This window comes from Flavobacterium limi, from assembly GCF_010645075.1.
Lineage (GTDB): Bacteria > Bacteroidota > Bacteroidia > Flavobacteriales > Flavobacteriaceae > Flavobacterium > Flavobacterium limi.
In genome coordinates this window covers 173,014-288,356 of sequence record NZ_JAADZV010000004.1, presented here as the reverse complement: position 1 = coordinate 288,356, position 115,343 = coordinate 173,014, and the positions used below count along the sequence as shown (strand labels likewise).

99 protein-coding genes and 2 tRNA genes (2 of these 101 only partly in view) are annotated in these 115,343 nt (G+C 34.4%); 46 read left to right on the top strand and 55 right to left on the bottom strand.

Features of this window, described 5'->3' with window-relative positions:
• The 4 genes in view from GXM16_RS10695 to GXM16_RS10680 are tightly spaced (at most 35 nt apart) and all read right to left on the bottom strand, a layout consistent with a single transcriptional unit that may run on beyond the window.
• Window positions 1-1,161 carry the 5' portion of an AGE family epimerase/isomerase gene (locus GXM16_RS10695; RefSeq protein ID WP_163394365.1) on the bottom strand. The gene continues 30 nt to the left of window position 1, outside the view, so only the first 1,161 of its 1,191 coding nucleotides appear in the window; it begins with the start codon at window positions 1,159-1,161; its stop codon lies beyond the left edge, outside the window.
• A gap of 6 nt (window positions 1,162-1,167) precedes the next feature.
• Window positions 1,168-2,355: a glycoside hydrolase family 130 protein gene (locus tag GXM16_RS10690; RefSeq protein WP_163394364.1), complete on the bottom strand. Its 1,188-nt coding sequence runs from the start codon at window positions 2,353-2,355 to the stop codon at window positions 1,168-1,170.
• Between the two features lie 26 nt (window positions 2,356-2,381).
• Window positions 2,382-3,773: an MFS transporter gene (locus GXM16_RS10685; RefSeq protein WP_163394363.1), complete on the bottom strand. Its 1,392-nt coding sequence runs from the start codon at window positions 3,771-3,773 to the stop codon at window positions 2,382-2,384.
• Window positions 3,774-3,808: 35 nt separating this feature from the next.
• On the bottom strand, window positions 3,809-4,945 hold the full coding sequence (locus tag GXM16_RS10680) for a glycoside hydrolase family 26 protein (RefSeq protein ID WP_163394362.1): 1,137 nt from the start codon (window positions 4,943-4,945) through the stop codon (window positions 3,809-3,811).
• 304 nt (window positions 4,946-5,249) lie between these two features.
• Here GXM16_RS10680 and GXM16_RS10675 point away from each other — a divergent pair, with 304 nt between their 5' ends.
• From GXM16_RS10675 to GXM16_RS10645, 7 genes are all read left to right on the top strand, one after another.
• Window positions 5,250-6,128 carry an AraC family transcriptional regulator gene (locus GXM16_RS10675; RefSeq protein WP_163394361.1) on the top strand — a complete coding sequence of 293 codons (879 nt, stop codon included), beginning with the start codon at window positions 5,250-5,252 and terminating at the stop codon, window positions 6,126-6,128.
• Window positions 6,129-6,443: 315 nt separating this feature from the next.
• Window positions 6,444-9,644, top strand: coding sequence for a SusC/RagA family TonB-linked outer membrane protein (locus GXM16_RS10670; protein WP_163394360.1), 3,201 nt, complete (start codon window positions 6,444-6,446; stop codon window positions 9,642-9,644).
• A gap of 10 nt (window positions 9,645-9,654) precedes the next feature.
• Window positions 9,655-11,250: a RagB/SusD family nutrient uptake outer membrane protein gene (locus tag GXM16_RS10665; RefSeq protein ID WP_163394359.1), complete on the top strand. Its 1,596-nt coding sequence runs from the start codon at window positions 9,655-9,657 to the stop codon at window positions 11,248-11,250.
• A gap of 16 nt (window positions 11,251-11,266) precedes the next feature.
• On the top strand, window positions 11,267-12,319 hold the full coding sequence (locus GXM16_RS10660; protein ID WP_163394358.1) for a hypothetical protein: 1,053 nt from the start codon (window positions 11,267-11,269) through the stop codon (window positions 12,317-12,319).
• Between the two features lie 89 nt (window positions 12,320-12,408).
• Window positions 12,409-13,641, top strand: a complete 1,233-nt coding sequence (locus tag GXM16_RS10655; protein WP_163394357.1) for a glycoside hydrolase family 27 protein — start codon at window positions 12,409-12,411, stop codon at window positions 13,639-13,641.
• 10 nt (window positions 13,642-13,651) lie between these two features.
• Window positions 13,652-14,614 (top strand): glycoside hydrolase family 5 protein, encoded by a 963-nt coding sequence (locus tag GXM16_RS10650; protein ID WP_163394356.1) that lies wholly within the window; start codon window positions 13,652-13,654, stop codon window positions 14,612-14,614.
• 579 nt (window positions 14,615-15,193) lie between these two features.
• On the top strand, window positions 15,194-16,219 hold the full coding sequence (locus GXM16_RS10645; RefSeq protein WP_163394355.1) for a porin: 1,026 nt from the start codon (window positions 15,194-15,196) through the stop codon (window positions 16,217-16,219).
• A gap of 547 nt (window positions 16,220-16,766) precedes the next feature.
• Here the strand turns inward: GXM16_RS10645 and GXM16_RS10640 are convergent.
• From GXM16_RS10640 to GXM16_RS10620, 5 genes are all read right to left on the bottom strand, one after another.
• Window positions 16,767-17,678, bottom strand: coding sequence for an N-acetylmuramoyl-L-alanine amidase (locus tag GXM16_RS10640; protein WP_163394354.1), 912 nt, complete (start codon window positions 17,676-17,678; stop codon window positions 16,767-16,769).
• Window positions 17,679-17,712: 34 nt separating this feature from the next.
• Window positions 17,713-18,243, bottom strand: coding sequence for a hypothetical protein (locus GXM16_RS10635; RefSeq protein ID WP_163394353.1), 531 nt, complete (start codon window positions 18,241-18,243; stop codon window positions 17,713-17,715).
• 44 nt (window positions 18,244-18,287) lie between these two features.
• On the bottom strand, window positions 18,288-19,601 hold the full coding sequence (gene rimO, locus GXM16_RS10630) for a 30S ribosomal protein S12 methylthiotransferase RimO (protein ID WP_163394352.1): 1,314 nt from the start codon (window positions 19,599-19,601) through the stop codon (window positions 18,288-18,290).
• A 215-nt stretch (window positions 19,602-19,816) separates the two neighbouring features.
• Window positions 19,817-21,403 carry an OmpP1/FadL family transporter gene (locus tag GXM16_RS10625; protein WP_163394351.1) on the bottom strand — a complete coding sequence of 529 codons (1,587 nt, stop codon included), beginning with the start codon at window positions 21,401-21,403 and terminating at the stop codon, window positions 19,817-19,819.
• A 46-nt stretch (window positions 21,404-21,449) separates the two neighbouring features.
• Window positions 21,450-22,460: a hypothetical protein gene (locus GXM16_RS10620; RefSeq protein ID WP_163394350.1), complete on the bottom strand. Its 1,011-nt coding sequence runs from the start codon at window positions 22,458-22,460 to the stop codon at window positions 21,450-21,452.
• 101 nt (window positions 22,461-22,561) lie between these two features.
• Here GXM16_RS10620 and proS point away from each other — a divergent pair, with 101 nt between their 5' ends.
• From proS to GXM16_RS10595, 5 genes are all read left to right on the top strand, one after another.
• Window positions 22,562-24,040, top strand: a complete 1,479-nt coding sequence (proS, locus tag GXM16_RS10615) for a proline--tRNA ligase (protein WP_163394349.1) — start codon at window positions 22,562-22,564, stop codon at window positions 24,038-24,040.
• Between the two features lie 77 nt (window positions 24,041-24,117).
• Window positions 24,118-24,189: transfer RNA gene (locus GXM16_RS10610), tRNA-Glu, on the top strand.
• 42 nt (window positions 24,190-24,231) lie between these two features.
• Window positions 24,232-24,303, top strand: a tRNA-Glu gene (locus GXM16_RS10605).
• 152 nt (window positions 24,304-24,455) lie between these two features.
• Window positions 24,456-24,707 (top strand): 30S ribosomal protein S20, encoded by a 252-nt coding sequence (gene rpsT, locus GXM16_RS10600; RefSeq protein ID WP_163394348.1) that lies wholly within the window; start codon window positions 24,456-24,458, stop codon window positions 24,705-24,707.
• A 157-nt stretch (window positions 24,708-24,864) separates the two neighbouring features.
• Window positions 24,865-27,231: a GAF domain-containing protein gene (locus GXM16_RS10595; protein WP_163394347.1), complete on the top strand. Its 2,367-nt coding sequence runs from the start codon at window positions 24,865-24,867 to the stop codon at window positions 27,229-27,231.
• A gap of 15 nt (window positions 27,232-27,246) precedes the next feature.
• Here GXM16_RS10595 and GXM16_RS10590 read toward each other — a convergent pair whose 3' ends face one another.
• The gene (locus GXM16_RS10590; RefSeq protein WP_163394346.1) at window positions 27,247-28,425 is read right to left on the bottom strand and encodes a Pycsar system effector family protein; all 1,179 of its coding nucleotides are present in this window, start codon (window positions 28,423-28,425) and stop codon (window positions 27,247-27,249) included.
• A 26-nt stretch (window positions 28,426-28,451) separates the two neighbouring features.
• Here GXM16_RS10590 and GXM16_RS10585 point away from each other — a divergent pair, with 26 nt between their 5' ends.
• Window positions 28,452-32,186 (top strand): metallophosphoesterase, encoded by a 3,735-nt coding sequence (locus GXM16_RS10585; protein WP_163394345.1) that lies wholly within the window; start codon window positions 28,452-28,454, stop codon window positions 32,184-32,186.
• Between the two features lie 96 nt (window positions 32,187-32,282).
• On the opposite strand, the gene GXM16_RS10580 is transcribed toward GXM16_RS10585, so the two are convergent.
• Both GXM16_RS10580 and GXM16_RS10575 read right to left on the bottom strand, forming a co-directional pair.
• Window positions 32,283-33,143: an SdiA-regulated/phytase-like domain-containing protein gene (locus GXM16_RS10580; RefSeq protein WP_163394344.1), complete on the bottom strand. Its 861-nt coding sequence runs from the start codon at window positions 33,141-33,143 to the stop codon at window positions 32,283-32,285.
• A gap of 12 nt (window positions 33,144-33,155) precedes the next feature.
• Window positions 33,156-34,208 (bottom strand): hypothetical protein, encoded by a 1,053-nt coding sequence (locus GXM16_RS10575; protein ID WP_163394343.1) that lies wholly within the window; start codon window positions 34,206-34,208, stop codon window positions 33,156-33,158.
• A gap of 96 nt (window positions 34,209-34,304) precedes the next feature.
• On the opposite strand from GXM16_RS10575, the gene GXM16_RS10570 reads away from it, so the two are divergent.
• The 3 genes from GXM16_RS10570 to GXM16_RS10560 all read left to right on the top strand — a co-directional run bounded on the left by GXM16_RS10570 (window position 34,305) and on the right by GXM16_RS10560 (window position 40,703).
• Window positions 34,305-35,216 (top strand): ABC transporter ATP-binding protein, encoded by a 912-nt coding sequence (locus GXM16_RS10570; protein ID WP_163394342.1) that lies wholly within the window; start codon window positions 34,305-34,307, stop codon window positions 35,214-35,216.
• A 2-nt stretch (window positions 35,217-35,218) separates the two neighbouring features.
• A complete protein-coding gene (locus GXM16_RS10565) occupies window positions 35,219-36,055 on the top strand; it encodes an ABC transporter permease (protein WP_163394341.1) in 837 nt (278 codons plus the stop codon).
• 121 nt (window positions 36,056-36,176) lie between these two features.
• Entirely contained in the window at window positions 36,177-40,703 is a 4,527-nt protein-coding gene (locus tag GXM16_RS10560) for a T9SS type B sorting domain-containing protein (RefSeq protein WP_163394340.1), read from the top strand.
• A 106-nt stretch (window positions 40,704-40,809) separates the two neighbouring features.
• Here the strand turns inward: GXM16_RS10560 and typA are convergent, their stop codons facing one another.
• The gene (gene typA / locus GXM16_RS10555) at window positions 40,810-42,606 is read right to left on the bottom strand and encodes a translational GTPase TypA (RefSeq protein ID WP_163394339.1); all 1,797 of its coding nucleotides are present in this window, start codon (window positions 42,604-42,606) and stop codon (window positions 40,810-40,812) included.
• A gap of 383 nt (window positions 42,607-42,989) precedes the next feature.
• Here typA and GXM16_RS10550 point away from each other — a divergent pair, with 383 nt between their 5' ends.
• Both GXM16_RS10550 and GXM16_RS10545 read left to right on the top strand, forming a co-directional pair.
• Window positions 42,990-44,483 carry a PAS domain-containing sensor histidine kinase gene (locus GXM16_RS10550; RefSeq protein ID WP_229684318.1) on the top strand — a complete coding sequence of 498 codons (1,494 nt, stop codon included), beginning with the start codon at window positions 42,990-42,992 and terminating at the stop codon, window positions 44,481-44,483.
• 3 nt (window positions 44,484-44,486) lie between these two features.
• A complete protein-coding gene (locus GXM16_RS10545) occupies window positions 44,487-44,894 on the top strand; it encodes a response regulator (RefSeq protein ID WP_163394337.1) in 408 nt (135 codons plus the stop codon).
• 64 nt (window positions 44,895-44,958) lie between these two features.
• Here GXM16_RS10545 and GXM16_RS10540 read toward each other — a convergent pair whose 3' ends face one another.
• From GXM16_RS10540 to GXM16_RS10500, 9 genes are all read right to left on the bottom strand, one after another.
• Window positions 44,959-46,017 (bottom strand): nucleoid-associated protein, encoded by a 1,059-nt coding sequence (locus GXM16_RS10540; RefSeq protein ID WP_163394336.1) that lies wholly within the window; start codon window positions 46,015-46,017, stop codon window positions 44,959-44,961.
• A gap of 44 nt (window positions 46,018-46,061) precedes the next feature.
• On the bottom strand, window positions 46,062-46,421 hold the full coding sequence (locus GXM16_RS10535; protein ID WP_163394335.1) for a four helix bundle protein: 360 nt from the start codon (window positions 46,419-46,421) through the stop codon (window positions 46,062-46,064).
• A 93-nt stretch (window positions 46,422-46,514) separates the two neighbouring features.
• Complete coding sequence (locus tag GXM16_RS10530; RefSeq protein ID WP_163394334.1) at window positions 46,515-47,057, bottom strand: IS1096 element passenger TnpR family protein; 543 nt, start codon at window positions 47,055-47,057, stop codon at window positions 46,515-46,517.
• A 117-nt stretch (window positions 47,058-47,174) separates the two neighbouring features.
• Window positions 47,175-47,777 carry an HPP family protein gene (locus GXM16_RS10525; protein WP_163394333.1) on the bottom strand — a complete coding sequence of 201 codons (603 nt, stop codon included), beginning with the start codon at window positions 47,775-47,777 and terminating at the stop codon, window positions 47,175-47,177.
• A 110-nt stretch (window positions 47,778-47,887) separates the two neighbouring features.
• Window positions 47,888-49,165 (bottom strand): chloride channel protein, encoded by a 1,278-nt coding sequence (locus GXM16_RS10520; protein ID WP_163394332.1) that lies wholly within the window; start codon window positions 49,163-49,165, stop codon window positions 47,888-47,890.
• 183 nt (window positions 49,166-49,348) lie between these two features.
• Complete coding sequence (gene gloA2 / locus GXM16_RS10515; protein WP_163394331.1) at window positions 49,349-49,738, bottom strand: SMU1112c/YaeR family gloxylase I-like metalloprotein; 390 nt, start codon at window positions 49,736-49,738, stop codon at window positions 49,349-49,351.
• Window positions 49,738-50,313 carry a sugar O-acetyltransferase gene (locus GXM16_RS10510; protein WP_163394330.1) on the bottom strand — a complete coding sequence of 192 codons (576 nt, stop codon included), beginning with the start codon at window positions 50,311-50,313 and terminating at the stop codon, window positions 49,738-49,740. The genes gloA2 and GXM16_RS10510 overlap by 1 nt, the downstream gene beginning before the upstream one ends.
• An 8-nt stretch (window positions 50,314-50,321) precedes the next feature.
• Entirely contained in the window at window positions 50,322-50,780 is a 459-nt protein-coding gene (locus GXM16_RS10505; RefSeq protein ID WP_163394329.1) for a YciI family protein, read from the bottom strand.
• Between the two features lie 17 nt (window positions 50,781-50,797).
• Window positions 50,798-51,256 (bottom strand): DinB family protein, encoded by a 459-nt coding sequence (locus GXM16_RS10500; protein WP_163394328.1) that lies wholly within the window; start codon window positions 51,254-51,256, stop codon window positions 50,798-50,800.
• 140 nt (window positions 51,257-51,396) lie between these two features.
• Between GXM16_RS10500 and GXM16_RS10495 the strand changes: the two genes are divergently transcribed.
• The 8 genes from GXM16_RS10495 to GXM16_RS10460 all read left to right on the top strand — a co-directional run bounded on the left by GXM16_RS10495 (window position 51,397) and on the right by GXM16_RS10460 (window position 57,995).
• Window positions 51,397-53,562: a TonB-dependent receptor gene (locus tag GXM16_RS10495; protein ID WP_163394327.1), complete on the top strand. Its 2,166-nt coding sequence runs from the start codon at window positions 51,397-51,399 to the stop codon at window positions 53,560-53,562.
• Between the two features lie 186 nt (window positions 53,563-53,748).
• A complete protein-coding gene (locus GXM16_RS10490) occupies window positions 53,749-54,156 on the top strand; it encodes a DUF2141 domain-containing protein (protein ID WP_163394326.1) in 408 nt (135 codons plus the stop codon).
• Window positions 54,157-54,203: 47 nt separating this feature from the next.
• Complete coding sequence (locus GXM16_RS10485) at window positions 54,204-54,827, top strand: hypothetical protein (RefSeq protein WP_163394325.1); 624 nt, start codon at window positions 54,204-54,206, stop codon at window positions 54,825-54,827.
• 22 nt (window positions 54,828-54,849) lie between these two features.
• Complete coding sequence (locus tag GXM16_RS10480) at window positions 54,850-56,208, top strand: histidine kinase (RefSeq protein WP_163394324.1); 1,359 nt, start codon at window positions 54,850-54,852, stop codon at window positions 56,206-56,208.
• On the top strand, window positions 56,199-56,507 hold the full coding sequence (locus GXM16_RS10475) for a 2TM domain-containing protein (protein ID WP_308422534.1): 309 nt from the start codon (window positions 56,199-56,201) through the stop codon (window positions 56,505-56,507). Before GXM16_RS10480 ends, GXM16_RS10475 begins: the two co-directional genes overlap by 10 nt.
• Window positions 56,498-56,815, top strand: coding sequence for a 2TM domain-containing protein (locus GXM16_RS10470; protein WP_163394323.1), 318 nt, complete (start codon window positions 56,498-56,500; stop codon window positions 56,813-56,815). Before GXM16_RS10475 ends, GXM16_RS10470 begins: the two co-directional genes overlap by 10 nt.
• An 18-nt stretch (window positions 56,816-56,833) precedes the next feature.
• Window positions 56,834-57,202, top strand: coding sequence for a 2TM domain-containing protein (locus GXM16_RS10465; RefSeq protein ID WP_163394322.1), 369 nt, complete (start codon window positions 56,834-56,836; stop codon window positions 57,200-57,202).
• A 25-nt stretch (window positions 57,203-57,227) separates the two neighbouring features.
• The gene (locus GXM16_RS10460; RefSeq protein WP_163394321.1) at window positions 57,228-57,995 is read left to right on the top strand and encodes a LytR/AlgR family response regulator transcription factor; all 768 of its coding nucleotides are present in this window, start codon (window positions 57,228-57,230) and stop codon (window positions 57,993-57,995) included.
• A gap of 176 nt (window positions 57,996-58,171) precedes the next feature.
• Here the strand turns inward: GXM16_RS10460 and GXM16_RS10455 are convergent, their stop codons facing one another.
• The gene (locus GXM16_RS10455) at window positions 58,172-59,197 is read right to left on the bottom strand and encodes a COX15/CtaA family protein (protein ID WP_163394320.1); all 1,026 of its coding nucleotides are present in this window, start codon (window positions 59,195-59,197) and stop codon (window positions 58,172-58,174) included.
• A gap of 349 nt (window positions 59,198-59,546) precedes the next feature.
• A complete protein-coding gene (locus GXM16_RS10450; RefSeq protein WP_229684316.1) occupies window positions 59,547-61,034 on the bottom strand; it encodes a CCA tRNA nucleotidyltransferase in 1,488 nt (495 codons plus the stop codon).
• Window positions 61,035-61,324: 290 nt separating this feature from the next.
• Between GXM16_RS10450 and yaaA the strand changes: the two genes are divergently transcribed.
• Window positions 61,325-62,083, top strand: coding sequence for a peroxide stress protein YaaA (yaaA, locus tag GXM16_RS10445; protein ID WP_163394318.1), 759 nt, complete (start codon window positions 61,325-61,327; stop codon window positions 62,081-62,083).
• Between the two features lie 139 nt (window positions 62,084-62,222).
• Here yaaA and GXM16_RS10440 read toward each other — a convergent pair whose 3' ends face one another.
• From GXM16_RS10440 to GXM16_RS10325, 24 genes are all read right to left on the bottom strand, one after another.
• A complete protein-coding gene (locus GXM16_RS10440; RefSeq protein WP_163394317.1) occupies window positions 62,223-63,812 on the bottom strand; it encodes a DHA2 family efflux MFS transporter permease subunit in 1,590 nt (529 codons plus the stop codon).
• A gap of 5 nt (window positions 63,813-63,817) precedes the next feature.
• Window positions 63,818-64,897: an HlyD family secretion protein gene (locus tag GXM16_RS10435; RefSeq protein WP_163394316.1), complete on the bottom strand. Its 1,080-nt coding sequence runs from the start codon at window positions 64,895-64,897 to the stop codon at window positions 63,818-63,820.
• Between the two features lie 12 nt (window positions 64,898-64,909).
• Window positions 64,910-66,232: a TolC family protein gene (locus GXM16_RS10430; protein ID WP_163394315.1), complete on the bottom strand. Its 1,323-nt coding sequence runs from the start codon at window positions 66,230-66,232 to the stop codon at window positions 64,910-64,912.
• Complete coding sequence (locus GXM16_RS10425) at window positions 66,222-66,851, bottom strand: TetR/AcrR family transcriptional regulator (RefSeq protein ID WP_163394314.1); 630 nt, start codon at window positions 66,849-66,851, stop codon at window positions 66,222-66,224. Before GXM16_RS10425 ends, GXM16_RS10430 begins: the two co-directional genes overlap by 11 nt.
• A gap of 515 nt (window positions 66,852-67,366) precedes the next feature.
• Window positions 67,367-67,522 carry a hypothetical protein gene (locus GXM16_RS10420; RefSeq protein WP_163394313.1) on the bottom strand — a complete coding sequence of 52 codons (156 nt, stop codon included), beginning with the start codon at window positions 67,520-67,522 and terminating at the stop codon, window positions 67,367-67,369.
• Window positions 67,523-67,591: 69 nt separating this feature from the next.
• Window positions 67,592-67,990, bottom strand: a complete 399-nt coding sequence (locus tag GXM16_RS10415) for a hypothetical protein (protein ID WP_163394312.1) — start codon at window positions 67,988-67,990, stop codon at window positions 67,592-67,594.
• Between the two features lie 119 nt (window positions 67,991-68,109).
• Entirely contained in the window at window positions 68,110-68,871 is a 762-nt protein-coding gene (gene trpA / locus GXM16_RS10410; protein WP_163394311.1) for a tryptophan synthase subunit alpha, read from the bottom strand.
• A gap of 127 nt (window positions 68,872-68,998) precedes the next feature.
• The gene (locus GXM16_RS10405; protein WP_163394310.1) at window positions 68,999-69,316 is read right to left on the bottom strand and encodes a gamma-glutamylcyclotransferase family protein; all 318 of its coding nucleotides are present in this window, start codon (window positions 69,314-69,316) and stop codon (window positions 68,999-69,001) included.
• Window positions 69,317-69,447: 131 nt separating this feature from the next.
• Window positions 69,448-70,629 carry a tryptophan synthase subunit beta gene (trpB, locus tag GXM16_RS10400; RefSeq protein WP_163394309.1) on the bottom strand — a complete coding sequence of 394 codons (1,182 nt, stop codon included), beginning with the start codon at window positions 70,627-70,629 and terminating at the stop codon, window positions 69,448-69,450.
• 13 nt (window positions 70,630-70,642) lie between these two features.
• Window positions 70,643-71,275 carry a phosphoribosylanthranilate isomerase gene (locus tag GXM16_RS10395; RefSeq protein ID WP_163394308.1) on the bottom strand — a complete coding sequence of 211 codons (633 nt, stop codon included), beginning with the start codon at window positions 71,273-71,275 and terminating at the stop codon, window positions 70,643-70,645.
• An 87-nt stretch (window positions 71,276-71,362) separates the two neighbouring features.
• Complete coding sequence (gene trpC, locus GXM16_RS10390) at window positions 71,363-72,142, bottom strand: indole-3-glycerol phosphate synthase TrpC (protein ID WP_163394307.1); 780 nt, start codon at window positions 72,140-72,142, stop codon at window positions 71,363-71,365.
• 86 nt (window positions 72,143-72,228) lie between these two features.
• On the bottom strand, window positions 72,229-73,221 hold the full coding sequence (trpD, locus tag GXM16_RS10385) for an anthranilate phosphoribosyltransferase (RefSeq protein ID WP_163394306.1): 993 nt from the start codon (window positions 73,219-73,221) through the stop codon (window positions 72,229-72,231).
• A gap of 132 nt (window positions 73,222-73,353) precedes the next feature.
• Window positions 73,354-73,761 carry a GNAT family N-acetyltransferase gene (locus GXM16_RS10380; protein ID WP_163394305.1) on the bottom strand — a complete coding sequence of 136 codons (408 nt, stop codon included), beginning with the start codon at window positions 73,759-73,761 and terminating at the stop codon, window positions 73,354-73,356.
• A gap of 141 nt (window positions 73,762-73,902) precedes the next feature.
• On the bottom strand, window positions 73,903-74,469 hold the full coding sequence (locus GXM16_RS10375) for an anthranilate synthase component II (RefSeq protein ID WP_163394304.1): 567 nt from the start codon (window positions 74,467-74,469) through the stop codon (window positions 73,903-73,905).
• A 62-nt stretch (window positions 74,470-74,531) separates the two neighbouring features.
• Window positions 74,532-74,975, bottom strand: coding sequence for a hypothetical protein (locus GXM16_RS10370; RefSeq protein WP_163394303.1), 444 nt, complete (start codon window positions 74,973-74,975; stop codon window positions 74,532-74,534).
• Window positions 74,976-75,071: 96 nt separating this feature from the next.
• Entirely contained in the window at window positions 75,072-76,472 is a 1,401-nt protein-coding gene (locus GXM16_RS10365) for an anthranilate synthase component I family protein (RefSeq protein ID WP_163394302.1), read from the bottom strand.
• 302 nt (window positions 76,473-76,774) lie between these two features.
• Complete coding sequence (locus GXM16_RS10360; RefSeq protein WP_163394301.1) at window positions 76,775-78,049, bottom strand: hypothetical protein; 1,275 nt, start codon at window positions 78,047-78,049, stop codon at window positions 76,775-76,777.
• Window positions 78,050-78,255: 206 nt separating this feature from the next.
• Window positions 78,256-78,822, bottom strand: coding sequence for a YceI family protein (locus GXM16_RS10355; RefSeq protein WP_163394300.1), 567 nt, complete (start codon window positions 78,820-78,822; stop codon window positions 78,256-78,258).
• A gap of 37 nt (window positions 78,823-78,859) precedes the next feature.
• Window positions 78,860-79,492: an NAD(P)H-dependent oxidoreductase gene (locus GXM16_RS10350; protein WP_163394299.1), complete on the bottom strand. Its 633-nt coding sequence runs from the start codon at window positions 79,490-79,492 to the stop codon at window positions 78,860-78,862.
• A 4-nt stretch (window positions 79,493-79,496) separates the two neighbouring features.
• Window positions 79,497-79,958 carry a MarR family winged helix-turn-helix transcriptional regulator gene (locus tag GXM16_RS10345; RefSeq protein WP_163394298.1) on the bottom strand — a complete coding sequence of 154 codons (462 nt, stop codon included), beginning with the start codon at window positions 79,956-79,958 and terminating at the stop codon, window positions 79,497-79,499.
• A gap of 296 nt (window positions 79,959-80,254) precedes the next feature.
• The gene (locus GXM16_RS10340) at window positions 80,255-81,832 is read right to left on the bottom strand and encodes a glycerol-3-phosphate dehydrogenase/oxidase (protein ID WP_163394297.1); all 1,578 of its coding nucleotides are present in this window, start codon (window positions 81,830-81,832) and stop codon (window positions 80,255-80,257) included.
• A 352-nt stretch (window positions 81,833-82,184) separates the two neighbouring features.
• Entirely contained in the window at window positions 82,185-82,661 is a 477-nt protein-coding gene (locus tag GXM16_RS10335; protein ID WP_163394296.1) for a DUF6691 family protein, read from the bottom strand.
• Between the two features lie 10 nt (window positions 82,662-82,671).
• Entirely contained in the window at window positions 82,672-83,235 is a 564-nt protein-coding gene (locus GXM16_RS10330; RefSeq protein WP_163394559.1) for a YeeE/YedE family protein, read from the bottom strand.
• 182 nt (window positions 83,236-83,417) lie between these two features.
• Entirely contained in the window at window positions 83,418-84,836 is a 1,419-nt protein-coding gene (locus GXM16_RS10325; RefSeq protein ID WP_163394295.1) for an MBL fold metallo-hydrolase, read from the bottom strand.
• Window positions 84,837-84,997: 161 nt separating this feature from the next.
• Here GXM16_RS10325 and GXM16_RS10320 point away from each other — a divergent pair, with 161 nt between their 5' ends.
• The 4 genes from GXM16_RS10320 to GXM16_RS10305 all read left to right on the top strand — a co-directional run bounded on the left by GXM16_RS10320 (window position 84,998) and on the right by GXM16_RS10305 (window position 89,157).
• Window positions 84,998-85,588 (top strand): HD domain-containing protein, encoded by a 591-nt coding sequence (locus GXM16_RS10320; protein ID WP_163394294.1) that lies wholly within the window; start codon window positions 84,998-85,000, stop codon window positions 85,586-85,588.
• A gap of 164 nt (window positions 85,589-85,752) precedes the next feature.
• Window positions 85,753-87,099, top strand: coding sequence for a cytochrome ubiquinol oxidase subunit I (locus GXM16_RS10315; RefSeq protein ID WP_163394293.1), 1,347 nt, complete (start codon window positions 85,753-85,755; stop codon window positions 87,097-87,099).
• Window positions 87,100-87,101: 2 nt separating this feature from the next.
• Window positions 87,102-88,178, top strand: coding sequence for a cytochrome d ubiquinol oxidase subunit II (gene cydB, locus GXM16_RS10310; protein WP_163394292.1), 1,077 nt, complete (start codon window positions 87,102-87,104; stop codon window positions 88,176-88,178).
• A gap of 415 nt (window positions 88,179-88,593) precedes the next feature.
• Entirely contained in the window at window positions 88,594-89,157 is a 564-nt protein-coding gene (locus tag GXM16_RS10305; protein WP_229684314.1) for a hypothetical protein, read from the top strand.
• 64 nt (window positions 89,158-89,221) lie between these two features.
• On the opposite strand, the gene GXM16_RS10300 is transcribed toward GXM16_RS10305, so the two are convergent.
• The 4 genes from GXM16_RS10300 to GXM16_RS10285 all read right to left on the bottom strand — a co-directional run bounded on the left by GXM16_RS10300 (window position 89,222) and on the right by GXM16_RS10285 (window position 92,379).
• Complete coding sequence (locus tag GXM16_RS10300) at window positions 89,222-89,617, bottom strand: SRPBCC family protein (RefSeq protein ID WP_163394291.1); 396 nt, start codon at window positions 89,615-89,617, stop codon at window positions 89,222-89,224.
• 304 nt (window positions 89,618-89,921) lie between these two features.
• On the bottom strand, window positions 89,922-90,707 hold the full coding sequence (locus tag GXM16_RS10295) for a sulfite exporter TauE/SafE family protein (RefSeq protein WP_163394290.1): 786 nt from the start codon (window positions 90,705-90,707) through the stop codon (window positions 89,922-89,924).
• A gap of 205 nt (window positions 90,708-90,912) precedes the next feature.
• Window positions 90,913-91,545: a Crp/Fnr family transcriptional regulator gene (locus GXM16_RS10290; RefSeq protein ID WP_163394289.1), complete on the bottom strand. Its 633-nt coding sequence runs from the start codon at window positions 91,543-91,545 to the stop codon at window positions 90,913-90,915.
• Between the two features lie 33 nt (window positions 91,546-91,578).
• Complete coding sequence (locus tag GXM16_RS10285) at window positions 91,579-92,379, bottom strand: hypothetical protein (protein WP_163394288.1); 801 nt, start codon at window positions 92,377-92,379, stop codon at window positions 91,579-91,581.
• A gap of 289 nt (window positions 92,380-92,668) precedes the next feature.
• Here GXM16_RS10285 and GXM16_RS10280 point away from each other — a divergent pair, with 289 nt between their 5' ends.
• From GXM16_RS10280 to GXM16_RS10240, 9 genes are all read left to right on the top strand, one after another.
• Window positions 92,669-92,980, top strand: coding sequence for a rhodanese-like domain-containing protein (locus GXM16_RS10280; RefSeq protein WP_163394287.1), 312 nt, complete (start codon window positions 92,669-92,671; stop codon window positions 92,978-92,980).
• Between the two features lie 76 nt (window positions 92,981-93,056).
• Entirely contained in the window at window positions 93,057-94,637 is a 1,581-nt protein-coding gene (locus tag GXM16_RS10275) for an NADP-dependent glyceraldehyde-3-phosphate dehydrogenase (protein ID WP_163394286.1), read from the top strand.
• A 299-nt stretch (window positions 94,638-94,936) separates the two neighbouring features.
• Window positions 94,937-96,403 (top strand): glycosyltransferase family 2 protein, encoded by a 1,467-nt coding sequence (locus tag GXM16_RS10270; RefSeq protein WP_163394285.1) that lies wholly within the window; start codon window positions 94,937-94,939, stop codon window positions 96,401-96,403.
• A gap of 69 nt (window positions 96,404-96,472) precedes the next feature.
• Window positions 96,473-96,877: a GNAT family N-acetyltransferase gene (locus tag GXM16_RS10265; RefSeq protein WP_163394284.1), complete on the top strand. Its 405-nt coding sequence runs from the start codon at window positions 96,473-96,475 to the stop codon at window positions 96,875-96,877.
• Between the two features lie 102 nt (window positions 96,878-96,979).
• On the top strand, window positions 96,980-99,238 hold the full coding sequence (locus GXM16_RS10260) for an acyl-CoA dehydrogenase family protein (RefSeq protein WP_163394283.1): 2,259 nt from the start codon (window positions 96,980-96,982) through the stop codon (window positions 99,236-99,238).
• A 109-nt stretch (window positions 99,239-99,347) separates the two neighbouring features.
• A complete protein-coding gene (locus GXM16_RS10255; RefSeq protein WP_229684312.1) occupies window positions 99,348-100,913 on the top strand; it encodes a DUF6377 domain-containing protein in 1,566 nt (521 codons plus the stop codon).
• Between the two features lie 204 nt (window positions 100,914-101,117).
• Window positions 101,118-103,334 carry a glycoside hydrolase family 3 C-terminal domain-containing protein gene (locus tag GXM16_RS10250; RefSeq protein WP_163394557.1) on the top strand — a complete coding sequence of 739 codons (2,217 nt, stop codon included), beginning with the start codon at window positions 101,118-101,120 and terminating at the stop codon, window positions 103,332-103,334.
• A 119-nt stretch (window positions 103,335-103,453) separates the two neighbouring features.
• Entirely contained in the window at window positions 103,454-104,104 is a 651-nt protein-coding gene (locus GXM16_RS10245; RefSeq protein ID WP_163394281.1) for a DUF1349 domain-containing protein, read from the top strand.
• Window positions 104,105-104,199: 95 nt separating this feature from the next.
• Window positions 104,200-105,345, top strand: coding sequence for an acyltransferase family protein (locus GXM16_RS10240; protein WP_163394280.1), 1,146 nt, complete (start codon window positions 104,200-104,202; stop codon window positions 105,343-105,345).
• Window positions 105,346-105,469: 124 nt separating this feature from the next.
• Here GXM16_RS10240 and GXM16_RS10235 read toward each other — a convergent pair whose 3' ends face one another.
• The 3 genes from GXM16_RS10235 to GXM16_RS10225 all read right to left on the bottom strand — a co-directional run bounded on the left by GXM16_RS10235 (window position 105,470) and on the right by GXM16_RS10225 (window position 107,885).
• A complete protein-coding gene (locus GXM16_RS10235) occupies window positions 105,470-106,576 on the bottom strand; it encodes an NADH:flavin oxidoreductase (protein WP_163394279.1) in 1,107 nt (368 codons plus the stop codon).
• 7 nt (window positions 106,577-106,583) lie between these two features.
• Window positions 106,584-106,883, bottom strand: coding sequence for an ArsR/SmtB family transcription factor (locus GXM16_RS10230; RefSeq protein ID WP_031456306.1), 300 nt, complete (start codon window positions 106,881-106,883; stop codon window positions 106,584-106,586).
• An 81-nt stretch (window positions 106,884-106,964) separates the two neighbouring features.
• Window positions 106,965-107,885 (bottom strand): alpha/beta hydrolase, encoded by a 921-nt coding sequence (locus tag GXM16_RS10225; RefSeq protein ID WP_163394278.1) that lies wholly within the window; start codon window positions 107,883-107,885, stop codon window positions 106,965-106,967.
• A gap of 474 nt (window positions 107,886-108,359) precedes the next feature.
• Here GXM16_RS10225 and GXM16_RS10220 point away from each other — a divergent pair, with 474 nt between their 5' ends.
• The 6 genes from GXM16_RS10220 to GXM16_RS10195 form a co-directional block, all read left to right on the top strand.
• Window positions 108,360-109,937, top strand: coding sequence for an MFS transporter (locus tag GXM16_RS10220; protein ID WP_163394277.1), 1,578 nt, complete (start codon window positions 108,360-108,362; stop codon window positions 109,935-109,937).
• A gap of 45 nt (window positions 109,938-109,982) precedes the next feature.
• Window positions 109,983-111,299 carry an MFS transporter gene (locus GXM16_RS10215; RefSeq protein WP_163394276.1) on the top strand — a complete coding sequence of 439 codons (1,317 nt, stop codon included), beginning with the start codon at window positions 109,983-109,985 and terminating at the stop codon, window positions 111,297-111,299.
• Between the two features lie 88 nt (window positions 111,300-111,387).
• Window positions 111,388-112,227, top strand: a complete 840-nt coding sequence (gene kduI, locus GXM16_RS10210) for a 5-dehydro-4-deoxy-D-glucuronate isomerase (protein ID WP_163394275.1) — start codon at window positions 111,388-111,390, stop codon at window positions 112,225-112,227.
• A 5-nt stretch (window positions 112,228-112,232) separates the two neighbouring features.
• On the top strand, window positions 112,233-113,024 hold the full coding sequence (locus tag GXM16_RS10205) for a gluconate 5-dehydrogenase (RefSeq protein WP_163394274.1): 792 nt from the start codon (window positions 112,233-112,235) through the stop codon (window positions 113,022-113,024).
• A gap of 24 nt (window positions 113,025-113,048) precedes the next feature.
• Entirely contained in the window at window positions 113,049-114,455 is a 1,407-nt protein-coding gene (uxaC, locus tag GXM16_RS10200) for a glucuronate isomerase (RefSeq protein WP_163394273.1), read from the top strand.
• Between the two features lie 13 nt (window positions 114,456-114,468).
• Window positions 114,469-115,343, top strand: the 5' portion of a protein-coding gene (locus GXM16_RS10195; protein ID WP_163394272.1) for a sugar kinase. Its footprint extends 148 nt past the window's final position; 875 of the gene's 1,023 nt are visible here — the first part of the coding sequence; its start codon is at window positions 114,469-114,471; its stop codon lies off the right edge, out of view.

Here is a 115,343-nt window from a genome sequence, read left to right as displayed (position 1 = left end):
ACATGCACGACTGTTATGATAAGGGCATTTCCAGAAACCGGCTTTATCTTTTTTAATAATACTATAATCTTTATAAACTCCCCAAAACCATTCTCTGTGTTGTTGGTCTAAAATGTGTTTTTTTATAAATTCCCAGTTTTTCAGAACAATGTCTAAAAAACTTTCGTCACGAGTTAATTGATACGCATTGTAAAAACCAATTAAGGCTTCGGCCTGTACCCACCAGTGTTTCTCTGCAATCAGTTCGTTCTTCCTGGGGTCAAATTCATACCACAAACCGCCATCATTGTCTAAACCTTCCTTAGTGACTTCTGCTATTTGAATTGCATGCCTTTTGTAATTGGCAATCAGGTTTTCGTCTTCTGAAATTTCGGCACATTGCAATAAAAGCCATGCTGCTTCAATATCATGACCATACGAAATAACATCTGGTTTTTCAACCCAGTTTTCATCAAAAAACAAATGCAAATGACCCGTTTTGGTATTGATAAAATGTTCTTCGATGGTTTGTAATAATTCGATAATGTCACTTTGAAGTTTTGGGTCTTTCCAAACCTTAAACAAATTTGCGTAGGCTTCAATAATATGCAAATGCGTATTCATTGTTTTCTTTTCATTGGCATCTTTACTGCTTAAACGCAAATCTTCAATAGGCTGCCAATCACGTGTAAAAGCTTCTAAATATCCTTTATTGACAGGGTCGTAACTGTGTTTTTGTATTCTTAAATATAGATTGATAGCAATGGCTAACGCTTTTTCATCTTTTGAAATAACATAATATTCTGCCAATCCATAAATAGCAAAAGCTAAAGCATAGATTTGGTTTTTGGTGTCTTTTGGAGTTGTATCTGCATTGATACTCCAAAACAAACCGCCAAATTCAGGATCATAAAAATATTCCGAAAGAAATTCGAAAGCTCTTTTTGCAATTTCTTTATGCGATTCATTTTTTGTTGTTCGATAACTCGCAGAAAATGACCATAAAATCCGGGCATTTAAAACGGAACCTTTGTCAGCATCTGAAATTATTTTTTCGTTAAAATCTATCTGACCAATGAAACCACCATTAGGATCATCAATTGTGTTTTTTGACCAATACTCTAAAATAGCATCCAGTTCGGCTGATAATTCGGTTTTAAGTTGCTGTAATTTTAATGACACGATAAATTATATTGCATTGTTTTTTTCGATCTGGCTGATAATGGTTTCGACAGAACCAGCAGAAATAAAGCTGTCAGCAGGAGTATTGGTAACATAATCCACTAATTTTTCTACAGAAGATACAGCAACATGCATTCTGGTATCTGACGAAGCATAATATACATAAACAGTTCCGTCTTCATCTTCAATCCATCCGTTAGAAAATAATACATTCGATACATCTCCAACCCTTTCAATACCTTCAGGACCCATAAAATGACCTGCAGGAACGTGGGTTACTTTTGAAATATCATTTAAATCTGTCATGAACATATAAAGTGTATATCGCAAACCTGCAGCGGTGTTACGAACACCATGTGCAAGGTGCAGCCAGCCTTTCTCTGTTTTAATAGGAGCAGGGCCAAGACCATTTTTCAACTCGTAAATAGTGTGATAATGCTTTCCGAAAATGATTTTTTCTTCTTTTACAACAGGATTTGCCATATCATCAACATATCCTAAACCAATTCCGCCACCGGCTCCAACATCAATAAATCCATCCTGAGGACGTGTGTATAAGGCGTATTTTCCGTTTACAAATTCTGGGTGTAAAACCACATTTCGCTGCTGTCCGGTATTCGAAATTAAATCAGGAAGCCTTTCCCAATTTACTAAATCTTTTGAACGTACAATTCCTGCATTGGCTACAGCCGAACTGGTATCGCCTTTTGGAGCTTTTGGATCTTTTCTTTCGGTACAAAAAATACCGTAGACCCATCCATCTTCATGGTTAACCAAACGCATATCATACACGTTGGTGTCAGGTTCTTCGGTTTGAGGAATCACGCATGGTTTTTCCCAGAATTTGAAGTTATCGATTCCGTTTTGGCTTTCTGCAATGGCAAAAAATGATTTTCTGTCAATTCCTTCTACACGAACTGCCAGTAAATATTTGCCATTCCATTTGATTGCCCCGGCATTAAACGCAGCATTCATTCCGATACGCTCCTGTAAAAAAGGATTTGTTTCTTCATTGAAATCGAAACGCCAGTTCAACGGTACGTGAGCAGCTGTCACTACCGGATTTTTATATCGCTGATAAATACCGTTTCCTATTATATTTAGAGGCTCATTTTTTTGTTCAATGAGTGTCTGATGTTCCCTTTCTAATGCTACTTTTCTATCCTGAAATGTAGCGGTCGCTATTGTTGTCATATAAATTGATTTCTAAATCTGTATTTTTAATTTTTTCGGTCTCTTTTTTCGTTTAAATCTTGTTCTATGGTTTGCAGTTTTTCTTCAGATAAAGGATAGAATGCTATAAAAACCACTGATATTGCTGCAGCAATCGCCGGAAGTATACTTAGCATTAATTGTATTCCGTTTTGAGCAGTGGCTGTCTGTTCAACATTTGCCTGAAAACCGTAGTAACCCAAAAGCCATCCTGCTCCGGCACCACCAATAGTCCATCCGAATTTTTGAGACATTGAAGATGCTGAGAATACCAGTCCTGTAGCCCTGCGTCCTTGTTTCCATTCTGAATAATCAGCGCTGTCAGCATACATGGACCAGATTAATGGAAAAATACAGCCTGCACAAATACTAATTAATACCTGAAAACTCATAATCAGGAAGACATCTTCTTTTCCGAAGAAGTAGAAAATCAAACTCAGGATTGCAGCTAAAGCCATTGCGCCAAAAAAAGTTTTCTTTTTTCCGAATTTATTAGCAAGCGGTGTTGCGGCGATAACTCCGATGATGTTTGCGGCTTGTCCTAATACTAAATAAATAGAAGTCGGTGTCATGTGAAATTCTGTTCCAAAAAGAGAGAAATCAAAATTTACACTGCTGCTTACATAATATTTAAAATAATAAACCGCTGCCCCGTCACGTATAGAATTGAATACTAATGCGCCAATTCCGGCTCCGAGTAAAATCCACCATGGTCTGTTCTTTACTAAATCTTTTAAATCTTCTTTTAAATTATTTTCTTCATTTTCAATTGGTCTTATTCTTTCTTTTGTCCAGAAAAAACAAGCCCAGAAAAATGTTGTAGTTATAATTCCGAATACGGCAATGGTAGCCAGCCAGCCTGTTTTTGAATTAAGATTTCCTCCGAAATAATTCACTAAAGGTTCAATTAGCCAAAGTGCCAGAAGACTTCCTCCAAAGGCAAAAACCATTCGGTAAGAAGATAGAGTGTTTCTTTCTTTTCGGTCGGAAGACATTACACCCAAAAGTGAAGCATACGGAACATTGATTAAAGAATAAATCATCATCATTAAAGAGTATGTTACGTAGGCATAGATTATTTTTCCTTTTTCGTTAAAATCAGGTGTGTAAAAAGTCAAAACGCCAATTACGGCAAAAGGAATTGCAACCCATAGTAAATAAGGCCTGAATTTTCCCCATTTAGATTTGGTACGGTCAGCAATAATTCCAACAATTGGATCAAAGCAGGAATCCCATATTCGGGTAATTAAAAACATGGTTCCGACTACTGCAGGTGCCAGTCCGAAAACATCGGTATAGAAAAACAGGAGATACATACTGAAGATTTTCCAGAACATAGAAGATGCTGCGTCTCCAAGTCCGTAGCCTATTTTTTCTTTCAAACTGATTTTGTCGTGCATTTAGATTCTTTTTTTAAAGGTTGTAGTATAGTTAGTTATTTTAATGCTTTTTTAATGTCTTTTTCAAATAATGTTTTCTCAAGATTATAAAAATCAACAAAATCTTTTTCGCTTATCTGACCTGAATAAGGGACATAATAATGCATTTTTTGTTCTTTTTCCTGCCAGCCATGATTTCTCCAGAGTAAGACATAAGATATTTTATAATCTCCAATTGCTTTTGAAAAAGTGCCAGTCCACCATTTGGCATCCGGAACGGCTTCGTATCCGGCTTCTGCCACAGCCGTTAATTTATGTTTTTCAATGCCAATTTCGTTTATGATTTTAAGCTGACTCTGAACTTCAGTAATAAATTTTTCGCCGCTTTTATCTTCGCCATTTTGATATGCATCAAAACTCAAAATATCCACATAATCATCACCCGGATAATTCTCTAAAAAAGTTTCTTTAGAACTGAAACTGCTTGTGTTGTAGATATAAATTAAATTATGTACTCCCTTTTTTTGCAGGTATTCAAAAGTAAATTTCCAGATTGTTTTAAATTCTTCAGCGGTACAATTTCCTTTTCCCCACCAGAACCAGCCTCCGGTTAATTCATGGTAAGGTCTCAAAAGAATTGGAATGCTTTTCCCTTTTTTATCTTTTAATGACAAAAAGAAACTGGCAGCCTTATCGAGCCATAATGTGAATTTTGCATGATTTTTTTCACCCGGTAAGATGGTTTTTAGTGAATTTGGAGTGTTATCCCAGGCATTTTTTCCAGTCGACGGATTGTCAAAATGCCAGCTAATTGTTGAGATACCGCCTCGTTCATTTGCTTCTTTTATGTATTGTTTCATTTTGTCAAAAGGAACCCCGTCAATATTATTATTGTCGTCCTTTTCCAGGCCCGCGATATCCCATCCGTAAACTGCAGGATAATCGCCACAAACCTCTTTTACATCACTTCTTCCATTTTGATACTTCCAGTTTGCGCCATAAGCCAAGTCATCCTGATGCCCAAAAAGATATCCTTTTGGGGCTAATGCATTCAGTTTTTTATAAAGAGATACAGTTTCAGGTGTCGCTTTTTTATCTGAAAGTGACAAATTAGTATTATCTGAAACCGCTTGTGAAGAACATGAAATCCCAGTAAATGCTGATATTATAAGAGTTAATATGTTTTTTTTCATTTAGAATATTTATTTTTTATCATGTAGTAATCATTGCTACTTCAATGTTGTATTGTAATTTTCGTTAGTTTTTTTTAAAATAAGAATTCAATACTATATTTTCTTTAAAATTATTAAAACTATAAAAAAATATTAGGTTAAAAATGATTAACGCTTACTATTAATGTAGATTTAAAGGAAATGATAATTTTATTTTTCAAAGATAATCGGATGTTTATAGTAGAATTAATATTATTTTATCAATTATATATCATATTATTGCAGTTAAATTTATTGTTTTAAATCCTTAAAAACATATTGTAAGATGAGTACTGCTAAAAATTTTTATAGAGAGATTGCTCCACTGTCTAGTGGAGATAGTTTTTTGGTCTTCGACAGGATTAAAGATAGTTTTGATTTTCCGGTGCATTATCATCCTGAATTTGAAATTAATTTTATATTAAACGGAAAAGGAGTTAAACGTGTAGTGGGAGATAATATTGAAGAAATTGACAGTGTTGAATTGGTTCTTATTGGGCCGAATTTATATCACGGTTGGGAATTAAATAAGTGTACAAGTAAAAAAATACATGAAATTACGATACAGTTTCATAATGATTTATTTCATGAATCTTTGCTTTCAAGACGTATTATGAATCCAATTCGGGATATGTTTAATCGTTCGATCCATGGTATTTTGTTTTCTAAAAAAGTTGCTGAAGAATTGACTCCAAGATTGATAAAGCTTTCTAAATTAGATGGTATGGATTATTTTTTAGAAATCACTTCGTTGTTGTATGATTTGGCAAATTCCAGAAATCAAAGACTGCTTTCTACTTATACGGTAGATTACGATACTTTTGATGACTACGATAAAATGAAACTGGTGTATGAATATGTACAAAAACATTTTGCTGATAAAATCACTTTAGAAGACGCTGCTAATATAGCGAGTATGTCTATAATTTCGTTTAACCGGTTTATTAAAAAACGTACCGGAAAAACTTTTGTAAACTATATTAATGATATCCGGATTGGATATGCTGCCCGCTGGCTGGTTGAAAAAGATATGAGTGTTTCAGAAGTGGCTTTTAAATCCGGGTTTAATAATATTGCCAATTTCAATCGTAGTTTTAAAGCTATTAAAAACTGTACGCCCAGTCAGTATAGGGAAGATTTTTCTGGGTTAAAACGAATTTTATAGTGATACTTTTTTTTCATTAATAAGTATTATTTTTAACGAAATCGTTTTAATTTTTGAAGATTAGTTAATTATTGTTTATTATTTGTTGGGTTTATATACTGGTTAATTGTGAATAATTCAAAAAAACAGCAATTTTATTTCACTATGTGTTTTTTTAAATTATTAAAGCAAAAATATTATCATCAAATGATATAATACTATTAACTTCATGTATGCTTCTGTTATAGATTTGTTAAAATAAAACCGCTAAAAAATCATATCTGATTTTGCTGTATTTATAGAAGTATTCAAACTTAAACTAACCAAACATTTATTATGAAAAAATTAATGACTAATTTTATTCATTGGAATGCTAACCACAGAGCTATTCCATTGATTTTATTTCTGTTGCTGAGTAACTTTATTACAGCTCAGGTAAAAGTATCAGGAGTTGTGTCTGATGATAAAGGGCTCTCGATACCGGGTGCTAACATTTCTGTTGTAGGATCAAATGTTTCAGTTGCAACTGATTTTGATGGGAAATATACTATTGATGTTCCTGCCAATGGAACTTTGTTATTCTCTTTTATAGGTTTTGATTCTCAAAAAGTAGCGATTAATGGAAAAACGGCTATCAATGTCTCTCTTAAACCAACGTCGGAAGATCTTAAAGAAGTTGTGGTAATTGGATACGGAACTGTAAAAAGAAAGGATGTTAACAGTGCTATCTCAAGTATTAGTTCTAAAGATATTGAAAATTTAAAGGTTGCATCTTTTGATCAGATGATGCAGGGTAAGGCTGCAGGTGTAGTCGTGAATAATAATTCAGGTGAACCGGGAGGTAATGTTTCTGTTAAAATCAGAGGTGCTTCTTCCTTGACAGGTACTAATGAACCTTTATATGTGATTGATGGAGTGCCAATTTCGGGAGATGCAAGAAACTCATCTACCTCTGGGAGAAATGCAGCCGGTAATTCTAACTTTTCAAATGCGGGTAATATTACATACAGTCCATTGTCATTAATAAACCCAAGTGATATAGAATCTATTGATATTCTTAAGGATGCTTCTGCTACTGCTATTTATGGTTCTCGGGGAGCAAATGGTGTTATTATTGTAACAACAAAATCAGGTAAAAAAGGGATGGGGAAATTAGCTTATGAAAGTTCTTATTCTTTTAGCAATTTACCTAAAAAATTACATTCGATGAATTTGCGACAATTTGCAACTCATCAAAATGCTTTAGCTCCTATTTTACGCCCTGGCGATGATACAGCTATTCGTGCTGAATTTGCCCATCCTGAACTTTTAGGGACAGGTACAGACTGGCAGGATGAAATCTATCAGACAGGGATTATGACTTCACATCAGCTGTCTTTTTCAGGCGGTAAAGATGGAATAAGTTATTATATTTCCGGAGGGGTACTTGATCAGGATGGTATCGTAATAGAATCTGGTTTTAAAAGATATAATGTCAGATCCAATATTGATGCTAGAATTAATAAATTTATAAAAGTAGGTTTGAATGTTAGTGCTGCATTAACAGATGAAAAATTGACTTTGAACGGTCAGTTTAATGGGGTAGTAGCTACTTCATTATTGTCTACTCCGGATATTCCTGTTAGAGAGTTGTCAGGGACTTTTGCTGGTCCGCCTGCAGGAGGTTTAACTTCTTTTATTAATCCTGTTGCAACTTCTTTGTTGGGTTCTAATACTTTAGTTAGAAAAAACTATTCTGGTAATTTTTATACTCAAATTGATTTATTTAAAGGATTAGAATATCGCTTTGAATTTGGAGGTTATATGTATGATAATTTAGGTCAGCAATATGATCCAATGTATGCCTTAGGAAATGCAGTTAAAGATTATGCTAACCTATACTATAACCCTTCTTCGGGTAATTCCTGGAACATTAAAAATATGCTGACTTACAAGAACACGATTGATAAGCATAATTTTACAGTTTTGGCAGTGCAGGAGTCTAATAGATCGCATTGGGAAGGACATTCTGTTAATGCTACTGGTTTTAAAGATAACAGTGATCATTCCCTAGCAGCTTCTGATTTATCAAAAGCAATTATAAGTAGTCCGTATCAGGGTACGCAAACACTGTCTTCTTATTTGGGAAGGGTAGTATATGATTATGGAGATAAATATGGTGTTACAGCAGCTGTGAGGGCGGATGGATCTTCGAAATTTACAGTAGGTAACAAATGGGGGGTTTTCAGTTCATTTGGTGCTTCCTGGAAACTTTCCAATGAGGCTTTCATGGAGGGAACAAAAAAATATATTGATGGGATAAAATTGAGATTTGGTTGGGGGCAGACAGGGAACAATCAAATTGGTAATAATTTATATGATGCTAATTTGCATATAGTTAATAGTTCAATGGGGAATTCTTATCTGCCATCAAATACTCCTAACAAGGATTTGAAATGGGAAACTCAGGAGCAAACTAATTTAGGTTTAGATTTTACATTGTTTGATTCTAAATTTACTGCTACAGTAGAGCTTTACAGAAAAGTTAATAAGAATTTCCTATATCAGGTTCCTTTACCAAACTTCCTTTCTGGTGGGGGAGACTATGAAGGAGGAGTTAATCCACCTTACTTTAATCTTGGAAGCATGGAAAATAGGGGTGTTGAGGTTACACTTGGGTATACTCATAATTTTACTGAAAATTTTTCATGGAATAGTAGTTTGAACTTATCGAAATATGTTAATCAGGTTACGGATATGGCAGGATTGAATATTGTCAGGTCAATGAATACACTTGCTTATCATCCTATAACTGTTTCAAGAACTACCGAAGGTCTGCCAATAGGTTCTTTTGTAGGTTATCAGGCTACGGGTATTTACAGAACTGATGAAGATTTGTTAACTTATGGGTATGATAATGGAGGTACAAGGGTGCCTTTGAAAAATGGGACAAACTCTTTGTTGCCAAATTTTCAAAAAGGAGATGTGATTTATAAAGATCAGAATAACGATGGTATTATTGATGTAAATGATTTAGTTCCAATTGGAAATCCAAATCCAAAATTAACTTTTGGGTTTACTAATAATTTCAAATATAAAAATGTAGATTTATCTGTTATGCTTCAGGGAACTACAGGGAATAAAATTATGAATTTAACCAGAGCCTCAGGTGTAATGAATAGTAATGTTGGGACAAACTATTTAACTGAAGCGGCAGATTTTTATTCAGCTGATAATTTAGATGGTTCTTTGCCAACTCCTTCAGTTTATTCCCATATAAATAATGCAATATCATCACGTTTTATTGAAGATGGATCTTATCTAAGAATTCAAAATGTAACTTTAGGTTATTCTTTGCCTTCGGATATTATTTCAAAAATTAAATTATCCCGCTTGAGATTGTATGCAACTGCGCAAAACTTATACACATTTACAAAATATAAGGGGTATGATCCTGAGGTAGGATCTTATAATCAGGATGCGCTGTTGTCAGGTGTTGATAATGGACGTTACCCTACGCCTAGACAAATATCTTTAGGTTTAAATGTTGAATTTTAATATTACTAATATGAAAAATATAATAAAAAAGAGCAGTGCTATTGCTTTAACTGTAATTTTATTGGTTTCATCTTCCTGCTCTCAGGATTTTATAGATGTGCCTGCCGAAGGAACTCCAACGATGGGTAATTATTATGACTCAGATGTTAAACTTGACAATGCAACTAATGGACTTTATGGTATTGTGTGGTTTAATATGAATAAAGAAGGTTATTATGCGATTACAGATGTTATATCGGGTAATCTGGTCTCAAAGTATAATGATAATTTTGCTAAGTTTACAGATTTGAGCTTTACAAATACGGCTTCCTATATCTCTGATTCCTGGAGATCATGTTTTGGGGCGATAGCAAATTCTAATGCTTATATTAATAGTTTACCTATTAGTGTTGGACCTAAAGTTAGTAAAGAGGCATTGAATAATGCTTTAGGTGAAGCCCATTTCATCAGAGCTTTTTCCTATTTTTTCTTAGTTAGATTGTGGGGTAATGTGCCTATTATTGAAAATAACGCAGATTATTCTAAGAATTTTGTTATACCAAGTAACCCGGTTGAAGATGTTTATAAATTTATCGAAAATGATTTAAAATTTGCTGCAGCCAATTTAAGAACAAAAGTTAGAGGGTCAAATTATGCAGCCAATGCTCATGTGTCAAGTGGGTCTGCAAAGGCATTCCTGGCCAAAGTATATTTGTATCAGAAAAAATATGATTTAGCCAGGGCTATGGCTCAGGAAGTTATTAATAGTGGTGAGTTTAAATTGTTAGGAGGTGAGGAGTTGCCTACGATGTCCTTTGCTGATTTATTTTTACAAAAAAACAATAATAATGAAGAGTCAATTTTTTCATGGCAATGGACAGGTAATGGAACTTATTTTGAAGGTAACTTCTCTAATACAACTTTTGCTCCTGAAAATAGATTGGTAGAAACTACTTATAGCCAGGGTATCGCTCCATCCCAGGATTTAATTAAAAATGCATATGAAGTAAATGATAAAAGAAGAATAGAGACATTTATGCTTCCAGGGGATTTTTATCCAAATTTAACCTATGCTGAAACAACGGTAGGAGCTCCTTACATATTAGGTTATACTTTTGATATTGCAAATGAAACTCAAAATTCTGGTTCAGGAGTAAAAAAATATGTAATTGGAAAAGAAAATTTACCAATTACAGGCAAATTTAACAAACCATTTAATGGAGAAAGTAGTATGAATACTTATCAAATGCGTTATGCCGAGTTGTTGTTAATTCATGCCGAAGCTATATTAGCGTCCCAAACTGGGAGTACTACCGATCCGATGGCTCTTAAGTCTTTCAATGCAGTTCGTAAAAGAGCAGGTTTACCTGAGAAAGCTTCAATATCTTTTGATGATATTTTTAAAGAAAGACGTGCAGAATTAGCAGTTGAAGGAGATTATTATTTTGATTTAGGGCGTTTGCCGTTTGCTAAAGCTAAAGCAATATTAGAAGCTCAGGATAGAGGGGATAGATATACAGCTAAGCATATTGCAATTACTGCTACAAGTCTTTTATTGCCTTATCCTTCAGATGATTTGATTAAAAATCCAAAATTGACAGAAGTAGCCCCGTATACTTTTAAATAATTTCAAAAATATAAATATGAAAAATATAAAAACTGTTACGTTAACAGCATGTATTGCATTGATGTTATCTTTAATGCTTTTTAGTTCATGCTCAAATGATGATTCTGATTCTGGTTCTGGTGTTCCGGTTATAGAGTCCATAATGAGATCTGGGTATGATGAAGACGGTAAAGTTTTCCCATTAGATCCAGTTTCAATAGTAAGTCCAAAAAGTTATTACGTTATTCATGGAAAAGGATTGCTTTCAACTCAGAAAGTTTATTTTAATGATTATGATACTTACTTTAAAAAAACATTTGTTACTGATACTGATATTGTGATATTGATTGATGAAAACACGCCTTTTGTAAATGTTGCTAATGAGTTAAAAGTAGTAACAAATTCAGGAACGGTGGTTTATGAGATATTTGTTGCGCCACCACCACCAACTATTTATTCATTTAATTTGATTAATTCTGTAGAAGGTGATGAGGTTACGATTAAAGGGAAATTTTTCTTAAATCCGTCGGTTTCATTGGCAAAAACAGAAACCCTGCCTGCAGTTCCTCTTACTGTTGTTTCTTCAACTTTAGAACAAGTTGTTGTAAAAATTCCGGCTAATGCTAACTTTAGAAATTTAGCAGTTACAACTATCGGTGGTAGTGCTGTATCTGCTGAGGCAATAGGAACAGCTGTATATGATGAAAAATTATATGGTATGCAGTGGGGAGGACCATGGGCTGGTACTGGAGTTAATTTTGATTATACAGTTGATACTTATCAGGGTGAAAAATCCTGGCAATGGGTTTTTGGTCCTGGATACCAAGGTGGAAATTGGGGCTTTAATAGTATCGATCTCACACCATATAAAGCATTTAGAATAGCAGTTAAAGGAACAAAAATTGGAACGGTTAATCTTAGCATAGGTGGTTCAACTTATGCTCTTCCAATCACAACGGAATGGGTTTATAGAGAAATTGCATTAAGTGATTTAGGAAATCCTGCTAATTTTTCAATTTTAACGTTACAAGAGGCTACAGGTGCCGGTAATAACGTGATATTTGATGATTTAGGCTTTGTTTTGAAATAGATAATTTGTTTGATTTTGAGTTAGTCTAAAATGTTCCCTGATTGAAAAATTAGGGAACATTTTTTATAAAGTGTTTTAAATTAAAAAAAATGAAAAAGATAATTTTAGTATTGGCTTTGAGTTTTTCAATTGGTGTATTCAGCCAGGGAAATACCCATACACAATCTGCCGGAAAATTTGAAGGACTGGCAATTACTCCGCCCATGGGCTGGAACTCATGGAATACTTTTGCAACCAATATTGATGAAAAACTGGTAAAAGAAACAGCAGATATTATGGTTTCTTCAGGCTTGGCAGCTGCTGGTTACAACTATATTGTATTAGATGATGGATGGATGGCGAAAGAACGGGATGTAAATGGAGATTTAGTGCCGGATCCAGTTAAATTTCCTAACGGAATGAAAGCTGTAATAGACTATGTGCATAGCAAAGGCCTGAAATTTGGGTTATACAATTGTGCAGGAACGCAAACTTGTGCCGGATATCCGGGAACTCGCGGTTATGAGTATCAGGATGCCCGATTTTATGCGAAATTGGGAATTGATTTCCTGAAATACGACTGGTGCAATACAAAAGGGATTACTGCTCCTGAGGCCTATACAACAATGAGTAATGCATTAAAAACTGCCGGGAGACCTATAATGTTTAGCCTCTGCGAATGGGGGGATAATCAGCCTTGGGAGTGGGGAAAACCAGTAGGAAATCTTTGGAGAATTTCAGGAGATATTTATCCGTGTTTTGATTGCGAATTTAAGCACCCGGAAAATTGGTCATCCTGGGGATTTATGAAAATTGCAGACATGCGTAAAGATATCCGTAAATATTCCGGACCTGATCACTGGAATGATTTTGATATGATGGAAGTAGGGAATGAAATGAATGACACCGAAGATAAGGCGCATTTTAGTTTATGGTGCATGCTCGCGTCACCGTTGTTCAGTGGAAATGATTACAGAAAGATGTCAAAAGAAACATTAACAATTTTAACCAATAAGGAATTGATTTCTGTAAATCAGGACAAATTAGGTATTCAGGGGTTTAAATATCTGGCAGAGGACGGATTGGAAGTTTGGGTAAAACCATTATCTGACGGGAATTGGGCTGTTACTTTTTTAAACAGAAGTGATGTTGCCAAAAAAATCAACTTTGACTGGAAAAAGCATTTAATAAAAGATCTGGATTTTGGGTATGAAGCAAATTTTGAAAAAACAGTTTACAAACTGAAAGATCTTTGGAAAAATAAAGAAGCCGGAAATACTAAAAAGAGTTTCGTGGCCGATCTTGCTTCTCATGATGTTATCACATTACGATTAATCCCATAAAAAAAATGTTATGAAGGTAAATGTATTTTTTGTGCTTTCTCTGTTATTGATATTTTCAATTACTAAAGCTCAATTCGTAAAAAAACACGGTCAGTTAAGCGTTCAGGGAACTCAATTGGTTGATCAAAGTAATAATCCGGTAGTTCTGCGTGGGATGAGTTTTGGCTGGCACAGCATGTGGCCAAGATTTTACAATGAAAAAGCGGTTTCCTGGCTTAAAAAGGATTTTAAGTGCAATGTTGTTCGGGTGGCTATGGGAATTGAATTAGGTCAGATGTCTTATATGAAAGAACCTCAATTTTCAATAGACAAAATAGAAACGGTTATAAAAGGAGCTATAAAATCTGACATTTATGTAATTATAGACTGGCACAGTCATAATATAAATTTAGAAGAAGCAAAAGCCTTTTTTGCTGAGATGTCTAAAAAGTATTCGAAGTATCCAAATATTATTTATGAGGTTTTCAATGAACCGGATGATGAAACCTGGCCACAAATTAAGGCGTATGCTGAAGAAGTTATTAAGGTAATAAGAAGTAATGATTCTAAAAATATTATTCTGGTTGGATCTCCTCACTGGGATCAGGATGTTCATCTTCCGGCAGCGGATCCTATTTTAGGATACACTAATATAATGTATACGATGCATTTTTACGCTGCAACGCATGGAAAAGAATTAAGGGACAGGACAGATGAAGCAATCAAAAACGGACTTCCGATTTTTATTTCAGAATCAGCCGGTATGGAGGCTACTGGAGACGGACCTTTAAATATGAATGCTTGGCAGGAATATATCGATTGGATGGAATCCCGAAAGTTAAGCTGGATTACCTGGTCGGTTTCTGATAAAGATGAAACCTGTTCAATATTGAAAAAATCTGCAAAATCGGAAGGAAAATGGAAGGATACTGATCTGAAAGAGTCAGGAATTAAAGTTCGCGAGTTTTTAATAAAATACAATGGTCAGAAGTAGTATCAGTTATTTTTAGATTTAAGAAAGCCTGTTCATTTGAACAGGCTTTCTCTATTTTAAAAGGTTTTTGACTGGTAATCTTCTAAGCTGATCTCATGTGTTTTTTTGTAGGAATTTTATCTGAATGCTTTTTAGTTGTTATTTAGTATCAATCTTTGGTAGGAATTATTTGTTTTTGTTTTATTTTTTACTTTACCCCTGTTTTTTTTAGGGTGTGTTGTTTTTTATTTTAAAAAATAGACTGAAAAAGTAGCTATTTTAGTATTTTAAAATTTATAAACCCTGTTTTTTTAGGATAAATATTGAAAAATGTGTTGTCGAATTTTTAAAAAGCCATCCTTATAAATATCAAAAAATGATTATTTTCAATTTAATTTTTGTAATCCGTAATTCTGCTTTCAAAATATCAAAAAAGTAGATTTGGATTATTCTACTCATACAAAAGTTAATAAATTCGCTGAAGAAAATGATGATGATTTAGGGAGAATTGAAATTTAAAAAAGTGAAATCCTAATTATACAACAAGAGATAAAAATTTAACTAACCAGAATCAATTTAATAACTAAAACCAATTTACACATGAAAAAATTATTATGTATTTTATCATTAGCCTTAACAACAAGTTTTGCATTCGCTCAAGATGAAACCTCAGAAACTACTCCTTTAGAAATTACAGGTTCAGGGGATATATATTACAAATATGATTTTGCTAAAGTGCCTAATATCCCAACAAGTTTCGCAACAGATCAGAATTCAGTTTCTTTAGGAATGCTAGATATTGCTTTGAAGAAAAAAATAAAAAATATTTCTTTTGTTGGTGAAATTTCTTTTGGGCCAAGAGGTCAATACCAATCTTTGCCAAATGGTGATGGAAGTACTTCAAATGCGGACAATTCGTTCCACATCCAAAACTTGTATGCAAGCTATGCAGTTACTGATAAACTTAGTCTGACTGCAGGTTATATGGGGACATTTATTGGATACGAGGTGATATCACCTGTAGGTAACTTTCACTACTCTACTTCTTATTTATTCACTAATGGACCATTTCAAAATGCAGGTGTTAAAGCAAATTATGCTATAACTGAGAAATTTGGTGCAATGTTAGGTGTATTTAATGACTCCTGGAATACCTACAAAGCCGATTCGCAAAAAGGATTAAATGCCGTAGGGGGTCAATTATCTTACGTAACTGATAAAGCAAGTGCTTATTTGAACTTTATGGATGGATCTGTAAGTGGTACTATTGTCGATTTGACTGCCACATTTCAATTAACGGATAAATTTAAATTAGGTTTAAATGCAGCTGATTTTTCAAACGAAGGTGATGTTGGTTATACAGGAGGAGCTTTATATCCATCTTATGCAATTAGTGATGCTTTTGCTTTAGGAGTGCGTGCAGAATACTTTAAATCCAAAGAAGGTTCTTTAGATACAGATGTTACAGCTTTTACTTTATCAGGAAATTACAAGATAAACGGTTTGACTATTATTCCTGAATTTAGACTTGATTCTAATTCAGATGAAGTTATGTTTGTGGATTCTGATTTAGCTCCTGCAAAATCGGCTTCTCAGGTACTTATAGCTTTAGTTTACGGATTCTAATATTTAACATTAAAACATACTCTTTCTGAAAAGAGATAAAGATTGATATTTTTTTTTTTTTTTGGAAGCTGTCAAAAATTATAAATTTTTGGCAGCTTTTTTTATTGGTGCTATTCGAAATGATTTGTTTCAAATCAAGCTATGTTGGTTAATAGTATAATCTTACTTCGATATTGTTCTAAGAGTTGTGTTTTTTGCTTAATATGTCTTCTAAATTTAGATTAAATAGCAAATATGTAAGAGACGTTATTCCGAATCGAAATGTGATTCATGAAAGATTTTATAGTTTATTTTTTTAACTCACTCAAATTATTATAACTATAAAGAAAAGTATAAAACGTGTATATGAGCTAGTTTTAGTTCCTGTAAATAGCAAATTTTGTATTCTTACGTTTAGATGTATAAATATGTTTAAAACATTAGATAAATTGTGCCTTTAATTATGAATTAAATAAGTAATAATTACTAAAAAGGCTCGGATTAGTTTTCAATAAAAAAAATGCGTTCTGAATGATCAAAAACGCATTTTTTAAAGTTTATTTATTTGCTATTGAACTTGCTTTTTATAAATCGAATAGATAGTATCAATAGTTTTACGGTCTAAAACAGAACTTGTGTCAGTTTGGATGTAATGCAATTTAAAAGCCTGAATCGCTGCTGAAAGATTTTTGGTGTTGTAACCAATAATTCGCAGGGCAGGTTCGATTTTAAAATCAAAAGGAGCTTCTTCTAAAATCTCATCGGGCCATATTCCAAAGCCTTTTTCTGCTAATGTTTTCCATGGAAATAAGGCACTCGGGTCTTGTTTTCTGCCTGGGGCAATATCAGCATGGCCTAATATGTTTTGCGTCGGAATGTTATAATCTTTTTTCAATTTGGTCAAAAGAGCAACTAAGCTACTGATTTGTGCTTCTGTAAAAGGTTTGAAACCATTATTGTCAAGTTCGATGCCTATTGAAGAAGAATTTAAATCAGTGTTTTTACCCCAGCTAGAGGCTCCGGCGTGCCAGGCTCTCAAATAATCATTGAGCATCTGAACAACTTTTCCGTTTTCAGAAATGATATAATGGGCACTAACCTGTGTTCTGGTTTTTGTAAATGTACTTATAGTTTGTTGCAAAGAATCTTGTGCAGTATGGTGAATAATGACAAAACTTGGTTTTCTTAAATTAAAATTGACAGTTCCTACCCATTCTGTGTTAATACCATTCAATAAAACGGTAGATCCAGTTTTTGAAAGTGTATCTTTTACTATTCCCAATTGTGAAGCATAAGTAGTATCAATAACTACGGGTGGTACAACAGGTGGTATAGGCTGAACTTCTTTACTTGTAATTTGAGTTTCTAAAGTTTTAAGTTTTTGGTCGTAAACTTTCTCAGTAGTTTTATATGGATTTTTTGTTCCGCAGGAAGTAATAATAATAGTTGAAATCAGATAATAAAAATGTTTTTTTAACATGTTTTAATTACATTTATGGTTAAGTATAGAGAGTTTATTCTGCAGGCTTTGTTTCCTCAGTATCTTCTTTTACTTCCTTTTTGTCTTTCTTCTTTTTTGATTTTGTTTTTTTGATTTCTTTAAAATTACTCATAAAAGTGGTGTACTTTTCTACTTGTGCTGGATTTAAAAAAGCGGTTATTTTTTTTGTAGTAGCCTCTCTTAGTGCATTTATCTGCTCAATTTTCTGATCCTGACTGCTGCTTTCATTTTTTAACAGAACACCTTGCTCTCTCATGCTGTCAGCTAAAACATTTGTAATCGCAATAACCTGCAATTCATCAAGATTTACTTCAGGTTTCATCTGTTCTACAATTTTAGCAGCTGTTTCCTCAACGGGTACTTCTTTTGGTTTACTCGGACTGCTTTGCGGACCCTGCATCATACTTCTGTCCATGCCCATTCCACCGCCTCTTCCGCCATAGCCATTACCATAGCCGTTGTTATATCCGTTTCCATATTGAGCCGAAACAAAATTTATGCTTAATAAAAAAACTAAAAGAAAAAAAGATTGTATAAGTTTCATAAAAGTACTTCTAAATTGAAATTAAAAAATCTGTTACGGTAAATTTAAGCAGGTTCTCCGTATAAATCAAATTCTGTTGCTTCTATTATCCTTATATTAACAAATTCGCCAGTTTTAACATAATGTTTTGATGCATCTATCAAAACTTCATTGTCAACATCGGGACTGTCAAACTCTGTTCTTCCTACAAAATGAGCACCTTCTTTTCTGTCAATGATACATTTGTAAACCTGCCCTACTTTTTCCTGATTCAAATCCCATGAAATCTGCGATTGCAATTCCATAATCTCATTGGCTCTGGCTTGTTTTACATCTGCAGGTACATCATCTTCTAATTGGTAAGCATGAGTGTTTTCTTCATGAGAGTATGCAAAACAACCCATTCTGTCAAATTTCATTTCCTGAACAAAATCTTTCAAAATCTCAAAATCTTCCTGAGTTTCTCCGGGATATCCAACAATTAATGTCGTTCTGATTGCCATTCCCGGAACAGCAGCTCTAAAATCTTTCAATAACTGAGTAGTTTTAGCCTGAGTTGTTCCGCGGCGCATCGATTTTAAAATGCTGTCAGATATATGTTGTAACGGAATATCAATGTAATTGCAGATTTTTGGTTCACGTTTCATTAATTCCAAAACATCCATCGGGAAACCAGTAGGATAGGCATAGTGTAGACGAATCCACTCAATTCCTTCAACTGTTGCCAATGCTTCTAAAAGTTCTGCCAGATTTCTCTTTTTATAAAGATCAAGACCATAATAAGTTAAATCCTGAGCAATCAGAATCAATTCTTTTACTCCGTTTTTAGCTAAACCTTGTGCTTCCTTAACTAATTTTTCAATTGGTTGCGAAACATGGGAACCGCGCATTAGTGGAATAGCGCAGAAGCTGCATGGTCTGTCACAGCCTTCAGCAATTTTTAAATAGGCGTAATTTTTTGGAGTAGTTGTTAAGCGTTCTCCTAATAATTCATGTTTATAATCTGCTCCTAAAGCTTTTAAAAGCTGAGGCAGTTCTGTAGTTCCAAAATATTGATCTACATTCGGAATTTCTTTTTCTAAATCAGGTCTGTAGCGTTCAGATAAACATCCAGTTACAAATACCTTGTCTACTAAACCTTTGTCTTTTTTATCGGCATATTCCAAAATCATGTTTACTGATTCTGCTTTTGCATTGTCAATAAAACCACAGGTGTTGATTACGATAATGTTTCCTTCTTCTTTTTCAGGGGCTTCATGTTGTACCTCTTTGCCATTGGCACGAAGCTGACCCATAAGCACTTCACTGTCATATACATTTTTTGAACACCCAAGAGTGATTACGTTAATTTTGTTCTTTTTTAAAGACTTGGTTCTCATACTATTATAAATTGGAGTGCAAAATTACACTTTTTTATTCAAACACCGCTTGTTTAGGTTTTCATTTAGGCGTTTTTTATGAAGCTAATCCTGCTGTCCGCTATATCTTTTGTGGTGAACCCCACCACAAAAGGATGCCGCTTCCATCAGGGCTAAAAAAAATCCGCCAGGTAAAGACCAGACGGAAATCTTCATTCCTCTATTTTAATTTCTAATTACAATTCAAATAATAAAGTAAGCGTGACATTGTTAAGTTTGGATGTAATGTTTGCTGCACCATCAAATAATCCAGCCTCAAAAAAGCGCTGATTTGAGTCTCTTTCAGTGTATGAATAAGCCAAATCTAATTTGGTGGATCCGAAATTATATCCTAAACCTGCTGAGTAGCTGTTTAGGTCACCAATTGTTTTTTCATCTTTATATGGACTTCCTTCAAAACGATAACCACCACGTAGGCTAACTCGCTTGATTTTGAATTCACCACCAATTCTGAGTTCTCCATTTGAAGTTAGTTCACTGTTCATGGTGTCATTTAAATCTCTAAATCCAGAATTATTGGTTGGTTTAAACTTAGTATTTGCATAATCCTTAATAGAATAATCAATACTAATTAGTCCTGATTTTCCAAAGATATATGCGCCGCTAAAAGTGAATTTCCCCGGAGTTTGCAAAGTGTAAGAATCATATATATTGATTATATCAGGAAAAACCTCCGCATTAAGTTCAGGACCGCCATCTGCTTGTCTCGTGGTAAAAAGACTTTGAGAAATTTCATCATATAATTCATACCAGGTGTTTGATTCATACGCTATTCCAAGCCTAAATGCTTCAGTAACTTTGCCAATAGCTCCTAATTGAAAAGAAAAGCCGTTTCCGTAGGTGTATAATTCATTATTGAAACGCAATTGAGATATCGTTTCTCTTGATTCAAGCGGATTATCATTTTGTTCATAAAAACTGCTGGACCTTCTATAGTCGGTAACATGAACATTTAGATTGGCTCCCAGATAAATTCTGTCTTTGTAGGAAGTTGCAATGTTAAAGCTTAATTTGCTATTATATCCTCTGCTGTAAATTTCGTTTTCCTGATAAAAATCGCGATCTCTTTGGATATAGCCTTTAGGGATATTTGTATGATAGGGACTGTTTGGGGCGTTTGTATCAGGATCTATTATAAAGCCCTGATATCCTAAATACGCTTGTTGAGCAGTATATCCTGTTAAGTTTGGGTATTGTCCGTTTGGTAAACTTGATCCTAAATTCCGGTAAGTGTTATTAATGTCATTATTGGCAATGAGATCAAAAGGTACTGGCGCTCCTCCATTGCCATAATTCGCATAATCTAAAAAATAACCGTCTATAGAGTTTTCAGGATTAGTTCCGGCTGAAAAAATATTATTGTTGAAATTATTCGTGTTTTCATAGGTAGCTCCAATTGCAATTTTTTTCCAGTTACTATTCGGATTACGATCATTAAAGACAAAAATAGCTCCGGCTTGGTTTAGAATAAAAGAGTTTTTCTTGTCGTTGGTCTGGTTACTAAAATAATCAGAATTATTTTTGATATTTTGATTACTAAAAGTTAGACCAACCTGATTGTTCAAAAAAATAGCAGATCCTGCAGGGTTGACAGATAAAGATGATAAATCTCCGCCAAGTGCTCCAAAGGCACCACCCATTGCTCTAAAACGGGCGGTTCCTGCTATATTGTCTTGTGCGTATCGTATAGCGTCAGAAACTTCCTGAGAATTTGAGACGCTGACAGTTAGTCCTGTAAAAAGTAGGAAGAGTATTTTTTTCATTTTGGTTTAATTTAGTATTTACTTAGATGGCCAAAGAAGTAAAATGTTACCTTCTTCCGCCTCCACCGCCGTATGATCTTCCGCCACCGCCACTGCCGCTAGACGATCTCATGCTTCCGCCGCCTCCGCTGCTGTTGTAGGAACGAGACGATGAAGAGCTGGGTGTCGAATAGCTTCTGGACGAATTGTTACTGCTATTGTTGTAATTGTAGTTTCTATTGGTAGTTGTGTTTGATCTTCTTCCTGAGTCATAACTACTGTTGCTTGGAGCTGAGCTCCTTCTGTCTGTAAATGTAGGGTTTGATCTTCTGTTTACAGAGGATTCTCTTCTATAATCTGAATAGCTGTTTTGTCTGTTTGAGTAGCTTCTGTTAGTGGTGTAATTTCTGTTAGAAGTATAGTTTCTATTTGTATTATAGCTTCTGTTAGAAGTGTAATTTCTATTAGTGTTATAACTTCTGTTGGAAGTATAATTTCTTCCGCCATAATATGCAGTAGATCCTCTTCTTCCGTAATTATAAGAGTAGTTATTATATCCGTAACCACCTCCCCAATATCCATAACCAGGCCCCCAGTATCCGGAATATGCCCATCCTGGACCCCAGTAACCAGGGTATCCCCAACCATAACCAGGGTATCCCCAGAAGTTGCCGCCGTAACCCCATCCATAATAAGGGTATCCCCATCCGAAACCGAATCCCGCGGACCAGAAAGGATCAGAATACACATTAACAGATACTTCAGAATTGCTGCTTCCCCATGCAGGATAAGCTGTTGCTGAAGCAACCTGTATGCTGTCGTTTTCTGCATAACTGCCGTAGCTGTCTACATCAGTGAATATTTCAGTAGGCATTCCGTCATTTTGCAGTGATTTAAAATAATCTTTATATTGATTATTTGTAGAATTTGTCTGTGCATAAGTGGTTGAGTTACCGTAAACCCCATCATTATTATAGGATGAATTTTGGTAAGAGCCACAAGATGTTAGTAGTAAACTCAGTATTCCAATGGTATAAAAATAAACTGAATTTTGTCGGAGGTATATAGAAGTTTTCATATCTGTGGTGTTTTTTATTGTTGCACATTACAAAAATAGTTAGTTTTGCGAAACTATTTAGTTAAAAAAAATAAAACAAAATTTGTGCCAAACTATTCAATATGAGCAAGAACCTCACTACAAGATCAGAAGATTATTCGAAATGGTATAACGAGCTGGTTGTTAAAGCAGATTTAGCTGAAAATTCAGGAGTTAGAGGATGTATGGTAATTAAACCATACGGATATGCTATTTGGGAAAAAATGCAGGCTGAGTTAGACAGAATGTTTAAAGAAACTGGACATCAAAACGCATACTTTCCTTTATTTGTGCCAAAAAGCATGTTTGAGGCTGAAGAAAAAAATGCAGAAGGATTTGCAAAAGAATGTGCTATCGTAACACATTACAGATTAAAAAATGATCCTGACAAACAAGGGAAATTAATGGTTGATCCGAATGCTAAATTAGAGGAGGAACTTATTGTTCGTCCAACAAGTGAGGCAATTATCTGGTCTACATATAAAGGGTGGGTACAGTCTTATAGAGATTTGCCTTTGTTGATTAATCAATGGGCTAATGTAGTGCGTTGGGAAATGCGTACACGTTTGTTTTTAAGAACTGCGGAGTTTTTATGGCAGGAAGGACATACGGCTCATGCAACAAAAGCTGAAGCAGTAGAGGAGTCTGAAAAAATGATGAACGTTTATGCTGATTTTGTGGAAAACTTTATGGCGATTCCGGTTGTAAAAGGTATAAAAACTGAAACGGAGCGTTTTGCCGGAGCTGATGAGACGTATTGTATTGAAGCTTTAATGCAGGACGGAAAAGCATTGCAGGCGGGAACATCTCACTTTTTAGGGCAGAATTTTGCTAAAGCATTTGATGTAAAGTTTGCTAATGCAGAAGGGAAACAAGAGTATGTTTGGGGTACCTCATGGGGGGTTTCAACTCGTTTAATGGGGGCTTTGGTAATGACACACTCTGATGATCAGGGATTGGTTTTGCCTCCAAATCTAGCACCTATACAAGTTGTAATTGTGCCAATTTACAAAACAGATGATCAATTAGCTGAAATTACGGTTGCAGTTAATGACTTAACGGCTAAGCTTAAAAAGTTAAGGATTTCAGTTAAATATGACGACAGGACTACACAAAAACCAGGATTTAAGTTTGCTGAATGGGAATTAAAAGGAGTGCCGGTTCGAATTGCAGTAGGTCCAAAAGATTTAGAAAACGGTACTTTTGAGGTTGCGAGACGTGATACATTGACAAAAGAGACAGTTTCTGGCGAAGGAATCGTGAATTATGTAAATGATCTTTTAGAACAGATTCAGGCCGATTTATTCAATAAAGCATTAGACTATCGAAATCAACATATTACCGAAGTGAATAGTTTTGAGGAATTTAAGGACGTTTTAGATGGTAAAGGAGGTTTTGTTTCGGCTCATTGGGATGGGACAGCTGCTACTGAAGAGAAAATAAAAGACTTGACAAAAGCTACAATTCGTTGTATACCTTTAAGTCATGTAGAAGAGGCGGGAAGCTGTGTGTTTACTGGAAATCCTTCTACAAAAAGAGTGTTATTTGCTAAGGCATATTAAAAAAAATATTTTTTTTTGCTTCAACTATTGTGCAACTAAAAAATAGATGTATCTTTGCATCCGCATTAGAGAAGCATGGTCCGTTCGTCTATCGGTTAGGACGCCAGGTTTTCATCCTGGTAAGGGGGGTTCGATTCCCCCACGGACTACAAGTTATATTGCATATTGAAAGTTTTCAGCTTAGAAATTAAGGTCCGTTCGTCTATCGGTTAGGACGCCAGGTTTTCATCCTGGTAAGGGGGGTTCGATTCCCCCACGGACTACAAAATAGTTGTAAATAAGTTTTATAAAATAAAAATTGGTGTCTCTGTTTTTATTTTATTAGTTAAAACCAAAGTGATTGTTTAGCAGTTGTGGGAGGTTTTTCTTTTTTAACTAGTATTTATAATAATTATTACATCTAAAATTAAAAGAAATGGCAAATCATAAGTCAGCATTAAAAAGAATCAGAAGTAACGAAAAAAGAAGAGTTCTTAACAGATATCAGCATAAAACTACTCGTAATGCTATCAAAGCGTTAAGATTATCTACCGATAAAACTGATGCTGCTGCAAAATTATCAACTGTAATCTCTATGATTGATAAATTAGCTAAAAAGAACATCATCCACGATAACAAAGCTTCTAACCTGAAGTCAAAATTAACGAAACATGTTGCTAAATTGTAATTAAATTCAATTTATCAAATATATATAAAAGTCCTCTTTTGAGGACTTTTTTTTGTTTTTATCAAATTGAGTAATAACGTTTATAATTAAATAAATTAAAGAAATAAAGCGTCAGATGGACTTAATTACTAATTTTGCATTCTAAACTATATGTCAGATGAACACTCATTTGTTTAAAGAAAGCCCTTTCAGAACTATAATATCATTTCATAAACTAATTGAATCTTTCGAAGAAATTGCCATGTCAGATGTTGATTATCGATCAAATTATGCAAAAGCAATTCTAAAGGAAATAGAACCTCTGCCGGAATTTAGGACAGGAATTGAAGATTATAATATTATTCAGAAAAATGAAAATCTGATAAAGAACCTGTTAGCAGATTTATTCCCAACAGCTTTAACGAATAACGAAATTAAAGCAGTTACCATTCCTTTTCAGAACTTAACATTTAATTATACAGAGCGATTCAGGAAAATTTTGAACAATGCGGGTTCAAAATTTGATATGGAAATTCGTGATTTTGATGATCATCAGTTTTATATTAATAATTGCTGTCTTATTTTAAGCTACTATTACAAAAAACACATAGATTTTAATAAGCCCTTTTTTTACGACATACCAGATGAAAACGGAGTGGAAAGACATTACCGTATTTTGTATAATGCTGATTTTATGGAAATTATTCCAGCCGAAAATTCAGTGGAATTGTCACAGGATGATATCGATTTGTTAATCGACAACTATAATGATATTGAATTATGGAAATCAAAGTTTCCGGTTGGAAGCTGGATTTTAAAAGGTTTTGGAATTATATCTTTATTTGATGCAACTACAGAAAATGCCGTTTCTAATTTAAAAAGTAATCTGTTAAAGCCAGATGATACAGTTACTCCAACGGATATTATTGAGTCTATTTTTATATCATTATTTAAGATTCCGGGATTAAGATTCGGATTTATAATTTACAGTCCTGAAGAAGAAAAATTTAACAGGCCGGCAAAATTTGATACCAAAATGCATAGTTTCTTACTTTCGGATAATGAGGAAGTAGATTGTAAAAATGCCCTATTTGGATGTTCTTTCGAAAACCTGTTAGATAAAAAGGAGCCTTTTGTAATTTCAAATGTAGAGAAATTTTCTCAGAAAGCCGGAAATGAAAGATTAGGAAACCATTTGCTTAATCAAAATATAAACAGTTGTATATTTGCGCCAATTGTCAAAGATGATCATTTATTAGGTGTTCTTGAAATTGTTTCTCAAAACCCAAGAGAACTCAATAGCGTAAATGCAACAAAACTAGAGTTGATTTTGCCTTATCTGACAGATACTATTGATCGTTATAATACCGATATGCAACATCAGGTTGAAGCTATTATCCAACGGGAATATACTACAATACATCCCAGTGTATATTGGAAATTTAAAAAAGAATCACAAAATTATTTCCAGAATATTAATCATTCTAAAGATTATATTTTTAAAGAAATTGTTTTTAAAGATGTGTATCCGTTATATGGACAAATTGACATTAAAGGTTCATCCGAACATAGAAATGATACGGTAAAGAAGGATTTAAAAAATCAGCTTACAGCACTTTTGGAAATTTTTGCAGGCCATAAGTCTGATGCAAATTTAATGTTGTTAGAACAGCGAAAGTTTGAATTAGAATCAATGCTTCAGGAATTGGAATTACCTTTAAAAGCAGATACAGAACAGCATGTTCAGCATTATATTGAAGAAGAAATTCATCCTATTCTAAAAAATACGAAAGACTCGGCTAAAAGCGAAAAATTAGAACAATTGTATTTTGAGAGTCTGGATGAAAAATCTGGCTTATTTTATCAGGAAAGAAAGAAATTTGATAATGCAATGTCTATTGTAAATAAAAAATTAGCGTCTGTTTTAGACAAAAAACAAATTGAAGCCCAGCAAATCTATCCACATTATTATGAACGTTTCAAAACGGATGGTGTTGAACATAATTTATATATTGGTGCATCTATTACGCCTGCGAGAACTTTTGATATGATGTATTTACATAATCTTCGTTTATGGCAATTACAGACTTTATGTGAAATGGAATTAGAGCACCATCAACTCAAGGCTTCTTTGCCATACGAATTGGATGTAACGTCTCTGATTTTAGTTTTTAGCGCCCCTCTTTCAATTCGTTTTAGAATGGATGAAAAACGTTTTGACGTTGATGGGACCTACAATGCTCGTTATGAAGTTGTCAAAAAAAGAATTGATAAATCAAATATCAAAGGTACAAGCGACAGGATTACAGAAAAAGAAAAAATTACAATAGTCTATACACAAAATAGTGAGGAAACGGAATATTTAAAATACATTAAATATTTGCAACACAAAAAAATTCTCGAACCTGCTATTGAACAATTTGAAGTTGAAGATTTACAAGGTGTTTCAGGATTAAGAGCAATTCGTGTAAAAGTTATAAATAATACTGAAAACCCAATTGCTCAAAAAATCACGTATCAGGACTTGTTAGATGAATTAAAATAAACCTCTAAAGGTAAATTAAATTGATTTAAATGCGATAACAAAAGCAATTACTGTAATAATAATTCCAATCATAAAAAAGTTATAAGCAATTCGGAGCAGATTATATTTTCGCTGTAAAACCAGACCTAAATAGTACAAATCTTTTATCATTGTAGAGTACAAATAATCTCGGTCTTTCAGCATTTCATTCATTGCCCAGTCGTATTCCTGTAAAGGCATTTTGTAAAAATTGCCAAAAAACATCAGATTGACTTTTTTGGCCTCAACATCTTCACGTGTAAAGAAACCTGAGGTTACTTTTGGTCTTGTCGATAAAATGGCGAAAATAATGGTAATTACACTTGACATCAGCATTATGAATGTAGGAATTACTAAATGGGCATTTTTAGGACTATCTAATTTTGGGATAATAGAAGAAAGCGCAATTGAAATAATAATTGCATTTACAGACAATAGAATATTCGCCTTGCTGTCAGCAATTCCGCTTAAACGTGTATGGTTTCCTAAAGTAACACGAAATAATGTGTCAACACCACGATCTGTTTTTTCTGATTTTTCCTTTTTTTTGGTTTCTTCTTCAACAGCAAGAGCCACTTTTGTTTCTTGTTTATTGATTTTTTTTTGAATTTTTACAAGGTTTTTTTCTTTTAAAGGCTGCCATTTTTTTTGGGCATAATCTGTGTAAAAGCGATGTTTTGTCATTAAAAAATTGAAATTTTCTGTCGCCCATTCTAAATTAGAAAAATCGACAATTCCCGTGTTTTTTAATTCAAGACGCAATAATTCACACGTGCTAGTATATTCGGGACTGATGATATGAATGAAATCTGCATCTTTAATTATCTTTTCTAAATGACTTTTAGGAATGTATTCTTTGGCTGTAGCCGAAATCAAGTCTCCAACTTTTTTTATGAATTCATCTGACTGTTTTCTTTCTTTTAAAAATTCAGCAGCAATTTTTATGCTTTCAGTTTCATGGTTTTCATATCCGCTGATATACCCCGTATCATGAAACCAGGCGGCAATTAAAAGTAATTCCCTTTCATTAGAACCTATATTTTCCTTTTCACAAAGCTCTAAAGTTGCATTAACCACACTTTGAGTATGACTAAAATTATGGTAAGAATATAAGGCAGATAGTTTATCTTTGAGTAAATTAGTAACGAAATCTTCGGATTGTTCTACTAAATTCATATAGAATATTTTTATACGACTAAATTATGAAATTGTTTTTGGATAATCATTTTATTGCCAAGATTAAAAAATTTGCTTTCGCAATATTCACTGCTTTACTTATCATTTCGTGTGCAACACATAAAGCGCAATACGGAAAAAATGTGACTGCCGGTGATACACAAAACGCAACAGATACCATAAAAATTGCACACACGTTTTATTTAGTTGGCGACGCAGGAAATGCCGATGAAGAGCAGGCTCAGCAAACTTTGCAATTGTTGCATCAAAAACTAAAAAAGTCAAATAAAAAAGCAACTTTATTGTTTTTAGGGGATAATATTTATCCAAAAGGTTTTCCTGAAAAAGGTGATGCTTCAGAGGTAGCTTTAGCAGAAGAAAAACTGACAAATCAATTAAAGTTAACCAAAGGATTTAAGGGGAAAACAATTGTGATTCCTGGAAATCACGATTGGTATAACGGAATCAAAGGCCTGGAACGTCAGGCCGATTTTGTGACCAAATATTTAAATGATAAAAAAGCATTTATGCCAAGAAAATCCTGTCCGATTGAAGATGTAAAAATTGACAGTACCACAACATTAGTTACTGTTGACAGTGAATGGTTTCTGGAAGACTGGGATAATCACCCCACGATAAATGACAATTGTGACATTAAAACCAGAGAAGATTTTTTTGATGAACTTGAAAATATTTTAAATAAAAATCAGGAGAAAACGGTCGTTTTAGCTATTCATCATCCTTTGATGAGCAACGGATCGCATGGTGGTCAGTTTTCGTTGGAAAAACAATTGTTTCCTTTAGAAAAAAAGATTCCGCTTCCGATAATCGGATCATTTATCAATTTACTTAGAAAAACGTCTGGTGCCAGTCCGCAGGATCTTCAAAACAAACAATATACTATTTATTCAAAACGGATCAAAACATTGCTGCAAAAGCAAAAGAACGTGATAGTTGTTTCCGGGCATGATCATAATCTGCAATATATCAGTAAAGAAAACATCAGGCAGATTATCAGTGGTGCCGGTTCAAAATCTGAAGCTGCAAGAGCTATTAACTCAACTGATTTCTCATACGGAGGAAATGGTTACGCAACCCTGACTTTATACAAAAGTGGTGATGCAAAAGTAGCTTTCTTTGGAAATGAAAATAATAAAGAGAAAATGCTTTTTGAACAGGAAATCATAAAGGCGAAAGAGTTTAACTGGGCTTCTGATGTTTCAAATAAATTTCCGGAAAGGATTAAATCTTCAATTTATACTCCTGAAATGACAGATAAAAGCGGGTTCCATAAATTTTTATTCGGGAAACATTACAGAAAATATTACAGTATGCCAGTTGAAGCAAAAATAGCTACAACTGACACTTTAAAGGGAGGATTAAAGCCTATTCGTGAAGGTGGCGGACACCAATCAGTTTCATTACGTATGTCTGATCCAAAAGGGCGTGAGTATGTGATGCGGGCTATGAAAAAAAGTGCTACCGTATTTTTGCAGTCTGTTGCTTTTAAGGACCAATATGTCGTGAATGATTTTCAAAACACATATACTGAGAATTTTTTGCTGGATTTTTATACTACCTCTCATCCTTATGCTCCTTTTGTAACTGCCAGTATGTCTGATCAGATAGGGCTTTCTCATACCAATCCTATTTTATATTATATTCCGAAACAGGAAGGTTTAAAAGAATTTAATTCAAACTTTGGAGATCAGTTGTATATGGTTGAAGAGCGTCCGGCAGATAATCATCTGGATGCTAAAAATTTTGGAAATCCATCTAATATTATCAGTACTGATGATATGATGAAAAATCTTCATAAAGATGAAAAATACACTGTCGATGAAAAAGAATATATCAAAGCACGGTTGTTTGATATTCTTATCGGGGATTGGGACAGACACAGTGATCAATGGCGCTGGGGCGAATATAAAAAGGGAGACAAAGTTATTTACAAACCAATTCCACGTGACCGTGATCAGGCATTTGTAAAATATGACGGTGCTTTGCTTTCGCTTTTGATGAATATTCCGGCTCTTCGTCATATGCGTACTTTTAAAGGTGATAAAATAAATGTAAAATGGCTTGGAAGAGAACCTTATCCTATGGATTTGGCTTTCCTGAGAACAGCAGAAGAAAAAGACTGGCTGGAGCAGGCTAAATATATTCAGGAAAATTTATCTGATCCTGATATTGATAAAGCTTTCAAAAATATGCCTAAAGAAGTTCAGGACGAAACGGTTGAGGATATCAAACAGAAATTAAAGAGCAGAAAAAAAGACCTTCAAAAGTATGCTTCTGAATATTTTAATGTATTAAGTCGTACGGTAATGATGGCGGGAACCGATAAAAAGGACAAATTTGTACTCAATCATAATGCAAAAAAATCGATTGAAATACAGGTTTTCAGAGTCAAAAAAGAAGGAGAGGAACTGCTTTATACCAAAACGGTAACTGATGCCAAAACCAAAAATTTGTGGATTTACGGTCTTGATGACAATGATGTTTTTCAGGTCATTGGAAATCAGAAATCAAAAATCAAGATTCGTTTGATTGGTGGTCAAAACAATGATACTTATAATATTGAAAATGGCAAAAAAGTTATTGTATACGATTTCAAATCAAAAGAAAACACGTATAATTTAGATTCTAAAACCAAAACCCAGCTTACAGATGACTATGATGTCAATTTGTATAATTATGAAAAACCTAAGTATAATGTAGTTGCGGGACTTCCAAATATTGGTTTTAATCCGGATGATGGAGTAAAAGTCGGTATCAATTTGAATTATACGGTTAATAATTTTAAGCAAAATCCATATACACAAAAACATACTTTTAACGGGTTCTATTATTTTGCCACTGGAGGATTGGAATTTAATTATGCAGCACATTTTCCGGGTTTGTTAGGTAGGTGGGTTATTGATCTGGATTCTCAATATACCACACCGAATTTCGCCATGAATTACTTTGGATATGGAAATGAGACTGAAAACGATGATAGGGACTTTGGAATGGATTTCAATAGGGTTCGTATTAGAAAATTCAGCGTTGCAGGAGCTATAAGACATGTAGGACGTTATGGAAGTGAATTTAGCCTGCAGCCAATTTTTCAAAGAATGACGGTGGAAGAAACTGATGACCGATTTATTGATTTGCCGGGAATAGTAAATCCGAAAGTATTTGATAGTCAGAATTACGGAAGCTTAAAAGTGAAATATGTTTTTAAAAATGCTGATTTTGCTGCTAAACCGACCTTGGGAATACATTTTATGATTTCAGGGATGTGGACTACAAACTTAACAGATACTGAGCAAAATTTTCCAACATTGGAAAGTATTTTAGGTTTTACACATAAAATTGATCATAACGGAAAATTAGTTTTGTCAACTTCTTTTAAAGGTAAAGCTATTTTAAACAATAATTTTGATTTTTATCACGGTGCTTTTTTAGGAGGCGATACTGATTTGCGCGGGTATAGAAACGAGCGCTTTTTAGGAGATTCATACTTTTCTCAAAGTACAGATTTGAGATTGAGCATTGGTAAAATCCATCGCACGGTTGCTCCGCTGACATACGGAATTCTAGGTGGCTTTGATTACGGAAGAATCTGGTTAGACGGAGAAAATTCCAAAAAATGGCATCAGGATTATGGGGGCGGCTTATGGCTAAATGCAATAAACATATTGACAGCAAGAATCTCTTATTTTCAGTCACCGGAAGAGCGTGGAAGAGTGGTTTTTGGTGCGGCATATAGCTTCTAGCAGAATCAAAGCAAAAGGAAAGTTTTTATAAAAAAAGTGAGATGTGAATAGGTGTTTTACCATTTCACATCTCACTTTTTACATAATAGCTAAAAACTATTGCAGCTTAAACTCATAAACATTACCGCCTACTTTATTTGTCTTTTCATCGGCAATTAATAGGGTATTATTGTCTTTAAAAACAATGGCTTCTTTTTGCGAAAAATGATTTAAACTAATTTCTGTCTGAGTTCCTTTGTGAAATAAGTCCCCAGAAAAATCTTTAAACAAAACTATTTTGTCATGGCTTAATAAAACAACTTTTTTTCCGTCAGGGCTAATAGTAGCACTTGTTAAAACACAATGATTGTAATTGGCGCATGTTTTAAATTCACCTATCCTTACCGCTTTTTGGGTTCCTGAAGCATTTTTAATTTTGTAGATAAATGCAGTTCCATCAAAACCTTTACTTCGGTTTTTGGTAAAAAGATAAAAGTAACCGTCTTGTTCAAAAAAACTTTCAACATCATAGAATAGTTCTTTTTTCTTTGGGGGAAATTCTGTCTGTTCAGGATATGAAAAAAAAACTTTATATTCAGAAAGGGCATTTTCTTTATTTAATTCGTCTTTGGCTACTTTGTAAATACACAAATCCTGACGTTCATTATCGTTATTGCCAAAGTCGCCAATGTAGATATTTCCTTCCTTGTCTTTCGTAATATCTTCCCAGTCTGTATTGACAGCATTGGTAATCGCAATGTTTTTTTCTAATTTTCCTTCTGAATTTATAGCGTAAATTTCATTTTTATTACCACTGTCCTCCAAAGTATAAATCATATTGGTTTCCGGAAAATAAGTAATTCCCGAGACTTCCTTTAATTTTTTAGGAAGTGAATAAAGCGTTTTTAAATCAGTATTAGATTGCTGTTGACAGGCCAATAAAGCAAGAGAGGTTCCAAGTAAAAAAAACTTTTTCATAAGATAAATTTTTTAAATCAGGTTAGTGTTTTTAAAATTACGGGTAATAAATTCAAAAGCAGCATTCATAATATGCCCCATTGATTTTGCATTTTTAAATTTCATATCATTGGTATAACGGTACAATTCCATTTTTAACTGATTCAAGTGTCCTTCAGTAGATATGGTATCGTGGCACATTATATTTAAAAGCTTTTTGATTCTGTTTTCTGCGGAGTGAATGCGTTTTGCTAAAATAGCACGCTCTTCATCTTTGTATTGAAAAATAGAACGTTCTTCAAGCTTTTCTTTAATGAGTTTTATCATCGGATAATTTTCCTTAAAAAACTGCGGACGATACACTTTAAAATTACCTTCATAGCATTGCTGGTCAAAATCAATTGGGCGAATTTTATATACCACCTGATCGAAATCATGGATGGGTACTATTACATAATTATAGGCACGCATATCGCCTAATAGCCTAATCATACAGCGTTCATTGAATTTTACAAACTCTTTTGCAATTTGTGCTTTTTCAGTTTCAGTACATTTATCCAGCAAAGTATCCATAAAAACATCACCTGGAATCCCGATAATGTGTTCTTCAATCAATGTATCGTTGTAAACAAGGAAATTGATTTTATCAGGTGAAAGGATATCTTCTAATTCCAGTCCGTAAATTCTGGAAGCATCTGCTTTTTTGATGTAAAAGTGAACATAATTATCGTTGAGAATGTTTCGAACTTTTATACGGAAAGGTTTCGAATTACCAAATGTGCAGTAATCAATGGCGTCAATATTAAGAAACTGAATGATTTCGCTATTCCCGTCAGAATGCAAAAGAGAATATATTTTTTTCAGATTGAGATCGATTTCATTTCTTTCAAATTCATTATAATAGACCCGAATCCACAAGGTGTCAACATCATTTTTATCATATACATTTACAGAGCCCGAAAAACGCAATAAATCATCATAAAACACAGAAACTTTTGAGATTCTTTCGTATCGTTCCAGATAACTTAAAAGGGATTGTGTTAAAGGGTAAGAAGGCTTTTTTAACAGCATTAATGGCTCGCTCATTTTCAATATCTTTAATGCAAATTTACATTAATTTATATTCAGGAGTAACAAAAAGAAAGTTGAATCGTCTTACTAAAAAATAAAACCGAAATAAATTTGGAAACCATACTTACAATTGAGAATCTTCATAAAAGATATGGGCGAATTCAAGCCTTAAGAAATATATCTTTTGAAATACAAAAAGGACGCGTTTATGGTATTTTAGGACCAAACGGAAGCGGAAAATCAACAACTTTAGGAATTGTTCTGAATGTTATAAACCGAACCTCAGGCATTTATAGCTGGTTCGGGGGGAAAATGCAGACTCACGAAGCTTTGAAAAAGGTGGGTGCTATAATTGAAAGACCTAATTTTTATCCTTACATGACGGCCGAAGAAAACCTGAAGCTGGTCTGCAAAATAAAAAGCATTGATTATTCTAAAATTAATGAAAAGCTTGATTTAGTTGGTTTGACAGAAAGAAAGAATAGTAAATTCAGTACTTTTTCACTCGGAATGAAGCAGCGTCTTGCCATTGCTTCAGCACTTTTAAATGATCCTGAGATTCTAATTTTGGATGAACCTACAAATGGTTTAGATCCGCAGGGAATTCATCAGATTCGGGATATTATTAAAAAAATTGCTTCACAGGGAACGACTATTTTACTGGCTTCACATTTATTGGACGAAGTTGAAAAAGTTTGTTCGCACGTAGTGGTTTTGCGAAAAGGAGAGATGCTGTATTCAGGATCTGTAGACGGAATGTCTGCAAATGAAGGTTTCTTTGAACTTCAGTCGGAGGACAATGAAGCTTTGAAATCGGTTTTGGATGACCATCCTGCTGTTGACAGAATTACAGAAGAGGACGGCAAAATTTTGGTTTACTTAAAGTCGGAGTTATCTGCTGCTCATTTAAATCAATTTTTATTTTCTAAAAACATTGCACTAAGTCATTTAGTGAAGCGTAAAAACAGTTTAGAAGCCCAATTTTTAGAATTAACCAAAAACGCCAGCGTCCAAAATAACTAACCATGAACAGACTTATCTCTATAGAATTACAAAAAATCTGGAAAAACAAAGCCAGTAAAGTATTGACATTAACTTATTTCATTTTACTTTCATTCATAGCTTTAATTGCTTCCATAAAATTTGATTTGGGGATTTTTAAATTCCATTTAGCAGAAATGGGGATTTTTAACTTCCCGTTTATTTGGCACTTTAATACTTATATTGCTGCCTGGCTGAAATTTTTTCTGGCCATTGTTATTGTTTCTATGATGGCAAATGAATACAGTTACGGTACTTTAAAACAGAATTTGATTGATGGACTAAGCAAAAAAGAATTTGTGTTGTCTAAATTTTTGACCGTAATACTTTTTGCTTTGGGTTCTACTGTTTTCGTTTTTGTGATGAGTTTAATTCTGGGTTTATGTTTTTCATCTTATAATGAGTTCGATGTAATTTTAATGGATTTAGATTATCTGTTAGCTTTTTTTGTTAAGTTGACAGGTTTCTTTTCTTTTTGTTTGTTTTTGGGGATTTTAGTAAAACGTTCGGCTTTTGCATTAGGTTTTCTTTTAGTATGGCTTTTTATTGAATCTATTGCTAGAGGGGTTTTAGCATTTTGGGTCTTTCCTAACAGCAATATTGATGAAAAAATTACTCAGTTTTTTCCATTAGAAGCGATGTCAAATTTAATTGTTGAGCCATTCACAAGATTGTCAGTAATCAAAACTATTGGTACGCAAATGGGAGTTGAAAATGTTAAAGATTACAGTGTTGACTATTTTTCAGTTTTAATTGTTCTGGTCTGGACTTTTTTGTTTGTTTACTTTTCATATAAATTATTGAAGAAAAGGGATTTGTAGCGTTGCTCATAATGTAGTTTTTTTCAGATTATTTGAATATATTTCCAGAAATAGTTTTGTGAAATCGGTAAAAAAAATGTTCTAATTTTAAAAGTAATGCAAAAATTATTACTTTTAAAATATGCTAAAAAAAATACTTTTATATCTTTTTTTACTATTTGCACCTTTTTTGAGTTTTTCACAGTTTAGCAAAACTCATTATATTCCACCCGTAGTGGCTTCAGCTGGTGTGCCTGTAGGCGAGCAGTATATCTATATTTCCACTCCAAGTTTAACTCCGGTTAAATTTAGTATAAACGAATTAGGCGGAACAACCATTATCGGTACAGTTTCCCGGGATGTACCTTATATTTTTGATATTAATGCACACAATGCAAATCAGCTGGTTCTTGAAGAATTCGATGTAAGTAGTATTATGTCGAACCGTGGCTATACTATTGAAGCATCAGATGTTGTGTATGCAACAGTAAGGATTGTTGACAGAACAGAAAATCAATCAAGTGAAATAGTTTCAAAAGGGTTGGCTGCATTGGGAACCCAATTTAGAATTAGTGGGCTTACCAATAAATTAAATAAAGGTTATTCAGACAGACATCTGACGTTTGCATCAGTATTGGCAACTGAAAACAATACGGTAGTCAACTTTAATGATATCAAGACGGGAGCAGTTTTAATCAATAATACTATTAAGGGAAACTCTGTCTCAAGTATAACTTTAAATAGCGGGGAGAGCTATACTATTGCAGTTCAGGGGCCAACTCCGGCCAATAATGATGCATTAATTGGAGCTTTAATTTCTTCGAATAAGCCTATAGCTGTAAACTGTGGCTCCTTTGCAGGGTCTAATGGTGAAGTAAGCAATAATATAGATTTAGGGTTCGATCAGATTGTTTCTGCAGAAAGAACAGGGACCGATTACATTTTTATTAAAAGTACGGGTTCACAAAATGTTGAAAAAGTGATTTTAATCGCTCATGAAGATAATACCGAAATATTTTTGAATGGATCTTCAACTCCAGATTATACTATCAATGCCGGGGAATACGTTTCACTTTTAGGTTCTGATTATAACATTCATGGTAACTTGTATGTCCACTCTAGCAAAAATATTTTTGCCTATCAAAGTATTGGGGATGCTGCAAGAGGAGATGAAGCTAATCAGGAAATGTTTTTTGTGCCTCCATTAAGTTGCCAGACTCCAAAATCTATTGACAATATTCCTTCAATTGAGTCAATAGGAAATCGTGTTTTTACTGGAAGGGTTACACTTACGACGAAAAAAGGTTCAGATTTAAATTTTATAATTGATAAAATCCCTTATACTTTAGCTTCACTGCTTCCGGAAGTAAAGGTTTTTGGCCCAACTGCCGTAACAGGAAATACAGAATATGAATGTTATGTACTCACCGGACTAAAAGGTAATGTTTCTGTTTTTTCTACTTCTCAATTGTATCTGGCTGCATATGGCAGTGATGGTGCGGCAACATTTGGAGGGTACTACTCAGGCTTTACATTTAAACCCGAAATCAATTTTCAACAATTAAGTGTGAGCCAGTCAGGCTGTATTCCTAATGTCAGGCTTAATGTAAGTTCTGTTGCCGGATTTGATGTGTTTCAATGGTATTTTAACAACGCCGAAATTCCGGGAGCTAATTCAAACAGCTATTCACCAACACAGCCGGGATACTACAAAGTAAGAGCGACATTGTCAGCCTGTGGGACAGAATTTTTTTCGGATGAAATTCCGGTTAGCGATTGTCCGGCAGATATGGATAATGACAAAATCAATGATAATATAGATCTGGATAATGATGCAGATGGAATAGCCAATTGTACTGAATCGTTTGGGAATCAGAATATCGATCATTCTAATTTAAGTTCTAATGTAATTTCCGTAGCCGGTGCTTACACGAATTTATTTTCAGGAGTTGTAACGACTTCAGTGACAGCGAGCAGCGTACCTTTTTTAGGAAATCCTGACGGAAGTTTTGTCAGTGAAGTACCAGCCGGAAAAACGAACTGGGTAAAATATACGATGACTTTTGCTAAGCCTGCTTCAGTTGGACTCTATTATATTTCAGCAGGAAATGCTTCTGATTTGCTAAATTCTACTGCTGAATATGTTGTGAATTCAGAAATCAACAAAACAATAACGGTGTTGAATCCAAACAACCAACTGTTGATAGATACCAATTATGACGGTTTTTATGAAAGCGGTGTAACTGAATTTTCATCCTTTGAAATTCGTTTCAGATTAAATGGTGCAGTTCCATTAGCAGCTGGTACAGGAACTTTTAAATTTTTAACGAATCAGTCTAAAATGATTAGTTTTAAGCATCAAAATTTATCCGACACAGCTCTAAATAAAACATCCTTACAGTTTTATTTAGCTTGTGTTCCTAAAGATTCTGATGGTGATGGAATTTCAGATCAGTTAGATTTAGATAGTGATAATGATGGTATTCCGGATGCTGTTGAAGCACAGGGGGTAAACTTAAAAGTCGCATCTAATGTTGATGCCAATCATGATGGAATAGACGATGTTTATGGAAACGGGTTAATACCAGCAGATTTCGACAATGATACTATTCCAAATTATTTAGATTTGGATAGCGATAATGACGGAATTTACGATTTAACAGAATCTGGAAGTAATGCTGCAGATACAAATCTAAACGGCATAATTGATGGGAATAATTTCGGAGCAAACGGATTAGCAAATGCTGTAGAAACTACTCCCGAAAGTGGAAAATTAAATTACAGTATAACAGATACTGATTCAGACAGTATTTATAATTATATTGAGCTTGACAGTGATAATGATTTGTGTTCAGACGTTATAGAAGCCGGATTTATTGATGGTAATAATGATCATTTTTTGGGATCGGTTTCTCCTCCATCGGTAAATAAAAATGGTATTGTTACAAGTGGCACAGGCTATGCGAATCCAAATTTAAATTATACGATTGCTGCGCCTATTATTATTGATAAACAACCCGAAAGTAAATCGGTTTGTGAATTGCAAAATGCAGTTTTTACAGTCACGGCTGCCTCAATTACCGGTTATCAATGGCAGGTTTCTGTTAATAATGGCTCAACATGGGCTGATTTGATTAATAATGCAACATATGCAGGAGTAAATACATTATCATTGACAGTTTCAGGTGTTATAAAAACTATGGATACTTATCGATATAGAGTGTTTTTGAACCGGACAGGCAATTCATGCGGATTATATTCGAATGCTGCAACTTTGACAATATTAGCTTTACCAACGGTTAATTCTCCAGTTACTATGGTGCAGTGTGATGATGATACGGATGGTATTTCTACATTTAATCTGACACAGAAGAATAATGATATTTCAGCCAATTCAGCATTAGAAAAATTCAGTTACTACACCACCTTTGCAGGAGCAGAATCAAAAGACAACTTATCATTAATTGCAAATCCTTTACTTTACATTACTTCAGACAGATCTATTTATGTTCGTACTGAAAATATAAATGGGTGTTTTAGTGTTTCACAGTTGAATCTTGTAGTGTCTGTTACTCAGATTCCGAATAGCTTTCAAATTCAGGATTATCAGGTTTGTGATGATTTAATAGACGGAGTCAGCACAGATACAGATGGTATTTCTAATTTTGATTTTAGCAATGTAGCACAGGAGATTAAAAATACACTTCCGTTTCCTGCATCAAATTACATTGTAAATTACTATAGAAATGAAACAGATTTTTTGACTGAAACAGATGCTTCAGGAAATTCATTAGCGATTACAGGTATTTCAAATTATAGAAACACCGGATATCCAAATAATCAGAAAATATGGGCAAGGGTCGAAAATTCCTTGTCTAATGAGTGTTTTGGATTTACAACTTTTAATTTAATAGTAAATCCATTTCCAAATATAGATTTAAATACAGATGGTCTGGAAAATGAAATTGTCTGTAATAATCTGCCGGAATTTAAGGTGAAGCTTGAAGCAGGGATTAATGATGGTACATCAATAAATAACTATACATATCAATGGTATTTGGATGGGAATGTAATTCCGGGGGCAACATTTTATTCGATAGAAGTTAATAAAGAAGGAACCTATAGTGTTGAGGTAAAAAACACAAATAATTGTTCCAGAAACAGAATTATAAAAGTTGTGGCATCAGACATAGCTGATATTAAAGAGATTAAAGTTAATGATTTAAGTGAGTATAACTCGGTTTCGATTGATGTTACAGGGCCTGGAAATTACGTCTATAGTATTAGGGATGTAAACGGACCATATCAGGATTCTAGTCTATTCCAAAATGTTGATGTTGGTTTTCATACCATTTATATAAAAGATTTAAACGGTTGCGGAATAACTGAACAAGCAATTGCAGTTCTAGGAGCTCCAAAATTTTTCACTCCAAATGGAGATGGTCATAACGATACCTGGAATGTAAAAGGTGTAAGTGCAGATTTTTATTCTAAATCAATCATTTATATTTTTGACAGATATGGAAAACTGATTAACCAGATTTCTCCTTTTGGTTCGGGTTGGGATGGCACATTTCAGGGAAATCCGATGCCGGCTGACGATTACTGGTATACTGCAAAATTTGAGGATGGCCGTGAGGCAAAAGGACATTTTAGTTTAAAAAGATAATATTGCTTTTAATTTTAAATTTCAGGTATTGTAGTAATATTAAAAAAAAATCCCAAACTCCATAATAATTGGAATTTGAGATTTTTATATTCAATTTTTAGAAAAATTATATTTTATATCTTTTTCTGTCAGTTTCACTTAAATAAATCTTTCTTAAACGAAGAGATTTTGGTGTAACTTCAACGTATTCATCTTTTTGGATATACTCTAAAGCTTCTTCTAATGAGAATTTGATAGCAGGAATGATTCTCGCTTTATCATCAGCTCCTGAAGAACGTACGTTAGAAAGTTTTTTCGTTTTAGTAACGTTAACGGTCATATCGTCGCTACGAGTGTTTTCTCCAATTACCTGACCTTCATAGATATCCTCGTTTGGATCAACGAAGAATTTGCCTCGATCTTGTAATTTATCGATAGAATAAGGAATTGCTTTTCCGTTTTCCATAGAGATTAATGAACCGTTGTTACGCCCAGGAATTTCTCCTTTGTATGGTTCGTATCCAATGAAACGGTGTGCCATAATAGCTTCACCGGCAGTTGCAGTAAGTAATTGATTTCTTAAACCGATAATTCCACGAGATGGAATGTTGAATTTAATAATCATACGCTCTCCTTTACCTTCCATAGAAAGCATTTCGCCTTTACGGATAGTTACGAATTCAACTGCTCTACCAGAAAGGTTTTCAGGTAAATCAATAGTTAATTCCTCAATTGGCTCACATTTCACACCATCAACTTCTTTGATGATAACTTGTGGCTGACCAATTTGAAGCTCGTATCCTTCTCTTCTCATTGTTTCTATAAGAACAGATAAATGAAGTACGCCACGACCAAATACCATAAATTTATCAGCAGAATCAGTTTCAGCAACACGCATTGCTAAGTTTTTCTCTAACTCTTTTGTCAGTCTTTCTCTAATATGTCTTGAAGTAACAAATTTACCTTCTTTACCAAAGAAAGGAGAATCGTTAATCGTAAACAACATACTCATAGTTGGTTCATCGATAGCAATAGTCTGCAAAGCTTCAGGATTTTCAAAATCAGCGATAGTGTCACCAATTTCAAAGCCTTCAATACCTACAACAGCACAAATATCACCAGCTATAACTTCTTCCACCTTTTTACGTCCAAGACCTTCAAAAGTGTGTAATTCCTTAATTCGTGATTTGATTACTTTTCCATCTCGTTTTACCAGAGAGATTGGCATTCCTTCTTTTAATACACCTCTTTCAAGACGGCCAATTGCGATACGGCCTGTAAAAGAAGAGAAATCCAAAGATGTAATTAGCATTTGCGGAGTTCCTTCAGAAACTTTAGGAGCAGGAACATTGGCAATAACCATGTCTAATAATGGCTCAATATTTTCAGTTTGATTTTTCCAGTCATCAGACATCCAGTTGTTTTTAGCTGAACCATAAACAGTTGGGAAATCTAATTGCTCTTCAGTAGCGCCTAATTCAAACATCAAATCAAAAACTTTTTCATGAACTTCTTCAGGTGTACAGTTTTCTTTGTCAACTTTATTGATAACTACGCAAGGCTTAAGCCCTAAATCAATTGCTTTTTGTAATACGAAACGAGTTTGAGGCATAGGACCTTCAAAGGCATCCACTAATAAACATACACCATCGGCCATGTTCAATACACGTTCTACTTCACCTCCAAAATCGGCGTGACCTGGAGTGTCAATAATATTGATTTTTGTTCCTTTATATTGAACAGAAACGTTTTTTGAAGTAATAGTAATACCTCTCTCACGTTCTAAATCGTTATTATCAAGAATTAAATCACCTGTGTTTTCGTTGTCACGAAATAATTGACAGTGATACATAATTTTATCAACCAAAGTGGTTTTACCGTGATCGACGTGGGCAATAATTGCAATGTTTCTAATAGATTCCATCTGTGATTTTTAATGGGCGCAAAGGTACACTTTATTTTGATAAAAAAAACGTTTTGAAGATAGTTTACGTAATGCCAACGAATTAGTTTAACGAAATAGTAATAATTCAATAGATTTAAACACATTTCAATTTGGTTCAGTCTGGTTTATTTGCCTATATTTGAGTAATGAAAAGTAAACCTAAACAAATTACGCTGGTATATATTATCATTTCGTTATTTATGGCTATCTTATGTCATAAATTTCTGGTTTGCTACGCTCTAAAAACGGAATTCTTTTATTTTAGTTTTCTTAAAGACATCTTTTTTATACTTTTTACGGGGTTGATTTTTAATTATATTTTAACTAAAAATGAAAGTAGGAATATTTCCATTTTAAAGAAAATGCAGCTCACTAATGAAGAGATTAAAGAGTCTAATGAAAAGTACGATATAGTTGCAAAAGCTACAAGTGATACCATATGGGACTGGAGAATCCAGGAAGATTATATTACATGGAATAAAGGAATCGAAAATGTTTTTGGATACAGGCAGTCAGATGTAGGGGCAACTTCTAAGTGGTGGTTTGATAAAATCCATCCCGAGGACAGCATCAGAATGTCTGTTAAATTATACTCTTTTATTGAGCAGAAAACCGAGAAATGGCAGGATCAGTACCGCTTCAGATGTGTTGATGGAAGCTATAAATATGTTTTGGACAGAGGTTTCCTTTTGAAAGATGAAAATGGTAAAGCTATCAGAATGATAGGAGCTATTCAGGATATCACAAAGCAAAAAGAAGAGGAACAGCGGCTTAAACTTTTAGAAACTGTAATTATCCAGTCTAAAGATTCTATCTTAATTACCGAAGCAAATTCTACTGACGGTAAAATTCCGAGGATTGTTTACGTAAACCCTGCTTTTTCCAAGATGTCCGGATACGAATCCGATGAAATCCTGGGGCAGTCGCCAAATGTTTTTAAAGGGCCAAACTCAGATTCTGAAGCATTAAAGAAAGTATTAAAAGCCATCAAAGAAGAAAAGGAATGTTTAATCGAAACCATAAGTTACAGAAAAGATAAAAAGGAGTATTGGGTTCGTTTTTCCATGATTCCAATTTTTAATTCAGAGGGTGTTTTGTCGCATTGGATATCAATTCAACAGGATATTACTGAGGAAAGGAAACTGGAAACAGAAAAAGAACATTTAATCCGTGAATTGACTCAAAACAACAAAGATTTAAAACAGTTTTCTTATATAACTTCACATAATCTGCGAGCTCCATTGTCTAATTTGATGGGGTTGTTAAATTTAATTGAGTACATACCTATTGATAATCCTGAATTACAAGAGATTCTTAATGGCTTTTATAAATCAACGTACTTGCTCAATGAAACAATCAATGATCTGGTAAAGGTTATCATTATAAAAGATAATCCTTCGATGCAGAAAGAAATGGTTTCTCTGGCTGAAGTTTTTGAAAATGTATTTGGCCAGCTATCATTTCAAATAGAAGCACATAAGCCAATAATAAAACTTAAATTGGATAAAGTTCCTTTACTTAACACTAATAAGGCATATATTGAAAGTATATTACTAAATTTGTTGACCAATTCTATAAAATATAAATCAGAGAACAGAAAATTAAAAATTTCTATAACTGCTGAGCAGATTGATCAGAAAGTTTTTTTGACCTTTACTGATAATGGAATTGGTATTGATTTAGAGAGAAACGGTGATAAAGTTTTTGGGTTATACCAAAGGTTTCATAATTATCCCGATAGTAAAGGTCTTGGGTTGTATCTGGTAAAATCCCAGGTAGAAACTATGGGTGGAACGATAAGTGTTGAAAGTGAGGTAAACAAAGGAACCTCGTTTATCATAGTATTTAAAAATTAAGTTATGCTGAAACAAATTTTATGTATTGATGACGATCCTATTACGTTAATGCTATCAAAAAAGGTAATTTCAAAGGCAGATTTTTCTGAATTAGTCATTACAGCCCAAAATGGTGAAGAAGCATTGTCGTATTTTAATGCTTTAAAGTATGGTAAAGATCAGTCAATAAAAAAACCGCAATTGATTTTTCTGGATTTAAATATGCCGGTCATGGGAGGCTGGGAATTTTTAGATCATTTTATATCATCAGATTATGATGAGTTTAATTCTATACCTGTAATTGTTTTGTCCTCAACAATTAATCCTGAAGATTTGGACAAAGCCAAAAAATATCCAATTATTATTGATTTCCTTTCTAAGCCTATAACGTTACAGATGTTGGAATATCTGAAAAATAAAATTGAATCATAAAAAAACGGCAATTAGATTTAATTGCCGTTTTTTGTTTAAGTAAGTAATAGAAAATGAATCCTTCTTAGTTTTTTTCTTCTTTATTGAAATATACTAAGTAGTAATACATTTGTTTTTCTTCATCCCAGCCTTTTTCGACAAATTTCTCTGCGCTTTCAGGATTAATAAAATCCATTTTAATCTGAATATGAGTATCCAGATTAATTACGTTTTTAATCGATTTTCTGGCGTCAGAAACGGCTGCGTTTGCAATAGGGAATGAAGTTACATCTTCGATGCTGTATTTTTCTCCTTTGTCAACTTTATAGTTTTTAAATTCTGGAATTAAGTCAGGGTTATCTAATACTTCATTTAAGAAATTTTGCTCTTCAAACTGATCATTTTTAGCGAAATAATTCACAGATCTGTTCATGAACATTACTTCTTCTTTCTTGTCTTCTGCTGGCAGAACCACATCTTTAGCGAAGTTTTGACAGAATTTCAAATACTTTTTAGTAATGAAATTTTCATCTTCAAAAGCATCCACAGATAAAAAGTGCTCCAGCCAGTAACGTGCGTCGTAACGGTTGCTGTCTACCGTTAAAATTTTGTATCCTTCTTCTTTTTTATAGTTGAAGATCAGACATCCTTTATCTAATTTACTCAGGTTGATTCCCTGCTGTAATATCATTTCAAGGTTGCTGTCTTTTTCCTCAAATTGTAAAAAATCAGATTGCAGCTCACTTTTAAAAATTCCAATTGCATCAACAACGTTGTTGTCAATACTTAAATTAGTCAGATAGGTTACATAAACTTCTCCATTTTTAATGTGCGGATGGTTTGATTGTTCGTATAAATGCTTCGTAATTTTTTTTGAAACCTCCTGAACACTGGAAGGATTTGCGAAAATTTCAGTTGCAAATTTAAACATGTCATTGTAATCCAGATCCACTTCGTGTGCAAACTGATAATAGTTTTCTTCTTTTTCCCTAAATGGTTTAAAAAAGTATTCTTTTATCAAAGGAACAATTTCATCATTTAAATTAAAGGGCTGTTCCGATAAAAAAATCGCTTCGTTTCGGCTTTTGTTTCCTACGCGATGTATCGCCAGAGTCTCGATGTGTGTATTGAAAAGGTTTATCATATTTTGAGTTACTGAGATTCTAAGTTTCTAAGATACTAAGTTATTTAAATAGTGTCTTTTAATTTTTTTATTAACGACGCTAACATTCTTTCTATCTCTCGACTATCCTCATATAAATTGTTAAATTCTTCTTCGGTTATGTAAATTATGTTTTTAGCAATTTCAAGCTGAGTCTGCATTTCAAAAATTGATCCAAGAGAAATATATAAAAATCGTAAAAAATCTTTAGTGCTTTCTCTTCCAGATCCTTCTGCAATATTACTTGGAATTGATACTGAACTTCGACGTATTTGTGAAGTTAATCCAAAAGTTTCTTCTTTTGGAAAAGTTCGTGTTACTTTATAAATTTTGGTAACTAAGGAAATTGATTTTTGCCAAACCAAGATTTTTCTAAAATGACTCATTCATTTATATTTTAAAATTAAACTTAAAAATAAGAAAAATCTTCTAAAAATAAAACTCAGTGTCTTAGGATCTCTGCACTTAGAAACTTCATGTTAATTCCAATTCTCCTCAAAACCAAAATCTTCAAAACTGTCGTCACCTTCGAACATATCAAGATCATCTTCATCTAGGTCATCTTCAAATTCACCATAGATATCATTGTGCATGTCATCAGCTTCAAAGTTTTTTTCAATGGCGTCTGATGGCATTTCACCGTGAGAGAATAAAGTTTCAGGGTAAGTAACTCCAACTTGCTCATCTTCTATCGCAGCCAATTCCACTAAGAAAGTCCACATACTGATGAAATCATAAACGTAGATAATCTTGGTATTTTCTTTATCTAAAATACTGGATAACGGATAATCACTCATGGTTCTTATTTCTCCCGGAACATCTCCAGTATCAAAAAGCGGAATTTCATCTTCCTGATTCCAGGTGTCATCACAAGTATAAAATGAAGCCACTTCTGATCCGTCAAAGCCAAAAGCGTTGAAGATTGCATTGTGTAAATCTTCAAGCGTATCGTCTTCAAGAATGGCGATGTCTCTAAAAATATCTTCTTCGGCGTCTAGAATTACTCTAAATTTATAAACCATAATCTTTGTTTTTATTGAGAGGTCAAAGGTAAAATATAAATTATGATTTATGAATTAGTAAATACGATTTGTTGAAAACATTTTAGAGAAAAATAGAAAAATTCCAAAACCAGTATGTTACTGCTTTTTCGCCAGCCGTTTTCGAATTTTGTGATAATGTTTATGATAAGTACTATGACTTGGATATGTTCTGCTGGATGTCATGTTGTTGAAAATTAATGCTGTAAAAAGCAAAATCAAAACGCCAATTAACACCGGAGAAAGTACATACATATAACCAAGATCTTTTATTTTGTCTGATCCAATAACTGCTATAAGAGCCGTTGCGCCTCCTGGTGGATGTAAAGTTTTGGTAATCTGCATTAGAATTATAGCCAGTGAAACAGCCAAAGGTGCTGCAATCCATATAATATCCGGGGCCAATTTATGAACGGTAACACCAATGAATGCTGAAACTAAATGTCCCCCAACTAAATTCCGTGGCTGGGAAAACGGACTCTGAATTATTCCGTATACAAGCACACTTGATGCTCCAAAAGAACCTATTAAATAAACCGCATCATTTCCTGAAAAATGCATCGATTGGATATAAGCCAGGATTCCAATACCGGCAAATGATCCTAAAAAGGACCAAAAATGTTCCTTGTAATCAACTAAAGTTTCTTTGTAAAGAATGTAACGTGTTTTGCGATATCCTCTTTTTATTTTTTGAACAGGCATTTTATAATTTTTTGCTTGTTATTTGTTTTTTTTCGTTATGTTTTTAAATATACTTTGCAGCAGGCTATTGTTCTGTATATTGTGTTGATCTATAGTTTGTTAGTTTTAAATTATTTTACTAAACCTGAAGAATAACTATATACAGTATATGGATAAATCATTTTTGCCGTGTATTTCGAAATTAAACAAACGACAAGAATCGGGAAAAATAAGGTGTAATCGTTTGTGAGTCCGCATACTAGAAATATAGCCGTAAAAGGTGCGTGAATACTGGCACTTAGTACTGCAGCCATTCCGATAATCATAAAGTTAACCGGAATTACATGAATCTGAAAAAAAGTATTTAAAACAGAAGCCAGTAATAATCCTAAAAAAGCCCCGATAAAAAGACTTGGTGCAAAAACGCCTCCATCACCGCCGGACGCTAATGTTATGGATGTAACAATTGGTTTTAGAAGCAATATACCAATAAAAGTTAAGGCTAAAGTGAATGTCATTATTTGATTTGGAGCAATGAAACTGGTTTTAATTGCATGATATCCCTCGCCGTATAATTGCGGAAAAATAAACAGTGAAATACTTAAAACCGCTGATCCAATTATGATTTTGTAATAATGCGTATCGATTTTTCCGAATTGAGATTTAAAAAACAAAACACAACGAGTCAGATAAACAGAATTCATTCCGGCCAAAATCCCTAAAAGAATAAAATACGGAATCGCTTTTAAATGCCAGGTTGTGATTGAGATCGCAAACAAAGGTTCTTCTTTTAGGATAGTAAGTAATCCAAAAGCAATTGTAACCGCTATGACATTTGATATGATAAATGCTCTGGTTACTTTTCTTGAAATAACTTCAAAGGCAAATAAAATTCCTGCAATTGGGCTGCTGAATAAGGCTGTAACTCCGGCAGCAACTCCTGCACAAATTAATTCGGTCTTGTATTGACGGAAAACATTTTCTTTTTCGTGAGCTACGGAGCCAATTGTTGCTGTGGCTACTACGGTAGAAACTTCTATTCCTGTTGACCCCCCAAAAATAACAGTTAACAATCCGTTGATAAAGTGAGAAGGAATTTTATAAGAAGGTAAATTTTTAGATTTAGATCCGGTACTTTCAAAAACTTCTTTGATTCCTTTGTTTTCTTTTTTCTTAAAAAGATATTGTCTTAGAAAATAAATTACAGATAATCCAAAAACCGGAAAAATGATATAAAAAATCGGATTTACCGATACTTCATGAAAGAAGATTTCTTCGTAATATTCGGTTATTTTTTTTAATGATATTCCGAGAAAGGCTGAAAGGAAGCCAATTAAGATAGAAACAATAACTAATTTTCGAAACTTAATAAATTGATGATTTTTTTTAATTTGCGCCGTTTTGTTCATCAGACTTTAAATTTTGTAGATTGCATTTTTTTATGCGGATTACAAAATTAGAGAATCAAATTGGGTTTTAAATAAAAAATACTCAGTATAATATGTTAAAATTGAGGATATAGGAAAAATCTTTCAGTATGTTTTTGTCAGCATAGCGACGAAATATCTCACAGAATAATCTTCATGAGAACATCATCTTTCATAAAATTCTATTGGTAATAAGTCTGGATCGGCGATAAAAGTAAATCTTTTTTCGGTGGTTTCATCAATCCGGATGGGTTCTGATTCGATATTTTTAGAATTCAAAAAAGCAACTGTTTCTTCCAGATTAATCACTTCAAAAGCCAAATGGCGTAATCCAACAGCTTCAGGTCTTGAAGGTCTTTTTGGCGGATTTGGGAATGAAAATAATTCAACAATATAAGTGCCGTTTAGAGCTAAGTCGAGTTTATAAGACTGACGTTCCTCGCGGTATATTTCTCTAATAATAGTTAAACCTAAAACTTCGGTATAAAAAGTTTTAGATTTTTGATAATCGGAGCATAAGATAGCGATGTGGTGAACTTTGTTTAAGCTAAGCATTATTTGTTTGATTCAGATTCCTGATTTAATTTTTTTATAACTTTTGCCGGATTTCCAACAGCCAGTGAATTGTCGGGAATGTTTTTGGTAACAACCGATCCGGCACCAATAACACAGCCTTTCCCGATGGTTACACCCGGACAAATTACAGAGTTCCCACCAATCCAGGTGTCATCTCCAATTGTGACAGGATAAGCATTTTCAAGTGTTTTTCTCAGTTCAGCGTCAAGTGGATGATGAGCTGTATAAATCTGAACATTCGGAGCAATAAAAACATTCGATCCTATAGTTACCGGCGCACAATCCAGCACTACACAATTGACATTAAAATAAACATTGTCCCCAGCAAAAATATTATAACCATAGTCACAATGAAATGGAGGTTCGATATAAAAACCCGCTCCGGTATTCGGAATTAACTCTTTTAAAACTTCTTTTGCTTTTTTGGTAACCCGGTATTCTTTTACATTCAAAGTGTGCAAAAGATTTTTGGCTGTCCGGCGTCCTTTAACTAATTCCGGATCAAAAGCATTGTAGTATTCGCCGGACATCATTTTTTCTTTTTCGGTTTTCATATAGGGTATTATATTTTCATCTTAGCGATTTTCTCATGTATTTTTACAGTTTCCTGCAAAGCTGCCGTGCAATACCAGGGCGTTAATTCGGCTTCGAGCAAATTCGCTTTTATAGCGGGATCTGTAGCCACAAGTGCTTCAGCTTCGGCTATTGTTTCTACATTAAAAATATAAATGCCGCGATAATTTCTGTCGTTTTTCATAAAAGGTCCGGCAACAACCAGTTTTCCTTCTTTTGCCAATTTGTTGATGTTGGTCATATGACCTTCAAACAACTTTTTGCTTTCTTCTTTTGTAGCAGTTTTATTCGTTCCCGACTTTAAAAGACAAAACACATATTTCTTCATTCCGTATTCATCTGCATTCAGGGATTTAGCAAGCTTCTCATCAAACTTACTCTCAGTTTCTTGTGAAAAACTAATTAAGCCGAATAGAAAAAATACTAAAATAAAAAGTGAGTTTTTCATAATGTTCCTTTTGACCATTAAAGCATTTTTTTCAAAATAACAATCTGACCTAAATGGTAAACATCATGCTGTATAATTCCGTGAATGTGTTCGTAATACGTATGATTATTGTTAGCATATATTTTTGCTAAATCTTCATCATTAAAATCCTCAAAAAAAGCATTCCAGGCTTCTTGTGTTTTTGCAAGTGTCTGAAGTGATTGTGCCCAGGCTGCTTCAGACGGATCTATAACCGGAACAAAATAATTATGATCGGGTGTTATAATTGTTTCTCCCTGCATCCGCTGCAAAATGTTTCTTCTCCATTGAATCAAATGATTGACAATTTCCCAAATCGTATTAAGATTAGGATTTATTTTTCTGTAAGCCTGCTCGGCAGTTACGTTTTCTAATGTATGGGACAAAGTAACTTCCAGCCACGGATTTCCATTATAAATGGACTGATAGAGATTTGAAATTCTTTTACTTTCTGACATAATTGAAGGTTTTTGCTATTCATAGCTAAGATACAAATTAGTATTTTACAACTCATCCCCAAAAATCTACAATTGGGTTATTTAATATTTTTTAACAAGAAAAGTTAAAATACATTTGCTTCATCAAAATCAAAGAAGAAATGAAAACCAAATTACTTTTAACAATACCTTTTTTATTTTTTACAGCTTTTATTCTGGCTCAAAATACTATTTCGGGAAAAGTTCTGGATCAAAAAGGAAAACCGATTGCCGGGGCTAATATTTATTTAGACGGAACTTATGACGGAGCAACAAGTTCTGAAACCGGAGAATTTTCTTTTGAAACTACAGAAACCGAAAATAAATTTTTAGTCGTTAGTTTTTTGCTTTTCGAAACTTTCAAAACAGAAATTGATGTTGCCAATTATAAAGATCAAACAATTAAATTAAGAGAAAATATTAATGCTCTTGATGCTGTTGTCATTACAGCAGGAACTTTGGAATCCGGGGATAAAGCGAGAGTTTCAGTTTTAAAACCTCTGGATATTGTAACAACGGCCGGTTCTGCCGGAAATATTATTGCAGCACTGCAGACTTTACCCGGAACACAGACTGTTGGCGAAGACGGGCGTTTGTTTGTGCGTGGAGGAGAAGCCAGCGAAACCCAGACTTTTGTAGACGGGATTCGTGTCGCTCAGCCATATGGGGCAACAACCAATAATTTGCCAACCCGTGGAAGATTTTCTCCTTTTTTATTCAGCGGAATTGCATTTTCAACAGGAGGTTATTCAGCGGAGTACGGGGAAGCTTTATCAAGTGTTTTATTACTGAATACACAGGATGAACCTGATATGGACAAAACTGATATTTCTTTGATGACTGTTGGTTTAGGGGTAGGAAATACGCAAAAATGGAAAAAAAGTTCTTTGAGTGTCAATACAGCTTACATTAACCTGGCACCTTATCAGGCTGTTATTCCGCAGAATGTAGACTGGAATAGTCCATATCAGTCATTCTCCGGGGAAACTGTTTACCGCTATCATTTTACAAACGGAATTTTTAAATTATACGCTGCTTTCGATGCTTCTAAATTCGATCTGAATCAGGAAAATATAAATTTCGAAGATAAAATCAGAACTGATTTGAACAATAATAATTTCTATCTGAATGCGTCTTATAAAGGGACTTTTGGTACTGGCTGGCAATTAACTTCAGGAATCAGTTATGGATACAGTCTTAACAAAGTCAAATATGATATAAATGATGTTAATAATGACGAGAATGCAGCACAATTGAAACTAAAATTAAGAAAAACTGTTTCGGATTATTTTAAATTGTCTTTTGGAGCTGATTATTTTATAACCAAATTCAATGAAAATTTTGATGACAATGCATCCATCCAGGCTTCAAATGGTTATGATTCAAATATTGCTGCATTTTATACAGAAGGAGATATTTTATTTTCGAAAAATTTAGCTGCAAAAGTGGGTTTCAGACTTTCGAATAATAGTTTGTTAAATGAAACCAATATTGCACCGAGAGCTTCATTAGCTTATAAAGTTTCAAAAAGCAGTCAGTTTTCTTTCGCTTATGGAGATTTTACACAAACGCCTGTAGTTGATTATATCAAATATTCCAAATATCATCAATTCGAAAGTGAAAAAGCCAGACATTATATCTTAAATTATCAATTTACAAAACCGGGGCAGACTTTTAGAGCCGAAGCTTATTACAAAGATTACAGTAATTTGGTTCAGTATGATACCAGAGATATTCAGTACAATTCGGTTTTCAATAATAATGGTTCGGGATATGCAAAAGGGCTGGATTTATTTTGGCGAGACAGTAATTTGCATAAAAACTTAGAATACTGGATATCTTACTCATACATAGATTCTGAAAGGCAATATAAAAATTTCCCGGCTATGGCAACTCCAAATTTTATTGCAAATCATAGTTTATCCGTTGTAACAAAATATTTCATTACCGAATGGAAATCGCAAATTGGTTTCACAAACAGTTACAGTTCGGGGCGTCCGTACAACGATCCAAACCAAACGCAATTTATGAACGGAAAAACAAAGTCGTACAACAGTTTGAGTTTTAACTGGGCGTATTTATTGACAACACAAAAAATACTGTATTTCTCTGTTTCAAATATATTTGGCACTCAAAATGTTTTTGGATATGATTATGCCAGAACTCCTGATTCGAACGGAGTGTATCAAAGACAAGTCGTAGTGTCAACTGCAGACCGCTTTTTCTTTCTGGGTTTCTTCTGGACTATCAGTAAGAATAAGAATGAAAATCAGTTGAAGAATTTATAATCTAATGAAACCTTAGAGGTTGAATAGAAATCTCAAAAAACAATTCAGTCGTAAAATTCGACAACTCAGTATCATTTAATTTTGAAACAGTAAAATCTTACATACTTTTGAAGTGTAATCATAAAATTGAATAAATCAGAGTTTTAATCATCAGTCTAAAATTGTATTAATTAAAAAAAAGAAATCATGACCAAAATTATCACCATTATTGTATTATTTATATGTAGTATCATATCTGCCCAAAATGTAAAACTTACTGTTGCTGTTTCAGGTTTAAAAAACAATACGGGAGTTGTAAAAGTAGGTTTGTACAATTCAGATGGTACATTTCTTAAAACGACCTACAAGAGCCTATCCTCTGACATTAAAAACAATAAAGCAGTTGTAACATTTACAGATCTTCCGGCAGGAGAATACGCAATTTCAACTTATCACGATGAAAACAATAACGGAAAAATGGACAAAAATATGATGGGAATTCCTTCTGAAGATTATGCCGCTTCAAACAATGCAAAAGGATTTATGGGACCGCCATCCTACAAAGATGCAAAATTTGTTATTGGGAAAGATTCAAAAATTGAAATTGTATTATAAATAGTAACTAACAAAAAATCAAAATAACCATTTAAAGAACTTATAAAATGAAAAAAGTCATCACATTAATCACATTATTCGTAGTAATAATCAGTTCAGCACAAACACAATTTGAAAAAGGAATGGAGAAAGCTTTCGGACTTTGGAAAGAAGGAAAAAATGAAGAAGCTTCGGCAATGTTTGAAAGGATTGCAGCAGCAGACAAAAACAGCTATCTGCCAAATTATTATGTGGCATTAATCAACACAACATCCGTTTTTATCGAAAAGGACAGAACCAAAATTGATTTGTTATTGACAAAAGCTCAGGACGCTTTGGATAAGGAAATAATAAAAGACCAAAACAATGCCGAATTACATGTTTTGCAGGCTTTGATTTATACAGGATATGTAGTTGCTGACCCAATGACAAACGGAATGAAATATTCGGCTAAAGTAATGGAATGTTATGCTAAAGCAAAAGCAATAGATCCAAATAACCCAAGAGCTGTTTTTGGGGAAGCAGACTATCAGTTAGGCGGCGCAAAATGGACAGGAGTGGATACAAAACCACTTTGTATACAGGTTGATAAAGCTATCGAACTTTTCGCTACTTTTAAACAGGAAACACCATTTTCTCCAAAATGGGGATTAGACAGAGCTTTGGAAGCACAAAAAAATTGCAAAAAATAAGGAATAATATAAGCAGAATAAAATGAAAAATTATGGAAATACATATGCAGATTTAAAAAGCGGAACAATTGTTTCCTTTAAGATTTCCCTGATTTTTACAGTAATATTTTCAGCTTGTTTAGGAGATGATTTAAATGTTCAAAATGTTCTTTTAACTTTTTTTATAAGCTGCCTTTATTCGTTTGGGGTAGGCTTTGGAAACGGATACATTAATGTCCTCTTAGATAAAAAATGGGATTGGCTGGAGCAGACTAATTTAAGAGTTTACTATGGAATTATAGTTACTGTTATGTATACGGTTCCCGTAGTTTTAGCAATAAATTATTACATCTATGTTGTTTTGCAAAATGTTCCCTTAGATAAATTTTTTAGTGAGAGAATGATTTGGATACACTTGTTTTACATCATCTTGTCTTTAGGAGTTTCGACTTTTATGCAGGCCCGGAGCTTTATGGTAAAATGGAAACAGGCATCAAGATTTGAAATCACACAGCAAAAGATTATTGCAGGAACAGCAAGTGCTAAATTCGAGAGTTTAAAAAATCAGATCGACCCGCATTTTCTTTTCAACAGCTTAAACGTATTAAGTTCTTTGATTGAAGAAAATCCGGAGAATGCACAACGATTTACGACTTCATTATCAAAAATCTACCGTTATGTTTTAGAACAAAAAGATAAAGAGCTGGTTTCCGTTGAAGATGAATTGTCATTTGCAAAAACGTATATGAATCTTTTAAAAATGCGCTTCGAAAATAGTTTGTTTTATGAATTGCCAACAACTGCTATTAATCCGGATGCTAAGGTGGTTCCGTTGTCGTTACAGCTTTTGCTTGAAAATACTGTAAAACACAATATAGTAAGCGAACAGAAACCATTGCATATCCGAATTTTTGTGGATGGGGATTGCCTGGGAATTCAAAATGATTTTCAGAAGAAAGAAGTTTTACAGGACAGACAGGGAGTTGGACTTCAAAATATTGTAAACCGATACGCAATTGTAACAAACAGAAAGGTTTTGATTGAACAAAATGAACAAACATTCACAGTTAAGATTCCGATTCTAACCAAACAAATATCAGTTATGGAAACAAATTCAACATATAATGACGAAAACAGAGCTTATTTCAGAGCTAAAAAAAGAGTGCAGGAATTAAAGGGATTTTACGGGAATGTAATTTCATATTGCTGTATCATACCGTTTTTAATTTTTATAAATTTGAGGTTCTCGCCTGGATTTCAGTGGTTTTGGTTTTCAGCTTTGGGATGGGGATTTGGAGTTGTAATGCACGCCTTTAAAGTTTTTGGTTACAGTTCTGATTGGGAAGAACGAAAAATCAGGGAAATCCTCGAAAAAGAAAATAACAAGCAAACATGGAAATAGTTATGGAACCGGATTATACAGAAGCAGAGCGTTATTATCAGGCTCAAAAAAGAGTACAGGAAGTCAGAAAATTTTATGAACATCTCATCGTCTTCCTGATATCGAATCCCATACTTATTGTTGTTAATTTAATGACCTGCCCGGGTTATTTATGGTTTGTGTGGTCATTATTGGGCTGGGGATTCGCGATTATTATGCACGGAATCAAAGCGTTTAGGGTTTCACCGGCTTTTAATAAGGAGTGGGAAGAACGTAAAATAAAGGAGATTTTAGAAAAAGAAAATAAAAAATGGGAGTAGTTATGGAAATAAATTATGATGAAGACGACAAATATCATCTTGCAAAAAAGAAGGTAGAAGATATAAAAGGATTTTACGGAAATTTAATCTCTTATATCAGTGTAAATATTTTTTTAATTTGTATCAATCTGTATACTTCACCAGATCATTTATGGTTTTACTGGCCTTTAATTTGGTGGGGACTGGGTGTAGTTTTTCATGGACTGAAAGTTTTCGAAGTTTTTCCGGGTTTTGGTAAAGACTGGGAAGAACGAAAAATCAAAGAGCTTATGGATAAAGAAAATGAGAACAAAAACAAATGGCAATAACCTTTAAATCAGAATAAAATGGGACGTTGTAGAAAACGCTTTTACGAACAGTACGGGAAAGAATTTGAAAATGATGAAAGTTTTGAAATAGCATATAAAAAAGTAAAAAGAATCAAAGGTTTTTATTCGCACTTAAAAGTATATTTAATAGTAAATGCAATCATTATTGTTTCAAATATAAACAGAGATTTTATTGGAAGCAGATTTAATGACAGCGGATTTTCAGACTGGCACACGTATTCGACTGCATTATTTTGGGGAATAGGATTACTGGGGCACGGAATATCAGTTTTTGGTCGTGATATCTTTTTTGGTGATGACTGGGAAGAAAAAAAAATTCAGGAGTACATGCGTAAACAACAACCTAACAATAATAAATGGGAATAATTTTAAATCATTTTTCAGTTAATAAATGACTACATTAATTATAGAAGACGAAAAACCTGCAGCAAGATTATTACAGCGAAAGCTTGAAAAACTCGAGATTGTTGTAGAAACAATGCTACATTCTGTTGAAGAATCCATTGATTGGTTTGGCAACAACGAACATCCGGATTTGATTTTTTTGGATATTCAGTTGTCAGATGGTTTATCTTTTGAAATTTTTGAAAAAATAGACATTAAAAGCGCTATTATTTTTACAACGGCTTATGATGAATACGCTTTGAAAGCATTTAAACTGAATAGCATTGATTATCTTTTAAAGCCAATCGATGAGGATGATCTTGAAATTGCAGTACAAAAATATAGAACAAGAATCCCGCAACAGCATTCCGGTAACCAAAACTTTCAGCTTGATTTTGAACAAATCCGGCGAATGCTTTCAAATCCTTTTGAAAAGACTTATAAAAAGAGATTTACTGTTAAAATTGGTCAGCATTTAAAGATTATTACTACTGATGAAATTGAATGTTTTTTTAGCGAAAACAAAGGAACTTATATTCACACCTTCGATAATAGAAATTATTTAATCGATTCTACCTTAGAAATTTTGGAACAGGAACTGGATATGAAAGATTTCTTTCGTGTGAGCAGAAAATATATTGTACCACTTTTGGCTGTCAAAGAAATTCAGGTTTACACCAATTCCCGTTTAAAAGTGATTTTACCTAGTTATAAGGAGGATGAGGTAATTGTAAGCAGGGAAAAAGTTCAGGATTTTAAGTGCTGGCTTGGATAAATTTTGTAAAAATGTAAAATATAAAATATAAAATATAAAATATAAAATATGAAATGTGAAATGTGAAATGAAGCCGTCTTGTAGAATTTTATGTAATGACGATTCTAGTCGAATTTTAATCCGGTTTAATAGATGCCGAACCTGTTAAAACTTTAGGCTCGGCACATATAAAATCATTATTTACTCAAACGATGCAGAGTATATGTCATTGCGCTCAAAAGGAAAAATGCCATTACCTGATGAATTAATCCTAAAGCCAAAGGAACACTGAACAATAGAGTAAAAACACCAAGGGCAAACTGAATAAAAACAAAAATCACCAAAATGTTAATTCCTTTTGACTGCGTATTGGTAAGAGAATATTTTTTGCTTTTGAAATACAAGAAAAGAATAATAGCTACTACTGCATAAGCAAAAGTTCTGTGAACAAATTGAACACCGCTTTTTCCTTCAATTAAATTTTTTATCAAAGTCGATTGCTCAATAAAAACCGATTCATGAATAAATTCTCCGTCGCTCATCAACGGCCAGTGATTGTGAATTAATCCGGCATTCAGTCCGGCTACAAATCCACCGTAGATAATTTGGATCAATAAAGCGACTAATGCATATCTGGCGATAGTGCGAAGCGGAAGAATTTTATTGATGTTTCTTTCAGGATAAATTAAATCAAGGGCAACCCAAAGGGTATAAGCAAAAGTGATAAAGGCAAAAGTAAGGTGAAGCGAAAGTCTGAAATGGCTTACATCCGGATTGTCAATCAATCCGCTTCTTACCATAAACCATCCTAAGAATCCCTGAAAACCGCCCATTGCCAAAAGAACAATACATTTTTTAATGGTTTCGGTATCTAATTTCTTTTTGATTAAAAAGTACACAAACGGAATAAAAAATACTAAACCAATAATACGTCCAATAAAACGATGAAACCATTCCCAAAAATAAATGAATTTATAATCTGCTAATTGAAAATCGTTGTGGATATTGATTTTTTGATACTCCGGAAATTTCTTGTACTGTTCAAAAGCCTCGTTCCATTTGGCTTCTGTTAAAGGCGGAAAAGTATCCGTTACCAAATGCCAGTCCGTCATAGATAAACCTGAATTCGTCAAACGGGTAATACCGCCCACGACAACCATTAAAAATAATAAAACACAGCCTGATAGTAACCAAATGATTACTGATTTATTCTCTTTTTTCATTCTTTTCCGATTAATTCGATTTCAGTTTTTTGTTTATAAATCCTTTTTAAATAGAATTTTGCGAAATAATAATTTGTAATAATATTTAAAGTCAATGCTATAATTGATTTAAGAATTCGACTAGTATAGCCATGATTTATTTCAATTTTGAAAGTATTTAACAGCAAATTTTGCTCAACTGCATACGTTAGAATGCCAAAGATAAAAATTGAAAAAATGCAGAATGATAAAAACAAAATTATATATTTAAAACGTTTCTGATTTTTTTTGAGTCTCTTAAAAAAAAGAATATTTGATAAAACTATTATAATTATGATAGTCATTAATAAAATTCCACCTAAAAGATCCATTATTTCTTAAGCGTTAAGTTTAACTTTTCAGCTCTCTTAATTACAAAATCATAAGCAGCCTGATATTCGTTTGGAATATCACCTTCCAAAATAGCTTCTTTTACAGCTTCTTTCAAAATCCCAATTTCACGAGAAGGTTTCAGATCGAACATTTCCATAATTTCTTCTCCTGAAATTGGCGGCTGAAAATTACGTACCTGATCGCGTTCTTCAACTTCAACAATTTTTCTGCGGACAACTTCAAAGTTTTTATGGTACTTTTTAAACTTAGATGGATTTTTGGTAGTAATATCTGCCTCGCACAAAGTCATTAAGTTTTCTACATCTTCACCTGCATCAAAAACCAAACGACGTACAGCACTGTCGGTTACAATATCCTCAGCCAAAACAATCGGGCGAGAACTCATCACAACCATTTTTTGTACAAACTTCATTTTATGATTCAATGGCATATGCAAACGCTCAAATATTTTCTTAGCCATTTTTCCACCCAGAAATTCATGTCCGTGAAAAGTCCAGCCTTGTTTTTTGTTGAAACGTTTGGTTGGCGCTTTCCCAATATCGTGCAGCAATGCTGCCCAGCGAAGCCAGACATCATCTGTATTTGGACAAATATTATCAACAACTTCAAGCGTATGATAAAAGTTGTTTTTATGCGTATGACCTTCAATTTCTTCTACCTGATTCAAAGCTGTCAATTCAGGTAAAATTAGATCTAAAAGTCCTGTTTTATATAAAAGTAAAAACCCTGTTGAAGGCTTATCTGTCGAAAGGATTTTGTTCAATTCGTCTACAATTCTTTCGCCCGAAATAATCTTGATACGCTCTGCATTTTTAGTAATCGCATTCAAAGAATTTTCTTCGATTTCGAAATTCAACTGAGTTGCAAAACGAATCGCACGAAGCATTCTCAAAGGATCATCAGAATACGTAATATCCGGATCCAAAGGTGTCTTGATGGTTTTATTTTCTAAATCTTCCAAACCATTGAAAGGATCGAGAAGATCGCCGAAATTATTTTCGTTTAATGAAAGAGCAAATGCATTGATAGTAAAATCACGACGATTTTGATCATCCTGCAAAGTTCCGTTTTCTACTATTGGATTACGGCTGTCACGGTTATAGGATTCTTTTCGTGCGCCTACAAATTCAATATCAGTATCTTCAAAACGAAGCATAGCAGTTCCGTAGGATTTAAAAACCTGAACTTTTGGTTTGTTCGGAAGTAAATCTGAAACTTTAAGTGCTAATTCAATTCCGCTTCCAACTGCTACAACGTCGATATCTTTTTTTGAACCCCGGTTTAAAAGCAAATCACGAACAAATCCGCCGATCACGTATGATTCAACGTTTAATTCCTGAGAAGCTTTCGAAATAACATCGAAGATTTTGTTTTGTAATGCAGTTTTGTAGTTTGTTTGTATAGCCACGAATTCACTAATTTTTGAGTAAAGTGCAATTTGAATTTCTGTCGAAATAAAATGCATGCAAATTTACAACATAGAAAATGCCTTTTATAATCTATGGCGCACTTTTTTAAAGAATTTAATAGTTTTTCATGTTGATTTTTGTGAAAGTTGAAAAGGAGCTGTCACAAATTATATTAATTTCCCGAATTTATTTTTTCTGCCACAGATTAAATGGATTTAAAAATCTAATTCGTGAAAATTGGTTCAATTCCGAGATAGAAAAACTATTCCGCAATAAAACAAATCAATTATGATGATGTATTTTTAGAAATGCAATTTGTATTTTTGAATCATAGAAAAACGCACAAATGAAAATTGTTATATCGCCTGCGAAGTCATTAAATTTCGAAAAAGAATTACCTACAACCAACTACACAGAACCTTCATTTTTGAAAGAAGCAAGAATCGTTCATAAAGTAATGAAGCAAAAAAAGCCCGCTGAATTATCTGAATTAATGTCAATCTCAGACAAACTGGCTGATTTGAACTGGAAACGAAATCAGGATTGGAAAACGCCTTTTACGTCAGAAAATGCCCGCCCGGCAGTTTATACTTTTGATGGTGATGTATATACGGGTTTGGATGCTTATACAATTCCGTTAGAAAAACTAGATGTTTTGCAGGATAAACTTAGAATTTTGTCAGGTCTTTACGGACTTTTAAAGCCGCTTGATTTAATGCAGGCGTACCGTTTAGAAATGGGAACCAAAATGCAGGTAGGCGAATCTAAAAACCTTCATGAATTCTGGAAACCAACAGTTACAAAAGCTTTAAACAAAGAATTGAAAAAAGATGAGTTATTTGTAAATTTAGCAAGTAACGAATATTTTTCGGCGGTTGATGTAAAAGCATTGAAAGTGCCTGTTATCACTCCGGATTTTAAAGATTACAAAGATGGTAAACTCAAAATGATCAGTTTTTTTGCCAAGAAGGCGAGAGGTATGATGGTGCGTTACATTATCGATACCAATGCAGAAACTATTGACGACTTAAAAGGTTTTAATTACGAAGGATATCAGTTTGATGCCAATCTTTCAAAAGGAAATCATTTGGTTTTTACCAGATAATTTTTTCAGTTTTTGAGTCACAAGGACTAAGTCTATACAAGACATTTTACTTTTTTACAAAACACATTTCGCAAAAATAAAAAATCCGTGTCACAGGAAATTGACACGGATTTTTCGTATTATAAATAATTACTAAATATTAATGCATCGCATCTGCGGGATTAATCTTGTTTTTTCCTCTTTTGATAAAAAAGATGATCGGAATACAGCATAAAAACATAACTCCTAAGTACATGAAAATATCCATATACGATAAAACAGTACTTTGTTTCAAAACAGAAAGATCTATAGCCTGATAGGCTTTTTTCATAGCTTCATCAGCAGTAAATCCTTTTGCCATGAAAGCTCTTTGCATTACGGCGAGGCGCTGCTGAACATCATATTTTGCAGGGTCTAAGTTTGTAAGCAAATTAACTCTGTGTTCCTGACTTAATCTTGTAATGAAGGTCGTAATGATAGCAATACCAAATGAACCTCCTAACTGACGCATCATTCCTGTAAAAGCAGCTCCTTCTCCAATTTGTTTCCCTTTTAAGGTTGAAAGCGAAAGCGTGGTAATAGGAACGAAAAGTAGTCCCAAACCAATTCCTCTTAAAATTAATGGCCAGAATAAATGTTCTGCTCCGGTATCCGGAGTCATTCTGTCATGCATTAAGAGGGTAAAGAAAAAGAAAACTAAAAATCCAACTCCTACCATGTATCCCTGAGGAACGCCCTTCTGAATCATATTCCCAACAAAAGGCATCATAATCGCTGTTGTAATCGATCCCGGAATCAATAATAATCCGGCATCCATCGCCGTCCATCCTAAAATGGATTGGGTGTAAATTGGGATGATTAAAGTCGATCCGTACAAACCGAAACCAAGAATAAAACACATTACAGTTCCAATCCGTAAGTTTCCGTCTTTTAGAACGCTTAAATTTACAATTGGATGTTTATATGTCAATTCTCTCCAGATAAACAATATCAAACCAAGAACCGTTACAACACTCAAGGTTACAATGAGCGAATCGTTAAACCAATCATCCTGCTGACCGTGCTCTAAAACGAATTGTAAAGACCCGATAAAAGCGGTTAATAATATAATTCCCCACCAGTCAACCTGATTGGCTTTTAATTTTTCTCCATATTTTGGACTTCTCACAAAACTTATTGCTAATATAGTAGCGATAATTCCCAGTGGAATATTGATGTAAAAAATATAAGGCCAGGAATAGGTATCTACTAAATATCCTCCCAAAGGCGGACCTAAAGTAGGACCAACAATTACACCCATTCCGTAAATGGCCTGTGCCATACCACGTTTTGCAACCGGATAACTTTCGGTAATAATGGTCTGGGCTGTTACCAGTAGCGCTCCACCACCCATACCCTGTACGAAACGGAAAGCCACGAGTTCCCATATATTAGTAGCGTTACCGCATAAAAAGGAACAGACTGTAAATATGATGATAGAGGCCACAAAATAATTTCGTCTTCCAAATTGCTGCGATAGCCAGCTCGTCATCGGAATTACAATAACATTCGCAATGGCGTATGCTGTAATTACCCACGCCACATCGGTCAGGGTAGCGCCAAGGCTCCCTCGCATGTGCGTTAGTGCTACGTTTACAATCGTGGTATCTACAATTTCCAGCAATGCACAAAGTACTGCCGTAATCGTAATGATAACACGTCTGTAACCGTATTCTACTAAATCATCATCTGATTGTACTGCTGCTGCCATTTATTTTATTTCAAGTGTACGTCTACATCAACATTCATTCCTGGACGCAATAATGCTACTTTTTTAGGGTCGTTTGAAGGATCTAAACTGATTTTTACCGGTAATCTCTGAATTGTTTTTACGAAGTTTCCTGTAGCATTATCAGGGGGCAATAATGAAAAACGGGATCCGGTAGCAGGAGAGAAAGAAGTTACAATTCCTTTAAATTCATAGTTTGGATAAGCATCAACCTTTAAGCTCACTTTTTGTCCCACAACCATTTTGTTTAATTGTGTTTCTTTGAAGTTCGCTACAACCCAGGCTTCGTTATTATTAATAATGTAGAATAAAGCCTGTCCTGGCTGAACCAGTTGTCCCGGCTGAATGTCAACTTTAGATACCTGACCGTCTATTGCAGCGGTTACCACTGTGTAGGTAAGATTCAGTTTAGCTACCTCAAGCATCGTTTGTGCTTTTTTGATATTTGCAGCTGCAACTTCTGTTTGTTTATCAGAAACTTTAGATTTTGATTGGATAACCGATTTTTGGTAAGAACTTGCTCTTTGCTGCTGCTCTAAAACGCGAACCTGGTTCTCGGCTTCTTCTTTTGCTGTTAATGCCTGTTCGTATTGTTGTTTCGTAATAGTATGGGTTTTATATAAATTATTATAACGGTTGTAATCGTTTGTCAATTGTCTCAATCTGATTTTCGCACTTTCGATAGAACCGCTTGCCGATTTCATATTAGCATCAGAAACATTGATGCTTGCGTATGCGCTTCCAATATCTGCTTTTGCAGCTTCATATTGACCTTCTGCGCCTAACAAAGCGGCTTGCGCTTCATCAATTTTCAACTGATAATCTCTTTTGTCAATTGTAAACAAAGTATCTCCTTTTTTTACAAAATCATTATCTTTTACAAATACTTTACTAATGTATCCTGATACTCTCGGGATAATCGGATTCATTTTTTTCTCGATCTGAGCATCATCCGTTTCTTCATGACCTTGTGAGTGCAGGTATTTTGATATTCCGTAAGTTCCTCCCACTAAAACCAAAACGGTTAGTATGATGATGAATTTTTTATTTGTCTTTTTCTTTTCCATGAGAGCTAGCAATTATATTTTAGAAAGATTGAATGATTGGGATAATTGTCCTGATACTGAAAGCAGTTCGTAATATTTTTGAATAATAGTGGCTTTTGATAAAGCAGTATTAATTTTAGCACTTAAGTGTTCAACATCAGCTTCAACAAGATCGTTGGTGTCTGATAAACCGTTGTCGAATTTATCTTTTACCAGTCTGTAATTTTCAGATGCCTGTTGCAATGCTTCATCATAAACCACACTTTGATTGATGGCTAAGTCATAATCTTCAATAGATTTTTGAACTTCAACTTTAATACGGTCCGTTAAAAGTGCTTCTGAATTTTTCACTTCAAGTGCTTTACTTTCTGCTTCTTTTACATGAGAATTGTTTTTTAGAATTCCCGATAAATCATAAGACAAACCAACGCCAAAATTCATCGCATATTTTACAGTAATGAAATCTTTAAGATCGAAAGCAGTGTAGCCTCCTAACAAAGCAAGAGTAGGATAATAACCTGCTTTTGCTACTCTAATGTTTGCCTCACTTGCTTTAGATTGTAAACGAACAGCTTCTAAATCTTTTCTATTTTCCAATGCCAATGCATCTGATGTTGGGGCATTGCTCGTTTTTAAATTAAAGAAATCCTGCTCATTAACCTGAAGTTTTACTGAAGGCTCTAATTTAAGCAATGTCGTTAAATAGAAATTGATGTTATTGATATTGTTATTCGCTTCATCAATAGATAATTGCGTTTTAGATACCATTAATTGTGCTTTCAATAAATCATTTCTTGGGATAATTCCGTTTTTCTCTAATTCCGTAAAATCAGTTACACGCTGTTTTGCCTGTTTCTGGTTTTCGTTTAAAAGATCTAATGTTTTTTGTGCTTTGTATAATGCAGTATAATAGGTGATTACACGAAGCGCAACATCTTCTTTCGTTTTAGCTGCATTGGCAGTTTCTGCTTCGTATAAACTTTCGTAAGTATCAATACTGCTTTGGATTTTAAATCCGGAAAAAATTGGCAGACTTAGATTTGCCATTCCTAACATAGCACGGTCAGGAGATGCCATTGACTCAGAACTTGCTTCGTCGTTATGCAGGTCAATCGAAGCTTTTCCTAAGCGTTGGTATTGTCCCGAAACTTTCAAGTCCGGATATTGATTATTCTTAACCGACTGTAATTCGTATTTTTTTGTGTTCACCTTAGTGTTGGCAAGTGTAACTTCGTTACTCTTTTCCCATGCCAGTTTAACGGCTTCATCTAAGGTTAAACTTGTTTTTTCTTGTGCTTCTGTTGAAGATATTCCGATAAAGAAAACCCCAAAGAGCATTAATTGACTAATTTTCATAAACAAGTAGTGCTTTTATAGTTTGTTGAATGTGCTTTTTAAGAGTCGTTTTGATATAATTATCATACAACTCTTCAGTGTTTAAATTCAGTAATTCCACGAAGAAAGGTTTGTTCATGTGAAAATGAAAAAAAGTTCCGATTATTGTAGGTGTAATCAACGGAATAATAACATCTTTTCTAAAAACGCCTTTTGCTTGGCCTTGGGAAATGATGCTTTCAACAGATTTAAGATTTCCTTTTTTTAATTCGGTAAAGGCGGTCATGCTTTTTTCTCTTTCTTTTGAATTGAGTTCAAAATGTAAAACCCTGAAGATACCTTTGTTGCAGTTAATTCTGGTAATGTAAATTTCAATCAGCTTATTGATTTTCTCCAGGGGTTCGATATTTTCCTGTAGTAAGTTTTCAAGTTTTAATTTTAAATCTGAAGTTTTGTAGATAATCAGTGATTCAAGTAATCGGTCTTTTGAGCCAAAATAATACGAGATCATGGCTACATTGATTTTTGCAATCTTTGAGATATCCCGTATTGAGGTGCCTTCAAATCCTTTTTCAGAAAAAAGCTTTTCGGCTACTTCCAGAATCTGAATTTTTTTGTCGTTTAATTCGATGTGTGACATGGTATAGTTCTAAATCGAATACAAAATTAAACACTTGTTTAAATTAAACACTTGTTTAATTTTGTTTTAACGTAATATTAACATAAAACGGTGTAGTTGAGTTTATGGTTGAATTTGTTTTTAAACAACTATTTTCCTAATTGAAGTTTTTTAGGATTTTGTCTGGTATCGAATATGTTAGCAATATAAACAAGATTTTTATATTCGTCTATCCAATAAATAATTTTGTAGTTTTTGAAAACCAAATATCTAAAATCTTGTATTCGATCAGATAAAAGTTCTTCTTTTTGTCCTGCATAAGCATTTAATTCTAAAGAAATGGAAGTATCTATTAAACCGTTAATTAAAGTTTGAGCAACTCTAATTCCGGCTTAAATTTATAATATTCAAAAATATCTGCAAGTTTATCCTCTGCAAGATGAGTACAATAAACTGTTAATCCCATTTTTGGATTCTGGATTTTAAGTCTTTTGCTGAAGAAATCAGACCTTTTACAGCATCGTTAAGAGACTGATCTATTTCTTTGTTGAATTGATCATGGGTTTCATGTCTAAATCTAATAATACAACTTTTTGTTCATGTAGTAAATTTTCAAGTTTGTTTACTAATTCTTCGTGTTCTAATCTTAGAAATTCCTGAACAAATGATATTTTACGAGCTTCTAAATCCATAATAATTGATTTTATTCAAAGATATAAGAATTAAATAAATTGTATAAAGCAAATGATAAGACTTCATCTTTATTTTCTTTTATTAAATATTTTTTTAGCTTCTAATCTGGTTTTTCTGAATATATCAGATCCAAATTTTTCAAGGATTAATCTATCCATTAAATTTGAATAACAAGTTGAATAATCTGTTATAACACAACCTCTATGTTCTAAATTTATTGAATATTTTCTTTTCAGATAATCTTCATAAAATTCATCAAATCCAATTTCAGATTTTTTAGTAATTTTTATTTGTAAGCCATATGAATATGAATTGTAAATTCCTTTTTCAAAGTCTGTTCTGGCACTATGTTCACCTCCTTTACAATTTCCTAAGTATATTGAATCATTTTGAACAGGATTTTGATTTTCCTGCGAATTTCCTATAATTGATATAAGTGAAAGTGTAATTATAAATATTAGTTTCATTCGAATAATTTAGTTTAGGTTTAAAATTATGAAAGTAATCTAATAGCTTATAAATTAAAATATAAAACGACATCTAAAAAAATAAATGCCGTTTCAATTTTATTAAGAAAAGAAAAAAATTATCGAATTCCTCCAACAAATTCTTCAATTCTTCCACTTCCACTTTCACTTAAATGTTTAATAAAAGCACTTCCAATAATAGCGCCTTTAGCATATTTAGTAGCCTGATTAAATGTCTCTTTATTTGAAATTCCAAAACCAACGATTTGAGGGTTTTTCAGGTTTAGATTTGAAATTCTTTCGAAATAGCTTTCCTGAATGTTTCCAAATCCTGATTGGGAGCCCGTAACGCTTGCCGAACTTACCATATAGATAAATCCGTTTGAAACACTGTCGATAAAACGGATTCTTTCGTCTGAAGTTTGAGGCGTAATCAAAAACACATTGATTAAACCGTATTTTTCAAAAATGGCTTTGTATTGGTCTGCATAAACATCAACCGGAAGGTCCGGAATAATTAAACCGTCGATACCAATTTCGGCACATTTTTTACAAAAAGCTTCAACTCCGTATTGTAACATAGGGTTGAAATAGCCCATGATAATCAACGGAATTTTTACGCTTTCGCGAATGTTTGCCAGCTGATCAAATAAAATCTGAGTTGTCATTCCGTTATGAAGGGCTGTTGTTGAACTCGCCTGAATTGTTGGTCCGTCTGCCAAAGGATCGCTGAAAGGCAAACCGATTTCGATTAAGTCAACACCATTTTTTTCTAAATCCTGAATGATTTGAACGGTATCATTCAAACCTGGATATCCAGCCGAAAAATAAATCGAAAGGATTTTTTTATCTTCTTGTAATTTTTGAGTTATTCTGTTCATTTTTAATATCTTTTTATATACTCCTTTAAGGTTTTCAGTACTTACAGGAGTTTTTATCTAAAGTACTTTTTCTGTCTTCCCAAGGTTTTAAATCCTCAAAATAATTAAATTGCAATCTTTTTACGGATTAATTCTCGATATAAATCCACGCAACAGTTCCTGATTTCAGTGTGATCTCTACTCTTTTATAAGCATTGGATTCAAATTGATCCGCTTTTGCCAAATCAGCACTGGAAATGCTGTAAACGATACCGTCTACAACATCTGATGGATTTTCGCTTGGCGTTGCTACAAAATAGTCTTCAATTCCAAATTCTTCTTCTATTTGAAGATCTTTTAGTTTGTAACCTGCTAACTGGTCCGGTGTTCCGATTAACAGTTTGTTAAAAACCTGCATCTGAATTTCTTTTGACTGTAATGTTCCGTATGAGAATATCTGTTCCATAAAATCTTATTTTTCTCGTTATCTGTTTGCGTTAGGGATGGAAGCGGTATCCTTTTTTGTGGCTTTTTTTGCCACGAAAAAGATTTAGCGTACAGCCCGACCTTTAGGGAACGCCCAAATTACGATTTTTATTACAATTTAAAATACTCTATGTAATTATCTAAATCTTTGTCGCCACGACCCGAAAGGCTGATGACCACAATATCAGTTGGTTTAAATTTCTTTTGGTCCAAAACAGCAAAGGCGTGAGCACTTTCAATCGCCGGAATAATTCCTTCTAATTTTGTAAGCTGTAAACCTGCATTCATGGCATCGTCATCGGTTACAGAGAAAAACTCTCCACGTCCTGATTGCGCCAAATGTGCATGCATAGGGCCAACGCCAGGATAATCGAGACCTGCAGAAATTGAGTAAGGTTCTGTAATTTGTCCGTCCAAAGTCTGCATTAAAAGGGTTTTACAGCCGTGAATAACGCCCACTTTTCCTAATTTACTAGTTGCGGCACTATGTCCGCTATCAACACCTTTTCCGGCTGCTTCAACGGCAATGATTCCAACTTCTGGTTCGTGTAAAAAATGATAATAAGTCCCGGCAGCGTTGCTTCCTCCACCAATACAGGCCACTACATAATCAGGATTTTCGCGTCCTTCTTTTTCTTTTAACTGCCATTTGATTTCTTCTGAAATAATACTTTGAAAACGGGTTACCATATCCGGATAAGGATGAGGTCCGATTGCAGATCCGATAATATAATGGGTGTCAACCGGATTGTTAATCCAGTCACGGATAGCTTCGTTTGTAGCATCTTTCAAAGTTCTTGACCCCGAAAGTGCCGGACGAACTTCGGTGCCTAACATTTTCATACGGGCTACGTTTGGGGCCTGACGTGCAATGTCGATTTCGCCCATGTAAACAATACATTCCATGCCCATCAATGCACAAACAGTAGCTGTTGCAACTCCGTGCTGGCCGGCTCCGGTTTCGGCAATAATTCTTTTTTTGCCTAAACGTTTTGCCATTAAAATCTGCCCAATGGTATTGTTTACTTTGTGCGCTCCGGTATGATTTAAATCTTCTCTTTTTAAGTAGATTTTGGTATTGTATTTTTCGGATAAACGTTTTGCAAAATACAGCGGACTAGGGCGTCCCACATAATCTTTTAGTAATTGGTTGAATTCAGCTTTGAAATCCGGTTCATCCATTATGCTTAGATATTTTTGGCGTAATTCTTCTACATTTGGATAGAGCATTTCAGGAATATAAGCTCCTCCAAATTCTCCGTAATATCCTTTTTCGTCTACGTTAAAATTCATTTTGTTTTAAAGTTTAAATGTTGACAATTTCAAATTTTCGCTTGAAATTGCTTAATAGATTTTTATTTTTCAGCCCCGGTTCGGTTTCAAATTTACTATTTATATCGACAGCATAAATAGGTAATTTGCTTTTTGAGATTTCTTCGATGGCTTTTAACTCATTCATTCCGATGCCTCCGCTTAAAAAGAATGGCTTTTTCGAATTGTATTTTTTTAATATTGTCCAGTCAAAAGTAGTTCCGTTGCCGCCGGGTAATTTTCCTTTTGTATCGAACAGAAAATAATCGGAAACACTTTCAAAAGGTTTTATGATTTCAAAATCGAAATTTTCATCGGCGGAAAATACCTTTATGATTTCATTTTTTTTTGGTAATTTTTGTTTAAGTTCAGAACAAAATTCTACCGATTCATTTCCATGTAACTGAACGGCTTGTAAATCATATTTTTCGACCTTTTCCAGAATCTCTTCCTGGCTCTGGTTTACAAATACACCTGTTTTTTTTATTGTTTTTATAAGTTCCGGAATATTTCCGTCACAATATCTTGCGGATTTATCCCAGAAAATGAATCCCATATAATCGGGCAGGAGCGAACCTACTTCGAGAATGTTGCCGGGATATTTCATACCGCATATTTTGAGTTTCATTTTTGTTGGCTTTGGGCTTTGGGCTTTGAGCAATGGGCTTTGGCGATGGGCTGATTACACATAGCCGATTGCCCAAAAGCTTAATGCTTACAGCTGTTTAATAAATTCTGTTGCTGCCTGTCCGGCATTATCCGTTTTCATAAAGTTTTCTCCAATTAAGAAACCTTTGTATCCGTAAGGTTTGAGTTCCTGAATTGCTTCAACTGATGAAATTCCGCTTTCTGATACTTTTACAAAATCATTTGGAATCTGTGAAGCCAATTCTTTACTGAAATCTAAACTCACTTCGAAAGTTTTCAGGTTTCTATTGTTTACACCAATCATATCTAAACTAGGCATGATTGATTTTTCAAGTTCTTCCTGATTATGCACTTCCAGCAAAACTTCTAAACCTAAGTTTTTAGCAAATTCAGATAAGGTTTTGATTTCTTCACGGGTTAAAACTGCTGCTATCAATAAAATCAAATCGGCTCCATGAGCTTTTGCTTCCAGAATCTGGTATTCATCAACAATAAATTCTTTTCGCAATAGCGGAATATTTACACTTGCTCTGGCTAAAAGTAAATCGTCCAAAGATCCACCGAAATATTTTCCATCGGTTAGAACTGAGATTCCACAAGCTCCTGCATCTTCATATCCTTTAACCACTTCTTCAACGGTGAAATTGTTATTTATGATGGATTTTGAAGGCGAACGGCGTTTGTGTTCGGCAATAATTCCGGAATTACTTTCTCTTAATTTCTGACTGAGCGAAATAGTCTGTTTCCCAAAAAATACTGAAGTTTCTAATTGAGAAACCGGAATGATTGATTTCTTCAGGATTACTTCTCTTTTCTTGTCTATTATGATTTTATCTAATATGTTCATTGTTGTATTGTTTCACGTTTCACGTTTCAGGTTTCAAGTTGTAGAGCGTTCAAATAAACTTAAAACCTGAAACTTGAAACAAAAAATTATTTACTTAATTCTTTCAATTTATTCAATGCATTCAATCCTTTTCCGGATAATAAACTTTCTTTTGCCTGCTCAAATCCTTCCAGCGGAGAACATTTTGTTACTGTTGCAATCGCCATTGCGGCATTAGCACAAACAACTTTATTTTGTGCTTCGGTTCCGTTTCCTGAAATGATTTTCGTGAAAATTTCTGCCGATTCCGCAACAGTTTCACCTCCTTTGATGTCACTTTGTTTAATTAATTTAACACCAAAATCTTCAGGATTTAGCATACCTTCGGTACTATGTGTAATTATTTTGGTTGGTCCTGTCAACGAGATTTCATCATAGCCATCTAAAGCGTGTACAATCGTGAAATTACTATCTGTATTTTGATAGAGGTAAGCATACATTCTCGCCAATTCCAGATTGAAAACCCCTAGTAATTGATTTTTTGGAAAGGAAGGATTAATTAGTGGTCCCAGAATATTGAAAATGGTTCTGACTGCCAGTTCTTTACGAAGTGGTCCAACATGTTTCATAGCAGGGTGGAACAGAGGTGCGTGCAGAATGCAAATTCCAGCCTTATCTACACATTTTTCAAGGAAATCGGGATCGTTACTAAATTTAACTCCTAAAGCTTCCATAACATTACTGGAGCCTGTAATAGATGAAACTCCGTAATTACCATGCTTAGTCACTTTTATTCCGGCACCCGCTGTTACAAATGATGCCAAAGTCGAAATGTTAAAAGTATCTTTTCCATCCCCTCCGGTACCCACCAAATCGATGGTGTTGTAATCGGATAAATCAATACGGATACACAATTCAGAAAGTGCTTCCCTGAAACCGATTAATTCTTCAATCGTAATGCTTCGCATCATAAATACGGTCAAAAATGCCGAAATCTGACTCGGATTATATTCACCGCTTGAAATATTAATCAATACATTTTTGGCTTCTTCTTTTGTAAGCACTTCGTGGTTGATTAATTTATTTAATATTGTTTTCATTTATTAAGTCTTAAAGTAAAAAGTCAAAAGTCTTAAAATCTTTGACTTCTTATATTTTTGTTTTTATAGTTATTTATTTTACCTCGTATTTGACTTTATGACTTTCGGCATACAGACTTTACGACTAAATTTTTAATGTTCATTCCCCTGATAAATCCACATGGGTTCTGTTTTGCCGGCACGTTCAAATCCGTTTTTTTTATAGAAATCAACTGATCTCCCGTCGGCAGTTAGCATCTGCATATGAAAGTGGCCGTATTTCACCTGCATTTTATCCATAATCAATTTACCAATCCCTTTTCCCTGATATTCCGGAAGCACTAATAAATGTGGATAGTAAACGGTTAAATGTCCATCGGAAATTGCATTTCCAAGTCCGACCAGCTTTTTCCCTTCCCAGGCTGATATTAAAGTTTCAGAGTTTAAAAGTCCATTAAACAACTCGTTTGGTTTATTGGCTGAACTCCATTCATTGGCTTTGTATAAAATCAAAATATCTTCTATGTTGATTTCTTTAGTTTCTGAAATTGTTACTTTCATTAGTCTTAAAGTCTAAAGTCGAAGGTCTTAAAGTCTTCTGACTTATAATATTTATTTTACTTACTTTTTTATTTTAAAAGACAGAAAGACTAAGTTTTATAATGTTCTTAACTTTATGACTTTCGACTTTAAAACTTGTGACTAGCTTTTAAGCCAGTTCTCTAAGATTCTTTTTCCGTTTGGGGTTAATACACTTTCCGGGTGAAACTGTACACCGCGTACATCGTATGTTTTATGACGTAACGACATTACCTGACCGTGTTCTTCAAATGAAGTTGCTTCTAAAATATCCGGCAAGTCAGCATTCACTACCCATGAGTGGTATCGGCCCACTTCAAATTCGTCTTCAAGACCTTCAAATAATGATTCGTCTGTAACTGCTTTTTTTACATTTGTGGCAACACCGTGGTATACTTTGTCAAGATTTGAAAGTGTTCCTCCAAAAACTTCTCCAATAGCCTGCTGTCCTAAACAAACGCCTAAAATGCTTTTTGTTGGAGCATATTTACGAATTACATCTTTTAGTAAGCCTGCTTCATCAGGTATTCCGGGTCCTGGAGAAAGCAATATTTTGTCAAAAGAAGCGATTTCGTCAATATCAAATTCATCGTTTCTGTAAACGGTTACCTCGCAGTTTAAATCTTCCAGATAGTGTACTAAGTTGTAAGTGAAACTATCGTAATTGTCTATAACTAATATCTTTTTCATAATCTTATTGGTTTCAATTTTCAGGTTTATTTGGTTGATGTTTCAAACCTGAAACTATTTTTTTATTTTTCCCGAACGTATTTCTCAGTTATAATTCGGTTTATTCCTAATTTTTCTACTTTTTCGATTCCTTCCTGAATTAAGGTATCATTTTGAATTTTTACTACAAATTCAAACTTGTTGTTCTCCCATTGGCGGTTATTGAAATATTCAAGATTTTCCGTATAAATACTGTCTTTTAGAGTATATTTTCCACCTCCGCCAAAGAATACGGCTTTTGTTGAATCTTTACCATTGTTTAAATCATGATTAAAAAAAGCAAAATGCGTTTCATTTATAATTTTAATCATTTTTGTCTTTGGATTGAAAGTTGAGAAAGTTGAATCATTTTCCGTTGCTTCTGCTGATATAAGACGCCAGGTTCCTTCAAGTGAATTTTGTTTTTTCTCAGAATTACAGGAAGAAATGGTAATGATTAAAATTAAAATTGATACTAATTTTTTCATGAATTTATGTTTTGTTTAATTTGTTTTAGTTTCAGGATTCAAGTTTTGCTTCACCTTCCAACACAACTTGAAACCTGAAACAAAGAAAACTTTTAACTAAATCTTTTCTGCCATTTCTAAAGCTGTATTCAATGCTCTCAATTTATTGTAAACTTCCTGCATTTCACTTTCTTCATCTGAACTTGCCACAATCCCTGCTCCGGCCTGACAGTGTAACTGATGGTTTTTTGAAAGGAAAGTACGAATCATAATAGCATGGTTGAAATTGCCTTCAAAATCCATAAAGCCAATTGCACCTCCGTAAAAATTACGGTTTGTTTTTTCGTAATCTTCAATCAATTGCATTGCTCTGTGTTTCGGAGCTCCGCTTAAAGTTCCGGCCGGGAAAGTATCGGCAACCACCTGCATTGTTGTCGCTTTATCGTGTAAATGGCCTGTAACTTTTGAAACCAGATGGATAACATGTGAGAAAAACTGAACTTCTCTGTATCTTTCTACGTTCACATCATGACCGTTTCGGCTTAGATCGTTTCTCGCCAGATCGACAAGCATTACGTGTTCGCTGTTTTCTTTTTTATCTTCGGATAATTTTTTGGCCAGTTCAGCATCTTTTTCATCATTTCCTGTTCTTCTGAAAGTTCCGGCAATTGGATGAATTTCAGCTTTTCTGTTTTTTACGATAATTTGTGCTTCGGGAGAGGAACCAAATATTTTGAAATCCCCATAATCAAAAAAGAATAGATAAGGGGAAGGATTGATACTTCGTAATGCACGGTATACATTAAACTCGTCGCCTTTAAAACCTTGCGTAAAACGACGTGATAAAACCAACTGAAAAACGTCTCCACGGAAACAATGTTTTTTGGCCAGGGCCACATTGTGTTTAAATTCTTCATCAGTTAAATTAGAGAAACCTTCTCCTTCTTTTGTGAATTTATAAGAAGCTATATTTCTGGATTGTAATAATTGCTCGATTTCAGAGATATTATTTGTCCCATCTACGCTATGGCAGAAAATGTAAGCTTCATTTTTGAAGTGATTGATAGCTATGATGTTTTGATATACGGCATAAAAAACATCCGGAATTAAAGTTGCTGTATCTTTTTTGGCAATTTCTACTTTTTCGAAATAACGAACAGCATCGTAAGAAATATATCCAAATAAGCCATTATTGATGAATTTAAAATCGTTTTTCTCTGATTTAAACTGACCTGAAAATTGCTGAATTACTTCCGGAATATTCGTTTTAGAATCAACATTGATTTGTTTTGCTGTTCCGTCAGGGAAAGTTTTCGAAATAAGTTCGTTTTCAATTTTGATCGTTGCAATTGGGTTGCAGCAGATATAAGAAAAACTGTTGTCATTTCCATGATAATCACTACTTTCCAATAGTAAACTATTTGGGAATTTGTCTCTGATCTTAAAGTAAATGCTTACCGGCGTAATAGTATCTGCGAGAATTTGCTTGTAGTGTGTGTTGAGTATAAAAGGTTTCAATGTATTTTGTTTTTTATTTTTAATATTTTCTGTTAGTTTGATTTCGACCAAAAAAAAAGGCCTGTCGTGATGACAAGCCTTTTATATTTTATAGTTTACAATACCATAGGAAGCTTTGTTCACGACGTCTGACGTAAATTCTTCCACCACCAAGTATTGTTCATTGTAATTTTCATAATCTTATTTTGATAAGGCAAATATATAAATGTAATTTGAATTAAAATGCATTCAAAGCAAAAAAAAACTTTTCTTAATTTATAAATTTGTTAAATATGTAAAAAGGGTAAGTAGATTTTGGTTGTTTATTTTCCACTTGCAACCGCATTGTTCAACTTTGTTCTAAAGTCCGGATTTCCTTTAATATTAGGCGTTAAGAATAATTCGTCGCTTTTTATTTTTGTATATTCTATAGCAAATTCAGTATTGCTGTACCAGTTTTTAATTCCGGCATCATTGCTTGAAGATTCGCTTATGATACCGCCATTACAATTGTTGGCCATCACATTTTTAAATGTAATTTTTGATAAATTCTCGTTTCCATTTCCAATATTCCCACTCAAAAGGACAAAAGGAGTGAAGCCGGAAACAACGCTGTTGGTTAAATTGAAAAAAGTATTTTCTCCAATATGAGCAGATTCACGAACCAGTCCCTGATTGTTTTCTTCCAGATTTACCAGTGTGATGTTGCTGGCATTAATTTTGGTCATTTTTTTAGTCATATCCGTGTTTTCAATTTTGTCGTATGAGTCTACTTCAAAACATCTTGAACCTGAAATATCTGATGAAAAAGGATGTCGGATAGCAATACTGTTGCTGATATTGATTTGTGCTCCTTGTGTAAAATCAAAGTCATCGTCTGTAGTTCGGTATGAAATTAAGTTGTTCATATTCAGGTCGCCTCCATAACATTCAAAAGAATCATCATTAGAATAACTAATCTGGATATTGCTTAAAACGGTTTTTCTTCCAACCCCGGCTAATGAAAGTCCGTTAAGTTCTTTTAAAGCACTTAATTTTCTGCCTGAATATTCAATTCGAACATATTTCAGGATTCCTGAATTATCTTCAGCATCCTGTCCGCCATAATGATTTAATATTGGGTCTAAGTTGAAAGGGAGTGTGTTTATACCTCCCAATTTATTGATAGGCGCTTTTCCAAGAATAATGATTCCGCCCCAGTCACCAGGTCTCCTTTCAGTAGTTTCTTTATTTGAAGTAAAAATAATGGGATCTGTTTCTAAGCCTTCGGCCATAATTTTCGCTCCATTTGTAATTACTAATGTTCCGCAGGTTTTGTCATCGCCTCTGATAACTGTTCCTGGTTCGATTGTAAGTATAGCATTATTGGTTACGTAAACTATACCAACCAGCTGATAAGTATTGCGTTTTGTTAGTCTGGTGTCTTTGTCAATTGTTCCGGCAATGATATTTGTGGCTTCATTGTACTCAACTGCTGCCGGCTTAAAATTGGTCCAGTTGTTCATCCAGTTTGATGTTCCTATGATTCCTTTTTGTTGTGCCTGTATAAAAAAAGTACTTAAAAGTGTTATAGTGGCAATGTGTAATTTAGTTTTCATAACTATAATTTTTGATTTCTAGTTTTTGATTTATTGATTTTTAACAATGCCAAAATTAGAAGCCAAATGTTAATCAAAACACGGTGTCATGTTACGAAAGGGTTATCCGAATATTAAGAACGTTATTATTATGTTTTATTAAAAAAGAAACCCCGGCAAATTAATTGCCGGGGTTTCCTGAATTTCAAATTAGTAAGTCTCAAATATTAGAATTTTAAAGATACTGCCAATTCGAAATCGTCATTGATAGTTTTGTCTCCTAAATTTTGGAAGAAGTTACCAGAGTTGTATTTGATATCGTATTTAGTTCTGTCAACTTTGAATGCAGTTGTAGCTGTGTTTCCTTTAACAGTAATATCAAAAGTTACAGGTTTAGTGATTCCTTTGATAGTTAAATCAGCAGTAACTGTATAAACATCAGTAGATTTAGCTCCAATTGTTTTGAAAACTAATTTTGAAGTTGGGAATTTATCAGTTCCGAAGAAATCGTCAGCTTTTAAGTGACCGTTTAATTTTTGTTGGTATTCTCCAGTCAAATCAGTTGCTGTTAGTGAAGTCATATCAACTGTGAAGCTTCCTCCTGTTAATTTTTTTCCTTTGAAAACCAATGCTCCTTCTTTGAAGTTTACTGTTCCTGAGTGCTCTCCTGTTACTTTTTTACCTACCCATTTGATAGTACTTGCTTTTACGTCGATTTTTTTAGTTTGTGCGTTTACTGAAACTGACGCTACTGCTACGAATAATGCTATTGCAATTGTTTTTAAATTTTTCATGTTGTGAAATTGATTTTGATTGTTATTAAATTTATAATTAAAGTGTGATAAATAATTCTTCCTGAGATTTTCTAACTTTTTTGTAATGCTGAGCGTCGTCCTCCTCATGTCTGTAACCAATAGTAGCTACAACTACTGCGTTTAATCCTAATTTGTCGAAGCCTAAAATTTCATTGAATGCTGCAGGGCTAAAACCTTCCATTGGTGTAGTGTCGATTTTTAATTCGGCTGCTGCAGTTAATAATGTTCCTAAGGCAATGTAAGTTTGTTTTGAGGTCCAGATGTTTTTAGCTTCGTTTGATAAGTTAGAAATAACGTTATTCATCATGTCGCTAAAACCGCCTAAAGCATCTGTAGGAACTCCTCTGGTTTCGCTTATATTTTTGATGTATGCTTCAACTGATTTTGAATTAAGATTAAGATCATTTGCAAAAATGAACAGGTGAGAAGCATCTGTGATTTGAGTTTGTCCCCATGCTTCCGCTTTTAATTTTTCTCTTAATTCCGGGTTTTCTACGATAACCACTTTAAATGGCTGTAATCCGTATGAAGAAGCACTTAATCTGACAGCTTCTTTTAATGTATTTAAATCTGCATCAGAGATTTTTTTAGTTGCATCAAATTTTTTGGTTGCATATCTCCAGTTTAAATTTTCTAATAGTGTACTCATGATATTAATTTTGTTGGGTTCGGTATTTCTCTAATAATTGGTTTAATAATTCTAATTCTTCAGGGCTTATATTAGCAGCAAATAAACGCTCGTGTTCATCTACCTTTGGGTCTAATTCTTTTAAAACGTCTAATCCTTTTTGGGTGATTAAAACTTCAATTTTTCTTCTGTTTCCCGGACAGACATTTCGGGTTACATATTCTTTTAATAGTAGTTTATCAACCAGCCTTGTCGTATTGCTTGTTTTAGCCAGCATTCGTTCCTGTATCACACACATATTAGCAGGATTTCCTTTTTGTCCTCTTAATATACGCAGTACATTATATTGTTCTCCGGAAAGATCATACGGTTTTATCAACTCGTTGAAATGATCCAGAATCACATTTTGCGTGTACATGATATTCAGAATAACTTTTTTCGCATTATCCATCTTAACAGTGCTTTTTATAACCTCTTCAATTGTCATAGTTGTAAGTGTATAATTTGTATATACAAATGTATAGGTTTTAATTGTTGTATATACAAATGTTTTGTTAATTTTTTGTTAAGATATTGGCGTTGGAATTATTGAGAATAAAAATTCGCAATTACAATGTTATAAAAGTAGTGAATTTTGTATTTTAAAATATTGATTTAGTGATAATTAACTTAAAAATAAAATTGTTGAAATCATAAAGAAGTCAATATGATCCTTAGAATATTTGTAAGATGAATTTAATCTACTTAAGTTAGTTTTTGATGTAAATACTTGTTTTATGCAGATTATTGATATTCAGATAAAAGAAACCCTTTGGATACTGCTTTAAAATTTGAAATTTCTTTCGCTATCCAGGCTTCATCATGTCCTAATTCTTTAGCCATTAATCGTGCTGTTTTCTCTGAAGACTCAATGGCTGCTCTGGCATCTAAAAATAATAAGCGGACACGCCTTGCCAGAACATCATCAATGGTTCTTGCCATTTCATAGCGGACAGCCCAGACAACTTCCGCTAATGTGAATTCGTATTTTGGATGAAGTTTTTCTTTTAACTCAGGTTCATTTTCTTGCAATTCCATTATTTTAGGAATATCAGAACCATATATATAAAGGTGATTTTCTCTGTCAATTGAAGTGGTGTCTTTATTTCCATGAATCGAAAGATGCTCAGTAACACATTCTCTTTTAGGTAATTTTCCTGTTTTAATCGCTTTGTCGATTATTTCCTCAGCCATTTTTCTGAAGGTCGTCCATTTTCCTCCTGTAATCGTGATTAAGCCAGTTTTTGAAACGAGAATTTTATGACTTCTGGAAACCTCTTTAGTGCTTTTGCCTTCTTCTTTTGGTGCTGCCAATGGACGCAAACCAGCGAAAACAGACAATACATCAGCTCTGGTTGGTTTCTTTGCTAAAAAGCGTTGAGCTGTTTCCAGAACAAACTGAATTTCGCTTTCCAAAGCTACAGGTTCTAAACTGTGACTTTTGATTAAGGTATCTGTTGTGCCTACTACAACACGATTATGCCAAGGAACAGCAAACAAAACCCTTCCGTCTTTTGTTTTCGGAATCATCAGGGCATGGTCGCCAGGTAAAAACGATTTGTCAAATACCAAATGGATTCCCTGACTCGGAACGATATATTTTTTGTAAACGCTGTCGTTTAGTTTCATGATGGCATTGGTAAAAACGCCCGTAGCATTTATGATGGCTGATCCTTTTACATCATATTTATTTCCGGTTTCCTGATCTGCTACCTGTACACCAATAACAATTCCGTTAGGATCTTTTAATAACTTGACAACTTTTATATAATTAATAACGCAGGCTCCTTTTTCTACTGCAGTCTGGGCAAGATTGATGGCTAAACGCGAATCGTCAAATTGTCCGTCATGATAAATAACACCATTTACCAAACCGTTTTCCTGGACATTAGGAAGCATCTCAGCCGTTTTTTCTTTTGAAATGTATTTTGAAGCGCCTAAACTTAAGCGACCCGCCAATAAATCATAAATCTTTAGGCCGAAAGTATAAAAATAACCGCCCCACCAATTGTAATTCGGAATAACAAATGATTGGTTTTTGACTAAATGGCCCGCATTTTGAGCCATCAAACCTCTTTCTTTTAATGCTTCTCTAACCAAACTTACATTTCCCTGCTCGAGATAACGGACGCCGCCATGGACCAGTTTGGTGCTTCTGCTTGAAGTTCCTTTTGCGAAATCTACTGCTTCAAATAAGATTGTTTTATAGCCTCTGCTGGCTGCATCAAGAGCAGTTCCGAGACCGCTTGCTCCTCCGCCAATAATGATTACGTCCCAATTTTCTGTGTTTTGTAGTTTCGATAATTGTTCTGTGCGATTCATATTGTTTTTAAGGCTTAAAATTTGGCGACTGTATAATGACAAACTTAACAAAATGAAACTAAAAATTGTGCCACAATTTGTAATTGTATCTAAATAGTTTTTGTGCTATTAAATTCCCTAATGTCTTAAAATCGATATTGTGCGTGAGGGATAGTAGCAAACTGCCGAAGCAGTGCGGATAGCCCGACAGCATTTAAGAAAAGGCCTGATGAGCGCAATGAATTTTCAGGCCATTTCTTAAATGCTGGCACGCCCGAATTTAAGATTTCTGAATTTAGATTTTAGATTAAAAAAAACGAACCCCGACGAGTTTGAAAAAACTGTCAGGGTTAGAATTTATTTTGAAGTAAAATTAATGTGGCAGCTTATCCTTAATCAAACCATAAACCCAGGTTCCGGCAATGGCACTTAACAAAGTCACAATAATTACTGTAGCACCTGTTCCAATTTGAGCGAAAAGCGGACCCGGACAGGCTCCGGTAATCGCCCATCCGAAACCAAATAATAATCCGCCGTAGATTTGTCCTTTGTTGAAAGTCTTTGGCGGGATTTCTATTTTTTCGCCCTGAAGGGTTTTGATATTGAATTTTTTAATCAATTGTACGGATAGTAATCCAATGGCAACGGCACTTCCGATTACGCCATACATATGAAATGACTCCAAATGAAACATTTCCTGAATGCGGAACCAGCTGATTATTTCGGCTTTTACAAATACGATTCCGAAAAAGATTCCAACGATTAAATATTTTAGGTTTCCGAATACTGATTCTTTTTGCTGACTTGCATTGATTCCTTCGCCGTCTGTATTTTTATTTTCTAAATTCATTTTTGAAATTTTAAAGTGAAAGAATATAAGGCAGAATTAAAAGTGCCATTACAAAACCGCCAATCATAAAACAGATTGTGGCTACCAATGATGGCCATTGTAAGTTCGATAATCCCATAATGGCATGTCCACTCGTACATCCGCCTGCGTAACGGGTTCCGAAACCTACTAAAAATCCGCCCACAACAATCATAATGAATCCGCGAAGGGTTAATAAACTTTCCCACGAGAATAATTGTTTAGGAACTAAACCAGTATGATCTGTGATTCCGTAAGTGGCTAATTTTTCTGAAAGTTCAGGCGTAATTGTAACTTCATTTGGATTTGACAGGAAGTATGCTGCGATAACTCCTCCAAGAAAAATTCCGAAGACGAAGAATAAATTCCAGCTTTCTTTTTTCCAGTCGTATTTAAAAAACGAAATATTAGCAGGAATGCATGCCGCACAAATATGTCTAAGCGAAGAACTGATCCCGAAAGATTTATTTCCGATGATTAATAATATAGGTACAGTTAATCCGATTAACGGACCGGCAATGTACCAAGGCCAAGGTTCTTTAATAATTTCCAGTATACTCATGCTTGTTAAAATTAAAATATTTCCACCATATAAGTGATATAAGTAATTATAAGCTGGAGTTTCAATCTCTCATATAACTTAGGTAATTTAAGTAAATGTAAGAAGGGGAGCATAAAATAGCACTCAAACTAAAATGAACTTATATAACTTATATGGTGGAAATTTATGTTCAATATTTATGATTTTAGAGTCTTGCTCTGACAAACAAAATCGGACTTTGGGATATTGGTTTTTGCAATTGCTCCAAAACCGCCCTCAATTTCGCTAAAATTCCTGAAACCGCGTGCCTGTAAAATGGAAGCAGCAATCATACTTCGGTACCCTCCGGCACAGTGGAGGTAAAAGTGTTCGTTAGGGTTAATATCTTTTACCCAGTCATTAATATAAGCCAGAGGTTTGCTGTACGCATCTTCAATATGTTCTGCTTCGTATTCTGTTTCTTTACGAATGTCAATTATTCTGTCTTCTTTGATATTGACTTCATTTGCAAATTGTTCGGCAGAAATACGGTTTACAGCATCTGTTTCGAAACCCACTTTTTGCCAGGCACCAAAACCGCCATCCAAATGTCCGATAATCGTATCAAAACCTACGCGGCTCAGACGGGTTACGGTTTCTTCTTCAAGACCATCTTCAGTTACTAATATGATAGGCTGTTTTACATTGGCAATTAAAGTCCCAACCCAGGGAGCAAAATCGCCATTGATTCCGATATTAATGGATTGCGGTATATAGCCTTTGCTAAAATCGGCGGCACTTCTGGTATCCAGAATCAAAGCTCCGGTTTCTTCGGCAATGGCTTCAAAATCTTTTACGTCGATAGCTTTCATTCCGTTATGCAAAACGGTTTCAAAGCTTTCGTATCCTTTTTTGTTCATCGCCACGTTCATGCTGAAATAGGCTGGGGGAGGCAATAAACCGTCAGTAACTTCTTTGATGAATTCGGCTTCGGTCATATTTTCGCGTAAAGCGTAATTAGTAGCTTTTTGATTCCCGATGGTCGAAACGGTTTCCTTGCTCATATTTTTTCCGCAGGCACTTCCGGCACCGTGAGCGGGATAAACAGTTACATCATCGGGCAAAGTCATGATTTTGTCTCTTAGCGAATGATATAAAATTCCGGCCAGTTCATCCTGAGTCATTCCGGCAGCTTTTTGAGCCAGATCTGGACGTCCAACATCACCAATGAACAAGGTGTCTCCTGAGAAAATAGCATGATCTTTTCCGTTGCTATCAATCAATAAATAAGTGGTGCTTTCCATCGTATGCCCCGGAGTATGCAGGGCTTTTATGGTAATGTCGCCAATTTTAAATTCCTGTCCGTCAGTAGCAACGATACATTCAAATTCGGGTTTGGCATTTGGTCCATATACAATTGGAGCCTGAGTTTCCTTGCTTAAATCAAGATGTCCTGAAACAAAATCAGCGTGGAAATGTGTCTCAAAAATGTATTTTAATTTGACCTGATCGCGTTCCAGACGATCCAGATAAGGCTGAATTTCCCTAAGCGGATCAATAATAGCTGCTTCTCCGTTTGAGGTAATATAGTAAGCACCTTGCGCCAGGCATCCGGTGTAAATTTGTTCGATTTTCATGATTCTGTTCTAAATAATAGGATAACAAAGGTAAGCTTGTTTTGGAGTAAAGTAAGTGACTAATGTTACAAAAATGGGTTTTTAAGATAAAATCCAAATAAAAATTTCATTTGAGAAGGAGAAGCATTTTGTAATTTTGCATTTTTCCTAAAATCAATGTTATGAATACAGAAGATTTATTGAGTCAGATTGCTTTTATAAAAGAAATTGATAAAGTAAAATACATTCAGCGCAAAACAAAACTCTTCAACAGCGACCGATGTGAAAATGATGCAGAACACAGTTGGCACCTGGCTTTGATGGCGATTGTCCTGACAGAACATTCAAACGAACCGATTGATGTTTTGAAAGTCGTAAAAATGGTTCTGATTCATGATATTGTGGAGATTGATGCTGGAGATGTTTTTATTTATGATACAGCCAAAAATCATTGCAATACTGATGAAGAACGATTGGCTGCAAACAGGATTTTTGGTTTACTGCCAAAGAAACAAGCTGAAGAGCTGATTGCTGTTTGGGAAGAATTTGAAGCAGGCCAAACTAATGAGGCTAAATTTGCAAAATCTATGGACAGATTAGAGCCATTATTGCAAAATACATCAAACAATGGCGGAACCTGGAAAGAGTTTGGAGTCAACTATGATAAGGTTTATGAAAAAAAGAGCGTGATAAAAGAAGGCTCGAAATCTTTATGGAATTATGCTGAAGGGTTAATAAACGAAAGTGTTGAAAAAGGTATTTTAAAAAAATAATTTCACCATATAAGTGATGTAAGTAAATACAAGTTTGACGCAAAAAACTAAAATGAACTTATATCACTTATATGGTTCAAAACTTTACAAATAAACTCTTTCTGCAGGACAGTAATTCGGGTTTTAATGGGTAAATTTGTGGAACTTCATAAACAAATTACCTTATGGAAGAAATGCTCTTTTATGACCGAATGCAATTTGCCTTCACGATTACCTTTCACTACCTTTTTCCACAGCTCACAATGGGTCTTTCGCTCATCATCGTTTACTTCAAGTGGAAATATCTCAAAACCAATAACGAACACTATAATCACGCTACCCATTTCTGGATGAAAATCTTCGCCCTGAATTTTGCAATGGGCGTAGTAACCGGAATACCGATGGAGTTTCAGTTTGGGACCAATTGGGCAAAATTCTCCGAATTGACCGGAGGAATCATCGGTCAGACACTGGCGATGGAAGGCATGTTTTCATTCTTTTTAGAATCCTCCTTTTTGGGTATATTTTTATTTGGGGAAAAACTCCTCGGACATAAATGGCATTTTGTAACCGGATTATTAATCATGATTGGTTCCTGGGCGAGTGGTTACTTGATTATTGCCACACATTCGTGGATGCAGAATCCAGTGGGTTATGAAATCCTTGAAAACGGAAAATTTGTATTGACGAATTTTAAAGCATTGTTTCTAAATCCATGGCTTTGGCCTTCTTATCTTCATAATCAGGCAGCATCATTGGTTACAAGTTCCTTTGTTGTGGCCGGAATTGGTGCTTTTTATATTTTAAGCAGAAAAAATGTTTCTTTTGGAAAATTGTTTTTAAAAACCGGAGTCATTTTCGGATTGATTTCGAGTTTGGTTGTAGCTGTTCCAACAGGGGACTTACTGGCTAAAAATGTGGTGAAATACCAGCCAGTGACTTTTGCAGCTATGGAGGGAATTTTTCACACAGAGAAAAAAGGTTCTGAAATTGTTTTAATTGGTCAGCCGGATGTAAAAGACAAAAAACTGGATAATAAAATCGCCGTTCCTAATATTCTGAGTTTCCTGACTTACGGAAATTGGGATCAGGAAATTCAGGGACTGGATCAGTTTGAAGAAGATCTGCATCCGACTAATATTTCCGGGTTGTATTATGCCTATCATATTATGGTAGGACTAGGAACAGTATTTATCGGATTGATGGTGCTTTCGCTTTTTCAATTGATTCGGGGAAAATTGTTTGAAACGAAATGGCTTTTATGGTCGCTTATGTTCATGATGCCGTTTCCATATATTGCCAATACGACTGGCTGGTACACTGCAGAACTAGGCAGACAGCCGTGGCTGGTTTATAATTTAATGCGAACCGCTTCCGGAGCATCGCCAACCGTTTCTTCCGGAAATACCTTGTTTACATTGCTGGGTTTTATTGGTTTATACCTTTTGCTCGGAATGTTGTTTTTGCTTTTGATTGGAAAAATTATCAATAAAGGACCGCATCATGTGGAACTTTCAACAGAAAAAATATAAGTATGGAATTTTTTTGGTACGTAGTTTTAATGGGAATCCTGGCTGTTTATATTGTTTTGGACGGTTACGATTTTGGGGCAGGAATTATTCATTTGTTTTTTGCGAAAACTGAAAGGGATAAAATAGTCATTACAAATTCGATTGGTCCTTTTTGGGATGCCAATGAAGTCTGGCTGATTGCTGCAGGAGGTGTGCTGTTTTTTGCTTTCCCGACTTTGTATGCATCGTCTTTCAGCGGATTTTATCTGCCTTTGATTATGATTTTATGGCTGTTGATTTTCCGTGCTATTGGTCTGGAAATGCGTGGTCAGGTACACAATCATATGTGGGAAGCGATTTGGGACAAGGCTTTCGGAATTGCGAGTCTGCTTCTGGCTTTGTTCTTCGGAATGGCCCTTGGAAATATCGTCCGTGGTGTGAATCTCGGAATGGTCGAAAATGGTGTTTCTACACAGGAACCGCATTATTTCTTTCTGCCTTTATGGAATCCGACTTTTAGTCCGCAGGCAAATGAATTGGGAATTATCGACTGGTTTACTTTGTTTTTGGGAATTGTAAGTGTAGTCGCATTGATGATTCACGGTGCCAACTGGATTATTTATAAAACGAATTCATCATTAAATCCTCAGCTTAAGGATTTGGTTTTTAGACTGAATATTGGGTTATTGGTTTTAGTGATTATCTCGCTTCAAATCTGGCATTTTATTGAACCAAGACCGTTTTATAATTTTGTAGAGAACCCTATTTTGTGGTTTTTTCCTGTAATGACTTTTGTCGGGATTTTAGGATTGTTCAAAGTACGAACTTTTAAAAAAGACGGTTACGGATTTCTGTTCTCGACTTTGTTTTTAGTGGGAGGTTTTGCCTCAACAGCCGTTTCGATTTTTCCGAATGTTTTGCCATCGACCAATAAAGTGAATCCTTCGTTAACGATTTATAACACAGCTGCCGGGGAATATGGATTAAATGCCGGACTGAGCTGGTTTTTTGTGGCTTTGTTTCTGGTAATTGTTTATTTTATTATTCAGTACCGTGTTTTTAGCGGGAAAATGGATGATATTGGGTATGGGGAGCATTGATTTTGTTTTTAGCCACGAATTACACAAATTTTCATTAATTGAATTTTTTATATCAATTGCCTCCAGTTTTAACTGGAGGTTTTTTGTTGAATTAGGAAAAAGGTTTTAACCAAATGGTAAGTTTGGCTAAAGCCTTTTTATATATTTTTATGAATCTCCAGCTAAAGCTGGAGGCAATTCAAAAAGAGCCATGAAAAATAAGGATTCGAATTATCAACTAAGTGATCGTTTTAAAAGAAGAACGTTTCATATTTCGAGATTGCTTTAGGGATAGGAGCGGTATCTCCCGATTTAGAAAAACAAGGCTTTTAGCTGTAATTTTTGTTAATCGGGAATTTAGCGGATAGCCCGTAGGTAACGTCCAAAAAATCCAAATGGTTTATTTAAATTTGATTTTATAAAAAAAATACTCCTTGTGATTCGGCAATCCATTTTTGTAATTATAGTTTCGACCTTTATGCTTCCTGCAGCAATCCTGAAGCCAGATGTAGATCTTGTTAAATCAAACATTTGGCATATTGCAGGACCTGTCAACGAAAATTACGAAACAATTAATGCGGTCAGAGAAAAAGAAGGTGTTGTTCGGGTTACCGCTAAGGATAATCCTGTGGGTGAAATTGAACTTAATGTATTGATCACATCATCAGCATCGAATGATGGAATTCCGACTAATTTATCCAATAAATCAAAATTTGTAAAGATTACTTATAAATCGACACAGCTCATTAAATTGCAGGCACGCGAAGGAAATGAAACAGGAACGGGCTGTATTCACGGCGGATCTCATCCAAGAGTTGATTTACCGGTATCTTCCAATAGATTCAAAACGATGAAAATTCCGTGGACAGCTTTCAGACAGAACGGATTGCCAAACGGAAAACTGTTGAATATCCACAACCTTTGTAAATTCAATTTTGTGAATTATCATCCTGTTTCAGGGGCGTTGCTGGAAATAAAATCGGTTATAATTGAAAACTGATTCTAAGATTTAACTGAATTTTATTCGATATTTAAACCGTTAGGGAATTAAATGAGTACTTAAATTATTTTTCTAAAATGTCTTTTAAAGTTTTTAAGTCGGCTTTTACTAATTCGGAATCAGCGTTTACTTCTTCGTCTGTTTTATTGGGCATTTTAAATAAAGTAAATATAACTTCGCTTCCTTCTCCGTTTTCTATAACTCTCAATGGATTATAAACTTTTGTGCCATCAGGTAGTTTTACTTTGTGATCTATAATTCCGAATTCATTTTCCGGACTTAACTCTATTTCGATTTTCCCTAAATCTGATTCGGCGTTCCAAACCCGGTCTGATTTTTTTGAAACTGATTGTATAAAAGCCAGCCACTTAGGGAAGTTTTCAGGATTTGATGCAAATTCATAAACTTTTTCTTTGGAATTATGTATTGATATGCTGATAGTGATTGTTTGAGAAGTCATAACATTTATTTTAGTATTATTTCGATTGTCTTTTATTTAATAGCCTGACAAATAACAGGAAATAACTAAAGTTAAGTCTTTTATTTTTATAATATATCTGAAATGATTAATTCTTTATTTGAATAAGTAATAGCTGGGAAAAAAGATATAGCAACAGCCCGGCCGCAAGCTATGCCAAAAAAAGTATAAATCTGTTTACGTAAGAAAACTGTTTAGTTTCATCTTTGTCAAAATTTAAAACTCTGACAAAGACTACTCTACAAGTGAAACTAAATTCAAAATATTTAAAAATTGCGTGAAAGCCTTAAAACAAAATTTCTTTCGTAATAATATAAAGTCCCATTACGAGGACAAACCAGCCAAAAAGCGGTTTTAGTTTAGTACCGTCTATTTTTTTAGAAAGCTGGCTTCCGATTAGCATTCCTAAAAGCGCCATTGCTGAAATACCTAATAAAAAGGGATAATCAATCTGGGTTCCGATATACAAATCGCCTGCAAAACCTATTGAGGAATTAATGGTAATGATTAATAATGAAGTTCCGACTGCTTGTTTCATTGGTAATTTGGCGAAAAATAACAGAGCGGGAATAATTAGAAATCCACCTCCGGCACCCAAAAATCCGGTTACGATTCCGACTATGAAACCTATTAAGCTTAATTGTATATAATTGGTTTCGGTTGCTTTTATTTCGGGCTGTTCTTTTCGAATCATCGAAATAGCGGCTGTAATCATTAATAGGGAAAAGACAATCATAATCAGAAAGTCTTTTGAAACGGTATAAGAAGCTACAGAAAAAAGAGTACCGGCAATTTTTGGGAAAATAACTTCGCGGATAATCAATATCGAAATCACAGAAGGAATGGCAAAATACAATGCCGATTTAAGTTTGAGATTGCCCATTCTGTAATGGCTGTAACTTCCAAAGATGGCGGTCAATCCTACGATAAATAAGGAATATGAAGTTGCCTGTTCAGGATTAACTTTGAAGAGATAAACTAAAATTGGAATCGTAAGTATGGAACCGCCACCGCCAATTAAGCCCAGCGAGATTCCGATAATAATTGAAGCAATATAACCTGCATATTCCATTGCATTTGTTTTGATGCAAAGGTGGTTTGCAAATTAGAAATCTACAGTAACATTTGTCACAGAAAGAATTTTAAACACGAATTATCATGAATTATTTTCTAATGTCACATCGAGCGGAGTCGAGATGCTCCCAGGTTCTCGACTCCGCTCGAACTGACAGAGTCTTACAAATACTAATTAGTGAAAATTAGTGAAATTGGTGTTTTTAAATCTTTTTTAAAAGTTCAATCTGGTTTCGGTTGAGTTTGACCAGACCGCGCTGTTCCATTTTTTTGAGAAGTCTCGAAACCACTTCTCTGGAGGTATTGAGTTCGGTTGCAATTTCCTGATGTGATAATTTGACTTCAGAACAGCCACAAGCATCAGAATGGCGTTTCAGATAAAATTCCAAACGTTCATCCATAGACCGGAATGCGATATTATCTACCACTTCAAGAACTTCTTCAAAACGGCTTCGGTAGGTTTCGATTACAAATTCGTACCACGATCTGTGTTCCATCATCCATTTGTCCATTAGCTGAAGCGGAATCATCATCACCGAAACATCTTCGACAACTTTGGCCATAATCTGGCTTTTTTCGCTTTTTGCAGTGCAGATCATCGAAATGGCACAGGCTTGTCCGGGCTGCAGATAATACAATAAAAATTCGCCTCCGTCTTCGCCCTCACGATAGATTTTGATTTTTCCTTTCATAATCAGAACGGTGTTTTTAATATACTGTCCGGTTCGCATTAAAATGGTTCCGGATTCAAAATCCTGTGCGCTTCCGTTTTGTTCGATAGTAGCAATCAGTTCACTGGAGAAGTTTGGGAAAAGGGTTTTTAATGAATTTTGCATTGATGCTGTTTGTCTATTATACGTTATTGTTTTTTATTCTTGTAAGTTATAGTTTTCAGTATAGTAAGTGTTAAATATTTCCTGAAAAGATTTTAAATTTACAGTTCCGGATTTAATTATTTGTTCATTTTTATAGACATGATATTCACCGTTATTTATTGTTTTTTGGGTCCATAAAATACCGTTTTTTATTTTACCAAGCTCATTAGTCGTTAAATATCCAGTCTTATTTAATTGTGATTCAGCATTAATTTTGTCTCTGTATTTACTCAGATAGATTCTAAGAATCGCATCTTCTTTTGAGAAAAAATCTGCTATCTGGTTGAAAATTAAATCGGTAGTTGCATTGTTTTCTGATGTTTTTAAGAAAAGGAATAGTTTGTAGCTTTTTTCAAAATCATCTCCTGCAGCTTTAGATAAATTATCTTTATAGATATAACTGATTTTTTCATCATTATATATAGTGTTCCAAATTTTACTTTGTGCCGGTAATTTTTTTATGTCGAAGTCGATTACTTCTGTATAAAATATGAGTTTGTCTTTATACAGAAATTCACTGACTTTTTTTCTGTCCTTAACGTATAGTTTAATTATGGCATCGCTCTCAACTCTGTTTTTAATGGTTATAATGTCGTTTTCTTTGGTAAAGAAAAATGAGTTTGAATAGTAATCAGCAAGAATCTGTAATGTGAAACTTTCGAGTTTTTCATTATTGTATATTTTAATAATTTCTCCACTTTCAATAGCTGTTTCTTCGGTTCTCAAATTGTTTTTATGAGTTTGTGCGAAAATGGAAAAACTATAAAATAAAACGATTACTATTATTAGTTTCATTAGTGCATTATTATTGTTGAAATCGATATGTTTTATTTTTTACAACAAATATAGCAGATTGATTTGCTTTAATTGTCAGAAAACTATTTTTAAGATACGAATACCTAAAATGAAAAAATCCTATTTTCTATTAACATTCCAGTATGTTTTTTTGAAAATAGTGAGTAAATTTGTAAAACGCTGACAATTTTATGTTCTCTAAAACGTTTTCTCTGAATAATAATAGAAAACGTATTTTGAACGTATTTTATGTAGTAAAAACTTTTAATTTTACAAAAAACACAATACTATGAATTTATCACAAGAAGATTGGGTTGCACAATTAGAGTCTGATGAAAATGCAGTTATACTTGACGTAAGAACTGAAGACGAATTTAACGACGGCTATATTGAAAATGCTGTAAATATTGACATCAATAAAGGTCAGGCTTTTATTTATGAAATAGAAGAACTGGATAAAAACAAAAATTATTATGTGTATTGCCGCTCAGGAGCAAGGAGCGCAAAAGCATGTCAGATTATGAATGAATTAGGTTTTGAGAATGCCTATAATCTGCTTGGCGGAATCCTGGATTGGGAAGGTGAAACAGTAAATCCATAAAAAGACTAAGAGGCAAAAAAATGCCTCTTTTTTCTTTTAAAAAATATTAAATAACCAAAACTAAAATTACCAGATTATGAGTTTTATACCCGAAGAGTATCAAATTAAAGACCTTCTGAATCAGGATACTTATCTTGTAAACGGAGAATTAAAACAATGGACAGGCCAGACAACTCCGGTGTTTTCGACTATTTCTTCTACAGAAAAATATGCGCCGACATTATTAGGATCTATTCCGTTCATGGCAGAAAAAGAGGCTGCTGAGGTAGTGGAAGCAGCTACTGCGGCTTACGACAAAGGACAGGGATTATGGCCAACCATGAAAGTGAGTGACCGTATCAAATGCATGGAAAATTTCGTAAAACAAATGAAAGAAACCCGTGAAGACGTGGTGAAGCTTTTGATGTGGGAAATTGGAAAAAACCTTGGCGATTCGCAAAAAGAATTTGACAGAACGGTAGAATATATTCAGGATACTATTGACAGTTACAAAGAATTAAACGGACGCAGTTCTCACTTTTCGAAAGTTCAGGGTGTAAATGCAATGATCCGTCGTGGACCTCTTGGGGTTGTATTGTGCCTTGGACCTTACAATTATCCTCTTAACGAGACATTCTCGTTGTTGATTCCAGCCCTGATTATGGGTAATGCCGTAATTTTTAAACCGGCAAAATATGGAGTTTTATGTATTTCTCCATTGTTAGAAGCTTTTAGAAGCAGTTTTCCAAAAGGAGTTATCAATATCGTATACGGAAGAGGCCGTGAGGTTGCTTCTCCAATTATGAAGTCAGGAAAAATTGATGTTCTGGCATTAATTGGAAACAGTAAATCTGCTATCGCTTTGCAAGATCAGCATCCAAACAAAAACAGACTGCGTTTGATTTTGGGTCTGGAGGCTAAAAACCCGGCAATCATTTTACCGGATGCCGACTTAGATCTTGCAATTCAGGAATGTATTACAGGATCATTATCTTTTAACGGTCAGCGTTGTACAGCTTTAAAAGTGTTGTACGTTCATGAGTCTATCGCTGAAGAATTTAACAGACGTTTTTCTGAAAAAGTAGATGCTTTGGTTTTTGGAAATCCATGGGAAAAAGGAGTTTCTTTGACTCCTCTTCCGGAAGAAGACAAGCCAGCCTACATTCAGGGATTAATTGATGATGCAACCAGCAAAGGAGCACAAATCTTAAATGAAAAAGGAGGAAAACATGCTGAAAATTATATTTTTCCGGCCGTTTTATATCCTGTAAATAAAGACATGAGAGTGTATCATGAAGAGCAATTCGGACCAGTAGTGCCAATTATTTCTTTCAAGGACATCAATGAACCTTTAGATGATATGGCCGAATCAAATTATGGACAACAGGTAAGTTTATTTGGTAAAGACATCAAAACGCTTGCTCCGCTTATCGATGCCTTGGTCAATTTGGTATGCAGGGTAAACCTGAACAGTTCTTGCCAGAGAGGTCCGGATGCATTCCCGTTCACTGGGCGTAAAGATTCTGCAGTAGGAACATTGAGTATCCCGGATGCATTGCGTTCGTTCTCAATCCGTACGTTTGTAGCTTCGAAGGATATTGCTTATAACAATGAAATCCTTCAGGAATTATTAAATAGCAAAGAATCCAATTTCATCAATACCGATTATATTTTATAATATCAAGGTTATATATTAATTTTCAGAAACCGTCTTTTTCTTTTCGAATCAGGCGGTTTTTTCTATTTTGCTTGTTCTAAAATTCATTCTCTTTTAATTGAGTAAAAGTTCAAAAAAGTGTGTAATGTTTCTGAAAAGTGTGTAATAAATATACATATAAAGAGGGTTAACTTTCTTAAATAGCTTAATATCAGCCTTACATTTAAATGGCACATGCCTTGCATATTCAGCATTATAATAATTCACTCAGATAAAAGAATTAAAAATAAATGCCATTTAGATAATAAATACAATCCAGAATGAAAAGCGAAACAATTACTTCAGAACAATTATATGCCTCAGAGCTTAATGAATCATATAAAGAACAATACGCAATAAATAATGACAAAACTACAAGTGCAACGGGTATTGCAATACTTATAAGCACTTTTTTACTAATGTTAACCGGAGCTTTTTTGGTTTATAAATTCCAGTCCGACTTCGATCAGTTTCACATTGACAGAATAAACTCTGCCTGGGGTTATCCATTTTTGATTCTGGCGACTGTATTATTTCTTTTTAAAGCCGGAGTTTTTCTGTACAAGTCTTTTCTTTATTTCAAATACAAGCCTATAGAATCTGTTTCAGATGATTTACTGCCTACCTGTACAGTTATAGTTCCGGCTTATAATGAAGGGAAACTGGTTTGGGAAACCTTACTAAGTTTAGCAGATAGCGACTATCCGGAAGAGAAAATGCAAATTATGGCTATTGACGACGGAAGTAAAGATGATACCTGGTATTGGATTCAGCAAGCCAAAATAAAATTGGGCGACCGATTGTCAATTTATCAGCAGCCACAAAATAAAGGAAAACGCCATGCACTTTACAGAGGATTTAAGTTGGGAACAGGAGAAATTTTTGTAACTGTTGATAGTGATTCAATTGTAAAGAAAGATACATTACGTAATTTAGTAAGTCCTTTTGTTCACAATGAAAAATGCGGTGCTGTTGCCGGAAATGTTCATGTATTGAATAATAAAACAGCAATGCTTCCTAAAATGCTTAATGTGAGTTTTGTAATGAGTTTTGAATTTGTACGTTCTGTAGAAAGTGTATTGGGATCTGTATTCTGTACTCCCGGAGCTTTGGCAGCGTATCGAAAAAAATCTGTATTTGCCTGTCTTGAAGAATGGATCAATCAGACTTTTATGGGAGAACCTTCAGATATTGGTGAGGACCGTGCAATGACCAATATGATTTTGAAACAGGGTTACAAGGTACTATTTCAAAGAAATTCAATTGTACTTACGAACGTTCCCGAAGAATATACCGGATTGTATAAAATGTTTATCAGATGGGGAAGAAGCAATGTTAGGGAAAATCTGATGATGGCGAAATATGTTTTCAAAAATTTCAGAAATGAATCTAAATTAGGAACCAGACTTTTATACTTAGACCAGACGGCGAAAATTATAATGTCTTTACCATTTTTACTGTTCATGTTCTTTTTTATTGCAATACATCCGTTATTGTTTTTTAGTTCAACACTTTTAAGCATATTCATTATATCCAGTTTTTCAGCTTTCTTTTACGCTAAAAAATATAGTTATTCTGAAGCAATGTGGGCTTATTCATATAGTGTTTTTTACAGTTTTAGCCTGTTTTGGATTACTCCGTACGCCATTATTACAGCTCATAAAAAAGGATGGCTGACCCGTGGTTTGTCAGAAAAGAAAGCAGAAGAATTTGTTCCTTTAGAACAATATAGCCCGGTAGCCAAATAAAATAAAAAATTAGATTATTTTAGAACCGTCTTTTTCTTGTGGATTAAGGCGGTTTTTATTTTTTATAAGATGATAATAAAATCAATCAACCCCTCAGATACCTGGCAAATCAGACATGAAGTGATGTGGCCGGATCAGCCTTTGGAATTTGTTCAGCTGGATGAAGATGAATCCGGACTGCATTTTGGTGTTTTTATAGAAGAAAAAGTGGTTTCAATTGTATCCTGTTTTATTTCAGATGATAAAATGCAGTTTAGAAAACTGGCCACTTTACCCGAATATCAAGGTCAGGGAATAGCGTCGGAACTTTTAAAATATATTTTCGAAATGGCCAGAAAAAAAGATGTAAAGAGAATTTGGTGTAATGCCAGATCCGGTAAAAAATCTTTCTATGAAAAACTCGGGATGAAAGATACTTTTCAAACATTCAGTAAAGCAGGTCAGGAATTTACAATTATGGAAATTTGTTTTTGATTTTTTGAAAATGTGAAAAAAATCCTAATTGCGCCTGATTTGTAGAAAACGTCAATTAATTATCTTAATTTAACCACAGACAAATTAATAATTAAGTTCGCTATGGAGAATTCAAAAATTAAGGCTTTTATACCACTTTTATACCTTGTTTGGTCAGACGATCTTTTAACGCAAAAAGAGTTTTCAACTTTACAGGAATTTATTACTTCCTTAACGCTGCTTTCTCAGGAAGAGCAACAATATCTTCTTTCAAAAGTGGATATTTCGAATCCGCCTTCGCGAAATGAACTCACACAATGGAAATCGGATATTGAGAAAAGTATAAAAGATAAATCGTCTATAAAGTCCATTTTTGATATCGCTGTAGCCCTTTCTGAAAAAGATTTGAATATCTCAGGATTAGAATTAAAGTTTACAAAACTCGAAAATGATCTTGGGGTTTTGGGTGAAGAATTGATTCAGAACTTCAAAACAAAAGCAGATTCCTTTACCGCCAGTTCCCAAACCAATAGTAATTTCGATGTCCAGAAAATTACGGAACTTCTGGATGGCACAGAATCTGAAATTATAAAAAAAGTAAAATCGGTTATTTCCAGACCTGAATTTGCTTATGAAACTTCTACGGATATTAATGTCTATCGCCAGACTGTTTACGATTGGTGTAAAATTTTAGCGGATGAAAACCTCGGAAATATGGCATATCCAAAACAATATGGAGGAGGAGAAAACATAGCCAATTATTTTGCTATTATGGAAACACTGAGTTATCACGATTTGAGTTTAGTGATAAAATTTGGTGTTCAGTTCGGGCTTTGGGGAATGAGCGTTCAGTCATTGGGAACCGAAAAGCATTATGCAAAATATTTAAAAGATATTGGTTCACTAAAAATTCCGGGTTGTTTTGCGATGACCGAAACACACCATGGTTCAAACGTAAAAGGACTTGAAACGACAGCAACTTACAATCATAACGATCAGACTTTTACCATTCATACTCCTCACGAAAAAGCCCAGAAAGAATATATTGGTAATGCAGCCGTTCACGGACAAATGGCGACCGTTTTTGCCAAACTGATTATAGACGGCCACGATTATGGTGTAAATGCTTTTGTAGTGCCATTGCGCGATACAAACGGAAACGTTTTAAACGGAATTACAATAAGTGATTGCGGTCATAAAATGGGTCTTAACGGAGTTGATAACGGAAAAATCAGTTTTGATCATGTTGTGATTCCGAAAGATAATATGTTGGACAGATTTGCTTCTGTGAATGACAAAGGTGAATTCGAAAGTCCGATTCCGAGTGATAACAGACGTTTTTTTACCATGTTAGGCACTTTAGTAGGAGGACGAATCGGAATTCCGAGATCGGCTTTAGCAGCAGCAAAATCAGGTCTTACGATTGCCATCCGCTACAGCGATCAAAGAAGACAATTCGGACCTGAAGGCGGTTCTGAAGTTCCAATTTTAAATTACAGAATGCACCAGCGAAGATTGCTTCCACATTTGGCAAAAACCTATGCGGTACATTTCGGATTACAATATCTTACCAGCCGTTTCTTAAACAGAACAGAAGCTGAAATGCAGGATATTGAAGCTTTGGCAGCCGGAATGAAATCTTATTCAACATGGAGTACCAGAGATATTTTACAGGAATGCCGTGAAGCTTGTGGCGGAAAAGGATATTTGTCTGAAAACAGAATAAACGCACTAAAAAACGATACTGAAATTTATACCACTTTCGAAGGTGATAATACAGTTTTGATGCAGTTGGTAGCGAAAAATCGTCTGGCTGAATTCAGAAAGTCATTTGGCGAAATGGGATCTTTCGGTATCATCAATTATGTTTTTGAAAATGCTAAAACGGCTTTAGCAGAGAAAAATCCAATCGTAACCAGAAGAACCGATGATGAACATTTGCTGGATAACCAGTTTCATCTGCAGGCTTTTGTACACAAGGAAAAAACAATTTTGGCATCGGCAGCAAGACGTATCAAAAAACTCATTGATGAAGGCTTAGAAGCGTATGATGCTTTTAATGTGGTTCAGCATCAAATGATTGATGTGGCTGAGGCGTATTTGGAAAGAGTGGTTTTGGAACAATTTCAAATGGCAATAGCAAAAGTTGAAGATCTAAAAACAAAAGAAATATTGCAGAAATTAAATCAGTTGTATGCGCTTTCGCAAATAGAAAAAAACAAAGGATGGTATTTAGAAGATGGTTACATGGAAGCGGTGAAAACTAAAGCAATCCGTAAAATGGTAAATCAGCTTTGTTGGGATGTCAGACCGGATGCGGTTTCTTTGGTAAACGCTTTTGATATTCCGGAGAGTTGTCTGGCGGCGCCAATTGCTGTATAATTATAATCGTATAAAATTTTATTTCTATCACTTGAAAAATTGTTGTCTGTTTCTTATAACTCTTCTTGTTTACTTTTCCGGTTATTCATCGAATAGTACAGATACTATTTTGGATAAACTAAACGAAGCTGTAAAAAACAAACAGCATTATGTTCGCTTAAAGGAAGAACGGATTTTAAATTTCAAAAAGATAAAATCAGAGGATCTTTCTAAAGAACAGGAGTATAATTATAATCAGGCATTATATAAAGAGTATCAGAAATTCAAATCCGATTCGGCCATTTTTTATGTAAAGAAAAACCTGAAAATTGCTGATGAACTTCATAAACAGAGTTTAATGCATCTGGCTCAATTGCAATTGGCAAACCTATATTCATCTTCGGGTAAATACCTTGAATCAGAAGCTATTCTAAAAAAAATCAATAAAAAAGAATTAGAAAAATCATTATTGCCTACTTATTATATTACCTATCGTGAATTTTATGAGCATTATAACGCAAACAGTCCTAGTTGGGAATTTATTGAACAAATAGGCAAATATCGTGATTCGTTGCTGGGAGTTTTAAATCCTAATTCTTTAGATTATAAAATCAATAAAATTCAGAAGGATATTTATTACAAAAAATTTGATGTTGCTGAAAAACAATTGCTAAGCCTGTTAAAAGGTATGAAAGATGATAATCCGCAATTTGCAATGATTACCTATCTTTTAGGAAACATTTCTGAAAAGACCCATCAGATCGAATTAGTAAAAAAATATTATGCCCTTTCTGCGGCTTCAGATATTAAACAAGCCATAAAAGATAATGCTTCACAACAGGAACTGGCTATGGTTTTTTATGAGTTGGGAGATGTTGATATGGCTTATAAACTCACACAATCTGCCATAGAAGACGCATTATATTGTAATGTGCAATTTCGAACCCTTCTGATGTCACAGCTTTATTCCATTATCAATACGGCTTATTTAGAACGTGAGGCCCAGCGAAAAACAGAACTTCAGGTTTATCTTTTGTGTATCAGTTTGTTGTCATTGTTTTTAATTGTAGCCGTAATTTACGTTTACAAGCAGATGAAAAAAGTGTCCAGAATTCGTGGAGAACTTTATGTAACCAGTCAAAAATTAGCCGAATTAAACAAAGACATTACCGAAACTAATAATCAGCTTCAGGAACGTAATGCTCAATTATCAGAATCCAATCATATTAAAGAGGAATACATTGCAAATTTCTTTAGTCTGTGTTCAGCCTACATCAATAAGCTTGAAAATTATCGTGTTATTTTAAACAAAAAGGCAACCGCCAAACAGTTTGATGAAATTTACAAAATGTTGAAATCGACTACTTTAGTTGATAATGAACTGGAAGAATTATACAAAAATTTTGACAATATCTTTTTAAGTCTGTATCCTACTTTCGTAAAAGACTTCAATGCTTTGCTTACCCCCGAAGAACAAATTATAGTAAAACAAGCAGAACTGCTCAATACAGAACTCCGAATTTTTGCCCTGATTAGACTCGGAATAACGGATAGCGTAAAAATTGCTGCTTTTCTTCGTTACTCTTTAAGCACTATTTATAATTATCGTACCAGAGCCAGAAACAAAGCCATAGTTTCCAGGAATGATTTTGAGGAAATGGTCATGAAAATAGGCTTGGTTTCTCAGAAAAGCTAATTATTTATTTTTAAAATCACTACTTTTTTCGGTATTTTATTTTGTTTAAAATACTGATTATTAGTTTTTTGATTTTTAAAATTACTACTTTTTTTATTTAGGATTTTTACGGACACGATATCGTTTTAGTTTTACCATATTATTTAGATGACATTTTACATGTTTAATCTAAATAGTCTGACTATGACTAATAAATTAAAAAGTATGTTTAAGAACGTTAAAGTAATAGCCATTTTACTATTGCTAAATTCATTTGGAATTAATGCACAAAATAAAATTCCAATTTATCTCGATGATAAAAAGCCTATTGATGAGCGTGTAGAAGATGCGCTTGCGCGAATGACAACTGATGAAAAAATTGCCATGATTCATGCGCAGTCTAAATTTAGCTCGCCAGGTGTAAAACGTTTAGGAATTCCTGAAAACTGGATGACCGACGGACCACACGGAATTCGTACTGAGGTAAAATGGGATGAGTGGGATCAGGCAGGCTGGACTAACGATTCTTGTATTGCTTTTCCTGCGTTGACGGCTTTATCTGCAACATGGAACAAAGAATTAGCTTCGTTATACGGTAAATCATTGGGAGAAGAAGCACGCTACCGTAATAAAAATGTACTCTTAGGCCCTGGTGTAAATATTTACAGAAGCCCATTAAACGGCCGTAACTTTGAATATATGGGAGAAGATCCTTTTCTGACTTCAAAAATGGTGGTTCCTTATATTAAAGGTGTTCAGTCAATTGGAGTTGCTGCCTGTGTAAAACATTTTGCTTTAAACAATCAGGAAACCAATCGCAATTCAGTAAATGTAATTGTGGACGACCGTGCTTTGTATGAAATCTATCTGCCGGCTTTTAAAGCTGCTGTTCAGGAAGGTGATGCGTGGGCCATTATGGGGTCTTACAATAAATACAAAGGGCAGCAGTGTTGCCATAATGAGTTTCTGCTAAATGACATTCTTCGTGGTGAATGGGGTTTCAAGGGAGTTGTAGTTTCAGATTGGGGAGGAGTTCATGATACAAAACAAGCGATTCATAATGGTTTAGATATGGAATTCGGTTCCTGGACTAACGGACTTTCATGGGGAACCAGTAACGCTTATGACAATTATTTTCTGGCAAAACCTTATTCAGAAATGATTAAAAAAGGCGAAGTAGGAACTAAAGAATTAGACGAAAAAGTACGTCGTATCCTGCGATTGTCTTTCCTTACCAATATGGATAAAAACAGACCTTTCGGATCTTTTGGAACAGAAGAACACGCTAAAGCAGGTTTGAAAATTGCAGAAGAAGGAATTGTATTGCTTCAGAATAACAATAATATTTTGCCAATCAATCTTTCTAAAACTAAAAAAATAGTTGTTATTGGTGAAAATGCCATCAAAATGATGACAGTAGGAGGGGGAAGTTCATCATTAAAAGCAAGATATGAAATCACTCCGCTTGAAGGTTTAAAGAAAAGAATCGGAAATCAGGCCGAGATTGTTTACGCCCGCGGATATGTTGGAGATCCAACCAGTAATTATAACGGAGTAGTGGCAAAAGTGAGTTTAGAAGACAAACGCTCAGCTGCCGAGTTGACTGCTGAAGCTTTAAAAGTTGCCAAAGATGCTGATATAATCCTTTTTATTGGAGGATTAAACAAAAGTGACAATCAGGATGCCGAAGGAACAGACCGTAAAGATTTAGGTCTTCCATATAATCAGGATAAATTGATCAGTGAGTTAGCTAAGGTAAATAAGAATATAGTTTTCGTAAACATCTCCGGAAATGCTGTAGCAATGCCGTGGGTTAAAGAAGTTCCGGGAATTGTACAGGGATGGTTTTTAGGTACAGAAGCCGGAAACGCATTGGCAAATGTTTTAGTAGGAGATGTAAACCCTTCTGGAAAACTGACGTTTACTTTTCCGGTAAAATTGTCTGATAACGGAGCACATGCGTTAGGAGAATTTCCGGGCGGTGATGAGGTTAAATATAACGAAAGTATTTTTGTAGGTTACCGTTGGGCAGACAAACAAAAAGCAAAACCACTATTTTCTTTCGGTCATGGATTGAGTTATACGACTTTCGAGTACGGAAAAGTAACGGCTGATAAAAAACAGATTTCTGCCAATGATCAGATTACATTTTCTGTAAAAGTAAAAAACACAGGAAGCCGTGAAGGATCAGAAATTGTTCAGCTTTATATCAGTGATTTAAAATCTTCTTTGCCTCGTCCGATAAAGGAATTAAAAGGTTTTGAGAAAATTTCGCTTAAAGCACGAGAAGAAAAAACAGTGAATTTTACAATAGATAAAACGGCTTTGAGCTTTTTTGATGATAAAAAACACGACTGGGTTGCAGAACCCGGAGCTTTTGAAGCTATTGTTGGTGCATCTTCAACGGATATAAAATCTAAAGTGATTTTTTCACTTCAATAATTTCATTAATTTTCTAAATTGGTTGGTTGTAAAGCTGTAATTGTAAAAAGTTACAGCTTTGCTTTTAGAGTAGTTAGATGTAAAATGTTAGATGTTTTAACTCTTATAAAAAAATAATTATGAAACGAATAATTTTAGTTGCAGCGGTATTCTTTTTAATAGAAAACCTTTCGGCGCAGAGCCTGAACAAAATGCAATGGTTTAATGAACCTGAAAAATGGGAAATAAAAAACAATGCTTTAATCATGAATGTTACGGGAAATAGTGATTATTGGCGTATTTCACATTATGGTTTTACGGTTGATGATGCACCTTTTTATTATGCAACTTATGGCGGTGAATTTGAAGCCAAAGTAAAATTGACCGGCAATTATATTGCACGTTTTGATCAAATGGGTCTGATGATTCGAATTGATGAAAAAAACTATATTAAAACCGGAGTTGAATTTGTTGACGGAAAATTCAATATTAGCACCGTTGTAACACATGATAAAAGTGACTGGAGTGTAACAACTTTAGACAAAGCACCGCCATTTGTATGGATAAAAGTAGTGAGAAGACTGGATGCAGTTGAAATATTCTTTTCTTATGATGATAAAAATTATATCCTGACCCGTAATGCACCTTTACAGGATAATACGCCGGTTATGGTAGGTTTGATGGCCGCTTCACCTGATGGAAAAGGTTTTGAAGCCAAATTTGAAAACTTCAAAGTAACCCATTTACCGGATCAGCGCAGATTAGAATGGCTTAAAAGCCATCAGGAGTAAACTATATCGAGTCAAATAAAAAGTTCCGATTAATTTACCTATTTTAGATTCCGCCAAAAAAATAAAACGAACTATTTAACCATTAAAACATTTTTATGAGTTTAGCTTTTAATGAAATCAAACCCAAAAAACATTATGAAATTTTAGACGGATTACGTGGAGTAGCAGCGATTTTAGTAGTTGCTTTTCATGTTTTTGAAACCTTTGCGGGAGGAAACCGTTTTAAACAAATTATCAATCACGGTTATCTGGCCGTAGATTTCTTTTTTCTTTTATCAGGATTTGTTGTAGCTTATGCGTATGATGATCGTTGGGGGAAAATGACACAATGGGAATTTTACAAACGCCGTTTGATCCGCCTGCAGCCCATGGTAATTATGGGAATGATTATTGGGGCCCTATTTTACTATTTTCAGGCTTCTGATAAATTATTTCCGATGATTGCCGGAATGGAAGTGTGGAAGGTAATTTTAACCATGGTCATTGGTTTCACATTGCTTCCAATTCCGCCATCAATGGAGATTAGAGGCTGGGGTGAAATGCATCCGCTTGACGGACCTGCCTGGTCGCTTTTTTTCGAATATATTGCGAATATTTTGTACGCTTTATTCTTCCGTAAATTCTCAAATAAAGTACTGGGAGTTTTTGTTTTCATATTTGCAGGTTTACTGATTAATTACACTGTGTTTGGACCAAAAGGAGATGTTATTGGAGGATGGTCTCTTAATTTGGAACAAATGAATATCGGGTTTACACGCTTATTATATCCTTTCTTTGCCGGAATTTTACTTTCCCGATTAGGAAAATTAATTCATATAAAAGGTGCTTTCTGGGTATGCAGTTTATTGATATCGATAGTTCTGATAGTGCCAAGAATTGGAGATGAAAATAGTTTGTGGATGAACGGTTTATACGAATCGTTTTGTATTATTCTGGTATTTCCTTTGATAGTATCAATTGGTGCAGGAGGAGAAATAAAAAATCCGTTTTCACTTAAAATCTGCAAATGGCTGGGGGATATTTCCTATCCAATTTATATCACACATTATCCGCTGATTTATTGGTTTACGGCTTGGGCTGTAGATAATAAAGTTTCTTTAGAAGATGGATACTTGGTAGGTATTGGAGTTTTAGTAGCCAGTATCGTTTTGGCTTATTTATGTTTAAAATTGTACGATGAACCGGTTCGAAACTGGCTTCAGAATAAATTTCAAAAACGAAAAGTTGTTGTTACGGAATAATTTCCGAATATAAAATTTGAAAAGGGATGAACTTTAAAACGGTTCATCCCTTTGTGTTTAATTTTTATTTAGAGGTGTACATTTGTAGAAACGCACAGCTATGCGTCTTTCTATTTTTGTAAAATTATTCTAAAACCAATTGCCCTAAAGCTTCCTTACTGAAACCTTTCAATTGATCCGTTTTTCCCGCTTTAATTTTTGCAACCCAATTAGGGTCAGACAATAAAGGTCTTCCAACAGCAGCCAGATCAAAATCGCCTCTGTCGAAACGTCTGTTCAGTTCTTCCAAAGAAGTTGGTTCAGAACTTTCTCCTGCAAAAGCACCGAAGAAATCACTTGATAATCCGATTGAACCTACTGTTATGGTTGGCGCTCCTGTAACTTTCTTTGCCCATCCTGCAAAGTTTAGGTCAGAATCTTCAAATTCAGGTTCCCAGAATCTTCTTTGTGAACAATGTAAAATATCTACTCCGGCATCAACAAGCGGAGTAAGCCAAGCCTCTAATTCCTTTGGATTTTTAGCAAGTTTATAATTATAGTCAGAAGGTTTGAATTGAGAGAATCGCATAATTACAGCAAAATCTTCACCAACTTGCTTTCTGATTTCTTTTACCACTTCAATAGCAAAACGATTACGTTCCGGAAGTGTTTTTCCTCCATAAATATCGGTACGTAAATTGGTTTCAGCTCTAAAAAACTGATCAATCAAATAGCCGTGTGCGCCGTGAATTTCGATAGTTTCAAAACCTAATCTTTTTGCATCAGCTGCTGCTTTTCCGAAAGCTAAAATGGTGTTTTCAATATCTTTTTCAGACATGGCAATACCGTTTCTGAAATCAGGACGATTGAACCCGGACGGTCCTTCAAAAGGAACAGGAGGAACCCATCCCGAGTGATGATTGTCCATGATCCCCATATGCCAGATTTGCGGTCCCATCTGACCTCCGGCTGCATGAACTTCATCGATGACTTTTTTCCAGCCATTTAAGGCTTCAGTGCCGTAAAAGTGTGGTACATTGGCATCGTTTGAGGATGATGGCCTGTCAATAACAGTTCCTTCAGATAATATTAGTCCAACTTCGCCTTCCGCTCTTTTTTGATAATATGAAGCAACTTGTTCAGTTGGAGTTCCGTTTGGAGAAAAGGATCGCGTCATAGGCGCCATCACAATTCTGTTTTTAAGATGTAGTGTTTTCAGGTCGAATGGAGAAAACAAACTGTTTGTACTCATAAGTAATTTACAAATTAGATTCAATTAATTTACTGAGTGCTTCAAAGGCACTTTCGTTGCGTTTGTAGTATGTCCACTGTCCAACTCGTGTAGATTCTATAAATCCTGCACGTTGTAAAATCGACAAATATTCAGAAACTGTAGATTGAGTAAGGCCTGCTTTGGCTTGTATCTGTCCAACACAAACGCCATGTTCAAATCCTGCAGTGATTTGATCCGGGAAGTTGAGTTCGGGTTCTTTTAGCCATTCCAGCATTTGTAATCTGGATTTGTTAGACAATGCCTTAAAAATTTCTACTTGTTCCATAATGCAAATATATCGACTTTTCCCGATATGTAAATTAATTAAAAATAATTTTAGATAAATTTTATGATAAGTGATTAGCTTTTAGAAAATATAATGATTGATTTTGAGCCATTCTTTACAGTCATTACTCCAAAACTGACTGGTGTCTTTTACTCCCAAGCCAAAACCATGACCTCCTTTTTCGTAAATATGTAATTCAGCAGAAATATTATTTTTCTTTAACGCTAAATAATAATTGATACTGTTTTCAGGTAAAACAGCACTATCATCAGAAGCATGTACTAAAAATGTTGGAGGCGTCTGCGGTGCAACTTTTTTGTCGTTAGAAAAATTATCAATAAGAATCTGCGAAGGTTCTTTGCCTAACAAATTCGTCTGTGAGCCTTTGTGTGTAATACGATTTTCCATAGATATTACCGGATAAATTAAAATTGAAAAGTCCGGTCGGGCGCTAATGCTGAATTTCGATTCATATACTTTATCATCAAAATGTGTTGCCAGTGTTGCTGCTAAATGACCTCCTGCAGAAAACCCTATTGTGCCAATTTTATTAGGATCAATGTTCCATTTTGCTGCATTAGACCGAACATATCGAATTGCTTCCTGAGCATCCTGTAGAGGCCCAACGGATTTGTCTTTCATAATTAAATCGCTGGGTAATCTATATTTTATAACAAAAGCAGTAATTCCAAGCGTATTTAACCATTGTGCGACATTGGCTCCTTCCTTCTCCATTGATAAATGGGCATACCCACCACCCGGAAAAATAAGGACTGCAGTTTGATTAGGCTTTATTTCTTTTGGAAGAAAAACACTTAATGTTGGAACAGTAACCTGACTTGTACGTTGAATTTTGCCCTCGTTTATAACTTCTTTTTCCTTATAATCAGGAGTAGCTATTTCATCTGGTATTTTGTTCCAAATAGATAAAATTTCATTTTGAGAATGTAACTCACTGATGATGCCAAATAATAAAAAGAATAAGTAAAAACTCTTTTTCATATTAATTTCTGCCGGTGTTTTCAATTTTATATGGTATTAATTTTTTTTAGATACTTAAGTACATTATGAGTATTGTGTGATTATGAAATATAATTCAAAGTATGGATTCTTTGTTGAGAAATCAATAAAAAAAATGTCAATAATGGTTTTTAGATGTTATTATATCAATGTTTTAGGTGGTTTTATGGCAGGTTTTTATTTAACAAAAGTATTATTTATTATGTAATATTATACGTCTTTTTTTGATATATATGTTTAATTTGTTACCTGAAATAATTTTTTAAGTAATTTATTTGGAATATAAGTATTTAAACTTATATTTGTGCAATCGATTACATTTTTAGGTTTCTATTAGAATTAATTATACTTTTGGGATTTTATAATTAATCAACGAAATCGATTTACATAAAATTGAAAAACACCAGTTTTTTAAATTAATTAAACGGTTTTTATAACCAAACAAACATAGTTACTATGAGTCAAACCAACAAATCTATTGGAAATTATCGCTGGAGTATTTGCGCATTATTGTTTTTTGCAACAACCATTAATTATTTAGACAGACAAGTTCTTTCGTTAACATGGAAAGATTTTATAGCACCTGAATTTCACTGGACTAACAATGATTATGGAAATATTACCGCACTATTTTCTATATTTTATGCTGTAAGTATGTTGTTTGCTGGTCGTTTTGTTGATTGGATGGATACTAAAAAAGGTTTCTTATGGGCTATTGGTATATGGTCTTTGGGAGCTTGTTTGCATGCTTTTGCAGGGATTGCAACATCAGGAATAATTACAGGAAATTGGTTTGTTGGATTTCACGGAGCAAAAGAAGTGATCAGTACTGTAAATGATACAGCATTGGTTCTTAATGTGAGTGTTGCTTTATTCATTTTCGCCCGTTTTGTTTTGGCAGTTGGAGAAGCAGGAAACTTTCCTGCAGCTATTAAAACAACAGCTGAGTATTTCCCAAAAAAAGACAGAGCATTTGCAACTAGTATTTTTAATGCAGGAGCAACAATTGGTGCATTAGCGGCTCCTTTAACAATTCCTGTTATTGCTGAACTATGGGGTTGGGAAATGTCTTTTATTATAATCGGTGCATTAGGATTTTTGTGGATGGCTTTTTGGAAATTTATGTATGAAAAACCAGAAAACCAGTCAAGAGTTAATGCTGCAGAATTAGCATACATTCAGCAGGATGATATTGCTGATAGTAATATCGCAGGTTACGTTACTGAAACTGTTGCTAAAGTAAGTTTTAAAGATTGTTTTAAATACAAACAAACCTGGGCATTTGCATTTGGAAAATTTATGACTGATGGTGTATGGTGGTTCTTTTTGTTCTGGATGCCTGCTTATTTAAGCTCAGTGTATGGAATAAAAACTTCTGATCCAGATGGACAACTTGCATTATTTGTACTTTATGGAATTACGTTACTTTCTATTATTGGCGGATGGTTACCAACGTATTTTGTTGATAAGAAAGGAATGAATCCTTATGAAGGAAGAATGAAAGCGATGTTAATTTTTGCATTTTTCCCATTATTAGCTTTAGCAGCACAGCCTTTAGGATATATCAGTTATTGGGTACCAGTAATTATCATTGGTATTGCCGGGGCTGCGCACCAATCCTGGTCGGCAAATATCTTTACAACCGTTGGAGATATGTTTCCTAAAAAAGCCATTGCTACTGTTACAGGTATTGGTGGTTTAGCAGGAGGTTTAGGCTCAACTTTAATTAACAAAGGTTCTGGGCTTTTATTTGATTTTACTCAAAGAAACTGGAGTTTAATAAATGGGCAGTCTCTATTGGAAAAATATCCTCAATTTCTAAATCCACAAACTGAAGAGGTCTTTTTAAAAGAAAAAGGTGTAGCTAATTTAGAAGAATTTTTAAAATTATTATCAAAATCAGGAGATGCTGTTTATAACGGTATCAATTCAGGATATATGATTATTTTCTCTATTTGTGGAGTTTGCTACTTGATTGGCTGGTTTGTAATGAAAACCTTAGTGCCAAAATATAGACCGATTACAGATCTTTAAAAGATTTTATGCTAACTAAATTAACCAACCAAACCAAACCAGATTATGAACCAAACCAATGCAGCGATAGGAAAGTATCGCTGGACAATCTGTAGCTTAGTTTTCTTTGCTACAACCGTAAATTATTTAGATCGAAATGTAATTAGTTACTTAAGGCCTTTTCTGGCTGAAGCCTTTAACTGGACTCCGGAACAGGAAGTAATTGATTATTCAAATATAGAATTGGCTTTTAAAATTGCCTATGCACTTGGAATGCTGGTTGCAGGAGGAATTATTGATAAATTAGGTACAAAATTGGGCTATGCAGTAGCAACCGGTCTGTGGAGTTTAGCAGCTGTAGGACATGCATTTGCTACTGGAACTGGAGGGTTTTTAATTGCCCGTATATTTTTAGGAGTTACTGAAGCAGGGAATTTTCCGGCAGCGATAAAAGCCACAGCTGAATGGTTTCCGCAAAAAGAACGCGCTCTGGCTACAGGAATTTTTAATTCGGGTAGCAATATTGGAGCTATCATTGTTCCCTTGTCTGTTCCTTTCATTGCTGAAAACTATGGCTGGCAATGGGCATTTATAGCAACGGGAGTTATTGGATTTGTCTGGCTGGCATTGTGGTTTGTTTTGTATGAAGTCCCTCAAAAACAAAAACGTCTGTCACAAGCAGAACTTGAATATATTACGGCAGATAAAGCTGATGTAGTTGAAGCCGAAGATACAGAAAAAGTATCCTGGTTAAAACTGCTGAGTTTCCGTCAGACATGGGCATTTGCAATTGGTAAATTGTTAACAGACCCTGTTTGGTGGTTTTATTTGTTTTGGTTGCCTGATTTCTTAATGAAACAATACAAACTTACTGCTACTGAAATTATCTGGCCTTGTGCTTTAGTGTATGTTATTGGAAGTGTTGGAAGTATTTTTGGAGGCTGGCTACCTTTAAAATTAATTGAGAAAAACTGGCCGGCATACAAAGCCCGTAAAACAAGTATGTTGCTGTATGCTTTTGCTGTTTTGCCAGTGTTGTTTTCTCAATATCTAGGAACTATAAATATGTGGTGGGCTATTTTAGTAATCGGTTTTGCAGTCTCAGCACATCAGGCGTGGAGTGCAAATATTTTCACAACAGTTTCTGATATGTTTCCTAAAAAAGCTACTGCTTCTGTTACGGGGATAGGAGGTATGTTCGGAGCGCTGGGAGGAATTTTACTAACGGTTTTAGTGCAAAAAAATATGTTTGTTTATTATACTAAAATCGGTAAAATTGAAACAGGATATTTTATAATGTTCTGTATCTGTGGAGCAGCATATTTATTAGCCTGGCTTATTATGCATATCTTAGTTCCAAAAATGAAAAAAGTAGAAGTGTGATAATTACACAAATAATTTTTCATTTGTGTTATGATATTTAAATATAAAAATATAATTTTGTGCAATCGATTACATTAAAAAATAAATTATGACGAAATATAGTTCCAGATACGCATCAAGCCCAGAAGCTGTAAAAAAATATGACACTCAGGAGTTGAGAAATGAATTCCTGATTGATGATTTGATGCAGGAAGATGAAGTGGTATTAGTTTATTCTCATTACGACAGATATATTACAGGTTCTGCTGTTCCAGTAAAAGGTGATTTAGTTTTAGAAACTATTGATCCGCTTAAAGCACCGTATTTTTTAGAAAGAAGAGAATTAGGAATAATCAATGTTGGAGGAAGCGGCTCTGTGTTAGTGGAAGGAACATCCTATGAATTAGGATTTAAAGACGCTTTATATATCGGAAGCGGTAATAAAGAAGTAGTTTTTAAAAGTGATGATAAAAACAATCCTGCTAAATTTTATATCAATTCGGCACCGGCTCATACTACTTACCCAACCGTAAAAGTAAGTCTGGCAGAAGCAAATAAATTACATTTAGGAACTGTTGAAACGGCAAATCACCGTACAGTAAATCAAATGATTATTGGTAGTGTTGTAACAACTTGTCAATTGCAAATGGGTATGACGGAATTAAAAACGGGTAGTGTTTGGAATACTATGCCGGCACACGTTCACGATCGACGTATGGAGGTTTATTTCTATCTGGATATTCCGGAAAATCAGGCAGTATGCCATTTTATGGGGCAGCCTCAGGAAACAAGACATATCTGGATGAACAATCATCAGGCAGTAATTTCTCCGCCTTGGTCAATTCACTCAGGTTCAGGAACAAGTAATTATACTTTTATCTGGGGAATGGCAGGTGAGAACTTAGATTACGGAGATATGGATGTTTGTAAAATCACAGATTTAAGATAAGAATCATGACAAACTTATTTGATATAAAAGGAAAAGTTGCTTTAATCACAGGAAGTACACACGGATTGGGAATGGCAATGGCAAAAGGATTAGGTCAGGCGGGAGCTACAATTGTAGTTAACGGAAATTCTTCTCAGGAGAAAATTGATGCTGCAGTAAAAGAGCTTCAGAGTGAAGGAATCAATGCTGTTGGTTACAAATTTAATGTAACAGAAGAAGAACAAGTTAAGGATGCTGTTCAGAAAATTGAATCTGAAGTTGGACCAATCGATGTTCTAATTAACAATGCCGGAATTATCAAAAGAATTCCTTTGTTAGACATGGAGGTTTCTGATTTCAGAGAAGTTGTGGATATTGATTTGGTTAGTCCGTTCATAGTTTCTAAGCATGTAGCTAAAGGAATGATTGAAAGAAGACAAGGAAAGATAATCAATATCTGTTCGATGATGAGTGAGTTAGGAAGAAATACTGTTTCTGCTTACGCTGCTGCAAAAGGAGGTTTGAAAATGCTGACCAAAAATATGGCGACGGAATGGGCTAAATACAATGTTCAGATTAATGGAATCGGTCCGGGTTATTTTGCTACAGAACAAACAAAACCAATCAGAGTTGACGGACATCCGTTTAATGATTTTATCATCAGCAGAACGCCTGCTGCAAAATGGGGAGATCCGGGAGATTTAGCTGGTGCAGCAATATTTTTGTCATCAAAAGCAAGTGATTTTGTAAACGGTCACATTTTATACGTAGATGGTGGAATTCTTGCTACCATTGGAAAACCATCGAACGAAGAATAATTTTTCTATTATATTATAAAAGACATGAGTTCTAATAAAACATTCATAAACGATAACTTTTTACTTGAAAATAAATACGCTGAAGAGTTGTATCATAACTACTCAAAAAATCAGCCTATCATCGATTACCACAATCACTTGAATCCACAGTTTATTGCAGAAGATAAAATTTTCGACAATATCACAAATGTGTGGATTAACGGAGATCACTACAAATGGCGTGCAATGCGTACATTAGGGATTAATGAACAGTTTGTTACGGGTAATGGTTCTGATAAAGATAAATTTCTAAACTGGGCAAAAACAGTTCCGTATACAATGCGTAATCCATTGTATCACTGGACGCATTTAGAATTAGCCCGCTATTTTGATATTTACGATTTGCTTAATGAAAAATCAGCTGAAAGAATATATGAAGAAGCTTCTGCAAAAGTAAACTCAGCAGAATACAGTACACGCAACTTGCTTAAAAAAGTAAATGCAGAATTGGTTTGTACTACTGAAGATCCGATTGATACTTTGGAGTTTCATCAAAAATTAAATAGTAATCCTTTTGAAACTAAAATGAGTACGGCTTTCAGGCCTGATAAAGCTATTTTGATTTCAAATGATGGTTACAATGCTTATCTGGACACATTGGGGGATGTGTCCGGAGTAGCAATCAATACTTACGCGGATTTGCTTTCAGCATTAAGAAAAAGAATTGAATTTTTTAATGCAAACGGATGTAAATTAAGTGATCACGGTTTAGATCAGATTTATTTTGAAAACTATACAGAGTCTGAAGTAAGTGCAATTTTCAAAAAGAAAAGAGAAAACGGCGAACTGTCTCCGGAAGAAGCTTTGAAATTCCAGAGTGCTATTTTGGTTTTCCTGTCAGAAACATATCATGAGTTTGGATGGGTTCAGCAATTCCACTTAGGTGCTTTGCGTAATAACAATGCCCGTATGCACAGAATTTTAGGGCCGGATACTGGCTGGGATTCTATTGGTGATTATCCACAAGCTCAAAAATTATCTGCTTTCTTAAATGGATTAGACAGTAAAGATAAATTAACAAAAACAATTATTTATAACTTAAATCCTGCTGATAACGAAGTGATGGCTACCATGATTGGTAACTTTAATGACGGAAGCGTAAGAGGAAAAGTACAGTTTGGATCAGGATGGTGGTTCTTAGATCAGAAAGACGGAATGACAAAACAATTAAATGCCTTGTCAAACATGAGTTTAATTAGCTGTTTTGTTGGAATGTTGACTGATTCAAGAAGTTTCTTGTCTTTCCCAAGACACGAATATTTCAGACGTATTCTTTGTAATCTTTTAGGAGATGAAATCCAAAGAGGTGAACTTCCTGCCGATATGGAATGGATCGGGAAAATGGTTTCTAATATTTCATACAATAATGCAAAAGAATATTTTAAATTTTAATTAAATATTGATAATGAGTAAAGTAGTTGCATTCGGCGAAATAATGTTGCGTTTTTCAACAGAAAGACATTTGCGTTTTTCTCAGGCTAAAGCATTTACAGCGTCTTATGGCGGAGGTGAATTTAACGTTTGTGTTTCTTTGGCTAATTACGGCATTAATGCTGAGTTTGTTACCAGATTACCTGAAAATGAAATCGGTTACTGTGCAGTGCAGGAAATGCGTAAAATGAATGTTGAGTCTAAAAGTATTGTTTACGGCGGTGAACGTTTAGGAACTTATTATTTAGAAACCGGAGCGGGAACCAGAGGAAGTAATGTTGTTTACGATCGCGCACACAGCTCGATGGCTACTATTCAAAAAGGAGATATTGACTGGAAAAAAGTACTGGAAGGAGCTACATGGTTTCATTTTAGCGGAATTTCAGCTGCAATTTCCCAAAGTGCGGCAGAAGCTTGCCTGGAAGCCGTTCAGATTGCACACGAATTAGGACTAACTATTTCTTGTGATTTGAATTACAGATCAAAGCTATGGCAATATGGAAAAGCTCCAAGTGAGGTTATGCCGGAATTATTAAAATACAGTCACGTTATTTTAGGAGATATTGATACTGCATATTTTATGTTGGGAATTCCTAAAGTAAATCCAAATTATCAGGATGAAAAATCATTACCGGCTTTGTATTCTAAGTTATATGAGCTTTGTCCAAACTTAAAAACTGTTGCGACTACACTGCGTTATTCTGTTAGTGCTTCGCATCAAAGAATTGGCGGGGTTTTATTTGACGGAAAAACTATTTTTAATGCCGCTGTGCAGGAAGTAACGCCAGTAATCGACAGAGTAGGTAGTGGTGACGCTTTTATGGGAGGATTAATTTACGGATTAGTTGA

Coding starts and splice junctions, on each gene's coding strand:
- GXM16_RS10450 (WP_229684316.1), bottom strand. CDS start 61,034: ATGCATTTTATTTCGACAGAAATTCAAATTGCACTTTACTCAAAAATT.
- GXM16_RS10535 (WP_163394335.1), bottom strand. CDS start 46,421: ATGAGTCATTTTAGAAAAATCTTGGTTTGGCAAAAATCAATTTCCTTA.
- GXM16_RS10335 (WP_163394296.1), bottom strand. CDS start 82,661: ATGAATTTAGAAAATAAAAATACAGACGGCGAAGGAATCAATGCAAGT.
- GXM16_RS10485 (WP_163394325.1), top strand. CDS start 54,204: ATGAAAAAAGTCATCACATTAATCACATTATTCGTAGTAATAATCAGT.
- GXM16_RS10550 (WP_229684318.1), top strand. CDS start 42,990: ATGCAGCTCACTAATGAAGAGATTAAAGAGTCTAATGAAAAGTACGAT.
- GXM16_RS10675 (WP_163394361.1), top strand. CDS start 5,250: ATGAGTACTGCTAAAAATTTTTATAGAGAGATTGCTCCACTGTCTAGT.
- GXM16_RS10530 (WP_163394334.1), bottom strand. CDS start 47,057: ATGGTTTATAAATTTAGAGTAATTCTAGACGCCGAAGAAGATATTTTT.
- gloA2 (WP_163394331.1), bottom strand. CDS start 49,738: ATGCTTAGCTTAAACAAAGTTCACCACATCGCTATCTTATGCTCCGAT.
- kduI (WP_163394275.1), top strand. CDS start 111,388: ATGACGAAATATAGTTCCAGATACGCATCAAGCCCAGAAGCTGTAAAA.
- GXM16_RS10455 (WP_163394320.1), bottom strand. CDS start 59,197: ATGAAAAAAGAGAATAAATCAGTAATCATTTGGTTACTATCAGGCTGT.
- trpB (WP_163394309.1), bottom strand. CDS start 70,629: ATGAATTTTAACGTAGACGAAAAAGGATATTACGGAGAATTTGGAGGA.
- GXM16_RS10595 (WP_163394347.1), top strand. CDS start 24,865: ATGAACACTCATTTGTTTAAAGAAAGCCCTTTCAGAACTATAATATCA.
- GXM16_RS10325 (WP_163394295.1), bottom strand. CDS start 84,836: ATGAAAATCGAACAAATTTACACCGGATGCCTGGCGCAAGGTGCTTAC.
- GXM16_RS10395 (WP_163394308.1), bottom strand. CDS start 71,275: ATGAAACTCAAAATATGCGGTATGAAATATCCCGGCAACATTCTCGAA.
- GXM16_RS10685 (WP_163394363.1), bottom strand. CDS start 3,773: ATGCACGACAAAATCAGTTTGAAAGAAAAAATAGGCTACGGACTTGGA.
- GXM16_RS10315 (WP_163394293.1), top strand. CDS start 85,753: ATGGAAGAAATGCTCTTTTATGACCGAATGCAATTTGCCTTCACGATT.
- GXM16_RS10565 (WP_163394341.1), top strand. CDS start 35,219: ATGAACAGACTTATCTCTATAGAATTACAAAAAATCTGGAAAAACAAA.
- uxaC (WP_163394273.1), top strand. CDS start 113,049: ATGAGTTCTAATAAAACATTCATAAACGATAACTTTTTACTTGAAAAT.
- GXM16_RS10580 (WP_163394344.1), bottom strand. CDS start 33,143: ATGAAAAAGTTTTTTTTACTTGGAACCTCTCTTGCTTTATTGGCCTGT.
- GXM16_RS10690 (WP_163394364.1), bottom strand. CDS start 2,355: ATGACAACAATAGCGACCGCTACATTTCAGGATAGAAAAGTAGCATTA.
- GXM16_RS10375 (WP_163394304.1), bottom strand. CDS start 74,469: ATGAAAAAGATATTAGTTATAGACAATTACGATAGTTTCACTTACAAC.
- GXM16_RS10285 (WP_163394288.1), bottom strand. CDS start 92,379: ATGAAACTAATAATAGTAATCGTTTTATTTTATAGTTTTTCCATTTTC.
- GXM16_RS10575 (WP_163394343.1), bottom strand. CDS start 34,208: ATGAGCGAGCCATTAATGCTGTTAAAAAAGCCTTCTTACCCTTTAACA.
- GXM16_RS10680 (WP_163394362.1), bottom strand. CDS start 4,945: ATGAAAAAAAACATATTAACTCTTATAATATCAGCATTTACTGGGATT.
- GXM16_RS10280 (WP_163394287.1), top strand. CDS start 92,669: ATGAATTTATCACAAGAAGATTGGGTTGCACAATTAGAGTCTGATGAA.
- GXM16_RS10205 (WP_163394274.1), top strand. CDS start 112,233: ATGACAAACTTATTTGATATAAAAGGAAAAGTTGCTTTAATCACAGGA.
- GXM16_RS10435 (WP_163394316.1), bottom strand. CDS start 64,897: ATGGAAAAGAAAAAGACAAATAAAAAATTCATCATCATACTAACCGTT.
- GXM16_RS10645 (WP_163394355.1), top strand. CDS start 15,194: ATGAAAAAATTATTATGTATTTTATCATTAGCCTTAACAACAAGTTTT.
- GXM16_RS10545 (WP_163394337.1), top strand. CDS start 44,487: ATGCTGAAACAAATTTTATGTATTGATGACGATCCTATTACGTTAATG.
- GXM16_RS10495 (WP_163394327.1), top strand. CDS start 51,397: ATGAAAACCAAATTACTTTTAACAATACCTTTTTTATTTTTTACAGCT.
- GXM16_RS10625 (WP_163394351.1), bottom strand. CDS start 21,403: ATGAAAAAAATACTCTTCCTACTTTTTACAGGACTAACTGTCAGCGTC.
- GXM16_RS10585 (WP_163394345.1), top strand. CDS start 28,452: ATGAAATTGTTTTTGGATAATCATTTTATTGCCAAGATTAAAAAATTT.
- GXM16_RS10660 (WP_163394358.1), top strand. CDS start 11,267: ATGAAAAATATAAAAACTGTTACGTTAACAGCATGTATTGCATTGATG.
- GXM16_RS10360 (WP_163394301.1), bottom strand. CDS start 78,049: ATGAAAACTAAATTACACATTGCCACTATAACACTTTTAAGTACTTTT.
- GXM16_RS10230 (WP_031456306.1), bottom strand. CDS start 106,883: ATGGAACAAGTAGAAATTTTTAAGGCATTGTCTAACAAATCCAGATTA.
- GXM16_RS10665 (WP_163394359.1), top strand. CDS start 9,655: ATGAAAAATATAATAAAAAAGAGCAGTGCTATTGCTTTAACTGTAATT.
- yaaA (WP_163394318.1), top strand. CDS start 61,325: ATGAAAATTGTTATATCGCCTGCGAAGTCATTAAATTTCGAAAAAGAA.
- GXM16_RS10340 (WP_163394297.1), bottom strand. CDS start 81,832: ATGAATCGCACAGAACAATTATCGAAACTACAAAACACAGAAAATTGG.
- GXM16_RS10590 (WP_163394346.1), bottom strand. CDS start 28,425: ATGAATTTAGTAGAACAATCCGAAGATTTCGTTACTAATTTACTCAAA.
- rimO (WP_163394352.1), bottom strand. CDS start 19,601: ATGAGAACCAAGTCTTTAAAAAAGAACAAAATTAACGTAATCACTCTT.
- GXM16_RS10560 (WP_163394340.1), top strand. CDS start 36,177: ATGCTAAAAAAAATACTTTTATATCTTTTTTTACTATTTGCACCTTTT.
- GXM16_RS10490 (WP_163394326.1), top strand. CDS start 53,749: ATGACCAAAATTATCACCATTATTGTATTATTTATATGTAGTATCATA.
- GXM16_RS10350 (WP_163394299.1), bottom strand. CDS start 79,492: ATGAGTACACTATTAGAAAATTTAAACTGGAGATATGCAACCAAAAAA.
- GXM16_RS10430 (WP_163394315.1), bottom strand. CDS start 66,232: ATGAAAATTAGTCAATTAATGCTCTTTGGGGTTTTCTTTATCGGAATA.
- GXM16_RS10475 (WP_308422534.1), top strand. CDS start 56,199: ATGGAAATAGTTATGGAACCGGATTATACAGAAGCAGAGCGTTATTAT.
- GXM16_RS10655 (WP_163394357.1), top strand. CDS start 12,409: ATGAAAAAGATAATTTTAGTATTGGCTTTGAGTTTTTCAATTGGTGTA.
- typA (WP_163394339.1), bottom strand. CDS start 42,606: ATGGAATCTATTAGAAACATTGCAATTATTGCCCACGTCGATCACGGT.
- GXM16_RS10380 (WP_163394305.1), bottom strand. CDS start 73,761: ATGAAAGTAACAATTTCAGAAACTAAAGAAATCAACATAGAAGATATT.
- cydB (WP_163394292.1), top strand. CDS start 87,102: ATGGAATTTTTTTGGTACGTAGTTTTAATGGGAATCCTGGCTGTTTAT.
- GXM16_RS10295 (WP_163394290.1), bottom strand. CDS start 90,707: ATGGAATATGCAGGTTATATTGCTTCAATTATTATCGGAATCTCGCTG.
- GXM16_RS10420 (WP_163394313.1), bottom strand. CDS start 67,522: ATGGATTTAGAAGCTCGTAAAATATCATTTGTTCAGGAATTTCTAAGA.
- GXM16_RS10540 (WP_163394336.1), bottom strand. CDS start 46,017: ATGATAAACCTTTTCAATACACACATCGAGACTCTGGCGATACATCGC.
- GXM16_RS10250 (WP_163394557.1), top strand. CDS start 101,118: ATGTTTAAGAACGTTAAAGTAATAGCCATTTTACTATTGCTAAATTCA.
- GXM16_RS10215 (WP_163394276.1), top strand. CDS start 109,983: ATGAACCAAACCAATGCAGCGATAGGAAAGTATCGCTGGACAATCTGT.
- GXM16_RS10265 (WP_163394284.1), top strand. CDS start 96,473: ATGATAATAAAATCAATCAACCCCTCAGATACCTGGCAAATCAGACAT.
- GXM16_RS10465 (WP_163394322.1), top strand. CDS start 56,834: ATGGGACGTTGTAGAAAACGCTTTTACGAACAGTACGGGAAAGAATTT.
- GXM16_RS10505 (WP_163394329.1), bottom strand. CDS start 50,780: ATGAAAAACTCACTTTTTATTTTAGTATTTTTTCTATTCGGCTTAATT.
- trpC (WP_163394307.1), bottom strand. CDS start 72,142: ATGAACATATTAGATAAAATCATAATAGACAAGAAAAGAGAAGTAATC.
- GXM16_RS10510 (WP_163394330.1), bottom strand. CDS start 50,313: ATGAAAACCGAAAAAGAAAAAATGATGTCCGGCGAATACTACAATGCT.
- GXM16_RS10520 (WP_163394332.1), bottom strand. CDS start 49,165: ATGAACAAAACGGCGCAAATTAAAAAAAATCATCAATTTATTAAGTTT.
- GXM16_RS10370 (WP_163394303.1), bottom strand. CDS start 74,975: ATGAAAAAATTAGTATCAATTTTAATTTTAATCATTACCATTTCTTCC.
- trpD (WP_163394306.1), bottom strand. CDS start 73,221: ATGAAAACAATATTAAATAAATTAATCAACCACGAAGTGCTTACAAAA.
- rpsT (WP_163394348.1), top strand. CDS start 24,456: ATGGCAAATCATAAGTCAGCATTAAAAAGAATCAGAAGTAACGAAAAA.
- GXM16_RS10240 (WP_163394280.1), top strand. CDS start 104,200: ATGAGTTTAGCTTTTAATGAAATCAAACCCAAAAAACATTATGAAATT.
- GXM16_RS10500 (WP_163394328.1), bottom strand. CDS start 51,256: ATGTCAGAAAGTAAAAGAATTTCAAATCTCTATCAGTCCATTTATAAT.
- GXM16_RS10470 (WP_163394323.1), top strand. CDS start 56,498: ATGGGAGTAGTTATGGAAATAAATTATGATGAAGACGACAAATATCAT.
- GXM16_RS10405 (WP_163394310.1), bottom strand. CDS start 69,316: ATGGAACAGATATTCTCATACGGAACATTACAGTCAAAAGAAATTCAG.
- GXM16_RS10220 (WP_163394277.1), top strand. CDS start 108,360: ATGAGTCAAACCAACAAATCTATTGGAAATTATCGCTGGAGTATTTGC.
- GXM16_RS10650 (WP_163394356.1), top strand. CDS start 13,652: ATGAAGGTAAATGTATTTTTTGTGCTTTCTCTGTTATTGATATTTTCA.
- GXM16_RS10290 (WP_163394289.1), bottom strand. CDS start 91,545: ATGCAAAATTCATTAAAAACCCTTTTCCCAAACTTCTCCAGTGAACTG.
- GXM16_RS10270 (WP_163394285.1), top strand. CDS start 94,937: ATGAAAAGCGAAACAATTACTTCAGAACAATTATATGCCTCAGAGCTT.
- GXM16_RS10355 (WP_163394300.1), bottom strand. CDS start 78,822: ATGAAAAATTTAAAAACAATTGCAATAGCATTATTCGTAGCAGTAGCG.
- GXM16_RS10620 (WP_163394350.1), bottom strand. CDS start 22,460: ATGAAAACTTCTATATACCTCCGACAAAATTCAGTTTATTTTTATACC.
- GXM16_RS10425 (WP_163394314.1), bottom strand. CDS start 66,851: ATGTCACACATCGAATTAAACGACAAAAAAATTCAGATTCTGGAAGTA.
- GXM16_RS10640 (WP_163394354.1), bottom strand. CDS start 17,678: ATGTTAAAAAAACATTTTTATTATCTGATTTCAACTATTATTATTACT.
- GXM16_RS10635 (WP_163394353.1), bottom strand. CDS start 18,243: ATGAAACTTATACAATCTTTTTTTCTTTTAGTTTTTTTATTAAGCATA.
- GXM16_RS10260 (WP_163394283.1), top strand. CDS start 96,980: ATGGAGAATTCAAAAATTAAGGCTTTTATACCACTTTTATACCTTGTT.
- GXM16_RS10345 (WP_163394298.1), bottom strand. CDS start 79,958: ATGACAATTGAAGAGGTTATAAAAAGCACTGTTAAGATGGATAATGCG.
- GXM16_RS10460 (WP_163394321.1), top strand. CDS start 57,228: ATGACTACATTAATTATAGAAGACGAAAAACCTGCAGCAAGATTATTA.
- GXM16_RS10235 (WP_163394279.1), bottom strand. CDS start 106,576: ATGAGTACAAACAGTTTGTTTTCTCCATTCGACCTGAAAACACTACAT.
- trpA (WP_163394311.1), bottom strand. CDS start 68,871: ATGAACAGAATAACTCAAAAATTACAAGAAGATAAAAAAATCCTTTCG.
- GXM16_RS10225 (WP_163394278.1), bottom strand. CDS start 107,885: ATGAAAAAGAGTTTTTACTTATTCTTTTTATTATTTGGCATCATCAGT.
- GXM16_RS10245 (WP_163394281.1), top strand. CDS start 103,454: ATGAAACGAATAATTTTAGTTGCAGCGGTATTCTTTTTAATAGAAAAC.
- GXM16_RS10300 (WP_163394291.1), bottom strand. CDS start 89,617: ATGACTTCTCAAACAATCACTATCAGCATATCAATACATAATTCCAAA.
- GXM16_RS10415 (WP_163394312.1), bottom strand. CDS start 67,990: ATGAAACTAATATTTATAATTACACTTTCACTTATATCAATTATAGGA.
- GXM16_RS10440 (WP_163394317.1), bottom strand. CDS start 63,812: ATGGCAGCAGCAGTACAATCAGATGATGATTTAGTAGAATACGGTTAC.
- GXM16_RS10670 (WP_163394360.1), top strand. CDS start 6,444: ATGAAAAAATTAATGACTAATTTTATTCATTGGAATGCTAACCACAGA.
- GXM16_RS10275 (WP_163394286.1), top strand. CDS start 93,057: ATGAGTTTTATACCCGAAGAGTATCAAATTAAAGACCTTCTGAATCAG.
- proS (WP_163394349.1), top strand. CDS start 22,562: ATGAGCAAGAACCTCACTACAAGATCAGAAGATTATTCGAAATGGTAT.
- GXM16_RS10480 (WP_163394324.1), top strand. CDS start 54,850: ATGAAAAATTATGGAAATACATATGCAGATTTAAAAAGCGGAACAATT.
- GXM16_RS10525 (WP_163394333.1), bottom strand. CDS start 47,777: ATGCCTGTTCAAAAAATAAAAAGAGGATATCGCAAAACACGTTACATT.
- GXM16_RS10320 (WP_163394294.1), top strand. CDS start 84,998: ATGAATACAGAAGATTTATTGAGTCAGATTGCTTTTATAAAAGAAATT.